Origin of the sequence: Barnesiella intestinihominis YIT 11860 (genome assembly GCF_000296465.1) — a bacterium.
In the GTDB taxonomy this organism is placed as follows: Bacteria; Bacteroidota; Bacteroidia; order Bacteroidales; family Barnesiellaceae; genus Barnesiella; species Barnesiella intestinihominis.
In genome coordinates, this window is the sequence record NZ_JH815205.1 from 636,769 (window position 1) to 721,957 (window position 85,189).

An 85,189-nucleotide genomic window follows, 5' to 3' on the forward strand; every position below is an offset into this window, starting at 1 on the left:
TTCACTATATTTGTAGAATATCGGAGGCGGTTCGGCATAGTCAAGCCGAAAATGTAATTTTCGCTTGCCTCTGCGCTCTCCTTTCACTATATTTGCAACAAATACGAAGGCAGACAACGGTTATTTCCAACCACCCGACCCTTTGCACTACGTGCCGCCTCTCCTATATTTTGCCTTGCAAAACACAGGGGAAGAGGCTAAACCCGGAGATACCTTGCTCTGTTTGCACAAAGACAGTTAAAACAAATTGACGATGGAACCGATAGAGGCACTGAACCGACCGATAAAAGAGAGTCACAAATACATCTTGGCGATGTATGCCGACGGTTCGTATCTGTATATTTTATTACAACACACGGAGAATCGTGACGAAATCGTAACGGAACGTTTATCGCTGACCTCAGAAAAGGGAGTTCTTTCTATCGAAGAGGCGGTTTTCTCCCAACCCATATTGACCCGTCCGTTCGAGAAAGTCTTTTTCATAGCCGACTCTCCTCGGTTTATCTTTATCCCCGACGCATTCGCTTCGACGGAGGACAATCCTCTCTATTTCGATTTTTGTTTTCCAGACAGCGAGGGAACTTTGATTTCGACCGACCTACCTCAAACGGGAGCGAAAATACTTTTCGACCTGAACACAGAGCTGTCGTCTTTCGTGAAGCGCACGTTAGACCGCCCCGCACTGCTACACAGGCTGGCTCCGGCGTGCGAATACTTTTTCAGGAAAAGCCGCTTGGGATATACATCTAAAATGTATGTTCACTGGGAAACCGACCATATCGATTTGTTTTGTTTCAACCAACAGGGCTTCCTGCTATCCAACAGCTTTCGCATACGCCATATCAACGACGGTATATATTATCTATTAAACGCTTGGAAACAATTGGGATTCCATGCCGGGGAAGACGAACTGTCCCTGTCCGGGGACCATGAGAATCTCCGACAAAATGTTATCCCGGCTCTTCGGAAACATCTGTCTTATATCACCTTGACGAAGTTCCCTTCCCACGCTCTCACCGGGAAAGAGAATCTGCCGTTACCTCTGCGCCTAATATCCGTCTACATGCGATAATCCGACACCGCCGTATCCCGTAAAACAAAAAATGCTTTCGGGATTCGGTCGAACCCCGAAAGCATCTCTAACCTAATCTCCCGAAAAGCCTATAATTCGAATTTATACATACGAGCCAATCGCAACTGATACTCATATTCCAAAGAGAGTTTATTCTCAAAAGCTTCATAAAGTTGCGTAGCATCTACCAAGTACTCCACCATCGAGATCTTGCCGGATGCCAAAGCCTTCTGTAACAATTCAAAATTATTCTGCCGAGTCAACAACTCATATCTCTCCCGATTATCTTTCAATGCAACCGCTTCGTTATAGGAAGACTGCAACGCCGCCAACGTCTGCAACTCCTTGTTATTAACGGTGAAAGAACCGGCCAGCGCTTGTGCTTTGGCTATCTTCACTTTCTTGCGATTGGCAAACAAAGGAATGGAAACACCCACGGATAATCCGTTGAAACGCTCGCCCAATTCGTAGGCATGACGATAGCCCAGCTCGAACTTCGGCAGCCAGCCTGCCCGGTTGAGAGAGACCTCCTTACCGGCAATCTGGTTTTCCTGCCGCAACATTTGTAATTCGGGATCGGATTGCAACGCCTGTTCTTTCAAGTCATCGAACGATGCCGGCAACTCCCTATCGGAATATTCCGTCAGAGCCGACTCCGCCAAGTTCAACGGCTCACCGCCATTCAACGCCTGCAACTGCGCCAGACAAGCGGCCAGCTCATTCCGGCGTTGTATATTGCTCGTCGTGATATTTAACTGCTCGATTTCGATTTTATTCACGTCCAGAATATTGGCATCGCCAGAGGTCAGCCGTTCACGATATAGTTTGACCAACTCGTCGGCGGCAGCTTGCCTCTCGTTTCCCAACCGAATACAACGATTCAAATAGATCACCTGCAAACACAGCTCCTTTGCCTGCAACAATATTTGTTGTCGCAAAACAGCCTGCTGCCCATCGTACAAAGTACGTTTCAAATTCCCTATTTTATTCCGCTGAACATATAGCGAAGGAAAATCGAACGACTGGGAAACCGAAATATCGTACTTGCGGTCTTTGGCATTGTCGGCTCCCCATAAATGTTCGAACTCGAAGTTAGGGTCTTCCAATGTGTTCTGTGAAGATACTTCGGCTTTCTGACTCAAAACGATTTGAGCCCCGGCTTTCAATTCGGGATTGTTCGTTTCGATAGAAGCCAATATATCCGCCATATTATTTTGTGCTCCCATATTCGCAACAGCGAATACAAAAAGACATAAAAAGCTATTTCTCATCGATTTTCTTTTTTACGGTTCATAATCCAATAAACGACCGGAACGACAAAAGCATTGAGGAAAGTCGAAGTTATCAATCCTCCTAAAATGACTTTTGCCATAGGGCTTTGTATTTCATTCCCCGGCAAATCGCCACCCAAAGCCAAAGGAATGAGTGCAAGAGCCGATGTGAGTGCCGTCATCAATATGGGGTTCAACCGGTCGAGCGAACCTCTTAAAATGGTATCGTGCAACGAATTACCTTCGGACAGCATCGTATTATAGTGCGAAACCAACAACATACCGTTACGCGTGGCGATTCCGAAAAGAGAAATAAATCCGATAATAGCCGGTATGCTTATCTCTCCGGTCGTAAAGCGCAAGATAAACACGCCTCCGATAAGTGCCAACGGAAGATTCAGCAAGATGACCGCCGACTGCGATACGCTTCGGAACTGATTGTATAACAACAAGAATACAACCAGCAAAGAAAAAAGCGAAACGAACGAAAGCGTACGAGAAGCTGCCGCCTCGCTTTCAAACTGTCCTCCATACTCGATGAAATAACCTTCGGGGAGCACCACGGTTTCTTTGATACGTTCCCTTATATCGTCCACTACACTACGCAAATCGCGGTCGCTGACATTGGCCGATATGACAATCTTACGTTTCACATTCTCCCTATTAATCGTATTGGGTCCTGTGGCGGACTTGATTTCCGCCAGATAACTCAATGGAACTTTCCCGTCCTGGGTATCGACCATCAAATCTCCTATCTTGGCCGCCGAAGAACGTTCATCGTCTTTTACTTTTACCGTCAAATCGAATGTGCGGCTTCCTTCGTACACCTGCGACACAACCTCGCCAGCCAATGCGACATCGATAAATTCGGCAAACTCGGACAGCGATACGCCATAACGAGCAAGCATTTCCCTACGCGGAGTGATTTTCAATTGCGGGCGTTCGATTTGTTGCTCCACATTCAAGTCGACCACTCCATCGATTGCCGAAATATTCTTCTTAATCTGATTGCCCAACATAAACATGCGATTCAAATCATCGCCGAAAAGTTTAATGGCAATACGTGCCTGAGTACCGGAAAGCATAGCGTCGATACGGTGAGAAATGGGTTGTCCAATCTCGATATTCACCCCCGGAATCACCGACAGTTTTTTGCGTACATCGGCAACGACCTCGGCATGCGAACGGTCTCCCAATACAAAGGGGGCTTCTATCTCGGAGGTATTCACGCCCAAAGCATGTTCATCGAGTTCGGCACGCCCCGTCTTCCGGGCAACAGTCTGTATCTCGGGAACTTCAAGTAGAAGTTCTTCTGCCCGACGACCGATATTGTCCGATTCCTCCAACGAGATACCGGGCAAAGTGCTCACGTTGATTGTAAACGAACCTTCATTAAAAGGAGGCAAGAAACTACGTCCCAACGTGAAAAAGGTAATCATGGCAGCCACAAACAGGGCGATAGTTCCGCCCAACACACCGGTACGGTGACGCAGCGCCCACTCCAAAGCTTGCCCATAATATTTTTTCAAAGTACGGGCGACAAACGGCTCACGACTAATATCCTTATCGGTCTTTCCTTTGCCTAGCAGATAGCTGCACAGTACCGGCGTCAACGTCAATGCAACGACTGTCGATGCAAACAACGCGACGATAAAAGCGATACCGAGAGGCACGAGCATGCGGCCTTCCATACCGGTCAGGAAAAAGAGCGGAATAAAAGTGACGATAATAATCAATGTAGAATTGAGAATAGGCATACGCACCTCGCGCGAGGCCTCGAACACGACTTCGACAATCGGCTTTCGTTGTCCCAGTGGCAACAGTCGATTTTCCCGCAGATGTTTATATACATTCTCCACATCGACAATGGCATCATCGACCAAAGATCCTATGGCTATGGCCATACCCCCGAGGCTCATCGTATTGATGGTCAACCCCATAAAATGGAGCGCCAATATAGAGAACAGTAAAGACAACGGCAAAGCGACCAACGAAATGAGCGTCGTACGCACATTCATCAAGAAGAAAAACAGAACGATCACTACGAATATAGCCCCTTCGTATAAGGACTTTTGTACATTGTTTATGGAACTCTCGATAAAATGAGACTGACGGAATATATCGGTCGAAACCGTGACATCGGCCGGCATATTTTTCTGTAACTCGTCCATCGAAGAAAGCAGTTTTTCCGTGAGGTCGAGAGTACTCGTATTGGGCTGCTTGGTAACTGTCAGCAAAACGGCAGGATTGGCCCGAACCGAAGCCGTACCCAATTTAGGGGCTTTGTCTCCTATCTTCACCTCGGCAACGTCGCCCATCAACACAGGAACGCCATCGACCCGTTTTACCACGGCTTTGGCAATCGCATCGACGTCGGTCGTAGCGACAGCTCCCCGTACAATGTATTCATTGCCATATTCATACAAAATACCTCCGTTGGCATTCCGGTTCATCTCACGAGCAGCATTGAGAACTTCGTCCAATGTGACACCGTACTGTTTCATACGGGGCAAGTCCAAAAGAATCTGGTATTCCTTCATCTCGCCGCCGATAACCGTAACCTGAGCCACACCGCCGATAGAAAGCAAGCGGGGACGGATAGTCCAATCGGCCAACGTGCGCAAATCTCTCAAAGATGTAGAATCGGACGTCAGACCGATAATCATCATCTCGCCAAGAATAGAGGATTGAGGGCCTAATGTGGGAGTTCCCACTCCCTCGGGCAAACTTTCACCCACAACAGCCAATTTCTCGGAAGTAATCTGCCGTGCCCGATAAATATCGGTTCCCCAATCGAATTCCACCCAAACCACCGAAAACCCGGTCGTCGAGGAGGAACGTACCCTACGCACATCGGTCGCTCCGTTCAATGCGGTTTCTACGGGGAAGGTCACCAACCGTTCCACCTCCTCGGGCGCCATACCCGGAGCCTCGGTCATGACGACTACCGTAGGAGCATTCAAATCGGGAAAGACATCGACGTCCATTTTCATAGATGTGTACAATCCCGCAAAAAGTAACAATACAGATGCCACTAAAATCAGCAGCCGATTGTTCAAAGAATATCGGATAATTTTATTCAACATGGCTGTAATGTATTAGTGGTTGTGCGAATGGCCTTCGGGAATCACTCCGCTATTGGCGGCGAGTTTTACCTGATAGACACCCCGTGTAACGACTTGGTCGCCTTCGTGCAAACCGGACAATATTCTCACATTCTCGCCATCGGAATTTCCGACTGTAACTTCTTGCTTTTTATACCCTTCTTCGTCCAAACGCAAATAGACGAAATAGAGCCCTTGTTCCTCGGTTAGTGCCGAAACAGGAACCACGATCGCATTATCGATCGATGTCGTCAACAAAAAGACTTCTATGTAGGCTCCGGGAACTATCTCGCCCTTATTGTCCAATTCGAAAACCACGGGGATATAAGCACCTCCCGCCAAAGTTCCCTTTCCGTAACTCAACAATCGCCCGTTCAACCGAGAAAGCTCATACACCCGGTCGTCATAAGGTGTCTTGAAATTGGCCGAAACAACCGCTGGCAATTCCTTATAATAACGTTGAGGAACTTCGGCCCGCAATTGTAAACGTTTATTTTGCGAAAGGGTCATCAGCGGTTGTCCCATCTCTACAAAATCACCGTCTTTCACCATGATATTTTTCAAATAACCTCCCATAGGGGCTTTCACGGCACTGCCCGACTTTCCTCCGCCAATGGCTTCATAAGCCAATTTCGCCGTCTCATAGTCTTTATATATCTGTTCGTATTCCTGTCGGGAAATGATCTGATCCTTTACCAACTCCTGAGCACGCTCATAGGTCTTGCGAGCAGTTTCGTAATCGATATAAGCCCGTTTAGCCGGATCTCCGGTAGCCATCTTCTCGGCAGAAACATTCAACAACACACTGCCTTTGGCAACCGAACTACCGTCGGTAATATGTTTACCGGCCAATGAAACCACACCGGCAACCGGCGAAACAACGGTTACTTCATCTCCCTGCGCAGCCAACAAAGTTCCCGAGCAAGAAATAACGCCATGAAATTTTTCGGGACGGATAGTCTTGGTCGTTAAACCTATGGCTTCGGCCTCGGCTTTTTTCAAAATTATCTCGTCGCTATGTTCTTCGGCTTCATGGTCATGACCTTCGTGTTCGTCGTGATTATGATCATGAGCTTCTATATGATCGCTATGTTGATGCTCATGTTCATCACTGTGAGAAGAAGACGAACCCGAACACCCCCAGAATATATAAGTGAAAAGAATTGAGAATATAATATTTCGTTTCATAGGTATAATTAATTATGGAATAAATAATAGTTATCAGTTCGAATACAAAAATACCGAACGAATTCTCTCTTATGGAATTAAGAGATATTTATACCTATGCGACGGGAGGAGCCCGCAGCCCCAACGTTTTAAGAAAAGTAAATGTATGCAGCCGCTCGATGTAAATACCGAAACAGGGAGATACTTCCAAACTGTCGATAACGAAATCGGACAACATAGCCCACGTCCCCAACAAAATTTTTACCGGGGCAAACTTTAATGTAAGGTATTGATTTAAAGAAACTATATCGACCGGAGCCTTATATGCAAACCAACTACAACCGCTGCAATCGCCAGCCTTTTCGGGGACATCGGACGAATGGGTATCTCCCGACTCTGCGGCATCGATTACCCAGCAGATCATACCATTCTCATGATGGTGATGAGGAATCACCGTCGAAAAAACAGCCAGACAACCGGCCAAACAAACGAATAGTATTTTCAGTTTTTTCGCCCACATAAGACTTAATCTTGCAGACAAAGGTAAGGGAGATTATTTCAGAGGAGTTATACGATCCTTTCTTTTTTAGAAAATTTAAATATTCGACTTTACCCAATGGGAAATACATTCCGCTATCCCCTATTCGTCCAAGTCGTCATCTTCGAAATCGAAATCAAAATCGAATCCATCATCGGCATACTCCGATTCGAGGAATTGCTTCATTTGACGACCGTCTCTTTTCGTCGGTCGTCCCAATCCTTTTTGGCGATTGACAAAACCTCCTATACGCACCATTTCGAGCAATTCGTATTGTTCCGGCGGAGTGATATTCTCCAAATACCCGGGAACTAATTTTGCCCCCATACGATTTTCGGAGAGAGCCAAAACTCGAAAAGAATATGCTACAGGCGGTTTTCTCACCTGTATGACATCGCCAACTTTGATCATTCTGGAAGGCTTCACCGCAACTCCGTCGAGCATTACCCTTCCCTTTTTACAGGCTTCGGTCGCTATGGTACGAGTTTTAAAAATGCGGGTAGCCCACATGAATTTATCAATTCTTACCTCGTCTTTCGCCATATCTGCTATTTATTGTTATATTGATTCATAGTTTGCTGCACGCCGGCTAAACAAAAACTCTTGATAATCTCGCCGGCTCGTTCCAACTTTTCGGGGAGTTGCTTCTCCTCTTCCGGAGGAAAAGATCCCAAAACGAACTCTATTTGTCCCCCTCGCGGAAAATCATTCCCTATACCGAATCGAAGACGGGCATAGCATTGTGTACCCAATATTTCGCAAATATGTTTCAATCCATTATGACCGGCATCGCTGCCTTTGGGTTTCAATCTCAATGTACCAAACGGCAAAGCCAAATCGTCTACGACGACAAGCATATTCTCTACCGGTATATTTTCTTTTTGCAACCAGTACCGAACCGCATTTCCGCTCAAATTCATATAGGTCGAAGGTTTCAACAAAACCAACACACGTCCTTTTAACCGAAGTTCACATGTAGCACCGTAACGTCCATCGGTAAAAACGAGATTGGACGCCTTAGCTAAGGCGTCCAATACTCTGAATCCTATGTTATGTCGGGTATTCTCGTATTCATAACCGATATTCCCCAACCCTACAATCAGATATTTCATCAATAAAACAGGTTTATCGATCGTTATTTAGCGGCAGCTTGCGCACCACGAGCGGCACGAGTCAAGTTAACCGCACAAACTACGGCATTCTTGGCGTTCATCAATTCCAAACCTTCGAAATGGAGTTCTCCCACTTGCAAGGTTTTACCCAATCCCAAATTGTCGATATTGATTACCAAACGTTCGGGGATATTGGAATAGATGGCTTTTACTTTCAGTTTTCTCATCGACAAACTCAATTTACCACCGGCACGTACACCTTCGGAGTGTCCTTCGAGTTGAACCGGAACTTCCATAACAACGGGTTTCTTATCGGATACTTCCAAGAAATCCATGTGCAGAATAGCATCGGTTACAGGGTGGAATTGCAAATCTTTCAATACCGCCATCTTTTTTTCACCATCGATAGTCAACTCGACTGCAAAAATATCGGGAGTATAAACCAATTTACGAACGGCATCCTTAGTCACAGTGAAATCGGTAACGATAATACCTTTTTTACCACCGGGAAGTTCTACCAACTTTTCACAGGGTTTGAGCGCTCCTTGATAAGGCAATTCTACCAACTCGCCACCATTCAGCACTGCGGGAATCAATCCTTGCTTACGCAAACCTTTTACTGCTTTCTTGCCCAAATCGGTACGGGCCGTACCATTCAATTGAAATGTTTTCATCGTTGTGTTGTTTTGTGTTACTCAAAATTAAGCTTTCACTGCTCCTTAATTTCCCATCACACGGAATTTTCAAAAAGCGGGGCAAAGTTAACATTTTATTTTCTTACCTACAAGCCTTTACGAAATTATTCCTCTCGAAACAAAAAATCGGGGAAGCGTTTTTTCTCCGCTCTCCTTTCGCTATCTTTGTCACTATGAAGATAGGTGCGGTTCGGCATAGCCAAATCGGAAATAGAATTTCCGTTTGTCTTTACACTCACCTTTTTGTATCTTTGCAATTCATAATAAAGAATTTAAACACACCAACCACCATGAAAGGAAAAATCTTGGTTACCGGAGGAACGGGATACATCGGGTCTCATTCCACAGTAGAACTGCAAAATGCAGGTTACGAAGTTGTCATCATCGACAATCTATCCAACTCTAACATCGAAGTACTCGACGGAATCGAACGTATCACAGGCAAACGTCCTACGTTCGTTCAAGCCGACTGTACCGATATGGAGGCTTTGCGTCAGCTTTTTAAAGAGAATCCCGGAATAAAAGGGATCATACATTTCGCGGCGAGCAAAGCAGTGGGCGAATCGGTTCAAAAACCTTTGCTCTATTACCGCAACAATCTAATGTCTCTTGTTAATTTATTAACTTTAATGCCGGAATATGGCGTAGAAGGAATCGTATTTTCATCGTCTTGTACCGTTTACGGACAACCAGACGTTTTACCGGTAGACGAATCGGCTCCTATCAAACCCGCCTTATCGCCCTACGGCAATACCAAACAGATTTGCGAAGAAATTATTAAAGATACCATTCATGCCAGCGCTCCTTTCAAATCGATCATTCTCCGTTATTTCAACCCGATAGGGGCACACCCAACCGCCGAAATAGGAGAACTGCCCAACGGCGTTCCCCAAAACCTTATCCCATACTTGACCCAAACCGCCATCGGTATTCGCAAAGAATTGAGCGTATTCGGCGACGATTATCATACTCCCGACGGTTCTTGCATTCGCGATTACATCAACGTCGTAGATCTTGCAAAAGCTCATGTGACAGCCATGAATCGTATGCTTGAAAATAAATCGCCCGAAGCTATCGAGATATTCAACCTCGGTACGGGGCGAGGGGTTTCCGTGCTCGAACTAATTTCTGCATTTGAAAAAGCTACGGGGGTAAAAGTTCCTCACAAAATAGTAGGACGTCGAGAAGGCGATATAGAACAAGTGTGGGCTAACCCTGAAAGAGCGAATAAAGTTCTAGGCTGGACAGCACAAGAAAGCATCGAAGACACGCTTGCTTCTGCTTGGAAATGGCAATTGAAATTACGCGAAAGAGGTATTATGTAATGTATAATCATCTATCTTTCTAAAAAACAGAGCCTTTAATAAAGGCTCTGTTTTTTTGTTTCTATCAAAATTATCAGAAAAAAATATCCACCTGTTTTATTGCATTATATTGTTCCCCTATCTTTGTGAATACGAAGACAGGCTGCGGTTCGGCATAGTCAAATCGGAAATGGAATTTCCGTTTGCCTCTGCACTCACCTTTCGCTATCTTTGCCTTAAACAGAAATAAGAAAATATGCCGGAGGTATGTAGATTCTTTGGAATTATAATCAGTTTATAAATGCATCAACGACCCAAAATCCAGTATAACAACAATAAATAATTATTTTATATCTCTTTCGTCAAGCTAAACTCCTTATCGGCAAATAATTCGGCTAACCCGGATATTTGTTTAAACCGTAATAATTCGTCCTTATCCATACCAATATTCCGCATAATCCAGCTATCGGACATACCGGCTTTCGTCAACTCCGAAACAATTTCGCACATCAATTCGATACAATGCGTACCTCTCGCCCTATTATGCCGTATGGTAGAAGCCATTCTGTTCGAAAGGTCTTTATCTATCACCACCACCGGCAACAAACCCTTTTCCCTGTCATATATACGCTTGGAGGTTTTCATAACTTTATAGCGATGAAACCCGTCAACCAGTTCATACTGGTCTTTCTCCGGAATATAATAACACACACAGGGCATCGTATATCCGTCCTCCCAAATAGAAAGTTCGAGTAATTTCATCTCGGGCGGAGCAACAATATTCGGATTATACGTATTGGCGACCACTTTTTCCACGGGAACAGCAATCACATTGTAAACCGGACTTTTATACTTTTCCATTTTTCAAATCAATGCTTTATATTTTTCCATCACTCGTTCTTTTTGTTCTTTCTCGGCCTTATTCAAAGAAAAGCCCATGTATTTGCATGTATGATCGTTTTTAAGAATACATATACACATGCGTTTAAATGTGGGGAGTTCTTTAAATTCGGGGATATCAATATCGTCTAAATATTCCATTCGTACAGGTTTTTTCTCGGTCCTGTAATTGGAATGGTCACCTACGGTAATAGGAATTCCCATCTTTTCCAGCTTTCGAATGGTTTCATCTGCCAGACACCCCCCTTTATCCCGCCAGAAGTTCATACTCACCGACAATTTTCGCTGGTAATTTTTACGAGTGTTTTCCGGAAGCGTTTTCAACAAAAAATCCAAATATCCTTCCCATGTCATATTGGGTGGAAGTTTGATAGAATGCCAGCCCATCATAGATGTATTCCCATACAATCCGGCAAAATTCACCCCATTGACCCGACTTACCATTTTCCCCCACATATCCGGGTCTATCGCACGATACAAACGGAGGCTCGATATGGCCTGCGATATAAACGGGCTGGCCACCCTTTGCTTATCCAACGGGACCCCAGCTCGATAGTAGAGATCGTACAGCTTGTTATAATCCCAATGATACCGGCCGTTAGCGACCCACACGTCGGTCGTCAGCCAATCGTGTATGGGATAGGCATTGCAAATGCCATATTTCATCTCACGAATCCACTTCAAACCTTTATACTTCCTGTAATTCTTATCGCTATGAATCGTGCGCCAACGATTGAAACTTTCTTGTGTGCGAATGCCGATGAGACAACAAGTCCTGCGAGCCGCATTCCGCTTGTGCAACCATTCGGCGAACTTAATCTGAAACTCATAGTCCCATAAATCATCTGTATAAAAATCGAAATCTTCTTTCGTATAACAGTTTTCTGGTTTTTCTCTTACCCATAACGGGCGCATAGAGTCCTCCCACGGGCGCCAATAGTTTTGATACATCGAAGCACACGTCGTAACCTTGAACGGGACGCAAATCCTATATACATCTAATATATCGGAATTAGATGCCAATACTCTGTCTACATAACGCGTCGTCTCCTCATATTGGACTTCATAGTCGATATGAAATACCCCCAATCTACGATTCAATTTATTCTGACGAATATAATCGATACATAAATTAAGAAGCACACCGCTATCTTTTCCTCCCGAAAAAGAAACATACACATTATCAAAATCGGAAAATATCCGATTCAATCGCTCCAAAACGACTTCATACACACTGCTTCTCAGATTCTCCATTTGCCTCATACACCATTTTTACATACAATTTCCACGTTTTCAATTCAGAAAATCCACACGCCCGAAAGGCATCAACATGCCGAACATGAGAAATCGCATAAAGAGTGCAGTCTTGGGCAAACTCTTCTTTCGCTTTTTCGATAAGAGAAGTCAACAATTCGGAAGAATCTCCCGCCAAATAGTAATTATCGATACAAGCTCCCGCAGTTTTTCTTTCAACAGGCATAAAACCTTTTACCTCGCCTCGTTCCAAAGCGATGAACCAAAGGTGTTTACGAGAGGTTTTAAACGGATAATTATTGTTCTGACGAATAATGGGAACACTCATAACTAACGGCGCAACAAGGGCATATAGCCGCGCATCTGTCCCCGGCAATTTTTCTACTATCATGGTGGAGCATTTTTGTGATTCATTCGAAACATAACATCGGTATGTTCCAAATGCCTCTATCTTATTTTAGTCACAAAAATAAAAAAAGAATGAATATATACAGCAACAAAAATGTCACAATTTCACTATAACAATAATATATAAAATACGATTTATCGTTATTCTATGGGCAAACCGTACATTTAAAATGTTTTAGAACATATCCATTTATATTTTTTACAACACCTAAAAACCTGTCGCGAACAAATTTTTTCACTTAAAAATCATACCTATCTTATTCCCTTTGTAATCTTTGTTTATTCACAAAAAAATTTTATCTTTACCCATAATTATAAAACTTTCTTAAATAATCGTTTTTTGAATTAGAAATATTTCAATTTTAGAATTATTCTAATTATATTTGTACCAGAATTAAAAACACATCAAAAACAAAGAATGCTATGAGTAGTATTAAAGGAACAAAAACAGAACAGAACTTATTGAAAGCTTTCGCCGGAGAATCGCAAGCTCGTACTCGTTACACTTTTTTTGCCAGCGTAGCAAAAAAAGAAGGTTATGAACAAATCAGCGCCATTTTCATGGAAACAGCCGAACAGGAAAAAGAACATGCCAAAAAGTTCTTTAAATTTCTCGAAGGTGGTATGGTCGAAATCACAGCCTCCTACCCTGCCGGCGTAATCGGAACAACCGCTGAAAACCTGAAAGCGGCAGCAGAAGGTGAAAACGAAGAGTGGGTAGATCTTTATCCCGAATTTGCCAAAATCGCCGACGAAGAAGGATTCCCCGCTATCGCACACACATTCCGTAACGTCTCCAAAGTAGAAGAAGAACACGAGAAACGCTATCGCAAACTGTTATCAAACATCGAAAACGGAACCGTGTTCTCCGACAGCGAAGAAATCGAATGGCAATGCCGCAACTGCGGATATGTGTTCCGTGGCAAAAAAGCGCCCGAAGTATGTCCCGCATGCGCTCACCCGCAAGCTTTCTTCGAACGCAAGAAAAATAACTATTAAAATTCAGTTTTAAAAATCTCAAAACAACCCATCGGTCTGCCCTTATCGGGTAGACCGATATTCTTTAATTATGGATATTACAGCATTACGAAACCTCACCTACGGGCTATATGTCGTAGGCACTAATGACAACGGCCGCCCTACGGGGTGTATCATAAATACTTGTTTTCAAGTAACCAGTGAAAATCCCATTGTCGCTATTTCCATGAACAAAAACAATTATACCCACGATATAATCGTACGACATGGGAAATTCAGCTTAGCTATTCTCGCAGAAGAAAGCGACACATCTTTAATCACTACTTTCGGGTTTCAATGCGGCCGAGACCGAAACAAATACACAAATTACGATTATGAGTGGCAAAACGATGTCCCCATCTTATCAGGGATATTTTCGGGACATATTATCTGCGAGGTATTGCACATTGCCGACAACGAAACTCACGACGTAATTTTTGCCCGCGTCCTCAATACCATTCCCGACAATGGTACTCCTATGACTTACGCCTACTATCACCATGTAATTAAAGGAAAAGCTCCCCAAAACGCACCGACCTACATCAAGGAGGAAAATGTTTCCCCAGAAGATCCGAAACCAAACTCTGGGAAAAAGTACATTTGCGAAGTATGCGGATACATTCACGAAGGAGAATTGCCAGACGATTTCAAATGTCCGGTCTGTCAAGCACCGAGGAGTTGTTTCAAAGAAATTTGATTTACTATGAACCAAATTCCCGATCGAAAGTTCTATTTTCAATCGGGAATTTTTACTGTTTCAAAAGATAGGAACCACCGAGAACCCAATCTAATTCACCAAACTTGCTTTGGCTTATAGTTTACACTATCTTTGCATAAAATGCAAAACAGACGATATTATCTTTTATTAGAACTTTTAATCTTTACACAATGGATTTTATAATCGACAATCATCTGCAAGGCCTCGTTATTGGAATCTGCACATTTCTAATCATCGGAATGTTCCACCCCATAGTTGTCAAAGCCGAATACTATTGGAGTACTCGTTGTTGGTGGTTATTTTTATTTTTGGGGATAGCAGGCGTGATATCGTCTCTATGCATTGAAAATGTAGTTATATCGTCCTTGTTGGGTGTTTTTGCCTTTTCTTCTTTTTGGTCGATTAAAGAAATCTTCGAACAAGAAAAACGCGTGCAAAAGGGCTGGTTTCCCAAAAATCCTAAGCGGACTTACAAATTTTAAAGAGCATACCCATCATATTTAACGCCTTATCCTATACAATACTACAAAAAAGAGCTATCTTTGCAAGAGATATAAATAGATGCCATACCGGCATAATCGAGTGAAACATATCGATTTGCAAGACATTCTATTTTTAGATAGTGTTGTTATGAAGTATCTTTACGCAGTCTTTTTCGCGTTAGTATTCAGTGGCTTCGTCCTTCCAACGGCCGTAGCTCAAACAACTATGGAGAAAGAGATCTGGAAGATCGACGACAACCGTCAAAATGAACCCGTCCAAGAAGCTCCCATAGAGGTTTCGAGCAAGGACGGAAGTATTTATATTCGTACCCCACGCAAAGTACAAGTAGTAGTCTACACGATATTAGGACAGATCGTAACCGACCGGACCATCAATCCCGGCCTCTCTGAATTAAAAATAGGTGTCCGAGGTATTTATTTAGTTAAAATAGAGGGACAAACACAAAAGATTGCTCTTTAATATATCCTTTTTACTTCAAATCGATATTACAAAAATAAAACCTTAAACATTGTTTCAATATTTCATGAAATAGTTTAACTTTGTCCCTATAAAGTTAAACTTAAAAACCGAAACAATGGAAAGTATCGATTGGTCAAACCTGTCATTCGGCTATATGCCTACCGATTATAATGTACGGTGTATTTACAAAGACGGGAAATGGGGCGACATTACAGTTACCAGCTCACAAACATTCGAAATACACATGGCAGCCACTTGCCTTCATTACGGACAAGAGGCATTCGAAGGAATGAAAGCCTTTCGGGGTAAAGACGGAAAAATCCGCATTTTCCGTATGGACGAGAATGCAGCTCGCTTGCAGAGTTCCTGCCGGGGAATCATGATGCCCGAACTGCCCACAGAGAAGTTTAACGAAGCCATACTAACCGTAGTCAAGAAGAACGAAAGGTTCGTACCTCCCTACGAAAGCGGAGCTTCACTCTATATACGCCCATTACTAATAGGGACATCGGCACAGGTAGGAGTCAAACCGGCCAAAGAATATTTGTTCATCGTCTTCGTATCTCCGGTAGGTCCTTATTTCAAAGAGGGTTTCAAACCTACCCCTATGGCGATACTCCGTCAATACGACCGCGCCGCTCCACTCGGAACAGGACGCTACAAAGTAGGAGGGAATTACGCAGCCAGTTTAGTGGCTGGCGAAAAAGCCCATGAACTGGGATATTCCGCCGTACTCTATCTGGACGCCAAAGAGAAAAAATATATCGACGAATGCGGCCCGGCCAACTTCTTCGGCATTCGGGGAAACAGCTATATCACCCCGAAATCGACGTCCATTCTCCCTTCAATCACCAACAAAAGCCTCATGCAACTTGCCGAGGACATGGGCATGACGGTAGAAGTACGACAAATACCGGAAGATGAAATCGGGACATTCGACGAAGCGGGAGCCTGTGGAACAGCTGCTGTCATCAGTCCTATCGCCCGTATAGACGACCTCGATGAAAACAAATCGTATATTTTCTCCAAAGACGGTAAACCCGGTCCTATTTGCGAAAAGCTATACAATAAGTTACGCGCTATACAATATGGCGACGAACCCGATACTCACAAATGGATTACTATCGTAGAATAACTACAAGATTATACAACGGCAGCCCGGAGAGACACTCTTTCGGGCTGTCGCTTTTATAACACATTTTTTCAGTGACAACCATGAATATCCAACAAATCTTCGAAAAATACTATCAACCCGGAACGCCTCTTTATAACAGCGTATGGTCCCATAGCAAACTGGTTGCCGAAAAAGCCCTGAAACTAGCCCAAGTCCACCCAGAATTAAATATCGATTCGGACTTTGTTTACGAAGCCGCCATGCTTCACGACATCGGCGTATACCTCACCCATGCTCCTTCGATTTACTGTACAGGAGAAGAGCCCTATATCCGTCACGGCATTATAGGAGCCGAACTTCTTCGAAATGAAGGATATCCCAAACACGCTCTCGTTTGTGAACGACACACAGGAACCGGACTGACGGTCGATGACATCATCTCCCAAAACCTCCCGCTTCCACACCGTGACATGTGCCCTATAAGTCTCGAAGAAAAACTCGTTTGCTTCGCCGACAAGTTTTATTCGAAATCTACTCCCGACCAAGAAAAACCGTTCGATAAAGTTCGTAAAAGCGTTGCTAAATATGGCGATGCGTCTCTACACCGTTTCGACGAAATGGCCACTCTGTTTTTATAGAAACCTATACAATCAATAAAAAGAAGATACTCTGAACATTGAATAAAATATATTAAATAAAGCCCAAACGCCGATAAGTCATGGAAAATGTGTATTTTTGCGAGTTGATTACAGATTGACAGCCGGATGCCAAAAGACAGCAAAAAATACGCTATACTTTTATCTCTTCTATGCTCCTCACTGTTTGTGTCGCTCATCGCACAAGACAGGCATCCGTCTTATAGCGAAGTGACTTCACTCGATTCCACCACGAGCAAAGATAGTGTTACTTTATTATCAAATAAACCGATAACACTTTTAGACAGTATTTCCAAAGATTCGTTACAATCGGATTCGTTAGGAGTCGATTCGCTTGCCAATGATTCTGTCTCACCCAAGAAAAAGAAAGCCGGTTTGACATCGGTTGTCGATTACAAGGCCAACGATTCTATCGTTTTCACCCACGGTAACGAGGTGTACATGTACGGAAAAGGGGTAGTACAGTTCGATGGCATGGAGCTCAATGCAGATCAAATCGAGATGAACATGGACAGTAGCTTAGTCTACGCCGTGGGTCGTCCCGACTCTGTGGGAGATATAGTGGGCCGTCCCGTTTTCAAGGATAAAAGCGGAGAGTACGAATCGGAAACCATGAATTATAATTTCAAGACAAAAAAGGGATATATTACCAATATTGTCACCCAACAAGGCGAAGGTTACTTGACAGGCGGACAAACCAAAAAAATGGAGAATGACGAATTCTACATGAAAAGCGGACGTTACACGACATGCGACAATCACGATCACCCGCACTTTTATCTGCAATTAACCCAAGCGAAAGTCCGTCCCAAAAAGAATATCGTAACGGGGCCGGCGTATATGGTACTGGCCGATGTTCCTCTTCCACTCGCCATTCCGTTCGGCTTCTTCCCTTTCACCGAAAAATATTCATCGGGTATTATCGTTCCCACTTTCGGAGACGAACTGGCACGAGGATTTTATTTGCGTGACGGCGGTTATTATTTTGCCATCAACGATTACATAGACCTTGCACTGACCGGTGAAATTTACACAAAAGGTTCATGGGGTATCAACGCCCGTTCGGCCTATATCAAACGATACAAATATTCCGGTAACTTCGATTTGAGTTTCATCACAACCATTACCGGAGATAAAGGATTGCCAGACTATTCAAAAATGAAGAACTTCAAAATAGCATGGACCCATACCCAAGACACTAAAAACAACCCGAACATGTCGTTATCGGCAAGCGTTAATTTCACAACCAGCGGATATACCCGAAACGATTTGAACAGCTATTACAATTCCAACAGCTTTACCGAAAACACCAAAAGTTCTACGGTAAACATGACCTACCGTATTCCTAACTCGTCATGGAGTTTTTCGGCAACCGCCAATATCACTCAACGTACGCAAGACTCGACACTAAATGTTTCTTTTCCCAATTTAACCGTGTCAATGGGGCAAATTTACCCATTCAAACGGAAATCGGTCGTGGGCAATGAACGTTGGTATGAAAAAATACAAATGTCGTATAGCGGTCGTTTCCAAAACTCGATTCTCACCAAGCAAGACCAGATACTTAAATCGAATCTGATTAAAGACTGGCGAAACGGTATGTATCACAACATTCCCATATCGGCGACTTTCAATGTATTCAAATATCTCAACCTGACTGCCAGCTTCAACTTTACCGACCGTATGTACACCAACAAAGTTATGAGAGAATGGGATACACAGCAGTCAAAAATAGTTCAAGACACGACCTACGGATTTTACAACGTATTTAATTATTACGGTTCGTTAAGCGCAGATACCAAACTATACGGATTCTACAAACCGTGGAAAATATTCGGCGACAAAGTACAGGCCATACGACACATTTTCACTCCGTCTATATCGTTCAGCGCTGCCCCCGATTTCAGTTCTCCCCGATATGGTTTTTGGAAAACACTTTCCTACGTAAACGAGCGAGGAGAAACGGTGACCGAAAAATATTCTCCTTTCTCAAACGGAATATTCGGCACAGTGTCACAAGGAAAACAGGGAACAGTATCGTTCTCGGTATCGAACAATTTGGAAATGAAAGTCAAATCGGACCGCGACTCGACAGGAGTTCGCAAAATATCCCTAATCGAAAACCTATCGGCCAATATGAGTTATAATATGGCTGCCGACTCCATGAAATGGAGTAACCTGAACACCTCAATACTCATTAAACTAACCAAAGGGTTTAATCTACAAATGAGTGCGACATGGGATACCTATACTTATCAATTGGACAGTTACGGAAACCCTGTACGAGTGAACAAACCCCGGTGGACCGTAGGCAAGGGATTAGGCCGTTTGTCCAGTACAGGAACATCTTTCTCCTATACCTTCAACAACGATACTTTTAAAAAGAAGGACAAGAAAAAAAACGACAACAAACAGCCTCAACCACAACCCAATACACTGCCACCCGACCCGAATGAAGAGCCGGAAGACGATACAGCCTCGGAAGAATCGGACACACAATTCGGGGCCGACGGTTATGCGATTTGGGAGGTCCCGTGGAGTCTATCTATCAACTATTCGGTCAATTACGGATATGGGTCTTTCAACAAAAAGAAAATGGAATACAACGGCCGGTTTACCCAAAACCTAAGTTTTTCGGGGAATATCAACTTTACGAAAAACTGGTCTTTTAACTTCTCGGCTAGCTATGATTTCGACGCCAAGAAAATTGCCTATATGAACTGTAACATCACCCGAGACTTGCATTGCTGGTCGATGAGTGCCAGTTTCGTCCCTGTGGGACCTTACAAATCATACAATTTCCACATTAGCGTGAAATCGTCTTTATTGCAAGACCTCAAATATGACAAACGAGGAAACTCTTACAGCCGACTCGACTGGTATTAAACCCGGTCGCATTTGTCGCAACCCGTAAAAACCAACACATTTATAAGCTATTTTACCAATAACCATGCAAACCGACAACGATCTTATACTCGACCATTTGAACGACCCGATATTTCATCTCATCGGTGAAGTCGCCGATGAGATGAATCGCCCGTGTTTCGTCATCGGAGGATATGTACGCGATATTTTTCTGGACCGACCGTCCAAAGACATCGACATCGTAACCTTAGGCAGCGGTATAGAACTCGCCGAGGCTGTAACGACCAAACTGGGGAAACGGGCCCACCTGTCGACATTTCGGAACTTCGGAACAGCACAAGTAAAATACAGTGACCAGAAAGAAAATATAGAGATAGAATTTGTCGGAGCTCGAAAAGAGTCATACAGCCATGACTCGCGTAAACCGATAGTCGAAGACGGAAGCCTGCAAGACGACCAGAACCGAAGAGACTTCACCATCAATGCTTTGGCTCTTTGCCTGAACAAAGAGCATTGGGGCATGCTCGTAGATCCATTCGACGGTATGAACGATCTGAAAAAGGGAATTATTCGCACCCCCCTCGATCCTGACATTACATTCAGCGACGACCCCTTACGCATGATGCGTGCTATCAGATTTGCCACTCAGCTAAATTTCCACATCGAGAAAGAGACATTCGCAGCCATCGAACGAAACCGAAAACGAATCGAAATCATTTCGAAAGAACGCATCATCGACGAACTCGGCAAAATCATACGTTCGGATATTCCCTCTCGGGGATTTATTTTATTAGACGACTGTAAACTGCTGCCTATCATTTTTCCCGAAGTCGCCGCACTCAAAGGAACAGAAACAATCGAAGGACGAGGACATAAAGACAATTTTTATCATTCGCTCGCCGTCCTCGACAATGTGGCACTACGCAGCCGCAACGAATGGTTACGTTGGGCTGCACTACTCCACGACATCGGGAAACCACGTACCAAACGCTATGATTCCCGCTTGGGTTGGACATTCCACAATCACAATTTCATAGGAGAAAAAATGATTCCCGGTATTTTCCGCAAAATGAAACTACCGCTCAATGAGAAGATGAAATACGTACAGAAACTCGTAGGATTGCACATGAGACCTATCGTCCTCGCCGAAGAGGTCGTTACCGACTCGGCCGTAAGAAGACTCTTGTTCGATGCCGGCGATGACATAGACGATTTGATGTTTCTTTGCGAATCGGATATTACCTCCAAAAACAGAGAAAAGGTGAAACGATTCCGCGACAATTTCGAATTGGTGCGAACCAAACTGCGAGAAATAGAAGAAAAAGACAGCATACGCAATATGAAGCTCCCGATACGGGGAGAAGAAATCATGGAAACCTTCGGGTTACCGCCGTCCCGTCCCGTAGGTGAAATTTTATCGGCTATCAAAGAGGCCATACTCGACGGAAAAATTCCCAATGAATATGAACCGGCACGACTTTTTATGCTGGAAACCGCTGCAACAATGAATTTATTTCCGACAAAGAAATAATATCATATCAATTTTGCCGCAACTACAACACCAATAGTATACAAACAGATAGATTTTTATCATTTTTATTGTAAAGTGAAAGTTTTTATAAGAAAATGCTTTCATTTTACGTATTTTGTATTATCTTTGCAACGAAATCAAAGAGAAAGATTACATATTTATAGGGACTTTCCAAAACTCAAAAAACATACTTATCAATGAAAACAACAGAAGTATTGAGCGAATTAAAACGCCGTTTCCCTAACGAACCGGAGTACCACCAAGCAGTGGAAGAAGTGTTATCGACTATCGAAGATGTGTATAACGAACATCCCGAATTCGATCGTTACAACCTGATCGAACGGTTGTGCATTCCCGATAGAATGTTTTCATTTCGGGTAACTTGGGTCGATGACAAAGGTCAAGTCCATACCAATATGGGATATCGTATCCAACACAATAACGCCATCGGTCCGTATAAAGGAGGCATCCGTTTTCACTCATCGGTCAATCCTTCGATCTTGAAATTCCTTGCTTTTGAACAAACCTTCAAAAATGCCTTGACTACTTTACCTATGGGCGGAGGAAAAGGCGGATCGGATTTCAACCCCAAAGGAAAATCGGACATGGAAATCATGCGATTCTGCCAAGCATTCGTTACCGAACTTTGGCGGCATATAGGCCCAGATACCGACGTACCCGCCGGTGATATAGGTGTAGGCGGTCGGGAAGTAAGCTACATGTATGGTATGTATAAAAAGCTGGCCCGCGAAAATACCGGGACATTCACCGGAAAAGGTCTTGAATTCGGAGGCTCACTTATTCGCCCGGAAGCCACAGGATACGGAAATGTATATTTCCTACTCGAAATGCTTAAAACCAAAGGAATAGATATTAAAGGGAAAGTAGTCACCGTATCGGGGTCGGGAAATGTCGCTCAATATACGGTGCAAAAACTTATCTCCCTCGGAGCCAAAGTTGTCACCATGTCCGATAGCGACGGTTATATCTACGATCCAGACGGAATCGATGAAAAGAAACTGGCTTACATCTTCGAACTGAAAAACCTCTATCGAGGACGCATTCGTGAATATGCCGAAGAATATGGCTGTAAATACGTAGAAGGAGGACGTCCGTGGGGAGAAAAATGCGACATAGCCATGCCTAGCGCAACACAGAACGAGCTAGATGGCGACGACGCCCGTACCCTGCTTGCCAACGGCTGTTTCGCCGTTTCGGAAGGTGCAAATATGCCTTCTACTCCCGAAGCTATCGAACAATTCCTCGCAGCCAAAATTTTATATGCTCCGGGTAAAGCCGCCAATGCAGGAGGTGTCTCGGTAAGCGGATTGGAAATGACACAAAACTCAATGAAAATAAGCTGGACAGCCGAAGAGGTAGACCAAAAACTGAAACAAATCATGCACGATATTCATGAACAGTGTACCCGCTACGGTAAAGAAAGCGACTCTTATACCAATTATGTGAAAGGAGCCAATATCGCCGGCTTCATGAAAGTAGCCAAAGCGATGATGGCACAAGGGATATTGTAAACAAGTAGATTTGCCAACCGACATAAAACTGAGAGTGTGTTTTACGAACACACTCTCAGTTTTATTTTTAATATCTTACTTAAAATTATCCTCCGGCCTCTTTTCCCGTCATTATTCAAACATCAGAATCACCTAAGCATAATATTCCTCCTTATAAAAAGTTTCTATAAAAAATATTATCTTCGCTATTCAAAACAAATCTAATTATGGCAAAGCAGCCCTATATTCAATCGCCGCTTAATTATATTGGAGGAAAATATAAAATACTTCCTCAAATATTACCACTATTCCCCAGTCGAATACGAACATTCGTCGACTTGTTTTGCGGAGGATGTAATGTAGGCATTAACGTTTCTGCCGATAGAACGATTTTCAATGACAATATTTCGTATTTGATAGATTTGTACAGAAAATTTAATGACACTCCTGTACAAGAAACGATGGATTATATCGAGCAGAGAATATCGGAATTTCAGTTATCGTTGACAAATGAAAATGGATATAGAGAATTGCGTAGGATATATAACGAACAGAAAAATCCATTGGATTTATTTGTCTTGACAGCTTATTCATTCAATCATCAGATCCGATTTAATAACTCTCACGAATTTAACATTCCGTTCGGTCGGGAACGTAGCCATTTCAACTCTACTATGAAATCCAATTTATATACTTTTCTAGATAGATTGCATACGAAAGATTTTATTTTTTCATGTACCGATTTCGACAAATTCGATTTTTCCGAATTATCAGAGAACGACTTTGTCTATTGTGATCCTCCTTATCTCATAACGACAGGAACATATAATGATGGAAAGAGAGGCTTTACCGGTTGGAACGAAAAGCAGGAATGCAAACTATTGAAAATATTAGACATGTTACATGAACGGGGTATCTCTTTTGCTCTTTCGAATGTCCTTATTCATAGAGGACGGAGAAATACTACTTTGTTAGAATGGATAGAGCATAGAGGGTACACAATTACTTATTTAAATAAAAATTATGCGAATTCCAACTATCAGATAATCGACCGTGAGAGCAAAAGCGAAGAAGTATTGATAACGAATTATCACCATGAAATACAGCAAGGAGTTTTATTTGAATGAGATATATAGGGAATAAGGAAAATGTAATACCTCGTATGTATGAAATATTGATACATAAAGGTATAGCGGGGAGGAGTTTATTTGATTTCTTTTCGGGAACAACCAGTGTATCTAAATTTTACAAACGATTGGGATATACAGTATCGTCTTCTGATTTTATGTATTTTTCATATTGTTTGCAAAAAGCCTATATTGAAAATAATTCCACGCCGACATTCGAGCGACTACTACCTTTACCGATTGTCTCGCCTTTGAAATCATGTGCGAGCCCACTTGATCGGGTTATTGCATACTTGAACGAATTAGAACCAGAGGAAGGTTTTATTTATAATAATTATACTCCCGAAGGAACTTCTCATTTATCTCAGCCGAGAATGTATTTCAGCAATGAAAATGGGAAAAAAATAGATACTATCCGCCAACAGATTGAACGATGGAAAAATGATAATTTGCTTTTGGGAAACGAGTACTACATTCTTCTCGCCAGTCTTATAGAAACAGTTTCATTTTATGCGAATGTCGCAGGTGTTTATGCGGCATTTCAAAAAAAATGGGACCCGAGAGCAATCAAACCGTTCATATTGAGACCCATTGAAATTATTTCGAATAGACAGGAAAATAGAGCGTATCATGCCGATTCAATGAAAATTTTAAACCAAATAAACACAGATATTTTATATTTAGATCCGCCTTATAACGAGCGTCAATATGCTCCGAATTACCATATACTAGAAACAATCGCCCGATATGATAACCCAGAAATTCGGGGAGTGACCGGCATGCGAAACTATGATAGCCAAAAGTCTCGCTTCTGTAAAGCCTCTACTGCCTTAGAAGATTTGGATAAGGTGGCTCGGATTGCCACCTACGAATATCTCGTTTTGAGCTATAATTCAGAGGGCATTATGCCACAACACAATATTCTTGATGTATTGTCGCAATATGGCGAAGTGGAATTGGAACAATTTGAATATCTGCGATTTAAAAGCAATAATAATGGATTATCTAAAACAAAGAAGCATATTTGGGAACAATTATACATTTTGAGAAGGCTATGAATGCGAAAAATTTGTGGATATTGACCGAAGAAAGACCTAAAAAAGAGGTCTTAAAAACAATTTTCGAATATTTTGCGAAAGATCATCAATGCGGATTTTTCGGAGATACATTGAGAATTATTCCTATACTGAACGAAAAACACGAGTTCGCTTTTATTTATGAAGTTGTCGGTTTTACTTGCGCAAAAGTTAATCGGGTCTTTATAAAAACGATTTCGGGATATTCAAGTTTTGTGGATTTCCTCATTTTCTATCAAGATGCAATGCCCGTACAAACAGATACCCCTATTTATGCGATTGAAGAGACAAAAACCGATGATAAGAAAAGCCGGAATACCGGAGTATTCCAAAGATGTACTAAATTTGTTTTTGTAAAGCATTACTATCCTTCTGTCAAGATGATCATGCTATATGCCTTACAGGTTGAACAAAAGAAAGAACCTACACAAACCTATATCTTTGGGACTCGGCTTTTACTAACTTTCGGAGTAGAAATTCTTGGAAAAATATTAAATCCGAATGTGTTCAAACCTTTCACTTCGATCAATGACATTATAGCATTCAAACAAAACATGCGAAAAGCTCCCAAAGGGAACGTCCCGATTATAATATTTAAAGAAAACGATAAAATTTCCATTTCTGGGAGACTATACAAGAATAAAGGCCTTTCACATGACCCTAATATAGGTGCATTAAGTATTTTATCCGCAATCTTGCGAATGTTGGGTTGGACAAGAAAAATAGAAATAATCCGGCACGGATTATTACCACAACATGTAGGAGTGAGGAATAAATTCATACAAGTGGCTAATCTATTAAAGATCAAATTGGAGAACCTCGAAATTCCTCAAACCAACATGCCTGAATTCTATTGGAAATACGATACAACAGGAGAGAAGTTAGGAACTATTTTCATTCATATTATCGTTGAGAATTTCACAGAGGGGTATTCTATATTCGAGAATCACGCCGGATGCGAAAAAGGCTACTTTATGAAATCCGATGGCACGCCTATACCATTGGCAAAATATAATGACCGAAAAAAATATAAAGAGGGAGATAAAAAAGAGAAAATTGCTATTCCCGATTTAGTCTTGATCGATATATCTGAAAACGAAACGATTACAATCGAAGGCAAAAAATACCAGTTTAGGCAACAGGGAATAAGAGAATTGGAAGATTATGATTCTTTTGAAAAGCGATATTTAAAATATTATTATCCCGATTATAAAGTAGTGCGAACTGTCGTACTATACGGAAGCAGAGAAGAACGAATCATAGAAGCCCAAATCGGATTCCTTCTAAATAAAGATGGGAAATTGGTTTTGGGGATACAAGCTCCTTTATTATTTCGTCGGGCTATTGCTCACTTGTTGGATTATTGGAATTGATTATCAGAACGGATATCCAATAGCCAAGTGGAATGCGAGACTGTTTTTGAAAGAAGTCATATTATAATATCCTTTCTTTCCAGTGTCATAGGGCGCATGTATCCCGATACCTAAATCTCCCCGTAAAACAAGCACACCGATATCGTAGCGTAATCCTATACCTGTACCGAGGGCTATATCTTTGAGAAATGTTTTCCGGTCGAGTTCTCCACCGGGACGTTTCGGATCTTTTTTCAATAGCCAGATATTCCCGGCATCGACGAATGCCGCACCGTGCAAATCGCCCCAAATGGGAAAACGGTATTCGATATTCGCTTCGAGCTTGAAAGTACCTGTCTGGTCGAAATATCCGTCGACATCGTCTTTTGCCGGAATATAACTTCCGGGACCGAGCGAACGTATAGTAAAAGCTCGTATGCTGTTCGCACCTCCGATATAAAATTGTTCGCTGTACGGAACTTCTTTGGAATTTCCGTATGCATGTTCCGCACCTATAAACAACCGGGTCGCCAACCAGTGTTCGGCACGGAAACGGTGATAATATTTCATTTCGGCACTTCCCTTTACGAATTGAGAAAAACTGCTGCCAAAGATATGTTTCTCCCCATGCTGTCCAAAAAGCGATGTTATCCCACTAAGGATATTTCCAGCCGACATTCCCATGAACTGCCAGATAAAGCGGTTATCCACTTCCCGGCCGTATGAGGTGTCGTAAGTATAGGTGTAACTCGAAGAAGGAATGAACTGATCTCGGAAACTGAGGGCAATGGCCGGATTCTCTTCCATCGTTTTATCGAACGATTCGGTCGTATTGAGCAGTTTTGTATATACCAACTTGAATGGCGTAACCGAGTGTCCGGCCCGCAAGGAGGTACGATAGTCGTATGACATCGAACCGTTGAAAGAGACCATACGAAAATAATGAGGCCGATTCATCAAGTTTGCCCCCAATTGGAACCGAGTATAAGCGGGATATTTTCGGGTACGGGGTAGTTGCGGTAGAAATCCCGGCACGATACGGGGATAGGTTAATGACGAATTCAAACCCACTTCGTAAGAGTTGAATAGCGAAGCCTTACCATGCTGCGAGCCTCCGCCTGTCTGCCACTCATAACTCCCGTTGAGTTTGACCGAAAGTTTTTCACCGCCCCCGAACACGTTGTTGTGATTAATACCGAAAATAAGTCCAGGGCCTATATAGCTGTTCGATTTAGACGAAACATTGGCTTCTATGGTCGCTTCGAGTGGCACGTCGAACGTCGCCTGTATCATTACATCGAGGGAATCTTTTCGTATCAATGAATCGAGAGGGGTTACTTCGACAGCGACAGTACGGAATATTCCTAACCGCCCAAGATTGGATTGCGTCTCATTTTGGGTCGCAATCGAATAGATTTCGCCCGGTTTGAAGGTAATATTTTTGGGCAATACCCATTTCTTCAATCGTATAGGCTTGTAATAAGCGACAGTCATGCGAGGGTAGCGAATGGTATCGGGAGTTCCGTCGCCGGTGGCACGGTTGAGTCGAACTGTTACATCTCCCACATAATAAAGTTTGAGCGCTTGTGCCGGAATCCCTTTTTTCAACGTCATTCTCAACGCCACTTTACCCGGAGACAACGTAGTGTCGGCAAGGTATTCGATGTATTCGGGGCGGAAATAAAAATATCCGTTATTTCTCAGTGCGGTAGTAATTCGGTTTCGCTCGAAAGATAAAGAATCGAGGCAATAACGGTCGCCCTTTTGTAAAATCGAAGAACTATTTATACTATCGATAAACCGAGTTACCGGAGTCGTAGGAGCCGGTAATTCTATGGTATCGAGCGTATAGGCTTCGGGAACTTCGATTCGATATTTAATGCGGGCTTTTTTAGGGTTCCGTTTGTTGTATATCAATTCATAATCGGCTTTCGCTCCGAAATATCCGTTATTTCCGAGAATGTCTTTGACTACCCTCATACGCAATTCGGGCTGTACGGTCGAAACAAGTACCGGCTCCTTGGCCAACTTCTCGTATATCCAGTGCTTCACCCCTTTTTCCCGCTTGGGTTCCATGTAATTCCACACCCACAAACCTATGGGAAACGGCGTGCGGATATAAGGAGAGAACAAAGGATTGTTGGGTGCGACGGAGAGAGTAGATCGAACGTCCGATGCAGCTGCATCGGCGATTTTCACACCTGAGTCGGGTATGATTTCCATTTTCTTTACGCCGGTATACAATACTTCATCATCGGCAATACGCTTTGTCGTGGAACAGCCAATCAGTATCAGCAATAGAAAAGCGGCGGTAAATACATTTCGGAATACTTTTTTCATAGGTTCACCCCCTTTCTGCTTTTCCGTGGTCGAAATAGCTCCATCAGATTGAGCAGCCTTTTCTTAACGACAAAACCGACACCGGTTTGAGTGATCTCTCCTTCGAGAATACTTTCATATCCCGTATGCCGGAATATTTTAATATACATGTTATCCCTTTGATTCAAATAATATTCGAGGGAAATGTCGTCTATGAAGTTCTCTTTGAAATTGACATCTGCGTTGTCGTCCGGGCTGAGGCTTCCGCCAATGACGACTTTCACCCTATTGTTAAACAGACTTTTAGCCGCCCTATAAGAATAATCGGTGCGAGTATTCACTCCCGAAGCATCGGTGTAGGAATTAATATCGAAAGACAAATCGATACCTTTCAAGTTATCCTGAGCCCATTGGTTCAATTCTTTTTGCAAGAATGCGTTAAGCGGATTACCCAATAAATCGGATTTCGTAGTCGACGTTCCGGGACCGGTATATGTATTATAAATGAGCAGGCTCATGGCTTGCGAAGCCCGTTGCTCGGCCGTGAGCGATGTCAACTGATTTTGCAGAGTGAGGTCTTCGGGTGCGGAAAGATCGAAAGAAACAGACAAATTTTCCAATGAATTTTTAATGATGATACTGATGTCAAAATTGACTTGCCGGGTATTTTTCTCCTCCTCGGAGATAGTCGTGCGTACGGTCTCGACAGCTGTAATAGACATTTGAGGATCGGCGATATCACCGTTCCAAGACACATAGCTTCCGTCTTGAATTTTAAACAATTTTTCCGATATGATAGGCGGGTTGTAACGGACGAAACCTCCGGTGAGATTGTATCGACCGGTGAAACGGCTGTCGCCCAACGTATTCATGGTATAGGCCAATTCCCCTCCGCCTTGAAGGTCTATCCGATTTTTTCCGTCCACCGAAAGATTCACACCCATTTTAACAGTGGGAGCAATGTTGATATTAACCAATATATCCATGCCCAACACACTGCTCTTTTGCAAAGTATCTTCTTCGGCTATTTCAGTACTGTCGTTGAACGAAACGAATGTAACGATATTGTTCTCTTGTTGTTGAAGAGCGAAAGGAGAATCTTGCATAACGTAGGTAACTTCCGTTCCCGTGAGCAACCCTACATTTCCCCGAATTTTCAGAGCATCAAGCGGACCGTTTACCGCCATATCCATATCTGCGATAACCGAACCGTAAACAGTCGCTTTCGTACTTCTCGCCGATTTAACCGGTTGGAAAGCCGATGCATATAATCTCAAATCGGTAACGATTTTATCTAATTTTTTGAAATCGATATTTCCATCGATGTGCAGTGGATTTTTATTCGCTCCCGTGATCTCATAATTGTCGAAATGCAAAACATTTTGTTCCACTCGAATCTGGCTTTGAGGAAATTTCAAAGTAGCTCCCATCGATTTAGAATTAGCCACGGCTTCTTCCATCTGTATGTAACCATTCAGGAGAGGCATATCGGTACTACCCGTAATTCCCATTTTCCCATTCAAATAGCCTTGTAATTGTGCCATCTCGGAAGGGAGGAACGGATTGGCTGTCGCCAACGGGAACTCATCTATGGACAAGTTTAACCGAACGGGATTTTCTGCTTGATTGTCAAGAAGCCCGTTCAACGTCAATACTTTCTTATCATCTATTTCCAAATCGGCTTGTGCTTCCTGACGACCCAAAGAGTCTAATTGATAATCGACGTTCAGATTAAAATTTCCCACACGTTGTTTCCCATAATATAAATCACCAATACCCATACTACCGGATATTTCCGTCGCACTCTGCGGAAAGTTTACCAGCAAGTCGGCAGAAATACTTCCGTCGATTTGAGGAGAGAATGGCGATAAAGCCAACCACGGAGCTATCTCCATACCGTTTATATCGACTTTCAATGCCTCTTGGTGAGAGAAATCATGTGATTGTTCGTTGTGTAAAGTCTTGATAATAAAATGCCGATCCTCGTGAGTGAGAGCTATGTTGGCATCGAAATGTCGCCCATAGTGGTAGGCAAAAAAATTGTCGGGATTCAATGTCCACGTTTCAAAGCCGATAATCGGATTTTTAGGGAAAAACGACACTTGAATCAATGAATCTAAAAAATCGGCTTGGCAACCTATTCGGAATCCTTCTTGTCCTTGTCTGTTTTTTTGCACACAAAACAATTTAGTCGTATTCCCGGAGAGGAATCCGTTAAGGATTACAGAGGCTAATTGATCGAGGTTTCCGGGCTTGTTGCCGACTTGAAGAGAGTAATATAATCTTTCCTCCTTTTCACGACGCTCGAATAAAGAGAGTTGGAGGGTATCGATAGTAATTCCCCCGGTCGAAAAGCGGTCTATCTTACCCGTCGTATTCAATAGAGTATCGTTCTGGATATTCAGGCCGATTTGAGAAAATCCCATGTTCATTCCTTTGAGATACTGCTGTATGAGATTATTCCGCTTTGCGTTCGCATGAAACTCAAAAGGAGGCAGAACTTGATGCAACGCTTTCATATCCAATCGCTTTTCTTCTTGAACCGTAGCAATAATAGGTAACGACTGGTTCAGCTTTTCCAAGAAAGAGCTAAATCCTATACTCGAAACAAAATTCATAGCCATGTCTCCGCTTCGGACAGCGGCATTTATGTGCGTAGAGTCTGTTTCGGCCGAAATCGACAATGCATTGGTTTGTAACCTGCTGGTCGGCAAGAGGGCAGAAAAGTCACTTAACCGTATGTCTGCCCGATAAGATTCGCTCATGGGCGAAACATAGCCAGAAAGAGAAAGGCCGGTAGAAACCGAGCATGCTTCGGTTACCAGTTTCAGAGCTTCCAAATCGGTATGAATCTCGCCAGTCAAGTCGGCCGTATATTCTTCGGGAGACAGCGATCCCGATACGGAGAGTCCCATCAACAAATTAGGATCGGTACAAGTTATACCGCCACTCATTTTACCCCTATTCAATTTTGCTTCGATAGACAGTCCGGTATACCGGTAACCCGAATAATCCACGGAATCTATTTTCAAGTCGACAGTCGCATACATACTGGAATCCATCGGATTGTATTTTTCTCCTGAGAACCGGGTCGAAGCAGAGAGTACTCCCAAAGAATCATGAGGCAGGAACGAAGATAGAGGGAATCGATCTATCAGTATCCGTCCATCATATTGCTCTTTTTTAGTATTTAATCGAGCAAGGAGAGTGATGAGGCCATCGCCGGATTCGATTTGGGCTTTCGACCGGATCATCTCCGGTGAAAGTCGGGCATTACCGGTGAATCGGGTCGGCGGTATATGTATTTTTTTGCTTAGGGAGTCCGGCATTACATTCGCAAAGACCGGCGAATTTTTCAGACGCAGATCCCATTGGAGACTTCCGTTAATCCGATCTGCTTCGTGCAAATTTTGCACATTGCCTGTCGCTTGGCAAACGAATGTTCCCGGCAGGGATATATCGGCCTTTTCCAAATTTAAATCTCCCAATTTACCGTTCATCGAGATGTTTGAAAGAAAACCGGTCGACAACAACAACCCTCTGGTATAATTGTCGTATTCGGGTAATACCCGAATAATGTCCCCAATAGCGAGTTTAGCCTGTAATCGGACCTCAACCGGTGTCTGTGAATTTTGTGTAAAAATACCGTTTCCAGCTTTAATCTGCGCCGAAATCTCGGATAAAGCAGTGTTCATCTGAAATTTTTGCAAGGAGATACCTGTCGAATCCATAGTAAAAGTTCCTTGTGTTCGAGTTACGGCTATCCCCGAACGTTCGGTGAACGCCAATTGTTTGATAGGAACGCATATTTCGCTTCCTCGATTATAGAGGGAGTCGATGGCAATCTCAATATTATCGAGAGAAAGATACCCGAAGTCGAGCCCTTTTTGGGGGATTCGGGTCGGCAACGCATAAAGAGCTTGATTCCGATGCAGCCGCAACTTTTGAATTTGTACGGTCCACGGCGGCGAAACGATTGTATCGTCATCATTTTCCTCCGGTTCTGCTTCATTATTTCCGCTTCCACTCCCCGGATAATAACGATAATCCCCTTTGTCTATAATCGCCTCGGAGACTCGAACCGATTGCCCGTATAAATCTATTTCTCCTTGCAAGAGTCTCGCTTTTTGTATCGAAGCATCCAAATCTTCGATAGTGGGCTTCATCTGCATAGAATAATGGATATTCGATAACCCTACTTCTCCTACCGAGATGCTCCAATTCAATGGAGCGCTTTCCGCAGAAACAGTATCGGGGGAACTCTCCGACAAGTTCAAAGTTATTTCCCCTCCGTCCAATCGGGTAGAAGGTAATGAGATATGATAATCTTTTAAATTAACGTTTGCTTTCTGTGTGGAGAATTGTTTTATGTTTGCCGATAGTAATAAAGTAGAGTCTGAATTCGAAAAACGAAAAAGTGTTTCGTTCAATGCTATTTTCTGGATTTGAACTTGTCCACGCAAAAGTGCCGCCGGGGCTATCCCTACTTGCATACTTGAACTTTGCAACAGCGTATCCCGACTCGAAGTCAATAAAAGTATATCGTCGATTTGCAGTCGGAACGGGAATTTAAGAGACAACTTTCCTATGGAAAGCTCCATTCCTGTCGATCGGCCGACATAACCGCTAATCTCATTCTTTCCCCATCGTTGTACTGCCGGAATATAAATAGACAGAGGTAAAGTCAACAATAGCACTAAAAGTGAAATCAATACGATAGCAATATATTTTAGTGCTTTTTTCATTTTGGAGGAATTCTTTTTTGAAAGACTCTATATACACCTTATTTAACTGTATTCCGGTGGCTATTTTATAAACATTGGCACGACAGAATTTGTTTTTAGAATATACAGAAAACCTAAAAAACAAGGTAAATATATGAAAAATTATTTGTACCTCATTGCTTTATTTACAATGATCGCGTTAGGAATAAATTCGGGGCATGGCCGAATCAGAAAGCCGATCAACGACCGGAATACCCCATTCCTATACCGATGAGTTTATCGTAACGTACTCCCTGCGGCCGATGATAAACCTTTACTAAATATTCGTTTACCGTTTCATAATAGTTTCCTTCGATAGGACCTGCCGAAGCGGCACTCCCTCCATCGGGCAAAAATAGGTATTGATAATTGTAAGAACCCTGTTTCAAGAGCAGGGTTTTCTCATATTTCCCAGAAGCAGGATTATAAACCATTTCGTTATAAGGGGTATACCGATGATTCGTCATTTCGCCATCGATATATATTTTTCCTCCCGGAATCGGATCGGAATCAAGCGTGAAATGCACGACGAAATAATCGGCTTCGGTATTGCTGTCGTCTGCCCCGCTTTGGCGTATGACGAAACGCCCGTTTTGGGTTTTATCATAAAGATAACTCGTTTGCGCTCTGGGAACAGACGTAGCTAACACGACGTGATAATATGGGTCGAAATAGTATATTTTTTCAACCCCTAATCCGGCATAACGGGTAGCTACCATTTCGAACCGACGAAATTCATTCCCCGCTTCGAATATCATATTGCGGTCATGACCGAAAACAATTTGATTCCCTTGTACCCTTAAAGGTCTATTTATAATAACCTCCTTATCCCGTCGGCTATTTTGAAGAATACTTATTTTCAATTCGTTATAAGGATTTTGAACCCGATAATTGTTGGTATTGAGAGCGACTTCTACCTGTTGATGCTCACGGTTATAATCTATATCGGTGCGAGATGTTACAGAAGGAGCGACCAAAACTTGGTTTTCATAGACCGAAAAACACACTTGCAACAAAATATTTTCCGGTTCGTTTTCGGGATAAACCACAAGCACATAATTACCCGATACTTTAAACTGTACATCGGCATTGGGAAGCGTAATCCTGTAATGCACATAATGCGCGAAAGTCGCAGTAGAAAATTCATATTCTTCGACAGAATTCGTATTGAAGCCATCGAGATATTCCAAATCCGACAAGTCGGAAGGACGCCAATCTGCATTACAATGTATAAGACTGTATTGCAGATAAGTGACATCTTCGGCCAACTCATCGAACGAAATCGTTATGTGTTCGTCGGTATTCAATTCAATAATGGGAGGGAACAATTCCCTACCTTCCACCTCGGTCTGTATAGTTCGAAATCGATCGGAGAAGGCTTGTGTTTCATACGGTTCCGAACGATTTTGGGCCGTTGCAGAAATGCCTCCCAAAAGGACACAAACAGAAATAAGCAATTGAAAAATATAACTTGTTTTCATAACCATTCCATTATCGAGTTACTGATGCAAACATACGAAATTTTACGCCTATATCCTAATATATCCCTTACAGCCATCAATTCTATCGCAATAGAACGAAAATAATTTATAACTCGAATCATACAGAATGCAGTTCGGCATGAAAAATAAATATATTTATTTTATCATACATCTACCTTTCGTTATATTATTCTGTATAATATAGGATGCGGTTCGGCATAGTCAAGCCGAAAATATAATTTTCGCTTGTCTCTGCACTCACCTTTCACTATATTTGTACCGTATTTTAAAATATAGTTGTGTATGAATTGTAAGTTTTTCACTATCGCTTGTGCTTTATTGTCAATGTCTTTCTGTTCATGGGCAAACGAAAATAAAACGGATTCTGTGGGTTACCAATTTACTGTAACCAAAGAATTGAATACCAACCCGGTAAAAGACCAAAGCAGATCGGGAACGTGTTGGAGCTTCTCGACTTTATCGTTTATCGAAGATGATTTGTTGCGTCAAGGAAAGCCTGCGGTAGACTTATCGGAAATGTTTATCGTGCGTAACGATTATATAGAAAAAGCGATTAAATATGTACGCATGCACGGCGATATCGCCTTTTCGGCCGGAGGTAGCGCTTATGACGTGCTCTATATCATCGATAAATATGGCATTGTTCCCGAGGAGGTTTATACCGGTTTGAATTACGGGACAGACAAGCACCAGCACGGAGAACTCGACGCTATCCTCAAAGGTTATGTCGATGCTATCATTGCCAACCCCAACAAAAAACTTTCGACGGCATGGCTCGATGGATTCAAAGCCGTGCTGGACACCTATTTAGGCAAAGTTCCCGAGAAGTTTACTTACAACGGCGTAGAATACACACCTCAATCTTTTGCAAAATCATTGAGTATAAAAGCCTCGGATTATGTTCCGTTGACATCATTCACCCATCACGATTTTTACAAACCTTTTGCCATTGAAGTACCCGACAACTGGTTATGGTCGGAATATTATAATATCCCGCTCAACGAATTGATGGAGACAATCGATTATGCTATCGATAAAGGTTTTACAGTCATGTGGGCTTCCGATGTAAGCGAGAAAGGATTCCAATATCTGAAAGGGTTTGCTGTGGTTCCCGTAGAGAAGAAAAACGAGAACCTGTCTGGAACCGAATTGGCTCGTTGGGTAAAATTGTCAAAATCGGAAAAAGAAGGAGAACTATATAAATTCGAAGAACCGGAGGAAGAACAATACATCGACCAAAAACTTCGACAAGAAGCATTCGATAACTACGAGACTACCGACGACCACGGCATGGTATTCGTAGGGACAGCCGTTGACCAGAACGGTACAAAATATTATAAAGTGAAAAATTCGTGGGGTACGGAACAAATTTATGGAGGCTTTTTCTACGCATCAGAAGCATTCGTGAAATATAAAACTATGGATATCTTGGTCCACAAAGATGCTGTTCCCGTAAAGATTCTGAAAAAATTACATCTGAAATAGCACGATGAAACGGCTTCGTCTATCTGGACTTTTGCTGTTGATATTGTGTTTGTCTCTATTGGCTATCCCGTTTTGGAACGACCGAATCGTACGCCGTTATATCGACAAAATATGGTTACACCGGACGAACTCGATCGAGAAGTTGCACGAGTTTGAACAGGAGTATAAAAATTTTGAGTGCGACGTGCTGTTCCTCACCGATTCAGCGACATTCGAGATAGGGCATGACGAACCTTCGGGCGAACCGTTGAAGCCCTATCTCGACTTTTTAGGAGCTAACCCCGACCGAGAACTTTGGCTCGATTTAAAGAATCTGGACGAAAGTAACTGCATACAAGCCGAAACGACACTTACCGGACTACTGGCACAGAGAGATGTCGATAAAGATCAATTGATTATCGAATCTCGTGATTGGAAAGCGTTACACCATTTTACACAAGAAGGGTATTACACTTCTTGCTATCTGGATATTCCCCATATAGACGAATTGTCCGACGCAGAATGTTTACACAGACTGGATTCCATTCAACAAATAGCCCATAGCGGAGCTGTTTCGGCGCTCTCCTTTCCGGCTTCGTATTACGCTTTTCTAAGGAATCTGGATTTCTCAGTAGATTTACTCACTTGGGAACATCGTCGATGGGCTTGGCAATTACCCTTCTTTTCCCGATCAAGGGCGATTCTGAAAGACGGGAGAATAAAAGTCGTTTTGGTGAAAGAAAAGGGACATTATCACAAATGAATCTTTTTATAAAAACAGGTCAAACACAATCGATATACCCACGCAACAACGATACAAAGCAAGAGATACAATAACCCGGATATCTCTGGGGGAAGGGCTTGATCGTGCGCAAGAACTTGTTGACGCACAAAAGCATGAGTTACAAACAGCGCAGCTGAAAGTTTTCCCATGAAAAGCAGAACGTTTTGAAGAGGTTCCTTTCTGGCAAGCGGGAGAACGGCAGCCACAGGAAAGAGGGCTAATATGGGACTAACCACCCACAAATAGCGATTGAACAAACTCAGAACAAAAAGAACGACTCCCAAAGAAATCCATCTCCACGAAATATATACAGGGTGACGAGACAGGAGAATGCCTACACAAAACACCGGTAACCACCCTATGCTGTTATAACGAAAAGCAAAAACCCAGTTATCCAACCCGAGACTAGACAACACAATGAGCAACGTCCACACCCCTGCTATAATACCCCATAGAACCTTGTCCGATGATTTCCGCAAGAATAATGCGTAAATAACATACAACAGAAATGCCATGCCGAAATACCACCACGGCCCGGCAATGATAAATCTGTCGGCAAGGCCATTGGCCGTAAAAGTAAGCATAAACAACATGTCGGTCCAAATCTTGTTATTACCCAGATAGGCATAGGTAAAATGCGTATACCCCGAATAACGGTCGAGAATAAGCAGTAGCGCCATAGGAACGAGCCATTTCCACAGTTGTATGGCTCGGCGCAAAATGATATACCACTTCGATTCCCCGCTGTGGTCATAACATTTGGAAAGTCCATAACCACTGACAAAGACAAAAATCGAAACTCCGTAATGTCCTAAAAAGGAAAATAGTGATAAAATTATAATGCGTAAATTACCAGACAACATGGCCTCGGTAAAACGGGAAACATTTTCGGGAGCATACTTAAACTCACATTCTGGCGGAAACTCAGGAAACGTATGAAAATAATTATGTAATATAATCAATAAAATACCAATACCTTTTACAATATCCAGATTTTTATCCCGCGTAAATGTTCGTAAATTACCCCCCCCCTTAAATATTCACATTCATTAGCATTATTTGTATTTATTTACATTCATCAGATGCAAAATAACATGAGATTACATTTCTTCCGATACCTCATTGAGCTTTTCACCGATCAATCGAGCAGCCGATGCTACATAATCGGCACAAGGGCGACGCTTGTAATACGTTTCGGTACGAGCCTCGGGAGTAGGACTATCGCTTTTATGGTCGAGTCCCAACAGCTCTCTGCAAATAATAGAACCGTTTAGGGCCTTCGATTTCTCTGCCAAATCCTGCACCGTGCCGTAAACGATTTTTCGTTTAGTCATATCCGACGGGATATCATTTTTGTAAAATAACCCAGCAACCATAAACATGCCGCTAACTGCACCGCACACTTCCCTCAATCGTCCCATGCCTCCACCCAACGGGGCACTGATAGACGCTGCCAAAGACGGGCTTATATCGAACAAATCGCAATAAGCCAACACAACGGCTTGCGCACAATTATATCCTTCCAGAAAAAAACGACGAGCCTTCTCCGCTCTTTGTTCCACATCTACTCTTTCCATACCGTTACCATTGAATAGGATCGACTCCATGAGCCTCTAAATATTGGTTAGTTTGACTAAAATGATGATTCCCGAAGAACCCCCGATGTGCCGACAAAGGCGAAGGGTGTGGAGATTGCAAAACAAGATGCCGACTGCGATCTATAAAATCGCCCTTCCGTTGGGCATACGATCCCCATAGGATAAATACCAAATGCTCCCGCTCTTCTGCCAATTTATGAATAACTGCATCGGTAAATGTTTCCCAACCTCTACCTTGATGAGATGCCGCCTTGTGAGCCTCAACCGTGAGAGTGGCATTCAAAAGCAAAACTCCTTGTTGCGCCCATCGAGTCAAATTTCCACTTCGAGGAACAGGGATTCCCAAATCGCTCTCGATCTCCTTGAAAATATTTTGAAGCGAAGGGGGAAAAGGAATCTGATCATTAACCGAGAAACAAAGCCCATGCGCTTGACGAGGCTCGTGATAGGGATCTTGCCCCAAAATAACGACCTTTACTTGGTCGAACGGGCAAGCATCGAAAGCCGCAAAAATCTGGCTACCGGGAGGATAAACCGTTTTAGTAGCATATTCGTGCCGTACAAAAGCCGCCAGATTTTCAAAATAAGGCTTGCCAAACTCGCTTTGTAAGCGCTGTTGCCAGCTAGATTCGATACGAACATTCATAATAATCGAATAAGATTTTAACCATATCTGTTTGCAAAGCTACAAATATTTCTTACTTTTGCCACGCAAACAGCGAATTGTTTCTCGTTTTTGAATAGAAGCAATCCCGCTTTTTTATATCGGCACCCGTAGTTCAATGGATAGAATAAAGGATTCCGGTTCCTTCGATTGGGGTTCGACTCCCCACGGGTGTACAAAGCAAACAGCCTGTCTATAACAGACAGGCTGTTTGCTTTATAGAAAATACATAAGATTACCCAGAATTATTTTGATTGTGTTTTTTAACCCCTCCGTCCTGCGGACACCTCCCCTATATTTTGCTGAACAAAATACAGGGGAGGAGTTTAAATAACCCTCTATTCGTTTGTGTCACTTCCTTTATGTTTTGCCTTGCAAAACACAGGGAAGGAGGTTGAATGCCCTCCTATCGCATTATTTATCGAATGAGATGGATCGTGCTCGTCCTTCTCCCCTGCCGTATCACGTAATATCACGGGGTGCCACATTAGCCATATAGAAGAGATGTCCGCAGGACGGAGGGAGTTGAAAAGATTATATAGTCTTTGATGGAGGGATCAGACGCATAAACGGACAACCGCCACTCATTTCCTACTGAGCCGATATCCTCACTAAATATCGACTAGGCCTAACTTTTTCTTTTATATTCACTTTCTTTCTGTTTTTATTCATCTGAATTTTGTAGTTTTGTCCTATACTATAAATCCAACATCATGAGAAAGGTCTTTCTTATCATAATCTTTATTTTTTCGTTGTCTCGGATTCATGCTCAACATGTTCAAATCTATGGAACAGATTTATCGGCTACACTACTGAAAAAGTATGAAGGGCTTGAAAAAGACTCTTTGATTAAAATTTCCGAAATCATTTTTGAAAAAAAACAGAATGTAGATGCATATCAAAATACGACATATGAAGATATGTATTATATACGTACTAATGAAAAGTTGATTCCTATAACTGGGAAATTGAAAGAAAGGCTTGCATTTGAATGTAAAACGCCACAAGATATTTGGGACTCCGAAGTTATTAAACATGTACTTCTCCCCCTTCAAAAAAAAGGATTACAAAAAGAATTACGATTAGAAAGAGAACAAGACGCATTGGATTATATTGACCGATTGAAATCTAATGGATTAGTATATAAAGATCCTTATCTCGAAAATTATATTTATGGACTGATAGCCCGAACAGCCCCTACACACTACATCGATAAAAGACCTTACAGAGTGAATTTACTCATAGTCGACGACTCGTCGTTGAATGCAGGCGTATATCCCAACGGAACATTAATCATTACAACGGGACTTCTCTCCTGCCTACATTCCGAAGATGAACTGATCGCCATACTCAGCCACGAGATAGCTCATTTTGTACTGGACCATCAAATACAAAATGTGAATAAAGCCATTTCTCGCAAGAACCGAGCTGCATTTTGGGCTACGTTGGCAACCGGTGTAACCGCTGTGGCAGAAGGCGTTGCTGCGGCAAATGGCAATTATAGCACTCCGGGATTGGCAACCCTCGGCGTGGCTACTCTATCCGGAGCTATTGCTTCGGAAGTAATCGATTGGCTGGGAATGAAATATAACCACAAACAAGAAAACGAAGCCGATGCTATCGCCAAAAATATGCTTGCAATCCTTCAACGCGACACTAATGCTTTATCATCGGCTCTGAACCATATACAACAGACCATAAATGAAGAAGGACTTGATGATATATATTTCGATTCTTTTACTCACCCGGCTTTGATTGAAAGAATTCATAAGCTGGGTGACCCGCAGACACTGCCCGATAACGATTTCGAAAGAAAAATATCATTCATCATTACCAATGCTGCCCACAAAAAATATGACAGCGGTCGTTTCACACAAGCCATCGACTTAGTTTCACAAAACATGGAGAACCACGTAGCGACTTCGGAAGATTACATCTTAAAAGCCTATTGCTTGTTTGCATTATACAACAGCGCTCAATCGAACGAAGAAGCATTATCACTTATCCATTCGGCAAAAGCCGTCGATCCAACGAATATCGAAGCCTATAAAGCAGAAATCGTCGCATACCTTCGGTTGGACGATAAAAATACGGCCTTGCGCTTATTGCAAGAGTACGAATCCATACTGGCCGATATGCAGCAATCCAACCACTCTTCTTATTTTATCGATACAGAAATAAGTTGGTGTAGAAACATGCAGATAAAATTAAACGGTATGCAAGTACAGCAAGCAACAATCCAACCATACTAAGACAAATATCGCTTCCTGTTTTTCATGCCGAAACCGACTATGATTCGACATGAAAAATAGATAAGCTCATTTTGTCCTTCTCCCGGCTTACACTATCTTTGCACTATGGAAAATAAAATAGATTGGAGCCGTACAGATGGATTAATTTTCGATATGGACGGAACCCTGTGGGATGCAGTAGACACATATGCCCGCATTTGGAACGAAGTATTTCTGCGAGCAGGAAAAGAAGTTCACATCACGAGGGAAAGCCTCATCGGTAACATCGGTATTCCTATTCCTAAGATTTTGGCAAACCTCTTTCCAGAAATTGAAAACGAAGAGGCAAACCGTTTCTCAAAAGAGTTAGCGGAACATGAGCCCGAATTATTGTCCCGTTACGGCGGTACACCCTATCCCGGCGTGGTTTCCGGGTTGGAACAACTCTCCTCGAAATACAAATTGTTTTTGGTCAGTAATTGCGACACCCATACTTTACCTATTTTCATGTCTTGTATCGGGATAACCCCTTTCATCACCGAGGCCATTTCATTCGGCGACACACATAAACCCAAGGGTGACAACATGTTATTACTGAAAGAAAAATATCATCTGCAACACCCCCTCTATATGGGCGATATAGAAGCCGACGGGCGGGAAACTCATCGGGCAGGACTACCGTTCGTATATGCCCGTTACGGATTCGGACACACCGACGATTATGAGTTAGCTTTCGATTCGTTCGAAGATTTCACCAATTTCTTCTTAAAACTTAAATAAAAATGTATTCGAGTAATTTTCAACCCGAGGCTTCGTTACGGTGGAAGAGAGTACAGTCGGTATTACAGTCGATAAATGCCGATGCCGTTTTGTTGAATACGAACGCCAATCTATATTATTCTTCGGGCCGGATATTCAACGGTTATACCTATATACCTTCGGAGGGTGAAGCGATTTATTTCGTCCGCCGCCCCATAGGGTTGAAAGGAGAAAATGTTCATTATATCCACAAGCCCGAACAAATACCGGCTTTACTCACCGAAATAGGGCTGCCACTTCCCCGTAAACTCGCAATCGAGTGGGATGCATCTCACGGCGATTTCACACGGTTATGCGCCGTATTTCCCGATGCAGAAATAACGAACGGCTCGGCTGTCATGCGGAAAGTACGTTCGGTAAAAACCGATTACGAATTGGGGTTATTGCACGAGTCCGCCGTGAAACATGCCGAAGTATATCATCGTATCGAATCGGTCTATCATAACGGAATGACCGATATCGAATTACAGATAGAAATAGAACGCTTGTTGCGGTTGCATGGGAATCTGGGGCTTTTCAGAATAAACGGACAAAGCATGGAGATTTTCATGGGCAATGTCATTTGCGGCGATAATGCAGATACTCCCACACCGTACGATTTTGCTATGGGAGGAGCCGGATTGAGCTGCTCGATACCGGTAGGTTGCAATGGGTCGCTCATTCGTCCGGGCATGGCTGTGATGGTAGACATGTGCGGCAATTTCACCGGATACATGACTGACATGACCCGGGTCTATTCGGTGGGGGAATTACCCGACCTAGCTCATCGAGCCCACCAATGTTCCATCGATATTCATCGTGCTGTAAGCCAAATGGGTAAACCGAGCGTAAAGGCGGCCGACTTATATAATCTAGCGATTTCGATAGCAAAAGAGGCCGGATTGGAAAATTACTTTATGGGACATACCCAGAAGGCCGGATTTATCGGACACGGTGTAGGTATCGAAGTTAATGAAGCTCCGGTCTTAGCTCCGCGCTCGAAAGATATTTTAGAAGGGAATCAAGTCATAGCTCTTGAACCGAAATTTGTCATACCCCATGTAGGCGCTGTTGGAATCGAAGATACCTATATGGTCACACCCGAAGGTATGAAGGCCATTACAAACGCTCCGGTAGAAATAGTATCTTTATCGTAAAATATCTTTTTGAACCCTTCCGTCATTTCGTGACACCTCCCCTATCGCTTTTTACCGTGCGTAGTGGAGGAGGTTAAAATGCATTATCCGTTATCCCCGCTCTATAAAAATAGGAACGTGGGTAAAAGATAAAGATGCAACCTCGCCGATTTTCTATCGTTGTGCCCTTTTTTCTCTGCGAATAACTTCGTAACTTTAAGCCCCTGAAACTAAATTTATCTGTTTATGCAACCCTTTATTCATCTGCACGTTCACTCCCAATATTCTATTCTTGACGGTCAGGCTTCGATTCCGGCATTGGTCGATAAGGCTATACGCGACGGAATGAAAGGTTTGGCATTGACCGACCACGGTAATATGTTCGGGATAAAAGAGTTTTTCAATCTGGTAAAAAAGAAAAACGGAGCAACAAAAGATGCCATTAAAGGTGTACAGAAACGAATCGAAGCCATCGAAAGCGGTGCGGAAGAGGTAGAAGACAAAGAAAAAGAATTGGCCTCCCTGCAAGAAGAAAAGGCAAAACTCGAAGCCAAAATATTCAAGCCGATATTCGGGTGTGAAATGTACGTAGCCCGTCGTCGGCTTACCGACAAAGAAGCCACACCGAGGGAAATACGTACTACCGTCGTTAACGAGGTCGAGGGCTTTTCTATTCGTCGGGGAGCTGTCGACGAGGGTGGTTATCACTTGGTTGTCCTTGCAAAGAACCTGAAAGGTTATCACAATCTGGTCAAATTGGTATCGAAAGGCTGGACCGACGGATTTTATTCCCGTCCCCGTACCGACAAATACGAACTCGAAAAATATCACGAAGGGCTGATTGTTTGCTCTGCATGTCTGGGTGGAGAGATTCCGAGAAGAATCCTTACCGGCGATATTCAAGGAGCCGAGGAGGCTATCCTATGGTTCAAGAATATCTTCGGAGAAGATTATTACCTCGAATTACAACGCCACAAAGCTACCGTACCGAGAGCCAACCACGAAACATATCCGCTGCAACAAGTAGTGAACGATCGGCTGATAGAGTTCTCTCGCAAGCATGGAATCAAACTGGTATGTACCAACGACGTTCATTTCGTGGAAGAAGAAAATGCAGAAGCACACGACCGCCTCATTTGTTTGAGTACGGGTAAAGATTTGGACGACCCCAATCGCATGCTATATACCAAACAAGAGTGGTTAAAGACCCAACAGGAGATGAACGACATCTTCTCCGATGTGCCCGAGGCTCTATCCAATACGTTGGAAATTCTCGATAAGGTAGAGTTTTATTCCATCGACCACCCGCCTTTGATGCCCACTTTCCCGATTCCCGAAAACTTCGGTACAGAAGAAGAGTATCGAAAAAAATTTACCGAAGAAGATTTGTTCAACGAATTCACTCGGGACGAAAACGGGAATGTCGTTTTGAACGAAGCCGCAGCACACAAGAAAATAGAAAATTTGGGCGGTTACGACAAGCTGTATCGTATCAAGTTGGAAGCCGATTACCTGAAAGAATTGACTTTCAAAGGAGCGCATGAACGATACGGAGAGGAATTATCCGACGAAATTATGGAGCGAATCACTTTCGAACTTCATATCATGAAAACGATGGGTTTTCCGGGTTACTTCCTCATTGTACAGGATTTCATCAATGCAGCCCGCAGAGAGCTCGATGTCTCGGTCGGTCCGGGACGTGGTTCAGCCGCCGGTTCGGTTGTCGCTTATTGTTTGAAAATTACGCAGATAGACCCTCTGAAATATGATTTGCTATTCGAACGATTCCTTAATCCCGACCGTATTTCCTTGCCCGATATTGATGTGGACTTCGACGACGACGGTCGTGGGCGGGTATTGCAATGGGTAACCGAAAAATACGGAGCCGAAAAAGTGGCGCATATCATCACCTATGGTACGATGGCTACAAAATTGGCGATTAAAGATGTAGCCCGTGTACAAAAACTACCGTTGCCCGAATCGGATCGTTTGACTCGCTTGATTCCCGACCGTTTACCCGAAAAGAACGGGAAAGCCCAGAAAATAAACCTGAAAAATTGCATCGAGAACGTGAAAGAATTGCAGGAGGCTTGCAATTCGAGTAACGAACTATTGGCCAATACGATGAAGTATGCCCAAATGCTCGAAGGAAACGTGCGTAATACCGGCGTTCATGCCTGTGGCGTTATCATCGGGCGTGACGATATAACCGATTGGGTTCCGGTGAGTACAGCCGACGATAAAGAGACCGGAGAGAAAATGCTCGTTACCCAATATGAAGGCAGCGTTATAGAAGATACCGGCTTGATAAAAATGGACTTTTTGGGATTAAAAACACTATCCATTATCAAAGAAGCCGTCGAGAATATTCGCCAAACTCGTCACATAGACCTCGATATCGACTCTATTCCTATCGACGACCCCAAGACGTACGAATTATACAGTGCCGGACGGACGACCGGAACATTCCAGTTCGAGTCCGCCGGTATGCAAAAATATCTGAGGGAACTGCATCCCACGACGTTCGAAGACCTCATCGCCATGAACGCTCTTTATCGTCCGGGACCTATGGAATACATACCGCAATTCATCGCCCGCAAGCATGGGAAAGAACCTATCGTGTACGATATTCCTATCATGGAAAAATATCTGAAAGATACTTACGGAATTACGGTATATCAAGAGCAGGTCATGTTGCTCTCCCGTTTGCTCGCCAATTTCACACGCGGTCAATCCGACGGATTGCGTAAAGCGATGGGTAAAAAACTGAAAGATAAACTGGATGCGTTGAAGCCCCTTTTCATTTCGGGCGGCGAGAAAAACGGACATAAAAAAGAAGTACTCGAAAAAATATGGGCCGACTGGGAGAAATTCGCTTCTTATGCTTTCAATAAAAGCCATGCCACATGCTACTCATGGGTAGCGTTCCAAACGGCATATCTGAAAGCCAACTATCCATCGGAATATATGGCGGCAGTGCTGAGTCGAAACCTCAATAACATCACGGAAATCACGAAATTCATGGACGAGTGCAAATCCATGAAGATTCAAGTTTTAGGTCCCGATGTCAACGAAAGCCAGTATAAGTTCTCGGTAAACAAGAAAGGGAATATCCGTTTCGGATTAGGAGCAATCAAGGGAGTCGGCGACTCGGCGGTACAAGCCATTGTCAAAGAGCGCGAAGCCAACGGCCCGTATAAGGGAATATTCGACTTTGTGGAACGAGTCAATCTTTCGGCTTGTGGTAAAAAAACGATAGAGTCATTGGCTATATCCGGAGCCTTCGACTCATTCAAAGAAATTCACCGGGAAGATTTCACTGCATTGAACAGCAAAGGAGAAATTTTCTTAGAAACATTGGTACGTTACGGTGTAAAAGTACAAAACGACAAAATGTCCCAAGCTACGTCTTTATTCGGAAGCGTAGCTCCCATCGTAACGACCCCGCCCGAAATCCCACGAGGCGTGCCTCTCTCCGACATCGAGCGTTTGGACAAGGAAAGAGAGCTCGTTGGTATGTACCTTTCGGCACACCCGCTCGATGCCTATAAATTGGAATTATTGTACGGTTGCAATACCCGCATGACCGATTTGAAAGACCGAGAATCCCTCTTAAATAAAGAGCTGACATTCGGAGGAGTGGTTGTCGACTACCGAACGGGAATCGGGAAAAGAGGCGGCCAATATGGCTTCCTTAAAATAGAAGACTATTCGGGAGCCGAAGATATACCTTTATTCGGCCAAGACTTCATAGACTACGGAAAGTATGGAGCCAATAACGGAACTTTCGTGTGGATAAGGGCACGCTGTCAACCATCGAAATTCACCCCCGGCCGTATCGATTTGAAAATTTTGGAGATAAAGCTACTATCCGAATTAAAAGGTACTTTACTTAATTCCATCACAATCGAGCTACCGGCCCGATTGGTAAAAAACGGATTCATACAGACACTTTCCGAATTTATGCCCCCGGCACACCAGCACAAGGCAGAATTGAGTTTCAAAATATACGACTCGGAGTTGGATAAATCGGTACGGCTGAGATCGAGGCGCAAACCGACGATAACGGAAGAACTCATCGATTTTTTAAGTGAGAACGACGAGGTCTCTTTCAAAATAAATGAATAATCGTTTGCGACTCAACCAGAGATTACCTACTTTTGTTGTAAAATAAATTGAAACAATAAAACAGTAAAAAATAAAATTATGGCATTGAAAATCAATGATGAAAATGCAAAAGAATTGATTGCCTCCGGCAAACCGGTAGTTATCGATTTTTGGGCGGAATGGTGCGGCCCTTGTCGCGCAATCGCACCTTCGGTAGACGAACTTGCAGAAGAATATGAAGGCAAAGTGATAATCGGGAAATACAATGTTGACGATGACGCCGATTTAAGTGCAGAATACAGTATTCGCAATATCCCCACCTTGCTCTTTTTCAAAGAGGGTAAACTAGTGGACAAACATGTCGGTTCTGCTTCGAAAGCCGATTTGGAAGCTAAAATCAAAGCACTGCTGTAAAAAATCCGAAAAGGAAATCGTATAAACCCCTCGCCTATATGAATACAAGGCGAGGGGTTTCTTTGTCTTGGAATAGAGAATAGTTCTTTACCAGTTAAGATACTCTTTCAAAGTATTTACATAAGCTTCGAAAGCCTCCCTTCCTTTTTCGGTTATTTGGCACGATGTCCTTGTTTTCTTACCGACAAATTCTTTCCTGACCCGAATATATTCGGCTGCCGATAATTTATCTATCTGCACACTCAGGTTTCCGGAAGTCACCCCGGTCTTTTCTTTCAGATAAACAAAATCCGCCTCATCTACCGACAAGAGAATCGACATGACAGCCAATCTCAACTGCGAGTGTAACAATGGATCTAATTCTTTCAACATATCTTTTTACACTTTGCATTAAGAATATGCCCCGGAACAACCATCATGACGACAAACGATCCCCCGAAATAGAGCTGCCACACCATAGGCGTATGTAAAGAAGGCATAGTCATAAACATATAAATAGCCGTGACAAGCGCGAGCAACGGGAAATAAGTAAGGCTGGATTCCTTGATAACCAGACCGGTAATCGACGTACCCATACCACAATACAACAAAGCCAACGGCATCATCAACCCGAAATTGACACGACCGATAACAAATCCCAATACGATCATCGTCAAGACAGTAAGTACAAACAATGCCCCTATGACTCTCCATGTTTCGTTGATCATGCGGTCGGTATAAGTCACTACTTTCGGCCTATTTCTTTTCTCCCGTACGCTGCTGACAAGAAATGGCAAAAACATCAAGAACCACCCGGCACTCCACGCACTGTTTCCCGTAAAGTAAACCAAAGCATAGATAACGATCGATAGAATAGCAGCCGTATAGCCATACATCAAAAATTTATTTCCACTGCCACTCCCGATGCTTTGTTTTGTAACTCGAATCATCTGAGCGATGAGTTCCAAACTCTCTTTCTCATTCATTTTCTGTTCTTCCATAAGTCGATTTTTAGATTTACAAATTGGTTTATTTTATAAACTATATAGCTATATACTCTCTTTTCATGCTATAATTATAGCACAAATATAAATCGGTTTATATTATAAACCAAATAATTTTCTAAAAAATTTTTATTATGATATATTTTTCATTGGCAAGAGAGACAACAGACCTTCTCTGTTATACAATTTTCCATACTCTAATAGATAAGAGAAGAAAAGAGATTTCGCTCTTTTCAACTAAAACATTTTACAAATCCAGCTTGTACAAAACATTTCTTTCATCTCGATTTATAAGTAAAGGAGAAACTAAAACAGTTCTGTCGATAATTAATGGAGATTGTCCGTTTATGCCTCTAACCCCATATAATCTTTTTCAACCCCTCCGTCACTTTGTGACACCTCCCCTATATTTTGCTGTGCAAAACACAGAGGAGGAGGTTGAATACTTCTTTATCTTACCGGCAAAAATTACATGATAAAAGAATGTCGCAAAACTCCTCCCTGCCGTGTCCCGTGGCATTACGGGGTGTTCCCAAAGAAATAGGGGGAGCGCACGCAAGGTGAGGGGGGCCTTACAGTCAAAAATCCTATATACTATCTTTTTTAACCACTCTCCTCGTCGCTACCGCTCCTCCGTTTCTCTCCTATATGGCTCCGCAACACAGGTGAGAAGGAGTAATACACTTTGTATAGAAATTTAAGCAAGAATCAACCCTTCACCGAAATGTCCGGAATATGTTTATCGACAAGAGACTCATCGCTAAAATTCAAGTTTTCCCTTTACGAATTTTTTACTAAATCACTAAACCACCGACTCTATTTCATAAAAAAGGCGATTCCTTTGCAGGAACCGCCTTCATTATTACTAACACAAAAAGGATATTAAAGTCCTTTCCCGTGACAATTTTTATATTTCTTACCACTACCGCAAGGACAAGGATCGTTACGCCCCACACGTGGTGCAGCCTTAATCGGCTCGGTGACCCGGGGCTGTTGAGGAGCAGCCGCAGCGGCAGCTTGTGCTGACTGGCCGGGATAATCGTCTTTTTGAGTACGATACTTGCTGTAATCTTCCCTTCGTTCGGGAGCTGCTTCACGCACATCTTGCGGTTCCTGAATATAAATCTGTCCCCGCATGAGAACAGCGATGGCTTTCCGGTTCATCGTCTCGACCATCTCCTTGAAAAGATTGAACGATTCGAGTTTATAAATCAACAGCGGATCTTTCTGTTCGTAGCTGGCATTTTGCACAGATTGACGCAATTGGTCGAGCTCACGAAGATGCTCTTTCCAAGCCTCGTCGATCGTCATAAGCAACACGGCTTTCTGGAATTGCTTAACGACCGATTGCGACTCACTCTTATAGGCTTCGTTTATATCGCAAGCAATACCGAATACACGCTTGCCATCGGTAATGGGCACTCGTATCATACCCGTGGATAATCCCCGTTGTTCCACAAACGGTTTTATATTCATGTGAGCGATCTCGGCCATACGGTCGCCTTTGCGCTTAAAGGTAGCGACAACGGCCTCATAAAGGCTGTCGATCACTTCGCTCTTTTTCATGGAGCGGAATTTCTCCTCATCGAAAGGCATTTCCACGGCAAAAATCTTGAACATCTCCATCGACAAGTCTTCGTAATCGCTCGTACCGTCATAGGTATCGGCCAAAGACTCTATCGTGTCATAGAACATATTCATAATATCGATGCCGATACGTTCTCCCATCAAAGCATGGTGACGCTTGGTATAAATCACATTACGCTGTGCATTCATCACATCGTCGTATTCGAGCAATCGCTTACGGATTCCGAAGTTATTCTCCTCTACCCGGCGTTGGGCATTCTCGATGGACTTGGAAACCATATTGTGTTCGATCATCTCGTCTTCTTTAAGACCCAGACGGTCGAGCATTTTCACTACCCGATCGGTAGCGAACAGACGCATAACCGTATCTTCGAACGAAACGAAGAACACCGAAGAACCGGGGTCACCCTGACGACCGGCACGACCACGCAACTGACGGTCTACACGACGGGATTCGTGACGCTCGGTTCCGATAATCGCCAAACCTCCGGCTTCACGCACGGCCGGCGAGAGCTTGATATCGGTTCCACGACCGGCCATGTTGGTAGCGATCGTGACCGTACCTGTTTGTCCGGCTTGTGCCACGATCTCGGCCTCGCGTTGGTGCAACTTGGCGTTCAATACATTGTGTTTAATCTTACGCAAAGTCAACATACGGCTCAACAATTCCGATATTTCGACCGAAGTCGTACCTACCAATACAGGACGACCTGCTTCTACCATTTTCACGATTTCTTCGATGACGGCGTTGTATTTCGCCCGTTTGGTTTTATATACCCGGTCGTTCATATCGATACGAGCTACCGGCTTATTGGTAGGAATCGTCACGACATCGAGTTTATAAATATCCCAGAACTCCCCGGCTTCGGTCTCGGCAGTACCGGTCATACCGGCCAGCTTGTGATACATACGGAAATAGTTCTGCAAAGTAATCGTCGCAAAAGTCTGCGTAGCGGCCTCTACCTTAACGTGCTCTTTCGCCTCGATAGCTTGGTGCAAACCATCGGAGTAGCGGCGGCCTTCCATGATACGCCCCGTTTGCTCATCAACGATTTTCACTTTATTATCGATTACCACATATTGGTCGTTCAATTCGAAAAGGGTATACGCCTTTAACAGCTGATTCACCGTATGAACCCGCTCGGCCTTGATCGCGTAATCTTGCAAGATTCCGTCTTTTTTGGCTTGTTTTTCTTCGGGAGAAAGTCCTTGATTTTCAAGGTCGGAAAGCAGCTCGCTGATATTCGGCAATACGAAGAAATTAGGATCGTCCGATTTCCCGGTCATCACATCGAGACCTTTGTCGGTCATATCGATACCGTTATTCTTTTCATCGATTACAAAATAGAGGTCGTCCGTAATCTCAGGCATACGACGGTTGTTATCTGCCATATAGATAGCCTCGGTTTCGAGCAACAAAGGTTTAATACCCGGTTCGCTCAAATATTTGATAAGCGCCCCGTTCTTAGGTAATCCTTTGAAACAACGATACAACAGTACGGCTCCTTCCTCACGAATCTTTTTATCATCGGAAGCTATCTTAATCTTGGCTTCGGCCAACAACTTCGTAACCAAGTTTCGCTGCATCTTCACCAATTCTTCCACTTTGGGCTGGAACTGCTCGAACATCTGGTCATCGCCTTTGGGGGTAGGACCGGATATAATCAACGGCGTACGTGCATCATCAATCAACACAGAGTCGACCTCATCGACAATCGCATAGTTGTGCATGCGCTGTACCAAGTCGAGCGGAGAGCTGGCCATATTGTCACGCAAGTAGTCGAAACCGAATTCGTTGTTCGTACCGAATGTAATATCGGCGTTATATGCATTACGACGGGCTTCGGAGTTCGGCTCGTGCTTGTCGATACAATCCACCGACAAACCGTGGAACATATAAAGAGGCCCCATCCACTCGGAGTCACGTTTCGAAAGGTAGTCGTTCACGGTTACCACATGTACGCCATTGCCCGACAAAGCATTCAAGAATACAGGGAGCGTAGCGACCAGAGTCTTACCCTCACCAGTAGCCATCTCGGCGATTTTACCCTTATGCAACACGACACCGCCGATCAGCTGCACATCGTAGTGTACCATGTCCCAAACGACCTCGTTACCACCGGCCATCCAGTGATTGGCATAAATAGCTTTGTCGCCTTCGATATGTATAAAATCATGGTCTACCGCCAAGCTCCGGTCAAAATCATTTGCCGTAACCTCGACAGTTTCATTTTGGCTGAATCGACGCGCCGTCTCTTTCATCACGGCGAAAACTTCGGGAAGCGATTCGTCGAGAACATCTTCTATTTTTTTCAATATCTCTTTCTCGATTTTATCGATTTCTTCCCATGTAGACTCGCGTTTATCGTAATCGAGCGTTTCTACATGCTCTTTCAGTTCGGCGATACGTTTACGGTCATCGGCCACCGAATCCTGAATATGTTGTTTCACCACATCGATACGGTGACGCAACTCATCGTTCGACAATTTTTCAAGTTCGGGCGAAATAGCCTTTATTTTCTGAATGTAAGGCTCTATTTCTTTTAAATCGCGCTGCGACTTATTACCGAACAGCTTTTTTAATAAATCATTAAATCCCATATAAAGTATTTGTTTTATTCGTTAAAAATTACCTATAAGGCAAAGGTATAACATACCCTGCAAAAATAGTGCAAATTTTGCTAACTCCGCAAAAAGGAATGAATTAGTATTGTATTTCGAGAAGCGGAGCATCGGCCGAACCATTCGGCGAACGAATCCGCAAAAGGCGAGAAACGGTAGGAGCGATGGCCGTCGCACGCACCGGAGAAGTGATACGTACCGGCTTCACATCGTGTGCCAAAATAAAACACGGTGCAGGAACAGCATTGACACGAACATATTCGCGGGTATCGTTCGCATCCTCATAGACGACCTCCCAACCGGGACACAAATCCAGCACGAGATCGCCCGACAGTTTGGGATAATAGCCGTTTCGCATGGCGGCGACACGATCGGTTCCATTACTCAGCAACAGACGTTGCGATGTATAAACGTCTTGTACACCCGTCATCTGAATCAGAAACGAAGCTGCCCGATTACGCATTTCATCGGCATCGATATCACGCTCCTTAATCAGTTTCCGGTTCAAGAAAATCTGTCGATTCTGGTAACCTATCACCCAATCTCCTTGACCGTAAAGAGCCATCAGATAAACATTCAGCAAAGAGACTGCACGCCGGGGATAAAATTCTCCCGAAGGTATATTATAAATGGGCGACTCTTTCGCCTCCCCCTTGAAATATCCCGTAGAGGTCAAAAAAACGACCGTGTTGGCAAGACCCACTTTCTTGTCTATTTCATCGAGCAGACGGGCTATATCCCTATCCAGTCGCACATAAGTATCCTGCAACTCCAAGCCGTAGTCCTGTATGGTCTTGTTCAGATACACGCCGGCCGTATAACCGACATTCAGCATATCGAGGACACCACGGCGTCCCAAAAGTCCTTTATCCAAGAACTCCACGGCAACATCGGTAATCTCCTGATTAACCAAAGCCGTCGTCTTAAACTGCACGAACTTATCACGGCCGTCTCGGGCAAAAGTTCGTTTAAAAGAAAAATCATTCGTCAGATACGGTATGGCCGTATAACGGTCGGGCGTATAAACCGGAGTCCAAGAAAGCGTATCGATACGAGCCGATAAAGAACGCACATAATTGAATTGTTCGACATAAGCGGGAACATCACGATAATAAGTGGTCGTCGCCCACTTGCCATTCCTATCGTTAATCCAGAAAGCGCAATTAGCCGCATGTCCCGCACTGATAATAGACTGCTGTGCATCGGGCGCTACGGCATACACGCGTCCCAATCCTCCGCTCACGATTTTTACCTCGTCGCTGAGCGTCGAAGTACGAATACGTTCAGGTGAAAAAGTTTCATCGGTATAATTCCCTATCTTGGACGGGTCGTTCAGAATAAACTCTTCCCGCAGAAATGCCGTATTGAAAAAACGCTCCGACGGAATGCCATGAAAAAACGGAGTTGTTCCCGTATACAGAGTAGCCGTTGCCGAAGCCTTATCGATATTCGGGAAATCGAAAACCAAATTTTCACAGACAACTCCCTCTCGCATCAACCGTTTAAAACCCTTTTCCCCGAAAAGGTGTTGCAAGGCTTCCAAATAATCGGTACGCAGTTGATCGACCGTAATACCCACCACCAAACGAGGACTGTTGTCAGCAGACTGCACCAACGGCACGACCAGCAGAGAAAAGAGAATTGTCGCTAATACTTTATTTTTCATCTTTGTTTTTCTCCGTTTTTTTCAAACGAACGGATACCGCCAAATAGGTAAACGAACGAATTACCAATACCAACACCAACGGAAAAAATGCGGCATTAAACTGTTGTGGAATCCAGTGCCAAAGGGCCACAAATAACAACAACCCTGCAAAGTTAGCAAAATGATAGTATCTAACGATACTTTTAAGAGATTTAAACCAAATAAAAAGAGCCATCAACAGCCAAAAGGGATGCAACCAAAACGCCGAATAGTTGGGATAAGTTGCCGGGTGAACAGAAACGAACATAAGGAAAAACACGACTAAGCCGCCCAATCCGTAAATCGAAAACAAGACTGTATCGAATACCCGGGAATACCTTTTTCGGGAAATATCATATACCGACACAGCCGCGACAAAGAAGAAAAACAACCATGCGACGAAAAGTGGCGTCAAATAAAATGGTGTTTCGGGAGGACACGCCGGAACCTCAGGATCGTACAGCACCTCCGTTCGGCTCACCAACGGGACAGCCGCCGAGTCGGGACTCATTTGAACGACCGCCTCGGAAAAAGCTTTCTCTAATATTTCGGGACCGAACATTTGTTCCCGATAAGTCATCGGCCTATCCAAACCGCTTCCCAATGCCAAGTCGATACCGAAAATCAACCACGGGCAAATACCCGCATATCGGTCTATCTCCTCACGAAAAGTAGGCAAAGACTCCCCCGGCTCTTTGTATCGCACCTTGTTATCCAATACCATCTCTACCATATTACGAGGACGGGTAGCACAATTATCGAACAGGAAATTATACCGATAAACCCGGTTCTGAGGCATGGCATTAACCAACAGAGCCTCGAATAAGGCTCTGCTTTGTATGGGTGTCAAGTTCAACACCTGTTCATCGACCTTCGATTCCCGAAACTGATAATTTAACAAGAAATCGGGAAAATCGTTTATTCCTAAACAATAATCGGTTTCACCTTTCGTGAACCGCCAGATAAAGCCGGGCGCATCGAAATTAAACATGCCATAATTGAAAACATAATCGAAACCTCCGGGCCTCTGCTGTTTCACCCGTAGCGCCGTATGACCGAACAACTCATACACCTCCGTTCCGGGTCCGCAAGTCAATAAACTCACTTGTAAAGTATCGGGCAAGATTCCCGGTTTTGATTCCTGCGCTTGTATTTTCTCGTTGGCAAACAAGACCACAAGAATAAAACCCAGAATTATATATAGTTTCTTCTTCATAAACACTCCACATTATTGCAGCAAAATCGGTGTAAAAGTACAACTTTCCATCTAATTACCTCGGTATGTAACTCTTTTATTTTCTTTGACTTTGATAAATTTCACATTTTTATTTCCACACTCTACCGAATAATTTTTTATCTTTGTTCGAAACACAAAACAGAGTATTATGAAAATCAAAGGTTTACTATTATCTCTATTCGTAACAAGCAGCTTACTCTCGATTGCACAAGACATAAAACTCCCCTCCCCGCAAAAACAGGGCGGAGAACCTCTCTTGCAGGTTCTCTCCAAACGCGCCTCGACACGCGACTTCGATACACAAAAGAATATAGACTCACAAACCCTTTCCAACCTATTGTGGGCGGCATGGGGATACAACCGAGAAGACAAGCGTACGGCGCCTTCGGCCATGAATCGTCAAGAAATTTCACTATATATCGTCACGGCACAAGGGGTCTATCTCTATGATGCCAAACAGAATAAACTGGCGGAAATCGCCAAAGGAGATTTCCGGGAAAACGCAGGCATGCAACCGTTCGTACACACTGCGCCTCTCAACATTATTTTTACTGCCGATTTGGAAAAAGCGCCGGGTAACGACATGATGTTCGTCGATTGCGGATTCATCTCCCAGAACATTTATCTCTATTGTGCCTCGGTCGGTTTGGGTACAGTCGTTCGCGGCTCGTTCAATGGCGATGAATTGGCAAAAATATTAAAGCTGAACGAAAAACAAAAAGTAGTATTGACCCAGACTGTCGGCTATCCGGCTAAATGATTTCTCCGGAAAAACCTTACATCATGCGACGGTTCTCATTTCTCTTTTTTACGATCGTTATATTCCTGTCTTTTTTATCTGGCTGCAAAGGCAAACAGGTCGAATCTGATTACCCGGAAAGTTCTCTTATCGATACATTCGAAGTAAAACAACAACCCCAACCGCGCACAACCGGCTGGAAAAAGAGTCCTGTACGATATTCCAGTTTCCGCAAACTATTCAACGACTTGAACGACAAACATCTTGCTGTTGCCAAAAAGAACGGGATAGAACCATTGGAATCGCTCGATGATGCCCGGAATTTGGGATTCTGGAAACTTGCTAAAATAGACAGTTGTGAATACTACACCGTCGATAAACTGACTCATTCGATCCCATATCTGACTCCCAAAACCAAATGGTTGCTCATGAAGATAGGCAAAAACTTCCAAGACTCGTTAACGAACCGAGGTTCGGGAGGAAGACAAATTATTCTCACCAGCGCATTGCGTTCCGATGAATCGATAAAGTCGTTACGCCGGCGAAATACAAACGCCAGCGAAAACTCGGCACACCGTTACGGCACGACTTTCGACATAGCCTACAATCGATACAACGTAACCGACTCGACCTATTTCGTACCCTCCGACCGACTACGAATTTTACTCGGCGAGGTTCTGTACGATTTACGCAAAGAACACAAATGCTACATCAAATACGAAATACGACAAGGCTGTTTCCACATTACGGCGAGATAAATCAAACGACAACCGTACAATCGACCGGCCTTTCGTGAAAAATTATTATCTTTGTCACAACGAAGGTACGATGCGGTTCGGCATAGCCAAATCGGAAACAAGATTTTCGTTTGTCTCTGCACTTACCTTTCCGTATCTTTGAGGCGTTTAACAATAACCGACCGATGAAACGATATTTATATGCCCTGCGCTATCTGATTTCGATACATGTGTTGGGACTCATTCTCTTTACGGCATTCCGTCTGATCCTCTTCCTACAAGGGTACGAATATCTCATGGACGAAGAAATTTCGGTATTCACCCGTCTCGAAGCATTCGTCCGGGGATTGTGGCTCGACAATGTCGTAGCCTGTTATATATCGATTCTGCCGCTCGTTATCGTCTCGATCTGTTCCCTGATAGGATATTTCGGTAAAAACCTGTACCGGGGAATCCATATCTTTTTCTCGGTCTTTTACGTCGTGGCATTCGCCATATCGGCTGCCGATATACCTTATTTCGCTTATTTCTTCAAACACATCAACGCTTCCATTTTCAACTGGTTCGGCTACACCGGAACGACATTGGGACTTATGTTCGGTGAATTCTCCTATATCGTCGCATTCGTCTTGTTTCTGTGTCTCTCTTTCCTTTTCGTCTTTCTCTCCCGGATATTATTACATCGGACTTGTCGCGATATACAAAGAGTATCTGCCGAAAAATTTCATTGGAAACCCGAGCTGCTTACACTCCTTTGCTCGACTCTTCTAATAGGAGTATGTTTATTCGGCATACGCGGACGCATGGGATACAACCCTATCAAAGTAAGTGCGGCCTATTATTGCAACAATACATTTTTGAACCAATTGGGTATAAGCCCCTCGTTCAATTTATTGCGCAGTTCGTTAGAGGCTTCCAAATCGGAAAATCGGGAAATCGATTTGATGGACGAGAAAGAGGCGATCTCTACGGTTCGCAGAGAACTGAATATCACGGACTCGCTTCCCGACATATCGCCCATTGCCCGAAAAATAGAAAATCCGGGACAACCCAGCCGTAAAAACGTAGTCCTCGTTTTCATGGAATCGATGTCGGCCGAATTGCTGGGGCATTTCGGTAATCCCGAGCACCTCACCCCGTTTCTCGATTCAATAGCCGTCCGGTCGCTTTGCTTCAATCGATTTTTCTCGGCGGGAACTCATACCAACCATGCCATACACTCCGTCTTGTATTCCTATCCGGCTCTGATGAAACGGAATTCCATGAAAGGAGCCGTTATTCCTTTCTTCGCCGGACTACCCACCATTTTACAAGATAACGGATACCGTACGCTTTTTTTCATGACTCATGAGTCGCAGTATGATAACATGAACGGCTATCTGCGAACCAATGGTTTCGACCGCATCTTTGCACAAGAGGACTATCCGCAAGACAAAGTAGTCAACAGTTTCGGTGTCCAAGACGATTTCCTATACCAATACGCCCTGCCCATTCTCACAGAGACTGCCAACGAGGGGCAGCCCTTTTTCGCTGTATTGTTAAGCATCAGCAACCACCCGCCGTATGTTATTCCCAAAGATTTCAAGACACACAGTAATACCGACGAACATCGAATCGTCGAATTCGCCGATCATGCTTTAAAGGAATTTATCGATGAAGCGAAACAACAGGAATGGTTCGACAACACGATATTTGTCTTCGTCGGTGACCACGGGAAAATTGTGGGGACTCCCCGCAGCGATATACCGCTCAGTTTCAACCATGTGCCTCTTTTCATTTATTCGCCTTCATTTATCGAACCCCGACAGATACAAGACCTCGGCGGACAAGTGGATATAGCTCCCACCATATTGGGTTTGCTGAACATAGACTATACCGACAACGGATTCGGAGTAAACCTCCTGCAAGAAAAACGTAAAGCGGCATTCTTTACCTCCGACGATGCTATCGGATGCGTGAACGATTCGCTGTTCTATATCTATAAACCCAAAGAAAACCAAGAGTGGTTGCTCTCGCAAGAAAGAGCTATCGAAAAGAGGGGCAATATCGACAATCCTGCCGTCTGCCAAGAACTGCGGGAATATGCCTTCTCCATGCTTCAAACCGCACAATACCTCATGAGCAACAACCTCACAGGGGAATATATAGGTTATCAACCCCGTTAAACGACCGACTGTTATGAATAAGATATTTTATACATGCGTCCTTTCGGCACTCGTACTCCTTTCGGCACAATGTAACCCGAAGCCCCAAGAAAGCGACGAACAAATCGGGAACGATTCTATCATCGAGTATGCCGAGCTACTCTCTATTACCCGTCATGACGACTACACCGATGTAAAAATAAGCAACCCGTGGGACAGCACCCGGTTGCTGCACCGATATATACTCGTTCCCAAGACACAAAACGTTCCATCGAATCTACCGCAAGGAACCGTCGTAAGGACTCCGTTGTCCAATACATTAGTCTATGCCTCGGTACATTGCAGCCTGTTGGAGCAATTAGACGCATTATCGCAAATAGGAGGAGTCTGCGACCTCTCCTATATCAAAACGCCCGCTTTGCTCTCTCGTGCGGAAAACGGAAAACTGACCGATGCCGGAAATTCCATGTCGCCCGACATCGAACGAGTAATGTCGTTGAATCCGGATGCCATCTTATTATCTCCTTTCGAAAACGCCGGATACGGACGTATCGGGAAAATGGGAATACCCATTATAGAATGCGCCGATTATTTGGAAACTTCACCTCTGGGCCGGGCAGAATGGATAAAATTCTTCGGTCTGTTATACGGTAAAGAGGTCGAAGCCGATTCCATTTTTACGGAAGTCGAAAAAAACTATACCGAATTGAGAGATAAAATAGGTGTACTTTCTTCTGCTCCCGTTGTCATCAGCGAATTAAAAAGCGGTTCGGCATGGTATATGCCCGGCGGAAAAAGCTATATGGCCCGCTTTTTCAAGGATGCCGGAGCCGCTTACCCGTGGAGCGACAATACAGAAACAGGGTCTATTCCGCTCTCTTTCGAAACGGTATTCAACCGAGCAGGAAAAGCCGACATTTGGCTTATTAAATCGTTCCACGTGTCGGAGCTTTCCTATCGGACTCTGCAAAAGGAATATGCACCCTATGCAAGGTTCAAAGCCTTCCGGGAGAAAAAGATATACGGTTGCGACTCGTCCCGATGCAACTACTACGAAGAGACTCCGTTTCGTCCCGACCTGTTGTTACAGGAACTCGCTGCATTGTTCCACCCCGGCCTGTTCCCCGATTATCGATTCCGCTACTATCAACCGTTATCCGAATGAACGACAAACCGAACAAGCAGCATGAACAACGGCTAATAGTCGTTCTCGTCCTGTTACTTTTGGCATTATGTGCCGCCAATTTATGGTTCGGGTCGGTACAAATACCGGCTTCGGCCGTATGGGATATCCTGTGCGGAAAAGAACCTGAAAAGGAGGTCTGGAAATTCATCGTGCTGGAATCCCGATTACCGCAAATGGTGGCGGCACTCCTGTCGGGAGCCGCATTGGCAGTTGCCGGGCTGCTTCTTCAAACGGCATTCAACAACCCGCTCGCCGGACCTTCGATATTAGGAATCGATACGGGAGCCAGTTTAGGAGTGGCTTTGGTCATGTTATTTTGGGGAGGGACACTCGGCGTGTCCGAGGCAACCACCCTCACCGGATTCACCGCTGTCATTGCCGGAGCTTTTCTCGGTTCAGTCACTGTATTAGGTACGATACTCTTTTTCTCGACCATTGTCAAGAACAACATCATGCTCCTCATTGTCGGTATAATGGTAGGCTATATTACTTCGTCGGTTATCTCTCTACTCAACTATTTCGCAACAGCCGAAGGGGTACACTCCTATACGATTTGGGGTATGGGAAATTTCAGCGGAGTCACCGGCGAGCAGCTGCCCTATTTCGCACTTTTCGTATCTGTGGGCCTCATCATCGCTATACTTCTGATAAAACCACTCAATGCCTTGCTGCTCGGTGACCGTTATGCTGCCAATCTGGGAGTAAACATTAAACTCACCCGCAATCTGCTGCTCATCGTCACCGGTCTGCTCACGGCATCGACCACGGCATTCTGCGGCCCCATTTCGTTTATCGGTCTCGCCGTTCCTCATATCGCCCGACTGTTATTGGGGACATCGAACCACAACACCTTGTTGCCGATGACTTTGCTGTGCGGAGCCGTAACCGCATTGCTGTGCAATCTCATCTGTATCCTTCCGGGAGAATCGGGCATCCTGCCCATCAATGCCATCACTCCGGTCTTAGGTGCGCCGGTGATTATTTATGTCATCATCAACCAACGAAAAATCCAATATTTCAACTGATGGAGGAACAGGCAAACATATTATCGGCACAGCAGCTCTGTATTGGATATAAAACGGGGCACGGGCACGTCAAGCAAGTTCACGGCGATCTGTCGTTTTCCCTACGCAAGGGCGAGCTCACCTGCCTGTTAGGCGCAAACGGTTCGGGCAAATCGACTCTGCTACGCACCTTATCGGCGTCCCAACCTTCGTTATCGGGAAAAATCCTGTTGAACGGAAACGAGTTGTCTGCCATGTCAGAGCGGGAAATTTCCCGTCAAATCGGAGTTGTACTGACCGACAAGACACAAACCGGAGGATTGACCGTATATGAATTGGTCGCCCTCGGACGACAACCGCATACGGGATTTTTCGGGAAACTCGACCGACAGGATCGGCAAGTAGTGGACGAAGCTATCGAAGCCGTGGGCATCTCACACAAAGCGCACTCCTATATGGCGCAACTCTCCGATGGAGAAAAGCAAAAAGCCATGATCGCAAAAGTATTGGCGCAAGAGTGCCCTCTGGTTATATTAGACGAACCGACCGCTTTCCTCGACGTGGTGAGCCGCATAGAAATCATGACTCTGTTACACCACATCGCCACAACTCAAAACAAAGCGATACTACTGTCGACCCACGACATAGAACAAGCGCTGGTGCTCGCCGATTGCCTATGGCTTTTACGGAAGGGGCACGGAATGCGTAGCGGAATAACCGAGGACCTCATTTTGAATGGAGAACTCGATACCTTGTTCGACCGTAAGGAAATTTGTTTCGACCGGGCGCATGGCAGTTACTACCCTTCGGTTCAATGGGAAAAAGAAATTGTCGTAGATGCGACGGACGAAACACTTCTCCATTGGACAGTCAATGCTCTGAATCGTAACAATTACGGTTGCCGCATATCACCTTGCGAAGCCGATGCATCGCTTCCCCGCCTCATCGTCGAAGGAAACGACTCGCTGTCGTTACACACCGCAATGGACGAAGTGCGATTTACCTCTTTCGCCGCCCTCATTGCATACCTTAAAACACCGGTTCAAAAGGGTTGAATGGATTCCGAAGGTTGAGCAGCACTATCAACCACACCCGAAAAATAACACGGAACAAGAGTCTCACCCCCTACGCACTGCAATAACATGTCACCTTGTTCGTAAATCGGCAACCATAGACCGGGCGGCATTCTTTGGAGCGCCGGGAGCACCCAATCGCTCGGCAACAAGATCATATCCCTCCAACATTTTCTTTCGGGTAGTCTCTTCGAACAACGAAGTTAACTCTCGACGAAGATTCTCAGGAGTCGCCCGATAGCCCAATAACTCGCATACGACAGGACTATCGGCTATCAAATTAACCAACGAAACATACGGTACTTTCAAGATTTTCTCGAATATCTTATAAAACAACTTGCCTCCTCCCAGTCGATAGCATACCACCTGAGGCACCCGCAACAAAGCGGTTTCGAGCGTAGCGGTTCCCGATGTGACCAATGCCACCCGACTCTGTTGAAGCAAACGATAAGTCTTGCCCCAAACGACTTTTACCGAACGGTCCTGCAAATAAGGAGCATATTGGTCGGGAGAAATACCGGGAGCCCCTGCGATAACCAACTGATAGTCGTGGAACGTTTTTGCGGCCTCTATCATCAAAGGCAGATTATGATTGATCTCGGCTACCCGGCTACCCGCCAGCAGAGCTATTATAGGCTTTTTTCCCAAGCCGCACTCCGCCGTAAAATCCTCGAAACTCTCATCGGCATAAGGCCGCACAGCCAATTCATCGACCGTAGGATTTCCTACATACTCCACCGTATAATCGTGCTTGGCATAAAACGAAACCTCGAACGGAAGAATGGAATAAAGGCGGTCTACATACCGACGGATACTCTTTACCCTCCATTCCTTCCAAGCCCAAATCTTAGGAGAGATATAATAATAAACAGGAATACCCAAACGACGCTTCACATACTTGGCTATTTTCAGATTGAAACCCGGATAATCTATCAATATAACCACATCGGGACGGAATGCGGCAATATCCTGTTTACACAAACGCATGTTCGCCAAAACTTTATCGAGATTCATCAACACCGGAATAAATCCCATATAAGCCATATCCCGATAATGCTTTACCAGCGTACCGCCACAAGAAGCCATCAAGTCACCGCCGAAAAAACGAAATTCGGCGTTCGCATCTTCCTGTTGCAAGGCTCTCATCAAATTGGAGGCATGTAAATCGCCCGAAGCCTCCCCGGCGATAAGATAATATTTCATACCCGATTAGGAATAATTGGTCACGTCATTCGACCCTGACAGCTGTCCCGCTGCACGTAACCATCAACATACTACCCGATCCGCCGACAGTCTCATAATCCAAATCGATACCCACCACGGCATTTGCGCCCAATGCTTCGGCCTGTCGAGCCATTTCTTCAAGAGCCGTATCTTTGGCCTCTCTCAAAACCGCTTCGTAAGCAGAGGAACGGCCTCCGAAAAAATCTCTTACCCCTGCGAGAAAATCACGAAACACATTCGCCCCGATAATAGTCTCGCCTGTCACAACTCCCAAATATCTTACAATCCGTTTCCCTTCTACCGAAGGAGTCGTAGTCATTAACATAGCCATCGATTTATTCGTTATTTATCCGATTACAAATATAGCAAAAGGTGAGAGCAGAGGCAAACAGAAATCACATTTCCGACTTGCCTATCCCGAACCGCAGCTTATCTTCGTACTTACAAAGATAGTGAAAGGAGCAAGTAGTACAAACATACTTGTTCTTTTTTATCGAGTTACATTCTATATTGCAATTACAAAATCAAAACGCCACTCTCCCGAAAGAAAATCGTCAGCCTTCCGCAATAAAGATGCACCGATATCGTTTTTATAATACAATGAAAGCGACAACTTTTGCTTTAATTTTGCTGAGTATCTTGACAGGTACATGCCTGACGAGCTGCATTGATGACGATTTCACCACAAATCCGTCGCATGTACTCGCATTCTCCACCGACACGGTTGCTTTCGATACCGTATTCACCACGATAGGGACATCAACTCGTTCATTCCGCATTTACAACCGGAACAAGAAATCGTTGAACATCTCTTCCATCAAACTTGCAGATGCCGAACATTCGGGCTTTCATATCAATGTGGACGGTATGTCGGGCGATAATTTCACCAATGTCGAAATCCGAGGGAAAGACAGCCTATATGTATTTGTAGAAGCCAATATCGATCCTACCAATCAGGGCAACCCCATTTTCATCGTCGATTCGATCGTCTTTGTAACCAACGGCGTCCAACAAGACGTGAAGCTGACGGCCTACGGACAGGACGTTATCATCAAAAGAGGGGAAATTTTCACGACCGATACCCATCTGACCGATGAACGGCCATATCTCATCTACGACAGCTTAGTCGTGGCTCCGGGAGCGACATTACAAATAGAACCCGGTGCGAGACTGCATTTCCACCATAGAGCTTCGCTATTGGTACAAGGGAAATTACAAGTCGAAGGGTCGATGGAAGCCCCCGTTCAAATACGAGGCGATCGACTCGACCGGCTCTTTGCAGACTTGCCTTACGACAATCTCGGCGGGCAATGGGGCGGTATCCGTTTTTATCCCGAAAGTTTCGGAAATAAAATATCGTACGCTTATGTACGAGGAATGACTTCGGGTATCGTATTGGATTCGTGCGCTTCGGAAGAGCCTCGTCTCGAAATAGCGAATTCCCGCATACGCAACTCGTCGGGTAATCTCATCACATCGGCATACAGCCGGCTAAATTGCTGGAACAGCGAGCTTTCCGATGCCGGAGGAGCCATACTCTCGCTGACAGGAGGAATAGCCGATTTCACCCACTGCACGATCGTCAACTACTATTTCTACGACATTATCACCTCGCCCATCGTAAACATGAGTTATTGTGCTCCGGCCGATACGATTTCGGGAGGTCCCGCCCTTCTACGAGCCCGATTCAACAACAGCATACTATACGGTAATACATCGGAAATTCCCTCGATCGACCTCACCGGCAGCCATGTATACTTCCGTTCCTGCCTCCTCCGTTCCAACGGAGAAGACGACGACAATTTCATCAATACCGTATGGAACGGACAACCGTTTTTCAAAGCCACCGGCGAAGAACATTACTACTACGATTATCGAATCGGGTCGGATAAATCCGATGCTATCGGGAAAGGAAATCCCGATTTCGCGATCTTCCCATTGGATAAAGATATGTATGGGAACCTTCGTTCCACGAGCGTGGATATCGGAGCTTATCAATACATACCACAAGAAATTCCCGAAGAATAGAGAATGCACATAACATTCAAAAATGCGCAAATAGCACCCTTTTTGGTCTTCCTCCTCTCTTAATAAAAGTTACAAAGTTCAATTACTCACCCTATTTGTATAACAAATTTCTTTTTTCTCTCTCATTTTTCTATTTTTGTAAGAGATATTAAAACCTCTTTCTAAATATTTGCAATCATGAGCGAAGAGATACGACAAATAGCGGAACGGCTCGTTGGCCTTAGAGATGCCCTAGACCTTCGACCCGAAGATATTGCATCAACCTGCAACATCGATTTGGAAACCTATTTAGGTTACGAGTCGGGCGAAAAAGACATTCCGGTCAGTTTCCTGCACCAGATAGCCAAGCACTACGGCGTAGAATTACCGGCATTGATGTTCGGATACGAACCCCGAATGAACTCTTATTTCCTTACCCGAAAAGACAAAGGTGTCGCCGTAGAGCGTACAAAAGCCTATAAATATCAATCGTTGGCCGCCGGATTCGCCAACCGCAAAGCCGATCCTTTCATGGTCACGGTCGAGCCATCGGCTCCCGAAGCGCCATTCACGCTCAACACCCACCCCGGACAAGAATTTAACCTTGTTCTCGAAGGGAGCATGCATCTACGTATCGGAGAAAAAGAATTAGTGCTGAACGAAGGCGACAGTATTATATTCGACTCTACCCGTCCGCACGGTATGAAAGCGATAGACCGACAAGTCAAATTTCTGGCGATCATATTTTAAATGATCTTTCCGTAACAATAGGTATTTCACAAACATCAAGTAAAAAGAGGGAATATTCCCACATAGTCATTATGTTAGAACGCTTTTTAGATAAAACGTCTTTCTCTTCACAGGAAGACTTCATGAAAAATTTTAAGGTAAAAGTTCCCGATTGTTTTAATTTCGGATACGATGTTGTAGATGAATGGGCACGTATAGCTCCCGAAAAAAAAGCTCTGCTTTGGACCAACGATCAAGGAAAAAGAATAGATTTTACATTTGCCGATATTAAACGAGAAAGCGACAAAACTGCATCTTACTTCCAATCATTAGGAATAGGGCACGGCGATATGGTCATGCTCATTTTGAAACGAAGATACGAATTTTGGTTTTCTATTATCGCTCTTCACAAACTGGGAGCCGTATGTATTCCCGCCACTCACCTGCTGACCGAGAAAGACATAGTGTACCGATGCAATGCCGCCGACATAAAAATGATTGTATCCTGCGGCGACGGGATTGTAGTCGAGCACATCAACCGAGCCCGACCGTCCTCGCCTTCATTACAACGTTGTATCTCCATCGGGCCCATCATTCCAGAAGGGTGGGACGACTTCCATAAAGGAATAGAATCGGCTGCTCCTTTCGTCCGTCCCGAATCGGTCAACACGAATGACGATATTTCACTGCTCTATTTCACATCGGGAACCACCGGCGAGCCCAAAATGGTCGCCCATGATTTCACCTACCCGTTAGGGCACATCATCACCGGCTCCTTTTGGCACAACCTGCACGAAGACAGCCTGCATTTGACTCTGGCCGACACGGGTTGGGGAAAAGCCGTATGGGGAAAACTATACGGACAATGGTTTGCCGGGGCGAACGTGTTTGTCTATGACTTCGAAAAATTCAAACCGGCCGACGTACTCGAAATGATACACAACTTTCACATCACTTCATTTTGCGCTCCTCCCACCGTATTCAGGTTTCTCATTCGGGAAGACCTCACCAAATACGATATTTCTTCTCTAAAATATTGTACCATAGCCGGTGAAGCCCTTAACCCCAAAGTATACGAAGAATGGCTACGGCTCACAGGTATAAAACTGATGGAAGGTTTCGGACAGACCGAGACGACCCTCACTATCGCCACCTACCCGTGGGTAGAACCCAAACCGGGATCGATGGGAATACGCAACCCGCAATACGACATAGACCTGCTCACAGCCGACGGACGCTCGGCCGAAGATGGGGAACAGGGACAAATCGTTATCCGCACCGATCACGGGAAACCTTTGGGACTGTTCAAGGAATATTACCGTGACCCTCAAAAAACGTATGAAGCCTACCATGACGGTATTTACTATACAGGCGATGTAGCTTGGCGCGACGAGGACGGATACTTCTGGTTCGTGGGTCGTGCCGACGATGTCATCAAATCGTCGGGCTACCGCATCGGTCCATTCGAAGTGGAAAGCGCTCTAATGACCCACCCCGCCGTAGTGGAGTGTGCCGTGACCGGAGTCCCCGATGAAATCAGAGGACAAGTTGTCAAAGCGACTATCGTACTATCGGCTGCATACAAAGACAAAGCGGGAGAAGCTCTTGTCAAAGAAATACAAGACCATGTGAAAAAAGTCACGGCTCCCTATAAATATCCTCGGGTTATCGAGTTCGTCGAAGAGTTGCCCAAAACCATCAGCGGGAAAATACGCCGAGTAGAAATACGAGACAAAGACAAAGTCTAATAACGTAAAACGATCGTCCTATGCAAATCAGTAACGATTGGTTCGTCGCCGAAACAGAATTTGAAAACAAGTCTTTTATCATACGAGGGAGACTATTTCTCGATGCCATCAGGCAATCGGGAAAATTCGCCACACGTATCGCTCTCGTATGGGAATATCAGGGCGATGAAAAAGGCATGCCCACCGAAAAAGAGACGCAAGCGCTCGATAGCCTCAACGAGAAACTGCGCGATATATTGGAAGAGAAAGAAATCGCAATACTAACCGCCATTCATATAGGAGGGAAAACCGCCCGTTATGAATATTACGGAATCTCAGCCGAAAAATTCTCCATCGTCTTGAACGAGACTTTCAGCGAATACCCGCCGCTGCCGATAAAAATTGGAGCGGAAAGCGACCCCGAATGGAACAACTACATCGAAACGATTCAACAATTCGCCATGCAGCCATGAGTTACAAACGTAAACGTATTACCGTAAAAATAGGGAGTAACGTTCTTGCTCGTCCAGACGGTACGCTAGACATCACCCGCATGTCGGCTCTCACTGACCAAATCGCCGAGCTGCACAAAGCCGGAGTCGAAATTATTGTCATATCGTCGGGAGCTGTGGCATCGGGCCGCAGCGAATTGAAGATACACCGCAAGCTCGACGCAGTTTCTGCCAGACAATTATTCTCGGCTGTGGGGCAAGCCAAACTCATCAATCGTTATTACGAGCTATTCAGGGAACACAATATAGCTTGCGGCCAAGTGCTCACGACCAAAGAAAATTTTTCTACCCGGCGACAGTACCTCACACAAAAACAATGTATGGAGGTTATGCTTGAAAACAAGGTTATCCCTATCGTTAACGAGAACGATACGATCTCGGTTACCGAGTTAATGTTCACCGACAACGACGAGCTGTCGGGGCTCATCTCTGCCATGATGGACTCCGAAACCCTCGTCATTCTCAGCAATATCGACGGTATTTACAACGGGGCTCCGGGACAAGCGGGCAGTAAAGTCATACCGGAAATTCACCCCGGTCAAGAACTGTCGCAATACATACAGTCGGGGAAATCCTCTTTCGGGCGGGGCGGTATGCTTACCAAATGCAACATCGCCCGTAAGGTGGCGGACGAAGGTATAGAAGTCATCATCGCCAACGGCAAGAAAGAAAATATCTTGCCCGATCTTTTACGGGAAAACAGCTCGGCGATTTGCACGCGATTCATTCCCTCTGCCAACCCTATATCGAGCATTAAACGTTGGATCGCCCACTCCGAGGGATTCGCCAAAGGAGAATTACATATCAATGCCGGAGCCGTGAAAGCGATCCACTCGCAACAAGCCGTCAGTATATTGCCGGTCGGAGTCACCCGTATCGAAGGAGACTTCGAAAAGGACGACATTGTCCGCATCATCGATCCCGATGGAAATTCCATAGGTGTAGGCCGCATCGCGCTCGACAGCGAAACAGCCCGAGAATTTATCGGACATCAGGGTGCGAAACCTTTCGTCCATTACGATTATCTCTATCTCGACTAACTTTAACGATTCCGATACAACCATACTCGAAAAAAAAGATTACTTTTGCTTTACACACATTATGAGCTATGACCGCCGATGTATCACATATTTTCGAAAACGCACGAGTAGCTGCCCGCAAATTGAATCTCGTCGATACCGAGACTATCGATAAAATACTTCTTGCCGTTGCCGACGAAGCCGAGAAAGAAGTCGATTACATTTTGCAAGAAAACTGTCGGGACTTGGCTCTTATGCCGAAGACAGACCCCAAATACGACCGGTTAATGCTCTCGCGGGAACGAATTTTAGGAATAACCGCCGATATGCGAAAGGTAGCAGGACTTCCCTCTCCATTGGGCAGAATATTGGCTTCATTCGACAGGCCCAACGGCATGCGCATCGAAAAGGTATCTGTACCGTTCGGAGTCATCGGCATTATCTACGAAGCCCGTCCCAATGTAACCTTCGACGTTTTTTCTCTTTGCTTGAAATCGGGGAATGTCTGTATTTTGAAGGGAGGTAGTGATGCCCAATATTCCAACAACGCTATTATCAACATTATCAACAAGGTGTTGATAAGTTACGGAATAGACTCTAACACAGCGACTTTACTACCTAACGACCACAGCTTTACCGACAAGTTATTAACCGCCGTGGGACAAGTCGACCTTATCATTCCGAGAGGCAGCGGTCGATTGATAAATTATGTACGCGAACATGCGCTTGTACCGGTTATCGAAACCGGAGCCGGGATATGCCACACCTATTTCGACAGTGACGGAGATTTGGAAAAAGGCCGCAATATCGTGTTCAATGCCAAAACCCGTCGGGTGAGCGTATGCAATGCGCTCGACTGTCTGATTATTCACAAGGAGAGATTATCCGACCTTGCAAGCCTCTGCAAGCCGTTGTCCGAAAAAAACGTACTCATATACGCCGACCCGAAAGCCTATGGCGCACTCTCGGGGAAATATCCGGAATCCCTCTTGCAGCCAGCGACCGACGATAGTTTCGGGACGGAATTTCTAGATTATAAGATGGCAGTCAAAACCGTCGACTCCTTTGAAGAGGCTTTGGCTCACATAGCTCGCTATTCCTCGAAACACAGCGAAAGTATAATCACCGAAAACGAATCTCACAAACAACGCTTCGCTCACGAAGTCGATGCCGCATGCGTATACACCAACGTGTCTACCGCATTCACCGACGGAGGACAATTCGGATTCGGGGCAGAAATAGGTATCAGCACACAGAAACTGCATGCAAGAGGTCCTATGGCTCTACCCGAGCTAACGACTTATAAATATATTATTTCCGGTAACGGACAAACCCGTCAATAAAACATTATGAGACATTTCACTAACGTACACGACCTCGGAGATTTAAAAGCTGCTGTTAAAGAAGCTCTCGAAGTAAAATCCAATCGGTTTGCCTACAAACACTTGGGGCAGGATAAAACCTTGATGATGATTTTCTTCAATTCCAGCCTCCGTACTCGCCTAAGTACACAAAAGGCAGCTATGAATTTGGGCATGAATGTCATAGTTTTAGACGTCAATCAAGGAGCTTGGAAATTAGAGACCGAACGAGGTGTAGTCATGGACGGGGATAAACCGGAGCATTTGCTCGAAGCTATACCGGTCATGGGGTGTTACTGCGACGTGATAGGCGTGCGTTCTTTCGCCCGGTTCGAAAGCAAAAGCGACGACTATGAAGAAAAAATTCTCAATCAGTTCATTCGATATTCAGGCCGACCAGTATTCAGCATGGAAGCAGCTACACGGCATCCATTGCAAAGTTTCGCCGACCTCATCACCATCGAAGAACATAAAAAAACCGAACACCCCAAAGTAGTCCTCACATGGGCCCCTCACCCGAAGGCTCTACCTCAGGCCGTACCTAATTCTTTTGCCGAATGGATAAACCAAACCGATTACGAATTTGTCATTACCCACCCAGAGGGGTATGAATTAGCCCCTCAGTTCGTAGGCAATGCCCATGTGGAATATGACCAGCGAAGAGCTTTCGAGGGGGCAGACTTCATCTACGCTAAGAACTGGGCAGCCTATGCCGACCCACATTACGGACAAGTCATCAGCACAGACCGGGCATGGACGGTAGATAGCGAAAAAATGGCTTTGACCAATAACGCTTTTTTCATGCACTGTCTTCCGGTACGTCGCAACATGATTGTTTCGGACGATGTTATCGAAAGTCCGCAATCATTGGTAATCCCCGAAGCCGCCAATCGGGAAATCTCGGCACAAGTCGTACTGAAACGTATTCTTGAATCCCTCTAATTCTATACTTATGAAACGGCTTTTGACTTTCTTTCTGATATGTTTCTCATTCGTCGAATATACCCGGGCAGAAGATATTATCAACTATAAGTACTGGGACGAAGGGAAATTGACATGGGACGATTTCCAAGATACTCTCAGTCTCAAAGGAGTACCCTCGGCTTTTAACGCTTTCCTAAGAATCGAAAAAACAGAAAAACGAGATGGAAACACCCGCACGATTCGTCCCGAAGCGCAAGCCTGTTTCGACAAACGTCATTCTTTCGCCGACCGGCAAATACAAAACGAGAACTTACTGCGGTTGTTCCAGCTGAAATACGATTTGCTTGAAATGTATCGGCGAAGACTACAAACCGAATTAAATCTCGGAGTGGTGGGTATTGCCGCCGACAATCGCACCCGGCAATACATGGACCTATACACAGAACAAAGCAAAAAAGCAGAACAAGAAACCGAAAACGGACAGAACGAGATAAAGCTGCAAGAATGGGAGTTCTACGTAACCAAAGAACTGATCGAAAACCCGGCTCCGTCCATTCCTCGAATCTCTCCGCGGCGATTCGGATACGGGTTCTATTTAGGAACCGGCGCCTCCTTCCCGGTCGGAAGCATTGCCGACTATTGGGATCCCGCTTGGCAAATCAATGTCGGATTCGATTTAGCTTATGCCAATACACATCTGCTCTGCGACTTTTCTGCCGGAACAGCCCGTACCCGTCAGGAAATTACAGTTTCCAACGGACAAATCACGGATACATGGCTTCGAAACGGACATAACACCTATACTTCTATATCCTTAGGTATAGGACAACAACTCATCTCCACCAAGTATTTCGCCCTTATGCCTTATGTCGGGTGTATATGGTCGGGATACTCCGATCAAGCAAAAATTCAAGAAGGGAGAAACGAAAGAACGACATTGTCCTACACGAATTTTAATTGGACGGCCGGAATCTGTTTCGACTACCGGTTCTCCACGACAATATCCTTAGTTCCTTCATTCTGGCGCGGTCATCGTGAAATATTTACCGCATCGATTCGTACAAAGCTATTTATCAATCGGGAGCAATTCCACAACTTCAAAATAGCACCCGATGACAACGGTAGCATACTGAGAGGCTGTAAGCTGGGATTCTCGGTCGCTTGCCTCGGATTCAGCAGATTACTGCAAATCAAATAAAACTACATTTACGACATGAAACAATATCTCGACCTCTTACAACATGTGCTCGACCACGGCGTCCTCAAAGAAGATCGCACAGGGACAGGCACTCATAGTGTTTTCGGTTATCAAATGCGTTTCAACCTACAAGACGGATTCCCGCTCCTCACCACGAAGAAACTGCATTTGAAATCGATTATCCATGAACTGTTGTGGTTTCTTAAAGGCGACACCAACGTGAAATATTTGCAAGAGAACGGAGTCCGCATTTGGAACGAATGGGCCGACGAGAATGGCGACTTAGGGCATATCTACGGATATCAATGGCGCTCGTGGCCCGATTATAACGGCGGACATATCGACCAAATAAAAGAGGCTATCCACACCATACAAAACAATCCCGACTCACGTCGCATCATTGTCAGCGCATGGAATGTGGCAGACCTACCCCAAATGAACCTACCTCCTTGCCATGCTTTTTTCCAGTTCTATGTAGCAAATGGTAAACTCAGTTTGCAACTGTATCAACGCAGTGCAGATATTTTTCTCGGAGTGCCTTTCAATATCGCCTCTTATGCACTATTACTCATGATGGTCGCACAAGTGACCGGGCTCGAAGCCGGAGATTTCGTCCACACACTCGGAGATGCCCATATTTACAACAACCATATCGAGCAAGTGCGGGAACAGCTTTCTCGCGAACCGCGAGCCCTGCCTAAAATGAAACTGAACCCCGACGTAAAAAGCATCTTCGATTTCAAATACGAAGACTTTGAATTGACGGATTATAACCCTCACCCCCATATCGCAGGAAAAGTAGCCGTATAAGTATGAGTAAAATAGCATTAATCGCAGCCGTCGCCGAAAAAGGAGCCATTGGCCGGGACCAACAACTGTTATGCCACTTGCCCAACGACTTGAAACATTTCAAAACACTCACGTCGGGACATACCGTCGTCATGGGGCGAAAGACTTTCGAATCATTACCCAACGGCGCTTTACCTAACCGCAAGAATATCGTCTTGACACATAACACGGCACTATCGTGGCCGAATGTTACTGTCGTCCATACGCTTGACGAAATACCGATACAAGACACGACAGAAGACGAAATTTTCATTATGGGGGGAGCGACACTATACAACGAAACCATCAAGATAGCCGACACGCTGTATATCACACACATTCACCATACATTCGACGACGCCGACACATTCTTCCCGACCATAAACCCATCGGAGTGGGAAATCGCAAATTCGCAAGAAATGCCGGCCGACGAGAAACACGCTTATCCTTATACGTTTGTAACCTATACCAGAAGACGGATAGAAAACCGGGAACCTTCCGACAAATAACCGGGTCAATCCCTATCGATCTGCGTCACATTCCCGTTATTGTCGAATTCCAATTCTACGAGAGGAGCCGTGTTCAACTCCACTTCATATCCCCAATCGTAACGAGCCGCTTCGACAATTCCGGCAGTAGGATACTGTGTAGCGACATAAGTCAACAAATTACCCGGCAAAATATCTATTTGTAAAGCCGACGGCAACACTTGCAAGTTTCCATCTACCTTTTGCCACCCGCCGTCCTTATAGAATTTCAATTCGAATCCGTTACTCAACCAAACTTTGTAACGGGGCTCTTCATTCTTCTTTTCGGCCTTAACTACCTTTACATCGGAAAAATAAGTACTAACAAATTGATGAACAGAATCAGGCAAGTATTGATAGTCCACCCGTTCGTCCTCATCACAGGCACTCAATCCGGCAAGCCCTGCGAACAAAATAAAACTCCACAAAAACGTTTTCATAATCTCCCATTTTAATTTTTATCTTATAACAACATCGTTTGCCAATGGGTCGATTCCTTACAAAATTTAAATAGAATCATGTTACATATAAAATAAGCGAATCAGAATGTAACACTTTTGTAACACAGATCCAACATATTGCTATAAAAACCGGAAATCACAAAAATAATGTTAAATATTATCGTTTTTCTTGGGTATTTTGTTTGTATATAAAATTATATGCGTACATTTGCAATGTGTTTTTCATGGTATTAGAATTAAGGTTAACAAAGATTGGTTGTCGTGATGACAATCAATTTTTTCATTTTAAACTGTTCCGTTTTTCATCTATACTTTCTCTCATATACTATCCAAGACACTCCATAAGAAATAAGCAGTGGTCTATCTTCTTCAAATGATTGTTGTATCTTTAAATTTTAGGTACATTTGTAATCAAAATCCAACCTTACTGCAATGAAAAAAGCATTATTATCCATCGCACTATCGGCATTTGTTTTTTCACTGATAGCGGGAACAGGACTTTCGGCCGATTCCCCGTTAACCGTATCGCAAGCTCTTGCCAAGAAGAATGACCGGAAATCCTATTATATAAATGGATATATAGTCGGAGAATACAGAGACTACTCCAACAATAAACACTTCTACAACATTGCACCGCCCTTCGATGGAACCTCGGCCTACCTCATCGCCGACGAAATCGATGAAATCGATTTAAGCAAGATGATGCCCGTACAAATCAAGGACTATGTCGATTCGTACAATTTAGATGAAAATCCACAATATTGGCGCAAGCAACTGACCATAAAAGGAACGTTAACCGATTACTTCACCCTGCCGGGAATTAAGAATCTCACAGATTGGATAGCACCCGGCGAAAATGTCACAGACGAAACGAAATACTGGAACTTTTATGAAACTTTTGAAACGAAAAAAGCCTATACTCCCAATAGCACTTTAATGTATGGAGGAGGAATCTATGCCAGTGCCGAAACATGCCGATGGAAATTCGTAGGCGCTACATACGGAGACAGCTCCAACGATATGAAATGGGATAATGCAGCAGCCCACCTACGCCTTACCGAATCGACCTCCGGCGAACCCGGATACATCTACATGCTCGAAGATAAAAGCAACGGAATCGGGTACATACGCTTATGGGCTGCCCGATATAAAGATGATAAAGGTTCTGGGTCCTTCGGTGTATACATATCCGATGACAAAGGAAAAACTTGGGAACCCATTCAAACCGGTATTCCAATCAAAAAAGAGTTGACCGAATACCAATTCAAAGTGATGCATCCGGGAGAACTACGAATAAAAATAGGCAAAACAGAGAACTCGACGGCTGGAATAGACATTGATAATATCCACATCAGCGACTATTATACGACGTCGTCCGTTGAAAACATGTTGTCTCCGACAAATATACGAATATGGAGTTCGAAAGGTCATCTTTGTTTCGACACAAAAATGCCCGAACAAATCGACATCTACCTGATAAACGGCACACTCGTTAAGACTGAACATATAATCGGGAGTGGCAACATAGCCCTACCTGCCGGATTCTATATAGTCTCGATAAAAAACACCGCTACAAAAATTATCGTACAATAAATAAAAAGTAGTAGAAGCCATTAGTATATAACTTAATTGGTGCACTCCAAAAAGTCCTAAATATAATTCTCCTTATTTTAACCATCAATAGATAAAAGAGAAAGAGGGAATATTTTGAAAATGGGTAGAGCAGCCAGACGTCTTTCCATCTCTCTTTATCTCTACAATTTACCACAATAAAAAAGCCGTATCGAATGATACGGCTTTTTCTTATCAAAAATTTATATCGTTATTCCTCATTAAGAGTAATTCTCTTACAAGCAACAGCTGTAAGTTCTTTGTTGCTTGAATGAAGATACTGTTGAATAGTTTGCTTGGGATCTTTCACAAAAGCTTGTTCAAGTAAACAAACTTCTTGATAGAATTTGTTCAGACGACCCTGAGCAATCTTATCGAGCATTTCCTCTTTCTTACCCTCTTGACGAGCCTTATCTTTTGCGATTTCAAGTTCTTTTTCTACCACATCGGCCGGAACTTCATCACGAGAAACAGCGATAGGGCTCATAGCAGCAGCCTGCATAGCCACATCGTGAGCTACCTGATAATCGGTATCGGCAAGGTTAAAACCTACAATCGTAGCCAATTTATTCCCCGGGTGAATATAAGCGGTGGTATAAGGAGCCGAAATAGCTTCGTAGTAACCGAGCTCCATCTTTTCTCCGGTTTTACCGATTTCATCGACAATCAAGTTAGCGACGGGAGTACCATTGACAACCAAAGCCTTTACGGTTTCAAGATCGGTAGCTTTTGCCTCGATGGCAGCATCGAGAATAGATTTAGTCAAGGCTACGAAAGAATCGTTCTTAGCAACGAAATCCGTTTCGCACTTCAAAGCTACGATAGCAGCGAAATCGCCTTTGGCAGCAGCCAAAACGCAACCTTCCGAAGCTTCGCGGTCTTCGCGTTTAGCAGCGACAGCTTGACCTTTTTTACGAATAATTTCTTTTGCAGCTTCGATATCACCGTTAGTCTCGGTCAAAGCATTCTTACAATCCATCATGCCGGCTCCCGTAAGTTTACGTAGCTTGCTGATTTCAGCCATTGTAACAGCCATATACTTAATCTCCTATTTTTATAATTAGAAACGAACAAAGAGTGAAGTCAAAGAAAAGGCTCCACTCTTTGTCTTTGATTATTTTTATTCTTCTACTTCTTTAACTTCGGCGGCAGGAGCTTCGTCCGTTATTTCGGCAACCTCTGCATCTTCGGCTTTCTTGCGAGAGATACGAGTTTTACGTTCTTTCTTAACAGGAGCATCCTCACCCTCGGCAGGAGCATCAACTTTTTCAGCCTTACGTTCTTCCAAACCTTCGGCAATAGCACCGCATACGGCATCGAGAACCACTTCGATAGATTTCGAAGCATCGTCATTAGCCGGAATAACGAAATCTACATCGTTCGGATTCGAGTTGGTATCTACCATAGCAAATACGGGAATACCTAAACGATTGGCCTCGCGCACGGCAATATGTTCTTTCAAAACATCGACAACGAACAAAGCGGAAGGCAGACGATTCAAATCGGCAATACTACCCAAAGTCTTTTCCAACTTGGCACGTTGGCGAGAGATTTGCAATTTTTCACGCTTAGACAAATTGTCAAACGTTCCGTCCTTTTCCATTTTATCGATGGTAGACATTTTCTTCACAGCCTTACGGATCGTAGGGAAGTTAGTCAACATACCACCCGGCCAACGCTCGATAACATATGGCATATTCACAGCAGAAGCCTTGTCGGCGACAACTTGTTTGGCTTGTTTCTTAGTAGCGACGAACAGAATTTTTTTACCCGATTTAGCGATTGATTTCAATGCAGCTGCGGCTTCGTCGATCTTTGCTACGGTTTTATACAAGTCGATAATGTGGATACCGTTACGCTCCATGAAAATATAAGGAGCCATAGCAGGATTCCATTTTCTTTTCAAGTGTCCGAAATGAACACCGGCTTCCAATAACTGGTCAAAATTAGTAATAGACATTTTTTCTTTGTTTAATTTGTTTACATTCTACTTACACAACCACAAGGTAGTTCCCTATGAAAAGAAAAGTCCTTGCGGTTTGGATACTAAACACAAATATATCTTCGGCCTCAGGCCGTCGCATATTAACGTTTACTGAACTGGAATCTCTTACGAGCTTTGGGACGTCCAGGTTTCTTACGTTCAACGGTACGCGGGTCACGAGTCATGAAGCCTTCCGATTTCAGAGCAGGTTTATCCTCGGGATTGATTTTCACCAATGCGCGGGCAATCGCTAAACGAAGAGCCTCGGCCTGTCCTTTGAAACCACCGCCATTCAGATTCACTTTAATATCATACTTTTCTGCAACGCCCAATTTTTCAAGCGGTTGCTTTACAATGTATTGAAGTATTGAAGAGGGGAAATAAACAGCCAACTCTCTTTTGTTTATCGTAACTACACCCGAACCTTCGCAAACAAATACTCGTGCTACTGCGGCTTTACGTCTGCCTAATGCATTAACTACTTCCATATTACTTATTTAAGGGTGTTAATATCTATTGTTTTAGGGGTTTGTGCAGCATGTGGATGCTCGCTTCCTCCATAAATATAAACGTTTCTCAACAATTGAGCGCCCAATTTATTTTTGGGGAGCATACCTTTCAGTACACGTTTGAATAATCTCGATTCTCCTTTTTTCATCAAATCGGCAGGAGACAATTCTCTTTGACCGCCGGGATAACCTGTAAAGTTCAAATAAACCCGATCCGTCCATTTTTTCCCCGTTAATTGCACCTTATCGGCATTGATAATAATTACATTATCGCCACAATCCACATGAGGAGTATAGCACGGTTTATATTTACCACGCAATATTTTAGCAACTTTTGCACACATACGACCCAAAACTTGATCGGTTGCATCAACCACAACCCATTCTTTTTTAACGGTCGCTTTGTTTGCAGAAATGGTCTTATAACTTAAAGTATCCACTGCTTATTCTTTTAATTATTAAATACTTAACATACACATAGCATTCATGCTTCCGGCCAAAGAAGGCATGACTACTATTCAAATTTTCTCAAATTTGGGTAATAATCGGACTGCAAAGGTACGCTTTTTATTTGAAAAACAAAAGATTTCGATTTTTCTTTTACAGATTTAAACAAAAAAAATCGGCCCGGTTTTCCGGACCGATCTACTATCAGAAAGTATCTTTATTTCACCAGAACTTTCGTTGTTCTATTCCCGACTTTCACAATATAGAATCCGGGTAATAGATCATATTGGTTTTCTCCTACCCCGACAGAATCTTCCAATACCGACATTCCCGAAATAGAATAAATCTCTATCTTAGAAGGAACCTCGGCTTGCACATACAACTTTCCATCGATGGCATAAACCTTAGCACCAGATGCAGAAAGTGAATTTACCCCCGAAGGGATATATTCCACGATCTGCCGGTCCGAAAATTCCGATTCGACCAAATCATCGCCCAGCAAACGATAGGCCGATACCTCATAACCATATTTATACTGTCCACATTGTAATCCAGTAAAGGAGTACGAAATAGTTTCGGGGTCCCTCACAATAACACTGTTTTCCAATCTGGACACCTGAGCACCCGCTTTCAACTTTTGTTTAACGACAATATTATCGATAAAGAAAAGAGCACCGCCATCGGTAGCGAAACGGAGGCAATCTTTTTCAATACCGTTTTTCATTTCCACCGTAAGTGTTTTAGATTCCGATTTCTCGAAAGTCAGTGTTTTAGTATCGTTTTCAGAGTAGATATATAAATCGGTCCAACCGCTCGAAACCTTTGCCCATGCTGTCACTGTCACTTCGAATACGGTATCGTTATTCAGCACCAGTTCGGGCGTTTGAAGAGTCGCCTGCCAACCATACCCTCCAAGCATACCGTTTGCCAAACGAAGTCCGCCGCTAAATAACCAATTGGGCAATAAAGTATAATCATCTAGAATCACAAGAGAACTCGACTCAAACTCGTCTGGATTTTCTGGTGTAGCCGAAGTCGTTACTTTCGAAAAATCTTCTTCCAAAACAACATATTCTTCGTCTTCTCTCGCCGTATAAACACTATAATTATTCACTCTATACCCCTCGGCCTTAGGTGTTTTTTCCCAATGAGCCGTATATGACGACTCTGTTACATCGGTAGCGGCAGCCACAACAGGAGCGACCAATCCTATTACAGCGATTTCGTCAGATGGTTCGGACTGCACTCCATTTTCCGAAGAAGCCTTTACATAATAATAGTAATCCAAATTCTCGTCTAAGCCTTCCACGGCATAAGACGTCACAGGCCCTACATTCTTATCTTCGAAAACATATATATTTTCTCTGACAGGCATACAACTGTAAGAAATATCATCGATAGCGACACGTCCGTTATTCTTCTGTTCGAACCATATCTTTACCCGATAACAATCGGACGGTAGAGAAGAGGTAAGATCGATATAGCGCCCCGTTTGAAGCGAAGAAGCAAAAGAATAACCCAAGTCCTTCCACTCTACTCCATTAAAATATTCAGCATGAATTTTTGAGCTATTTCCAGAAAGCATAGTTTTACCCCAAAACGAAAAGCTATCCATAGGATCATCTTCCAACGGAGTTACGATAGAGTCTCCCGTAGCATCAAATGCCAATGCAACCGAAGCAGAATTGTAATTGCCTTCATCTGTATACACATGACGAGTCCCATGAGTAACGACATCGACAACCCAACCTTCGGGATATTGAGGATTATCAGAGCTAATCAACGAGTCGGTACAATTAACGGTATCGAAAGTCTCCTTCACTGTTTTCGGAGCCTTCCCATCAGGGAATCGTTTACTATACACGCTCAATAAATAGTCTTTGGCTCGCTCGCTGCTTTCCCAATGAGCCGTAAACCCCTCCCGCATAAGATCAGTCGCTTCCAACGATTTAGGCGTAGGAATAATCTCTTTTATCCGAACAATCTTTATATCATCAATTAAAACTTTGTCTTCATCACCAGCAGAAAACTGAATAAAACAACGGTCAAAAGTACCTTTTTTAAACTCTCCCGTATAGGTTTGCCAGTCAGTGGTAAGTGTATGTGCATAAGAATCGATAGTGTTATAACCTTCACCCATCACTACATTTATTTTCGATTGATCCCCCTCTTGCAGACGAGCTCGAAAAGAATAAGTAATCACCCCCGAATAATCCCCCTTAGGCGTATTCAAATAACCACCTTCATAGAAATAATAATTATATACAGGAGCTATCGCACAAATTCCCCCAGCCTGAAAAATACCCATACCAGACCAACCCGCTTGTTGGGTATATTGGGCATCGATTGCGCCAGTACTTTCATCTGCCAAATCCTGTTCCGTAGGAGCTGTTTCAGACCCCTCGACAAATTTGGAAAAATCCTCGTTAATCAATACGACCGGCGTCGATTCCGAAACAACGATCGCCGACACATTCACAGTTAATAAAACTACGAATAAAATACAAAGTAAACCTCTTTTCATAAACTAAAATTTATAGTGAATTTTGGATTTTTCAAAAAACAAATCGAAGAGCACGGATATAACCCAAAGCTCATCTACACTAAAACGAGAGGTTACAAATGTAAATATTATAAATAATAAACAAAATACAACATATCCATTTTCAAAAAATATATATATTGTATATTATCAAAGGGTTATGAGCCGAAAATCAGGGGTATGGAGCGGCGTCGGGGACGACAGGGGCGAGCTCTCAGAGACGGGAGTTTCTGAGGGGTGGGGTTTAATCCGCTAACGATGAGGTGAAACGATTCCGGTTAGGTTGAACTTCTCCGACTTTTGGATAGGACTGGGGTTGTGAGTCCTATATACAAAAAGAGAGAAAGCCGAAGGGGTTCTCCCTCTCCGGCTCTCTCTCCTATAAGTTGGCGGCTACCTACTCTCCCACTTGCGCAGTACCATCGGCGTGGCGGGGCTTAACTTCTCTGTTCGGAATGGGTAGAGGTGGATCCCCCGCGCTGTAACCGCCTGAATGTCTCGATCCTTGACGAAAAAAAAGAGTCTTTCGCAATCTCTGCCTCCCTTATCTACCCTCGACGTCTCGCACTTCCGAAAGTTTCGGGCTATTAGTACCGCTCGGCTGTGACATTGCTGCCTGTACACCTGCGGCCTATCTACGTCATCGTCTTTGACGTCCCTATATGGAAATCTTATCTTGGAGTGGGCTTCGCACTTAGATGCTTTCAGCGCTTATCCCTTCCAGACTTAGCTACTCGGCTGTGCTCCTGGCGGAACAACCGATGCACCAGGGGTCTGTCCAACACGGTCCTCTCGTACTAGTGTCGGATCTCCGCAAATTTCCTGCGCCCACAACAGATAGAGACCGAACTGTCTCACGACGTTCTGAACCCAGCTCGCGTGCCACTTTAATGGGCGAACAGCCCAACCCTTGGGACCTTCTCCAGCCCCAGGATGTGACGAGCCGACATCGAGGTGCCAAACCACTCCGTCGATATGAGCTCTTGGGAGGGATCAGCCTGTTATCCCCGGAGTACCTTTTATCCTTTGAGCGATGGCCCTTCCATGCGGAACCACCGGATCACTATGCTCTAGTTTCCTACCTGATCGACTTGTGGGTCTCTCAGTCAAGCACCCTTGTGCCATTACACTCTCCGACCGGTTACCAATCGGTCTGAGGGTACCTTTAGAAGCCTCCGTTACGCTTTTGGAGGCGACCACCCCAGTCAAACTACCCACCAAACAGTGTCCTCGCTACAGCGAGTTAGCGCTCAAACATTCGAAGGTCCGTATTTCAACAGCGGCTCCTCGACGACTGGCGTCGCCGACTCGTAGCCTCCGGACTATCCTACACATCAAATGCCCAAACGCAATGCTAAGTTGCAGTAAAGGTTCACGGGGTCTTTTCGTCCCGTTGCGGGTAATCGGCATCTTCACCGATACTACAATTTCACCGAAGTCACGGTTGAGACAGTGTCCAGATCATTACACCATTCGTGCAGGTCGGAACTTACCCGACAAGGAATTTCGCTACCTTAGGACCGTTATAGTTACGGCCGCCGTTTACCGGGGCTTCAATTCAAGCCTTCTCTTGCGATTAGCTCTCCTCTTAACCTTCCGGCACCGGGCAGGTGTCAGGCTGTATACTTCATCTTCAAATTTTGCACAGCCCTGTGTTTTTGTTAAACAGTTGCCTGGACCTATTCTCTGCGCCCCATCTTACTGGGGACCCTTTTTCCCGAGGTTACAGGGTCAATTTGCCTAGTTCCTTAACCGTGAGTCTTTCGAGCGCCTTGGTATATTCTACCCGACTACGTGTGTCCGTTTGGGGTACGGGTGGATATAGAATATGCTTAGCGGATTTTCTTGGGAGCCTGGTTACCACCGCTATTCGATTGCCCGGGGGCTCTCGATACTGTCAGCTTCGGCACGCTGGGCGGATTTGCCTGCCCGGCGTTTACCTACTTCCTTTAACCTGCGCTTCCGTCGGCAGGCGGGTGTGTCACTTCTCCGTCTCCACATCGCTCCTATATCCAGTAACGGAATCTTTACCGTTTCTTCCATCGGCT

At 44.1% G+C, this 85,189-nt stretch carries 67 protein-coding genes, 1 tRNA gene and 2 rRNA genes; 39 read left to right on the forward strand and 31 right to left on the reverse strand.

Translation table 11 applies throughout. The features are described 5' to 3' along the window. The first annotated feature begins 253 nt into the window (after nt 1-253). The gene (locus HMPREF9448_RS14275) at nt 254-1,072 is read left to right on the forward strand and encodes a DUF3822 family protein (RefSeq protein WP_008862760.1); all 819 of its coding nucleotides are present in this window, start codon (nt 254-256) and stop codon (nt 1,070-1,072) included. Nucleotides 1,073-1,161: 89 nt separating this feature from the next. Here the strand turns inward: HMPREF9448_RS14275 and HMPREF9448_RS11580 are convergent, their stop codons facing one another. The 7 genes from HMPREF9448_RS11580 to HMPREF9448_RS11610 form a co-directional block, all read right to left on the reverse strand. Then, the gene (locus HMPREF9448_RS11580; RefSeq protein ID WP_008862761.1) at nt 1,162-2,343 is read right to left on the reverse strand and encodes a TolC family protein; all 1,182 of its coding nucleotides are present in this window, start codon (nt 2,341-2,343) and stop codon (nt 1,162-1,164) included. Then, on the reverse strand, nt 2,340-5,429 hold the full coding sequence (locus HMPREF9448_RS11585; RefSeq protein WP_008862762.1) for an efflux RND transporter permease subunit: 3,090 nt from the start codon (nt 5,427-5,429) through the stop codon (nt 2,340-2,342). The genes HMPREF9448_RS11580 and HMPREF9448_RS11585 overlap by 4 nt, the downstream gene beginning before the upstream one ends. 12 nt (nt 5,430-5,441) lie before the next feature. Further along, entirely contained in the window at nt 5,442-6,635 is a 1,194-nt protein-coding gene (locus HMPREF9448_RS11590) for an efflux RND transporter periplasmic adaptor subunit (protein ID WP_008862763.1), read from the reverse strand. Between the two features lie 94 nt (nt 6,636-6,729). Then, nucleotides 6,730-7,134, reverse strand: coding sequence for a DUF6769 family protein (locus tag HMPREF9448_RS11595; protein WP_008862764.1), 405 nt, complete (start codon nt 7,132-7,134; stop codon nt 6,730-6,732). A 120-nt stretch (nt 7,135-7,254) separates the two neighbouring features. Beyond that, on the reverse strand, nt 7,255-7,695 hold the full coding sequence (locus HMPREF9448_RS11600) for an RNA-binding S4 domain-containing protein (protein WP_008862765.1): 441 nt from the start codon (nt 7,693-7,695) through the stop codon (nt 7,255-7,257). A gap of 5 nt (nt 7,696-7,700) precedes the next feature. Continuing rightward, a complete protein-coding gene (pth, locus tag HMPREF9448_RS11605) occupies nt 7,701-8,264 on the reverse strand; it encodes an aminoacyl-tRNA hydrolase (protein WP_008862766.1) in 564 nt (187 codons plus the stop codon). A gap of 23 nt (nt 8,265-8,287) precedes the next feature. Continuing rightward, nucleotides 8,288-8,938, reverse strand: a complete 651-nt coding sequence (locus tag HMPREF9448_RS11610; protein ID WP_008862767.1) for a 50S ribosomal protein L25/general stress protein Ctc — start codon at nt 8,936-8,938, stop codon at nt 8,288-8,290. Between the two features lie 311 nt (nt 8,939-9,249). Between HMPREF9448_RS11610 and galE the strand changes: the two genes are divergently transcribed. Next, the gene (gene galE / locus HMPREF9448_RS11615) at nt 9,250-10,284 is read left to right on the forward strand and encodes a UDP-glucose 4-epimerase GalE (RefSeq protein ID WP_008862768.1); all 1,035 of its coding nucleotides are present in this window, start codon (nt 9,250-9,252) and stop codon (nt 10,282-10,284) included. A gap of 327 nt (nt 10,285-10,611) precedes the next feature. Here galE and HMPREF9448_RS11620 read toward each other — a convergent pair whose 3' ends face one another. The 3 genes from HMPREF9448_RS11620 to HMPREF9448_RS11630 are packed head-to-tail and all read right to left on the reverse strand — an operon-like array spanning nt 10,612 to nt 12,808. Continuing rightward, a complete protein-coding gene (locus HMPREF9448_RS11620; protein ID WP_008862769.1) occupies nt 10,612-11,124 on the reverse strand; it encodes an IbrB-like domain-containing protein in 513 nt (170 codons plus the stop codon). A gap of 3 nt (nt 11,125-11,127) precedes the next feature. Then, nucleotides 11,128-12,417 (reverse strand): DUF3440 domain-containing protein, encoded by a 1,290-nt coding sequence (locus HMPREF9448_RS11625; protein WP_040296187.1) that lies wholly within the window; start codon nt 12,415-12,417, stop codon nt 11,128-11,130. Next, a complete protein-coding gene (locus tag HMPREF9448_RS11630; RefSeq protein WP_008862771.1) occupies nt 12,389-12,808 on the reverse strand; it encodes a hypothetical protein in 420 nt (139 codons plus the stop codon). Before HMPREF9448_RS11630 ends, HMPREF9448_RS11625 begins: the two co-directional genes overlap by 29 nt. 440 nt (nt 12,809-13,248) lie before the next feature. Between HMPREF9448_RS11630 and rbr the strand changes: the two genes are divergently transcribed. The 12 genes from rbr to HMPREF9448_RS11690 all read left to right on the forward strand — a co-directional run bounded on the left by rbr (nt 13,249) and on the right by HMPREF9448_RS11690 (nt 26,776). After that, nucleotides 13,249-13,824 carry a rubrerythrin gene (rbr, locus tag HMPREF9448_RS11635; RefSeq protein ID WP_008862772.1) on the forward strand — a complete coding sequence of 192 codons (576 nt, stop codon included), beginning with the start codon at nt 13,249-13,251 and terminating at the stop codon, nt 13,822-13,824. Between the two features lie 70 nt (nt 13,825-13,894). Next, on the forward strand, nt 13,895-14,539 hold the full coding sequence (locus tag HMPREF9448_RS11640) for a flavin reductase family protein (protein ID WP_008862773.1): 645 nt from the start codon (nt 13,895-13,897) through the stop codon (nt 14,537-14,539). Between the two features lie 191 nt (nt 14,540-14,730). Continuing rightward, a complete protein-coding gene (locus HMPREF9448_RS11645; protein ID WP_008862774.1) occupies nt 14,731-15,042 on the forward strand; it encodes a DUF4491 family protein in 312 nt (103 codons plus the stop codon). Between the two features lie 148 nt (nt 15,043-15,190). After that, nucleotides 15,191-15,523 carry a DUF6383 domain-containing protein gene (locus tag HMPREF9448_RS11650; protein WP_157260374.1) on the forward strand — a complete coding sequence of 111 codons (333 nt, stop codon included), beginning with the start codon at nt 15,191-15,193 and terminating at the stop codon, nt 15,521-15,523. Nucleotides 15,524-15,611: 88 nt separating this feature from the next. Then, complete coding sequence (locus HMPREF9448_RS11655) at nt 15,612-16,658, forward strand: branched-chain amino acid aminotransferase (RefSeq protein WP_262483666.1); 1,047 nt, start codon at nt 15,612-15,614, stop codon at nt 16,656-16,658. Nucleotides 16,659-16,738: 80 nt separating this feature from the next. Beyond that, nucleotides 16,739-17,275 carry an HD domain-containing protein gene (locus HMPREF9448_RS11660; RefSeq protein WP_040296188.1) on the forward strand — a complete coding sequence of 179 codons (537 nt, stop codon included), beginning with the start codon at nt 16,739-16,741 and terminating at the stop codon, nt 17,273-17,275. Between the two features lie 126 nt (nt 17,276-17,401). Then, the gene (locus HMPREF9448_RS11665) at nt 17,402-20,179 is read left to right on the forward strand and encodes a putative LPS assembly protein LptD (RefSeq protein ID WP_008862778.1); all 2,778 of its coding nucleotides are present in this window, start codon (nt 17,402-17,404) and stop codon (nt 20,177-20,179) included. A gap of 64 nt (nt 20,180-20,243) precedes the next feature. Beyond that, nucleotides 20,244-21,689, forward strand: a complete 1,446-nt coding sequence (locus HMPREF9448_RS11670; protein WP_008862779.1) for a CCA tRNA nucleotidyltransferase — start codon at nt 20,244-20,246, stop codon at nt 21,687-21,689. Nucleotides 21,690-21,886: 197 nt separating this feature from the next. Next, the gene (locus tag HMPREF9448_RS11675; RefSeq protein ID WP_008862780.1) at nt 21,887-23,221 is read left to right on the forward strand and encodes an NADP-specific glutamate dehydrogenase; all 1,335 of its coding nucleotides are present in this window, start codon (nt 21,887-21,889) and stop codon (nt 23,219-23,221) included. Nucleotides 23,222-23,427: 206 nt separating this feature from the next. Next, on the forward strand, nt 23,428-24,327 hold the full coding sequence (locus HMPREF9448_RS11680) for a Dam family site-specific DNA-(adenine-N6)-methyltransferase (protein ID WP_008862781.1): 900 nt from the start codon (nt 23,428-23,430) through the stop codon (nt 24,325-24,327). Beyond that, complete coding sequence (locus tag HMPREF9448_RS11685; protein WP_008862782.1) at nt 24,324-25,385, forward strand: DNA adenine methylase; 1,062 nt, start codon at nt 24,324-24,326, stop codon at nt 25,383-25,385. The genes HMPREF9448_RS11680 and HMPREF9448_RS11685 overlap by 4 nt, the downstream gene beginning before the upstream one ends. Then, nucleotides 25,382-26,776 carry a hypothetical protein gene (locus HMPREF9448_RS11690; protein WP_040296189.1) on the forward strand — a complete coding sequence of 465 codons (1,395 nt, stop codon included), beginning with the start codon at nt 25,382-25,384 and terminating at the stop codon, nt 26,774-26,776. The genes HMPREF9448_RS11685 and HMPREF9448_RS11690 overlap by 4 nt, the downstream gene beginning before the upstream one ends. A 3-nt stretch (nt 26,777-26,779) precedes the next feature. Here the strand turns inward: HMPREF9448_RS11690 and tamL are convergent, their stop codons facing one another. From tamL to HMPREF9448_RS11705, 3 genes are all read right to left on the reverse strand, one after another. After that, nucleotides 26,780-29,095, reverse strand: coding sequence for a translocation and assembly module lipoprotein TamL (gene tamL / locus HMPREF9448_RS11695; RefSeq protein ID WP_008862784.1), 2,316 nt, complete (start codon nt 29,093-29,095; stop codon nt 26,780-26,782). Continuing rightward, a complete protein-coding gene (locus tag HMPREF9448_RS11700; protein WP_008862785.1) occupies nt 29,092-33,819 on the reverse strand; it encodes a translocation/assembly module TamB domain-containing protein in 4,728 nt (1,575 codons plus the stop codon). Before HMPREF9448_RS11700 ends, tamL begins: the two co-directional genes overlap by 4 nt. Nucleotides 33,820-34,037: 218 nt before the next feature. Further along, nucleotides 34,038-35,318: a type IX secretion system plug protein gene (locus HMPREF9448_RS11705; RefSeq protein ID WP_157260375.1), complete on the reverse strand. Its 1,281-nt coding sequence runs from the start codon at nt 35,316-35,318 to the stop codon at nt 34,038-34,040. Between the two features lie 303 nt (nt 35,319-35,621). Here HMPREF9448_RS11705 and HMPREF9448_RS11710 point away from each other — a divergent pair, with 303 nt between their 5' ends. Together HMPREF9448_RS11710 and HMPREF9448_RS11715 are read left to right on the forward strand one after the other, a co-directional pair. After that, the gene (locus HMPREF9448_RS11710; protein ID WP_008862787.1) at nt 35,622-36,824 is read left to right on the forward strand and encodes a C1 family peptidase; all 1,203 of its coding nucleotides are present in this window, start codon (nt 35,622-35,624) and stop codon (nt 36,822-36,824) included. A 4-nt stretch (nt 36,825-36,828) separates the two neighbouring features. Further along, complete coding sequence (locus HMPREF9448_RS11715; RefSeq protein ID WP_008862788.1) at nt 36,829-37,566, forward strand: hypothetical protein; 738 nt, start codon at nt 36,829-36,831, stop codon at nt 37,564-37,566. Here the strand turns inward: HMPREF9448_RS11715 and HMPREF9448_RS11720 are convergent. From HMPREF9448_RS11720 to ung, 3 genes are read right to left on the reverse strand one after another with little or no spacing between them, the layout of a single operon-like run. Continuing rightward, nucleotides 37,557-38,627, reverse strand: coding sequence for an acyltransferase family protein (locus HMPREF9448_RS11720; protein ID WP_083855870.1), 1,071 nt, complete (start codon nt 38,625-38,627; stop codon nt 37,557-37,559). The two genes, HMPREF9448_RS11715 and HMPREF9448_RS11720, sit on opposite strands and share 10 nt — an antisense overlap. A 60-nt stretch (nt 38,628-38,687) precedes the next feature. Beyond that, nucleotides 38,688-39,194 carry a C-GCAxxG-C-C family protein gene (locus HMPREF9448_RS11725; RefSeq protein ID WP_008862790.1) on the reverse strand — a complete coding sequence of 169 codons (507 nt, stop codon included), beginning with the start codon at nt 39,192-39,194 and terminating at the stop codon, nt 38,688-38,690. Next, a complete protein-coding gene (gene ung / locus HMPREF9448_RS11730; protein WP_008862791.1) occupies nt 39,169-39,831 on the reverse strand; it encodes a uracil-DNA glycosylase in 663 nt (220 codons plus the stop codon). Before ung ends, HMPREF9448_RS11725 begins: the two co-directional genes overlap by 26 nt. A gap of 122 nt (nt 39,832-39,953) precedes the next feature. Here ung and HMPREF9448_RS11735 point away from each other — a divergent pair. The 6 genes from HMPREF9448_RS11735 to trxA all read left to right on the forward strand — a co-directional run bounded on the left by HMPREF9448_RS11735 (nt 39,954) and on the right by trxA (nt 48,535). Further along, a tRNA-Arg gene (locus HMPREF9448_RS11735) sits at nt 39,954-40,025 on the forward strand. Nucleotides 40,026-40,562: 537 nt separating this feature from the next. Beyond that, nucleotides 40,563-42,101 (forward strand): M48 family metallopeptidase, encoded by a 1,539-nt coding sequence (locus HMPREF9448_RS11740; RefSeq protein ID WP_008862792.1) that lies wholly within the window; start codon nt 40,563-40,565, stop codon nt 42,099-42,101. A 105-nt stretch (nt 42,102-42,206) separates the two neighbouring features. Continuing rightward, entirely contained in the window at nt 42,207-42,860 is a 654-nt protein-coding gene (locus HMPREF9448_RS11745) for an HAD family hydrolase (protein WP_008862793.1), read from the forward strand. A gap of 2 nt (nt 42,861-42,862) precedes the next feature. Beyond that, nucleotides 42,863-44,035, forward strand: coding sequence for a M24 family metallopeptidase (locus HMPREF9448_RS11750; RefSeq protein ID WP_008862794.1), 1,173 nt, complete (start codon nt 42,863-42,865; stop codon nt 44,033-44,035). Between the two features lie 225 nt (nt 44,036-44,260). Further along, the gene (gene dnaE / locus HMPREF9448_RS11755) at nt 44,261-48,142 is read left to right on the forward strand and encodes a DNA polymerase III subunit alpha (protein ID WP_008862795.1); all 3,882 of its coding nucleotides are present in this window, start codon (nt 44,261-44,263) and stop codon (nt 48,140-48,142) included. 78 nt (nt 48,143-48,220) lie between these two features. Continuing rightward, complete coding sequence (trxA, locus tag HMPREF9448_RS11760) at nt 48,221-48,535, forward strand: thioredoxin (RefSeq protein WP_008862796.1); 315 nt, start codon at nt 48,221-48,223, stop codon at nt 48,533-48,535. Nucleotides 48,536-48,622: 87 nt separating this feature from the next. On the opposite strand, the gene HMPREF9448_RS11765 is transcribed toward trxA, so the two are convergent. The 5 genes from HMPREF9448_RS11765 to HMPREF9448_RS11790 all read right to left on the reverse strand — a co-directional run bounded on the left by HMPREF9448_RS11765 (nt 48,623) and on the right by HMPREF9448_RS11790 (nt 56,627). Continuing rightward, nucleotides 48,623-48,907 (reverse strand): winged helix-turn-helix domain-containing protein, encoded by a 285-nt coding sequence (locus tag HMPREF9448_RS11765; protein WP_008862797.1) that lies wholly within the window; start codon nt 48,905-48,907, stop codon nt 48,623-48,625. Further along, nucleotides 48,901-49,515 (reverse strand): hypothetical protein, encoded by a 615-nt coding sequence (locus tag HMPREF9448_RS11770; protein WP_008862798.1) that lies wholly within the window; start codon nt 49,513-49,515, stop codon nt 48,901-48,903. The genes HMPREF9448_RS11765 and HMPREF9448_RS11770 overlap by 7 nt, the downstream gene beginning before the upstream one ends. An 885-nt stretch (nt 49,516-50,400) precedes the next feature. Continuing rightward, nucleotides 50,401-53,706 carry a preprotein translocase subunit SecA gene (gene secA, locus HMPREF9448_RS11780; protein WP_008862800.1) on the reverse strand — a complete coding sequence of 1,102 codons (3,306 nt, stop codon included), beginning with the start codon at nt 53,704-53,706 and terminating at the stop codon, nt 50,401-50,403. 103 nt (nt 53,707-53,809) lie between these two features. After that, a complete protein-coding gene (locus HMPREF9448_RS11785; protein ID WP_008862801.1) occupies nt 53,810-55,393 on the reverse strand; it encodes an alkaline phosphatase family protein in 1,584 nt (527 codons plus the stop codon). Then, the gene (locus HMPREF9448_RS11790; RefSeq protein ID WP_008862802.1) at nt 55,383-56,627 is read right to left on the reverse strand and encodes an Lnb N-terminal periplasmic domain-containing protein; all 1,245 of its coding nucleotides are present in this window, start codon (nt 56,625-56,627) and stop codon (nt 55,383-55,385) included. The genes HMPREF9448_RS11785 and HMPREF9448_RS11790 overlap by 11 nt, the downstream gene beginning before the upstream one ends. Before the next feature lie 169 nt (nt 56,628-56,796). On the opposite strand from HMPREF9448_RS11790, the gene HMPREF9448_RS11795 reads away from it, so the two are divergent. The 6 genes from HMPREF9448_RS11795 (at nt 56,797) to HMPREF9448_RS11820 (ending at nt 63,513) form a co-directional block, all read left to right on the forward strand. After that, nucleotides 56,797-57,408 carry a SagB/ThcOx family dehydrogenase gene (locus HMPREF9448_RS11795; protein WP_008862803.1) on the forward strand — a complete coding sequence of 204 codons (612 nt, stop codon included), beginning with the start codon at nt 56,797-56,799 and terminating at the stop codon, nt 57,406-57,408. 23 nt (nt 57,409-57,431) lie between these two features. Then, nucleotides 57,432-58,145 (forward strand): DUF5715 family protein, encoded by a 714-nt coding sequence (locus tag HMPREF9448_RS11800; protein ID WP_040296270.1) that lies wholly within the window; start codon nt 57,432-57,434, stop codon nt 58,143-58,145. Nucleotides 58,146-58,309: 164 nt separating this feature from the next. Next, nucleotides 58,310-60,289, forward strand: coding sequence for an LTA synthase family protein (locus HMPREF9448_RS11805; protein WP_008862805.1), 1,980 nt, complete (start codon nt 58,310-58,312; stop codon nt 60,287-60,289). A 13-nt stretch (nt 60,290-60,302) separates the two neighbouring features. Continuing rightward, complete coding sequence (locus HMPREF9448_RS11810) at nt 60,303-61,433, forward strand: ABC transporter substrate-binding protein (RefSeq protein WP_008862806.1); 1,131 nt, start codon at nt 60,303-60,305, stop codon at nt 61,431-61,433. Beyond that, entirely contained in the window at nt 61,430-62,479 is a 1,050-nt protein-coding gene (locus tag HMPREF9448_RS11815; protein WP_008862807.1) for an iron ABC transporter permease, read from the forward strand. The genes HMPREF9448_RS11810 and HMPREF9448_RS11815 overlap by 4 nt, the downstream gene beginning before the upstream one ends. Then, nucleotides 62,479-63,513, forward strand: coding sequence for an ABC transporter ATP-binding protein (locus HMPREF9448_RS11820; protein ID WP_008862808.1), 1,035 nt, complete (start codon nt 62,479-62,481; stop codon nt 63,511-63,513). The genes HMPREF9448_RS11815 and HMPREF9448_RS11820 overlap by 1 nt, the downstream gene beginning before the upstream one ends. A 90-nt stretch (nt 63,514-63,603) precedes the next feature. On the opposite strand, the gene lpxB is transcribed toward HMPREF9448_RS11820, so the two are convergent. Further along, complete coding sequence (gene lpxB, locus HMPREF9448_RS11825) at nt 63,604-64,734, reverse strand: lipid-A-disaccharide synthase (protein ID WP_008862809.1); 1,131 nt, start codon at nt 64,732-64,734, stop codon at nt 63,604-63,606. A gap of 25 nt (nt 64,735-64,759) precedes the next feature. Next, nucleotides 64,760-65,080, reverse strand: coding sequence for a heavy metal-binding domain-containing protein (locus HMPREF9448_RS11830; protein ID WP_040296271.1), 321 nt, complete (start codon nt 65,078-65,080; stop codon nt 64,760-64,762). 275 nt (nt 65,081-65,355) lie between these two features. Between HMPREF9448_RS11830 and HMPREF9448_RS11835 the strand changes: the two genes are divergently transcribed. The 10 genes from HMPREF9448_RS11835 to HMPREF9448_RS11880 all read left to right on the forward strand — a co-directional run bounded on the left by HMPREF9448_RS11835 (nt 65,356) and on the right by HMPREF9448_RS11880 (nt 75,569). After that, on the forward strand, nt 65,356-66,783 hold the full coding sequence (locus HMPREF9448_RS11835; protein ID WP_008862811.1) for a hypothetical protein: 1,428 nt from the start codon (nt 65,356-65,358) through the stop codon (nt 66,781-66,783). 177 nt (nt 66,784-66,960) lie between these two features. Continuing rightward, complete coding sequence (locus HMPREF9448_RS11840; RefSeq protein WP_008862812.1) at nt 66,961-67,512, forward strand: helix-turn-helix domain-containing protein; 552 nt, start codon at nt 66,961-66,963, stop codon at nt 67,510-67,512. Nucleotides 67,513-67,583: 71 nt separating this feature from the next. Then, the gene (locus tag HMPREF9448_RS11845) at nt 67,584-69,239 is read left to right on the forward strand and encodes an AMP-binding protein (protein ID WP_008862813.1); all 1,656 of its coding nucleotides are present in this window, start codon (nt 67,584-67,586) and stop codon (nt 69,237-69,239) included. 20 nt (nt 69,240-69,259) lie between these two features. Next, on the forward strand, nt 69,260-69,691 hold the full coding sequence (locus HMPREF9448_RS11850; protein ID WP_008862814.1) for a DUF695 domain-containing protein: 432 nt from the start codon (nt 69,260-69,262) through the stop codon (nt 69,689-69,691). Then, complete coding sequence (gene proB, locus HMPREF9448_RS11855; RefSeq protein WP_008862815.1) at nt 69,688-70,770, forward strand: glutamate 5-kinase; 1,083 nt, start codon at nt 69,688-69,690, stop codon at nt 70,768-70,770. The genes HMPREF9448_RS11850 and proB overlap by 4 nt, the downstream gene beginning before the upstream one ends. 68 nt (nt 70,771-70,838) lie before the next feature. After that, a complete protein-coding gene (locus HMPREF9448_RS11860) occupies nt 70,839-72,092 on the forward strand; it encodes a glutamate-5-semialdehyde dehydrogenase (RefSeq protein WP_008862816.1) in 1,254 nt (417 codons plus the stop codon). Nucleotides 72,093-72,098: 6 nt separating this feature from the next. Beyond that, the gene (locus HMPREF9448_RS11865) at nt 72,099-73,052 is read left to right on the forward strand and encodes an N-acetylornithine carbamoyltransferase (RefSeq protein ID WP_008862817.1); all 954 of its coding nucleotides are present in this window, start codon (nt 72,099-72,101) and stop codon (nt 73,050-73,052) included. A gap of 10 nt (nt 73,053-73,062) precedes the next feature. After that, nucleotides 73,063-74,232, forward strand: a complete 1,170-nt coding sequence (locus tag HMPREF9448_RS11870; RefSeq protein ID WP_008862818.1) for a hypothetical protein — start codon at nt 73,063-73,065, stop codon at nt 74,230-74,232. A gap of 15 nt (nt 74,233-74,247) precedes the next feature. Continuing rightward, nucleotides 74,248-75,042, forward strand: a complete 795-nt coding sequence (locus HMPREF9448_RS11875; protein WP_008862819.1) for a thymidylate synthase — start codon at nt 74,248-74,250, stop codon at nt 75,040-75,042. A 2-nt stretch (nt 75,043-75,044) separates the two neighbouring features. After that, complete coding sequence (locus HMPREF9448_RS11880; RefSeq protein WP_008862820.1) at nt 75,045-75,569, forward strand: dihydrofolate reductase; 525 nt, start codon at nt 75,045-75,047, stop codon at nt 75,567-75,569. Nucleotides 75,570-75,574: 5 nt separating this feature from the next. On the opposite strand, the gene HMPREF9448_RS11885 is transcribed toward HMPREF9448_RS11880, so the two are convergent. Beyond that, nucleotides 75,575-76,027 (reverse strand): PepSY-like domain-containing protein, encoded by a 453-nt coding sequence (locus HMPREF9448_RS11885; protein ID WP_008862821.1) that lies wholly within the window; start codon nt 76,025-76,027, stop codon nt 75,575-75,577. A gap of 453 nt (nt 76,028-76,480) precedes the next feature. Between HMPREF9448_RS11885 and HMPREF9448_RS11890 the strand changes: the two genes are divergently transcribed. Then, nucleotides 76,481-77,641 carry a DUF6359 domain-containing protein gene (locus HMPREF9448_RS11890; protein WP_008862822.1) on the forward strand — a complete coding sequence of 387 codons (1,161 nt, stop codon included), beginning with the start codon at nt 76,481-76,483 and terminating at the stop codon, nt 77,639-77,641. Nucleotides 77,642-77,870: 229 nt separating this feature from the next. Here the strand turns inward: HMPREF9448_RS11890 and tsf are convergent, their stop codons facing one another. From tsf to HMPREF9448_RS11925, 7 genes are all read right to left on the reverse strand, one after another. After that, a complete protein-coding gene (gene tsf, locus HMPREF9448_RS11895) occupies nt 77,871-78,695 on the reverse strand; it encodes a translation elongation factor Ts (protein ID WP_008862823.1) in 825 nt (274 codons plus the stop codon). An 84-nt stretch (nt 78,696-78,779) separates the two neighbouring features. Continuing rightward, on the reverse strand, nt 78,780-79,619 hold the full coding sequence (gene rpsB, locus HMPREF9448_RS11900) for a 30S ribosomal protein S2 (RefSeq protein WP_008862824.1): 840 nt from the start codon (nt 79,617-79,619) through the stop codon (nt 78,780-78,782). A 125-nt stretch (nt 79,620-79,744) separates the two neighbouring features. Continuing rightward, on the reverse strand, nt 79,745-80,131 hold the full coding sequence (rpsI, locus tag HMPREF9448_RS11905; protein ID WP_008862825.1) for a 30S ribosomal protein S9: 387 nt from the start codon (nt 80,129-80,131) through the stop codon (nt 79,745-79,747). 5 nt (nt 80,132-80,136) lie between these two features. Then, entirely contained in the window at nt 80,137-80,592 is a 456-nt protein-coding gene (rplM, locus tag HMPREF9448_RS11910; protein ID WP_008862826.1) for a 50S ribosomal protein L13, read from the reverse strand. 224 nt (nt 80,593-80,816) lie between these two features. Further along, complete coding sequence (locus HMPREF9448_RS11915) at nt 80,817-83,123, reverse strand: T9SS type A sorting domain-containing protein (protein WP_008862827.1); 2,307 nt, start codon at nt 83,121-83,123, stop codon at nt 80,817-80,819. 402 nt (nt 83,124-83,525) lie between these two features. Beyond that, nucleotides 83,526-83,634, reverse strand: a 5S ribosomal RNA gene (rrf, locus tag HMPREF9448_RS11920). A 73-nt stretch (nt 83,635-83,707) separates the two neighbouring features. Next, nucleotides 83,708-85,189: ribosomal RNA gene (locus HMPREF9448_RS11925) — 23S ribosomal RNA — on the reverse strand; the annotation flags it as partial.

Bases quoted from the DNA above. Each gene is read 5' to 3' on its own strand.
- HMPREF9448_RS14275 (WP_008862760.1), top strand. From the start codon at position 254: ATGGAACCGATAGAGGCACTGAACCGACCGATAAAAGAGAGTCACAAA.
- HMPREF9448_RS11580 (WP_008862761.1), bottom strand. From the start codon at position 2,343: ATGAGAAATAGCTTTTTATGTCTTTTTGTATTCGCTGTTGCGAATATG.
- HMPREF9448_RS11585 (WP_008862762.1), bottom strand. From the start codon at position 5,429: ATGTTGAATAAAATTATCCGATATTCTTTGAACAATCGGCTGCTGATT.
- HMPREF9448_RS11590 (WP_008862763.1), bottom strand. From the start codon at position 6,635: ATGAAACGAAATATTATATTCTCAATTCTTTTCACTTATATATTCTGG.
- HMPREF9448_RS11595 (WP_008862764.1), bottom strand. From the start codon at position 7,134: ATGTGGGCGAAAAAACTGAAAATACTATTCGTTTGTTTGGCCGGTTGT.
- HMPREF9448_RS11600 (WP_008862765.1), bottom strand. From the start codon at position 7,695: ATGGCGAAAGACGAGGTAAGAATTGATAAATTCATGTGGGCTACCCGC.
- pth (WP_008862766.1), bottom strand. From the start codon at position 8,264: ATGAAATATCTGATTGTAGGGTTGGGGAATATCGGTTATGAATACGAG.
- HMPREF9448_RS11610 (WP_008862767.1), bottom strand. From the start codon at position 8,938: ATGAAAACATTTCAATTGAATGGTACGGCCCGTACCGATTTGGGCAAG.
- galE (WP_008862768.1), top strand. From the start codon at position 9,250: ATGAAAGGAAAAATCTTGGTTACCGGAGGAACGGGATACATCGGGTCT.
- HMPREF9448_RS11620 (WP_008862769.1), bottom strand. From the start codon at position 11,124: ATGGAAAAGTATAAAAGTCCGGTTTACAATGTGATTGCTGTTCCCGTG.
- HMPREF9448_RS11625 (WP_040296187.1), bottom strand. From the start codon at position 12,417: ATGGAGAATCTGAGAAGCAGTGTGTATGAAGTCGTTTTGGAGCGATTG.
- HMPREF9448_RS11630 (WP_008862771.1), bottom strand. From the start codon at position 12,808: ATGATAGTAGAAAAATTGCCGGGGACAGATGCGCGGCTATATGCCCTT.
- rbr (WP_008862772.1), top strand. From the start codon at position 13,249: ATGAGTAGTATTAAAGGAACAAAAACAGAACAGAACTTATTGAAAGCT.
- HMPREF9448_RS11640 (WP_008862773.1), top strand. From the start codon at position 13,895: ATGGATATTACAGCATTACGAAACCTCACCTACGGGCTATATGTCGTA.
- HMPREF9448_RS11645 (WP_008862774.1), top strand. From the start codon at position 14,731: ATGGATTTTATAATCGACAATCATCTGCAAGGCCTCGTTATTGGAATC.
- HMPREF9448_RS11650 (WP_157260374.1), top strand. From the start codon at position 15,191: ATGAAGTATCTTTACGCAGTCTTTTTCGCGTTAGTATTCAGTGGCTTC.
- HMPREF9448_RS11660 (WP_040296188.1), top strand. From the start codon at position 16,739: ATGAATATCCAACAAATCTTCGAAAAATACTATCAACCCGGAACGCCT.
- HMPREF9448_RS11665 (WP_008862778.1), top strand. From the start codon at position 17,402: ATGCCAAAAGACAGCAAAAAATACGCTATACTTTTATCTCTTCTATGC.
- HMPREF9448_RS11670 (WP_008862779.1), top strand. From the start codon at position 20,244: ATGCAAACCGACAACGATCTTATACTCGACCATTTGAACGACCCGATA.
- HMPREF9448_RS11675 (WP_008862780.1), top strand. From the start codon at position 21,887: ATGAAAACAACAGAAGTATTGAGCGAATTAAAACGCCGTTTCCCTAAC.
- HMPREF9448_RS11680 (WP_008862781.1), top strand. From the start codon at position 23,428: ATGGCAAAGCAGCCCTATATTCAATCGCCGCTTAATTATATTGGAGGA.
- HMPREF9448_RS11685 (WP_008862782.1), top strand. From the start codon at position 24,324: ATGAGATATATAGGGAATAAGGAAAATGTAATACCTCGTATGTATGAA.
- HMPREF9448_RS11690 (WP_040296189.1), top strand. From the start codon at position 25,382: ATGAATGCGAAAAATTTGTGGATATTGACCGAAGAAAGACCTAAAAAA.
- tamL (WP_008862784.1), bottom strand. From the start codon at position 29,095: ATGAAAAAAGTATTCCGAAATGTATTTACCGCCGCTTTTCTATTGCTG.
- HMPREF9448_RS11700 (WP_008862785.1), bottom strand. From the start codon at position 33,819: ATGAAAAAAGCACTAAAATATATTGCTATCGTATTGATTTCACTTTTA.
- HMPREF9448_RS11705 (WP_157260375.1), bottom strand. From the start codon at position 35,318: ATGAAAACAAGTTATATTTTTCAATTGCTTATTTCTGTTTGTGTCCTT.
- HMPREF9448_RS11710 (WP_008862787.1), top strand. From the start codon at position 35,622: ATGAATTGTAAGTTTTTCACTATCGCTTGTGCTTTATTGTCAATGTCT.
- HMPREF9448_RS11715 (WP_008862788.1), top strand. From the start codon at position 36,829: ATGAAACGGCTTCGTCTATCTGGACTTTTGCTGTTGATATTGTGTTTG.
- HMPREF9448_RS11725 (WP_008862790.1), bottom strand. From the start codon at position 39,194: ATGGAGTCGATCCTATTCAATGGTAACGGTATGGAAAGAGTAGATGTG.
- ung (WP_008862791.1), bottom strand. From the start codon at position 39,831: ATGAATGTTCGTATCGAATCTAGCTGGCAACAGCGCTTACAAAGCGAG.
- HMPREF9448_RS11740 (WP_008862792.1), top strand. From the start codon at position 40,563: ATGAGAAAGGTCTTTCTTATCATAATCTTTATTTTTTCGTTGTCTCGG.
- HMPREF9448_RS11745 (WP_008862793.1), top strand. From the start codon at position 42,207: ATGGAAAATAAAATAGATTGGAGCCGTACAGATGGATTAATTTTCGAT.
- HMPREF9448_RS11750 (WP_008862794.1), top strand. From the start codon at position 42,863: ATGTATTCGAGTAATTTTCAACCCGAGGCTTCGTTACGGTGGAAGAGA.
- dnaE (WP_008862795.1), top strand. From the start codon at position 44,261: ATGCAACCCTTTATTCATCTGCACGTTCACTCCCAATATTCTATTCTT.
- trxA (WP_008862796.1), top strand. From the start codon at position 48,221: ATGGCATTGAAAATCAATGATGAAAATGCAAAAGAATTGATTGCCTCC.
- HMPREF9448_RS11765 (WP_008862797.1), bottom strand. From the start codon at position 48,907: ATGTTGAAAGAATTAGATCCATTGTTACACTCGCAGTTGAGATTGGCT.
- HMPREF9448_RS11770 (WP_008862798.1), bottom strand. From the start codon at position 49,515: ATGGAAGAACAGAAAATGAATGAGAAAGAGAGTTTGGAACTCATCGCT.
- secA (WP_008862800.1), bottom strand. From the start codon at position 53,706: ATGGGATTTAATGATTTATTAAAAAAGCTGTTCGGTAATAAGTCGCAG.
- HMPREF9448_RS11785 (WP_008862801.1), bottom strand. From the start codon at position 55,393: ATGAAAAATAAAGTATTAGCGACAATTCTCTTTTCTCTGCTGGTCGTG.
- HMPREF9448_RS11790 (WP_008862802.1), bottom strand. From the start codon at position 56,627: ATGAAGAAGAAACTATATATAATTCTGGGTTTTATTCTTGTGGTCTTG.
- HMPREF9448_RS11795 (WP_008862803.1), top strand. From the start codon at position 56,797: ATGAAAATCAAAGGTTTACTATTATCTCTATTCGTAACAAGCAGCTTA.
- HMPREF9448_RS11800 (WP_040296270.1), top strand. From the start codon at position 57,432: ATGCGACGGTTCTCATTTCTCTTTTTTACGATCGTTATATTCCTGTCT.
- HMPREF9448_RS11805 (WP_008862805.1), top strand. From the start codon at position 58,310: ATGAAACGATATTTATATGCCCTGCGCTATCTGATTTCGATACATGTG.
- HMPREF9448_RS11810 (WP_008862806.1), top strand. From the start codon at position 60,303: ATGAATAAGATATTTTATACATGCGTCCTTTCGGCACTCGTACTCCTT.
- HMPREF9448_RS11815 (WP_008862807.1), top strand. From the start codon at position 61,430: ATGAACGACAAACCGAACAAGCAGCATGAACAACGGCTAATAGTCGTT.
- HMPREF9448_RS11820 (WP_008862808.1), top strand. From the start codon at position 62,479: ATGGAGGAACAGGCAAACATATTATCGGCACAGCAGCTCTGTATTGGA.
- lpxB (WP_008862809.1), bottom strand. From the start codon at position 64,734: ATGAAATATTATCTTATCGCCGGGGAGGCTTCGGGCGATTTACATGCC.
- HMPREF9448_RS11830 (WP_040296271.1), bottom strand. From the start codon at position 65,080: ATGTTAATGACTACGACTCCTTCGGTAGAAGGGAAACGGATTGTAAGA.
- HMPREF9448_RS11835 (WP_008862811.1), top strand. From the start codon at position 65,356: ATGAAAGCGACAACTTTTGCTTTAATTTTGCTGAGTATCTTGACAGGT.
- HMPREF9448_RS11840 (WP_008862812.1), top strand. From the start codon at position 66,961: ATGAGCGAAGAGATACGACAAATAGCGGAACGGCTCGTTGGCCTTAGA.
- HMPREF9448_RS11845 (WP_008862813.1), top strand. From the start codon at position 67,584: ATGTTAGAACGCTTTTTAGATAAAACGTCTTTCTCTTCACAGGAAGAC.
- HMPREF9448_RS11850 (WP_008862814.1), top strand. From the start codon at position 69,260: ATGCAAATCAGTAACGATTGGTTCGTCGCCGAAACAGAATTTGAAAAC.
- proB (WP_008862815.1), top strand. From the start codon at position 69,688: ATGAGTTACAAACGTAAACGTATTACCGTAAAAATAGGGAGTAACGTT.
- HMPREF9448_RS11860 (WP_008862816.1), top strand. From the start codon at position 70,839: ATGACCGCCGATGTATCACATATTTTCGAAAACGCACGAGTAGCTGCC.
- HMPREF9448_RS11865 (WP_008862817.1), top strand. From the start codon at position 72,099: ATGAGACATTTCACTAACGTACACGACCTCGGAGATTTAAAAGCTGCT.
- HMPREF9448_RS11870 (WP_008862818.1), top strand. From the start codon at position 73,063: ATGAAACGGCTTTTGACTTTCTTTCTGATATGTTTCTCATTCGTCGAA.
- HMPREF9448_RS11875 (WP_008862819.1), top strand. From the start codon at position 74,248: ATGAAACAATATCTCGACCTCTTACAACATGTGCTCGACCACGGCGTC.
- HMPREF9448_RS11880 (WP_008862820.1), top strand. From the start codon at position 75,045: ATGAGTAAAATAGCATTAATCGCAGCCGTCGCCGAAAAAGGAGCCATT.
- HMPREF9448_RS11885 (WP_008862821.1), bottom strand. From the start codon at position 76,027: ATGAAAACGTTTTTGTGGAGTTTTATTTTGTTCGCAGGGCTTGCCGGA.
- HMPREF9448_RS11890 (WP_008862822.1), top strand. From the start codon at position 76,481: ATGAAAAAAGCATTATTATCCATCGCACTATCGGCATTTGTTTTTTCA.
- tsf (WP_008862823.1), bottom strand. From the start codon at position 78,695: ATGGCTGTTACAATGGCTGAAATCAGCAAGCTACGTAAACTTACGGGA.
- rpsB (WP_008862824.1), bottom strand. From the start codon at position 79,619: ATGTCTATTACTAATTTTGACCAGTTATTGGAAGCCGGTGTTCATTTC.
- rpsI (WP_008862825.1), bottom strand. From the start codon at position 80,131: ATGGAAGTAGTTAATGCATTAGGCAGACGTAAAGCCGCAGTAGCACGA.
- HMPREF9448_RS11915 (WP_008862827.1), bottom strand. From the start codon at position 83,123: ATGAAAAGAGGTTTACTTTGTATTTTATTCGTAGTTTTATTAACTGTG.